The sequence below is a fragment of the Nocardia brasiliensis ATCC 700358 genome (genome assembly GCF_000250675.2).
Classification (GTDB): Bacteria; Actinomycetota; Actinomycetes; order Mycobacteriales; family Mycobacteriaceae; genus Nocardia; species Nocardia brasiliensis_B.
In genome coordinates this window covers 2,760,099-2,870,860 of sequence record NC_018681.1, presented here as the reverse complement: position 1 = coordinate 2,870,860, position 110,762 = coordinate 2,760,099, and the positions used below count along the sequence as shown (strand labels likewise).

Annotated in this window: 117 protein-coding genes, 1 tRNA gene and 2 pseudogenes (1 of these 120 only partly in view); 53 read left to right on the top strand and 67 right to left on the bottom strand. The window is 67.5% G+C overall.

The window, feature by feature from the left end; genetic code table 11:
• Positions 1 to 125 precede the first annotated feature (125 nt).
• The 4 genes from O3I_RS42600 to O3I_RS12935 all read left to right on the top strand — a co-directional run bounded on the left by O3I_RS42600 (position 126) and on the right by O3I_RS12935 (position 3,699).
• On the top strand, positions 126 to 1,055 hold the full coding sequence (locus O3I_RS42600) for an esterase/lipase family protein (RefSeq protein ID WP_014983371.1): 930 nt from the start codon (positions 126 to 128) through the stop codon (positions 1,053 to 1,055).
• 224 nt (positions 1,056 to 1,279) lie between these two features.
• Complete coding sequence (locus O3I_RS12945) at positions 1,280 to 1,969, top strand: hypothetical protein (RefSeq protein ID WP_141692291.1); 690 nt, start codon at positions 1,280 to 1,282, stop codon at positions 1,967 to 1,969.
• 55 nt (positions 1,970 to 2,024) lie between these two features.
• On the top strand, positions 2,025 to 2,927 hold the full coding sequence (locus O3I_RS12940) for an alpha/beta fold hydrolase (RefSeq protein WP_014983369.1): 903 nt from the start codon (positions 2,025 to 2,027) through the stop codon (positions 2,925 to 2,927).
• Positions 2,928 to 2,961: 34 nt separating this feature from the next.
• Positions 2,962 to 3,699, top strand: a complete 738-nt coding sequence (locus O3I_RS12935; RefSeq protein ID WP_014983368.1) for a MerR family transcriptional regulator — start codon at positions 2,962 to 2,964, stop codon at positions 3,697 to 3,699.
• Positions 3,700 to 3,704: 5 nt separating this feature from the next.
• Here O3I_RS12935 and O3I_RS12930 read toward each other — a convergent pair whose 3' ends face one another.
• Positions 3,705 to 4,217 carry a DUF1772 domain-containing protein gene (locus O3I_RS12930; RefSeq protein WP_014983367.1) on the bottom strand — a complete coding sequence of 171 codons (513 nt, stop codon included), beginning with the start codon at positions 4,215 to 4,217 and terminating at the stop codon, positions 3,705 to 3,707.
• Positions 4,214 to 4,606: a hypothetical protein gene (locus tag O3I_RS12925; RefSeq protein ID WP_014983366.1), complete on the bottom strand. Its 393-nt coding sequence runs from the start codon at positions 4,604 to 4,606 to the stop codon at positions 4,214 to 4,216. Before O3I_RS12925 ends, O3I_RS12930 begins: the two co-directional genes overlap by 4 nt.
• A gap of 77 nt (positions 4,607 to 4,683) precedes the next feature.
• Between O3I_RS12925 and O3I_RS12920 the strand changes: the two genes are divergently transcribed.
• From O3I_RS12920 to O3I_RS12910, 3 genes are all read left to right on the top strand, one after another.
• On the top strand, positions 4,684 to 5,259 hold the full coding sequence (locus tag O3I_RS12920) for a TetR/AcrR family transcriptional regulator (protein WP_014983365.1): 576 nt from the start codon (positions 4,684 to 4,686) through the stop codon (positions 5,257 to 5,259).
• Between the two features lie 132 nt (positions 5,260 to 5,391).
• Complete coding sequence (locus O3I_RS12915; RefSeq protein WP_051066588.1) at positions 5,392 to 5,847, top strand: hypothetical protein; 456 nt, start codon at positions 5,392 to 5,394, stop codon at positions 5,845 to 5,847.
• Between the two features lie 178 nt (positions 5,848 to 6,025).
• Positions 6,026 to 6,673 (top strand): maleylpyruvate isomerase N-terminal domain-containing protein, encoded by a 648-nt coding sequence (locus O3I_RS12910; protein ID WP_014983363.1) that lies wholly within the window; start codon positions 6,026 to 6,028, stop codon positions 6,671 to 6,673.
• 11 nt (positions 6,674 to 6,684) lie between these two features.
• On the opposite strand, the gene O3I_RS12905 is transcribed toward O3I_RS12910, so the two are convergent.
• Positions 6,685 to 7,404 (bottom strand): hypothetical protein, encoded by a 720-nt coding sequence (locus O3I_RS12905; RefSeq protein WP_141692290.1) that lies wholly within the window; start codon positions 7,402 to 7,404, stop codon positions 6,685 to 6,687.
• A gap of 326 nt (positions 7,405 to 7,730) precedes the next feature.
• On the opposite strand from O3I_RS12905, the gene O3I_RS12900 reads away from it, so the two are divergent.
• From O3I_RS12900 to O3I_RS12880, 5 genes are all read left to right on the top strand, one after another.
• A complete protein-coding gene (locus O3I_RS12900; protein WP_014983361.1) occupies positions 7,731 to 8,231 on the top strand; it encodes a hypothetical protein in 501 nt (166 codons plus the stop codon).
• Between the two features lie 12 nt (positions 8,232 to 8,243).
• Positions 8,244 to 9,416 carry a DUF6545 domain-containing protein gene (locus O3I_RS12895; RefSeq protein ID WP_014983360.1) on the top strand — a complete coding sequence of 391 codons (1,173 nt, stop codon included), beginning with the start codon at positions 8,244 to 8,246 and terminating at the stop codon, positions 9,414 to 9,416.
• A 194-nt stretch (positions 9,417 to 9,610) separates the two neighbouring features.
• Entirely contained in the window at positions 9,611 to 9,865 is a 255-nt protein-coding gene (locus O3I_RS12890) for a hypothetical protein (RefSeq protein WP_014983359.1), read from the top strand.
• A 174-nt stretch (positions 9,866 to 10,039) separates the two neighbouring features.
• Positions 10,040 to 11,245: an FAD-dependent monooxygenase gene (locus O3I_RS12885; protein ID WP_014983358.1), complete on the top strand. Its 1,206-nt coding sequence runs from the start codon at positions 10,040 to 10,042 to the stop codon at positions 11,243 to 11,245.
• 455 nt (positions 11,246 to 11,700) lie between these two features.
• Positions 11,701 to 12,597 carry a phosphotransferase gene (locus O3I_RS12880; protein ID WP_014983357.1) on the top strand — a complete coding sequence of 299 codons (897 nt, stop codon included), beginning with the start codon at positions 11,701 to 11,703 and terminating at the stop codon, positions 12,595 to 12,597.
• A gap of 150 nt (positions 12,598 to 12,747) precedes the next feature.
• On the opposite strand, the gene O3I_RS42595 is transcribed toward O3I_RS12880, so the two are convergent.
• Positions 12,748 to 13,515 (bottom strand): MerR family transcriptional regulator, encoded by a 768-nt coding sequence (locus tag O3I_RS42595; RefSeq protein ID WP_014983356.1) that lies wholly within the window; start codon positions 13,513 to 13,515, stop codon positions 12,748 to 12,750.
• A 130-nt stretch (positions 13,516 to 13,645) separates the two neighbouring features.
• Entirely contained in the window at positions 13,646 to 15,853 is a 2,208-nt protein-coding gene (locus O3I_RS42590; protein ID WP_081593974.1) for a DUF4328 domain-containing protein, read from the bottom strand.
• Positions 15,854 to 16,064: 211 nt separating this feature from the next.
• Between O3I_RS42590 and aat the strand changes: the two genes are divergently transcribed.
• Both aat and O3I_RS12860 read left to right on the top strand, forming a co-directional pair.
• On the top strand, positions 16,065 to 16,802 hold the full coding sequence (aat, locus tag O3I_RS12865; protein ID WP_041563727.1) for a leucyl/phenylalanyl-tRNA--protein transferase: 738 nt from the start codon (positions 16,065 to 16,067) through the stop codon (positions 16,800 to 16,802).
• Positions 16,803 to 17,034: 232 nt separating this feature from the next.
• Complete coding sequence (locus tag O3I_RS12860; RefSeq protein ID WP_237748291.1) at positions 17,035 to 17,352, top strand: DUF222 domain-containing protein; 318 nt, start codon at positions 17,035 to 17,037, stop codon at positions 17,350 to 17,352.
• 41 nt (positions 17,353 to 17,393) lie between these two features.
• Here the strand turns inward: O3I_RS12860 and O3I_RS12855 are convergent, their stop codons facing one another.
• Both O3I_RS12855 and O3I_RS12850 read right to left on the bottom strand, forming a co-directional pair.
• Complete coding sequence (locus O3I_RS12855) at positions 17,394 to 17,816, bottom strand: hypothetical protein (protein ID WP_014983352.1); 423 nt, start codon at positions 17,814 to 17,816, stop codon at positions 17,394 to 17,396.
• Positions 17,817 to 18,086: 270 nt separating this feature from the next.
• A complete protein-coding gene (locus O3I_RS12850) occupies positions 18,087 to 18,539 on the bottom strand; it encodes a MarR family winged helix-turn-helix transcriptional regulator (protein WP_014983351.1) in 453 nt (150 codons plus the stop codon).
• Between the two features lie 154 nt (positions 18,540 to 18,693).
• Between O3I_RS12850 and O3I_RS12845 the strand changes: the two genes are divergently transcribed.
• From O3I_RS12845 to O3I_RS12835, 3 genes are all read left to right on the top strand, one after another.
• Positions 18,694 to 19,263 carry an NADPH-dependent FMN reductase gene (locus O3I_RS12845; RefSeq protein WP_014983350.1) on the top strand — a complete coding sequence of 190 codons (570 nt, stop codon included), beginning with the start codon at positions 18,694 to 18,696 and terminating at the stop codon, positions 19,261 to 19,263.
• 31 nt (positions 19,264 to 19,294) lie between these two features.
• On the top strand, positions 19,295 to 20,170 hold the full coding sequence (locus O3I_RS12840; RefSeq protein WP_041562587.1) for an NAD(P)-dependent oxidoreductase: 876 nt from the start codon (positions 19,295 to 19,297) through the stop codon (positions 20,168 to 20,170).
• Between the two features lie 112 nt (positions 20,171 to 20,282).
• Positions 20,283 to 20,849, top strand: coding sequence for a hypothetical protein (locus tag O3I_RS12835; RefSeq protein WP_014983348.1), 567 nt, complete (start codon positions 20,283 to 20,285; stop codon positions 20,847 to 20,849).
• Here O3I_RS12835 and O3I_RS12830 read toward each other — a convergent pair.
• The gene (locus tag O3I_RS12830; RefSeq protein WP_014983347.1) at positions 20,839 to 22,140 is read right to left on the bottom strand and encodes an MFS transporter; all 1,302 of its coding nucleotides are present in this window, start codon (positions 22,138 to 22,140) and stop codon (positions 20,839 to 20,841) included. The two genes, O3I_RS12835 and O3I_RS12830, sit on opposite strands and share 11 nt — an antisense overlap.
• Positions 22,141 to 22,326: 186 nt before the next feature.
• On the opposite strand from O3I_RS12830, the gene O3I_RS12825 reads away from it, so the two are divergent.
• The gene (locus tag O3I_RS12825; RefSeq protein ID WP_014983346.1) at positions 22,327 to 22,917 is read left to right on the top strand and encodes a TetR/AcrR family transcriptional regulator; all 591 of its coding nucleotides are present in this window, start codon (positions 22,327 to 22,329) and stop codon (positions 22,915 to 22,917) included.
• An 18-nt stretch (positions 22,918 to 22,935) separates the two neighbouring features.
• Here the strand turns inward: O3I_RS12825 and O3I_RS12820 are convergent, their stop codons facing one another.
• From O3I_RS12820 to O3I_RS12810, 3 genes are all read right to left on the bottom strand, one after another.
• Entirely contained in the window at positions 22,936 to 24,420 is a 1,485-nt protein-coding gene (locus O3I_RS12820) for an MFS transporter (protein WP_014983345.1), read from the bottom strand.
• Positions 24,421 to 24,831: 411 nt separating this feature from the next.
• Positions 24,832 to 25,221 (bottom strand): short-chain dehydrogenase, encoded by a 390-nt coding sequence (locus O3I_RS12815; RefSeq protein ID WP_202804931.1) that lies wholly within the window; start codon positions 25,219 to 25,221, stop codon positions 24,832 to 24,834.
• Between the two features lie 99 nt (positions 25,222 to 25,320).
• Positions 25,321 to 25,914 (bottom strand): nuclear transport factor 2 family protein, encoded by a 594-nt coding sequence (locus tag O3I_RS12810; protein WP_014983343.1) that lies wholly within the window; start codon positions 25,912 to 25,914, stop codon positions 25,321 to 25,323.
• A gap of 154 nt (positions 25,915 to 26,068) precedes the next feature.
• Between O3I_RS12810 and O3I_RS12805 the strand changes: the two genes are divergently transcribed.
• A complete protein-coding gene (locus O3I_RS12805; RefSeq protein ID WP_014983342.1) occupies positions 26,069 to 26,860 on the top strand; it encodes a helix-turn-helix transcriptional regulator in 792 nt (263 codons plus the stop codon).
• Between the two features lie 85 nt (positions 26,861 to 26,945).
• Here O3I_RS12805 and O3I_RS12800 read toward each other — a convergent pair whose 3' ends face one another.
• A complete protein-coding gene (locus O3I_RS12800; RefSeq protein WP_014983341.1) occupies positions 26,946 to 27,353 on the bottom strand; it encodes an SDR family NAD(P)-dependent oxidoreductase in 408 nt (135 codons plus the stop codon).
• Between the two features lie 1,234 nt (positions 27,354 to 28,587).
• Complete coding sequence (locus tag O3I_RS12795) at positions 28,588 to 29,196, bottom strand: TetR/AcrR family transcriptional regulator (protein WP_014983340.1); 609 nt, start codon at positions 29,194 to 29,196, stop codon at positions 28,588 to 28,590.
• Between the two features lie 106 nt (positions 29,197 to 29,302).
• Between O3I_RS12795 and O3I_RS12790 the strand changes: the two genes are divergently transcribed.
• From O3I_RS12790 to O3I_RS42585, 9 genes are all read left to right on the top strand, one after another.
• Positions 29,303 to 30,001 (top strand): nitroreductase, encoded by a 699-nt coding sequence (locus O3I_RS12790; RefSeq protein ID WP_014983339.1) that lies wholly within the window; start codon positions 29,303 to 29,305, stop codon positions 29,999 to 30,001.
• A gap of 302 nt (positions 30,002 to 30,303) precedes the next feature.
• Positions 30,304 to 30,687: a hypothetical protein gene (locus O3I_RS12785; protein WP_141692289.1), complete on the top strand. Its 384-nt coding sequence runs from the start codon at positions 30,304 to 30,306 to the stop codon at positions 30,685 to 30,687.
• A 15-nt stretch (positions 30,688 to 30,702) separates the two neighbouring features.
• Positions 30,703 to 32,472, top strand: a complete 1,770-nt coding sequence (locus tag O3I_RS12780) for a M91 family zinc metallopeptidase (protein WP_014983337.1) — start codon at positions 30,703 to 30,705, stop codon at positions 32,470 to 32,472.
• On the top strand, positions 32,444 to 33,130 hold the full coding sequence (locus O3I_RS12775; RefSeq protein ID WP_141692288.1) for a hypothetical protein: 687 nt from the start codon (positions 32,444 to 32,446) through the stop codon (positions 33,128 to 33,130). The genes O3I_RS12780 and O3I_RS12775 overlap by 29 nt, the downstream gene beginning before the upstream one ends.
• A gap of 608 nt (positions 33,131 to 33,738) precedes the next feature.
• The gene (locus tag O3I_RS12770; RefSeq protein ID WP_237748290.1) at positions 33,739 to 35,784 is read left to right on the top strand and encodes a CocE/NonD family hydrolase; all 2,046 of its coding nucleotides are present in this window, start codon (positions 33,739 to 33,741) and stop codon (positions 35,782 to 35,784) included.
• Positions 35,785 to 35,820: 36 nt separating this feature from the next.
• Positions 35,821 to 36,477 carry a TetR/AcrR family transcriptional regulator gene (locus O3I_RS12765; RefSeq protein WP_065652275.1) on the top strand — a complete coding sequence of 219 codons (657 nt, stop codon included), beginning with the start codon at positions 35,821 to 35,823 and terminating at the stop codon, positions 36,475 to 36,477.
• Between the two features lie 525 nt (positions 36,478 to 37,002).
• Positions 37,003 to 37,359 carry a bleomycin resistance protein gene (locus tag O3I_RS12760; protein WP_014983333.1) on the top strand — a complete coding sequence of 119 codons (357 nt, stop codon included), beginning with the start codon at positions 37,003 to 37,005 and terminating at the stop codon, positions 37,357 to 37,359.
• Positions 37,360 to 37,596: 237 nt separating this feature from the next.
• Positions 37,597 to 37,878: a TetR/AcrR family transcriptional regulator C-terminal ligand-binding domain-containing protein gene (locus O3I_RS12755; RefSeq protein WP_014983332.1), complete on the top strand. Its 282-nt coding sequence runs from the start codon at positions 37,597 to 37,599 to the stop codon at positions 37,876 to 37,878.
• A gap of 639 nt (positions 37,879 to 38,517) precedes the next feature.
• Complete coding sequence (locus O3I_RS42585; protein ID WP_014983331.1) at positions 38,518 to 39,270, top strand: hypothetical protein; 753 nt, start codon at positions 38,518 to 38,520, stop codon at positions 39,268 to 39,270.
• A 47-nt stretch (positions 39,271 to 39,317) separates the two neighbouring features.
• Here O3I_RS42585 and O3I_RS12745 read toward each other — a convergent pair whose 3' ends face one another.
• Both O3I_RS12745 and O3I_RS42580 read right to left on the bottom strand, forming a co-directional pair.
• A complete protein-coding gene (locus O3I_RS12745; RefSeq protein ID WP_014983330.1) occupies positions 39,318 to 39,638 on the bottom strand; it encodes an integrase core domain-containing protein in 321 nt (106 codons plus the stop codon).
• 204 nt (positions 39,639 to 39,842) lie between these two features.
• Entirely contained in the window at positions 39,843 to 40,250 is a 408-nt protein-coding gene (locus O3I_RS42580; protein WP_014983329.1) for a hypothetical protein, read from the bottom strand.
• A 195-nt stretch (positions 40,251 to 40,445) separates the two neighbouring features.
• Between O3I_RS42580 and O3I_RS12735 the strand changes: the two genes are divergently transcribed.
• Entirely contained in the window at positions 40,446 to 40,805 is a 360-nt protein-coding gene (locus O3I_RS12735; protein WP_141692287.1) for a hypothetical protein, read from the top strand.
• A 245-nt stretch (positions 40,806 to 41,050) separates the two neighbouring features.
• Here the strand turns inward: O3I_RS12735 and polA are convergent, their stop codons facing one another.
• Positions 41,051 to 43,795 (bottom strand): DNA polymerase I, encoded by a 2,745-nt coding sequence (gene polA, locus O3I_RS12730; protein WP_237748289.1) that lies wholly within the window; start codon positions 43,793 to 43,795, stop codon positions 41,051 to 41,053.
• A gap of 201 nt (positions 43,796 to 43,996) precedes the next feature.
• Between polA and O3I_RS12725 the strand changes: the two genes are divergently transcribed.
• Positions 43,997 to 44,359, top strand: coding sequence for a hypothetical protein (locus O3I_RS12725; protein ID WP_014983326.1), 363 nt, complete (start codon positions 43,997 to 43,999; stop codon positions 44,357 to 44,359).
• A 72-nt stretch (positions 44,360 to 44,431) separates the two neighbouring features.
• Here O3I_RS12725 and O3I_RS12720 read toward each other — a convergent pair whose 3' ends face one another.
• From O3I_RS12720 to O3I_RS12690, 7 genes are all read right to left on the bottom strand, one after another.
• Positions 44,432 to 46,108 (bottom strand): DUF885 domain-containing protein, encoded by a 1,677-nt coding sequence (locus tag O3I_RS12720; RefSeq protein ID WP_237748288.1) that lies wholly within the window; start codon positions 46,106 to 46,108, stop codon positions 44,432 to 44,434.
• A 55-nt stretch (positions 46,109 to 46,163) separates the two neighbouring features.
• On the bottom strand, positions 46,164 to 46,922 hold the full coding sequence (locus tag O3I_RS12715; RefSeq protein ID WP_041562585.1) for an ABC transporter ATP-binding protein: 759 nt from the start codon (positions 46,920 to 46,922) through the stop codon (positions 46,164 to 46,166).
• A gap of 8 nt (positions 46,923 to 46,930) precedes the next feature.
• Positions 46,931 to 47,926, bottom strand: a complete 996-nt coding sequence (locus tag O3I_RS12710; RefSeq protein ID WP_014983323.1) for an ABC transporter ATP-binding protein — start codon at positions 47,924 to 47,926, stop codon at positions 46,931 to 46,933.
• Positions 47,923 to 49,353 carry a branched-chain amino acid ABC transporter permease gene (locus tag O3I_RS12705; protein WP_014983322.1) on the bottom strand — a complete coding sequence of 477 codons (1,431 nt, stop codon included), beginning with the start codon at positions 49,351 to 49,353 and terminating at the stop codon, positions 47,923 to 47,925. Before O3I_RS12705 ends, O3I_RS12710 begins: the two co-directional genes overlap by 4 nt.
• Entirely contained in the window at positions 49,350 to 50,387 is a 1,038-nt protein-coding gene (locus O3I_RS12700) for a branched-chain amino acid ABC transporter permease (RefSeq protein WP_014983321.1), read from the bottom strand. The genes O3I_RS12705 and O3I_RS12700 overlap by 4 nt, the downstream gene beginning before the upstream one ends.
• A gap of 97 nt (positions 50,388 to 50,484) precedes the next feature.
• A complete protein-coding gene (locus tag O3I_RS12695; RefSeq protein ID WP_014983320.1) occupies positions 50,485 to 51,681 on the bottom strand; it encodes a branched-chain amino acid ABC transporter substrate-binding protein in 1,197 nt (398 codons plus the stop codon).
• A gap of 287 nt (positions 51,682 to 51,968) precedes the next feature.
• Complete coding sequence (locus O3I_RS12690; protein WP_014983319.1) at positions 51,969 to 52,586, bottom strand: ANTAR domain-containing response regulator; 618 nt, start codon at positions 52,584 to 52,586, stop codon at positions 51,969 to 51,971.
• Positions 52,587 to 52,811: 225 nt separating this feature from the next.
• On the opposite strand from O3I_RS12690, the gene O3I_RS12685 reads away from it, so the two are divergent.
• Both O3I_RS12685 and hspQ read left to right on the top strand, forming a co-directional pair.
• Positions 52,812 to 52,895, top strand: a tRNA-Leu gene (locus O3I_RS12685).
• A 485-nt stretch (positions 52,896 to 53,380) separates the two neighbouring features.
• Positions 53,381 to 53,611, top strand: coding sequence for a heat shock protein HspQ (hspQ, locus tag O3I_RS45500; protein ID WP_014983318.1), 231 nt, complete (start codon positions 53,381 to 53,383; stop codon positions 53,609 to 53,611).
• Positions 53,612 to 53,991: 380 nt separating this feature from the next.
• On the opposite strand, the gene O3I_RS12675 is transcribed toward hspQ, so the two are convergent.
• A complete protein-coding gene (locus O3I_RS12675; RefSeq protein WP_014983317.1) occupies positions 53,992 to 54,639 on the bottom strand; it encodes a TetR/AcrR family transcriptional regulator in 648 nt (215 codons plus the stop codon).
• 105 nt (positions 54,640 to 54,744) lie between these two features.
• On the opposite strand from O3I_RS12675, the gene O3I_RS12670 reads away from it, so the two are divergent.
• The 3 genes from O3I_RS12670 (at position 54,745) to O3I_RS12660 (ending at position 55,906) form a co-directional block, all read left to right on the top strand.
• Positions 54,745 to 55,119, top strand: coding sequence for a nitroreductase family deazaflavin-dependent oxidoreductase (locus O3I_RS12670; RefSeq protein ID WP_014983316.1), 375 nt, complete (start codon positions 54,745 to 54,747; stop codon positions 55,117 to 55,119).
• A 100-nt stretch (positions 55,120 to 55,219) separates the two neighbouring features.
• A complete protein-coding gene (locus tag O3I_RS12665; RefSeq protein ID WP_014983315.1) occupies positions 55,220 to 55,507 on the top strand; it encodes an ArsR/SmtB family transcription factor in 288 nt (95 codons plus the stop codon).
• A gap of 3 nt (positions 55,508 to 55,510) precedes the next feature.
• On the top strand, positions 55,511 to 55,906 hold the full coding sequence (locus tag O3I_RS12660) for a VOC family protein (RefSeq protein ID WP_014983314.1): 396 nt from the start codon (positions 55,511 to 55,513) through the stop codon (positions 55,904 to 55,906).
• Positions 55,907 to 55,909: 3 nt separating this feature from the next.
• Here the strand turns inward: O3I_RS12660 and crcB are convergent, their stop codons facing one another.
• The 3 genes from crcB to O3I_RS12645 form a co-directional block, all read right to left on the bottom strand.
• Positions 55,910 to 56,275, bottom strand: a complete 366-nt coding sequence (gene crcB / locus O3I_RS12655) for a fluoride efflux transporter CrcB (RefSeq protein ID WP_014983313.1) — start codon at positions 56,273 to 56,275, stop codon at positions 55,910 to 55,912.
• The gene (locus O3I_RS12650) at positions 56,272 to 56,796 is read right to left on the bottom strand and encodes a fluoride efflux transporter FluC (RefSeq protein WP_014983312.1); all 525 of its coding nucleotides are present in this window, start codon (positions 56,794 to 56,796) and stop codon (positions 56,272 to 56,274) included. Before O3I_RS12650 ends, crcB begins: the two co-directional genes overlap by 4 nt.
• A 340-nt stretch (positions 56,797 to 57,136) precedes the next feature.
• Complete coding sequence (locus O3I_RS12645) at positions 57,137 to 57,784, bottom strand: hypothetical protein (RefSeq protein ID WP_014983311.1); 648 nt, start codon at positions 57,782 to 57,784, stop codon at positions 57,137 to 57,139.
• Between the two features lie 166 nt (positions 57,785 to 57,950).
• Between O3I_RS12645 and O3I_RS12640 the strand changes: the two genes are divergently transcribed.
• From O3I_RS12640 to O3I_RS12630, 3 genes are all read left to right on the top strand, one after another.
• Positions 57,951 to 58,463, top strand: coding sequence for a phenylacetaldoxime dehydratase family protein (locus tag O3I_RS12640; protein WP_014983310.1), 513 nt, complete (start codon positions 57,951 to 57,953; stop codon positions 58,461 to 58,463).
• Between the two features lie 239 nt (positions 58,464 to 58,702).
• Entirely contained in the window at positions 58,703 to 59,320 is a 618-nt protein-coding gene (locus tag O3I_RS12635) for a protein-tyrosine-phosphatase (RefSeq protein WP_014983309.1), read from the top strand.
• 136 nt (positions 59,321 to 59,456) lie between these two features.
• On the top strand, positions 59,457 to 59,876 hold the full coding sequence (locus O3I_RS12630) for a hypothetical protein (protein WP_014983308.1): 420 nt from the start codon (positions 59,457 to 59,459) through the stop codon (positions 59,874 to 59,876).
• A gap of 67 nt (positions 59,877 to 59,943) precedes the next feature.
• Here O3I_RS12630 and O3I_RS12625 read toward each other — a convergent pair whose 3' ends face one another.
• The 11 genes from O3I_RS12625 to O3I_RS12570 all read right to left on the bottom strand — a co-directional run bounded on the left by O3I_RS12625 (position 59,944) and on the right by O3I_RS12570 (position 72,415).
• Positions 59,944 to 60,864: an acyl-CoA thioesterase gene (locus O3I_RS12625; RefSeq protein WP_051066584.1), complete on the bottom strand. Its 921-nt coding sequence runs from the start codon at positions 60,862 to 60,864 to the stop codon at positions 59,944 to 59,946.
• 3 nt (positions 60,865 to 60,867) lie between these two features.
• The gene (gene pyk, locus O3I_RS12620) at positions 60,868 to 62,286 is read right to left on the bottom strand and encodes a pyruvate kinase (protein WP_171904518.1); all 1,419 of its coding nucleotides are present in this window, start codon (positions 62,284 to 62,286) and stop codon (positions 60,868 to 60,870) included.
• Positions 62,287 to 62,638: 352 nt separating this feature from the next.
• A complete protein-coding gene (locus tag O3I_RS12615; protein WP_014983305.1) occupies positions 62,639 to 63,307 on the bottom strand; it encodes an amino acid ABC transporter permease in 669 nt (222 codons plus the stop codon).
• Positions 63,308 to 63,319: 12 nt separating this feature from the next.
• Positions 63,320 to 64,048 (bottom strand): amino acid ABC transporter substrate-binding protein, encoded by a 729-nt coding sequence (locus O3I_RS12610; protein ID WP_041563716.1) that lies wholly within the window; start codon positions 64,046 to 64,048, stop codon positions 63,320 to 63,322.
• Between the two features lie 310 nt (positions 64,049 to 64,358).
• On the bottom strand, positions 64,359 to 64,868 hold the full coding sequence (locus O3I_RS12600) for a TM2 domain-containing protein (RefSeq protein WP_014983302.1): 510 nt from the start codon (positions 64,866 to 64,868) through the stop codon (positions 64,359 to 64,361).
• Positions 64,869 to 65,362: 494 nt separating this feature from the next.
• Positions 65,363 to 66,742: a prolipoprotein diacylglyceryl transferase gene (lgt, locus tag O3I_RS44470; RefSeq protein ID WP_051066582.1), complete on the bottom strand. Its 1,380-nt coding sequence runs from the start codon at positions 66,740 to 66,742 to the stop codon at positions 65,363 to 65,365.
• 130 nt (positions 66,743 to 66,872) lie between these two features.
• Complete coding sequence (gene trpA / locus O3I_RS12590; RefSeq protein WP_014983300.1) at positions 66,873 to 67,673, bottom strand: tryptophan synthase subunit alpha; 801 nt, start codon at positions 67,671 to 67,673, stop codon at positions 66,873 to 66,875.
• Between the two features lie 64 nt (positions 67,674 to 67,737).
• Positions 67,738 to 69,000, bottom strand: coding sequence for a tryptophan synthase subunit beta (gene trpB, locus O3I_RS12585; RefSeq protein ID WP_014983299.1), 1,263 nt, complete (start codon positions 68,998 to 69,000; stop codon positions 67,738 to 67,740).
• The gene (gene trpC / locus O3I_RS12580; RefSeq protein WP_014983298.1) at positions 68,997 to 69,815 is read right to left on the bottom strand and encodes an indole-3-glycerol phosphate synthase TrpC; all 819 of its coding nucleotides are present in this window, start codon (positions 69,813 to 69,815) and stop codon (positions 68,997 to 68,999) included. Before trpC ends, trpB begins: the two co-directional genes overlap by 4 nt.
• 183 nt (positions 69,816 to 69,998) lie before the next feature.
• Positions 69,999 to 70,859 carry a TIGR02234 family membrane protein gene (locus tag O3I_RS12575; protein WP_014983297.1) on the bottom strand — a complete coding sequence of 287 codons (861 nt, stop codon included), beginning with the start codon at positions 70,857 to 70,859 and terminating at the stop codon, positions 69,999 to 70,001.
• Positions 70,856 to 72,415 carry an anthranilate synthase component I gene (locus tag O3I_RS12570; protein ID WP_014983296.1) on the bottom strand — a complete coding sequence of 520 codons (1,560 nt, stop codon included), beginning with the start codon at positions 72,413 to 72,415 and terminating at the stop codon, positions 70,856 to 70,858. Before O3I_RS12570 ends, O3I_RS12575 begins: the two co-directional genes overlap by 4 nt.
• Before the next feature lie 174 nt (positions 72,416 to 72,589).
• Here O3I_RS12570 and O3I_RS12565 point away from each other — a divergent pair, with 174 nt between their 5' ends.
• The 4 genes from O3I_RS12565 to O3I_RS12550 all read left to right on the top strand — a co-directional run bounded on the left by O3I_RS12565 (position 72,590) and on the right by O3I_RS12550 (position 74,839).
• Entirely contained in the window at positions 72,590 to 72,889 is a 300-nt protein-coding gene (locus tag O3I_RS12565) for a hypothetical protein (RefSeq protein WP_014983295.1), read from the top strand.
• 180 nt (positions 72,890 to 73,069) lie between these two features.
• Positions 73,070 to 73,531: a peroxiredoxin gene (locus O3I_RS12560; RefSeq protein ID WP_014983294.1), complete on the top strand. Its 462-nt coding sequence runs from the start codon at positions 73,070 to 73,072 to the stop codon at positions 73,529 to 73,531.
• An 89-nt stretch (positions 73,532 to 73,620) separates the two neighbouring features.
• Positions 73,621 to 74,202 carry a hypothetical protein gene (locus tag O3I_RS12555; RefSeq protein ID WP_014983293.1) on the top strand — a complete coding sequence of 194 codons (582 nt, stop codon included), beginning with the start codon at positions 73,621 to 73,623 and terminating at the stop codon, positions 74,200 to 74,202.
• Between the two features lie 202 nt (positions 74,203 to 74,404).
• Positions 74,405 to 74,839: a MarR family winged helix-turn-helix transcriptional regulator gene (locus O3I_RS12550; protein WP_081593970.1), complete on the top strand. Its 435-nt coding sequence runs from the start codon at positions 74,405 to 74,407 to the stop codon at positions 74,837 to 74,839.
• On the opposite strand, the gene hisI is transcribed toward O3I_RS12550, so the two are convergent.
• Positions 74,836 to 75,183 (bottom strand): phosphoribosyl-AMP cyclohydrolase, encoded by a 348-nt coding sequence (gene hisI, locus O3I_RS12545; RefSeq protein WP_014983291.1) that lies wholly within the window; start codon positions 75,181 to 75,183, stop codon positions 74,836 to 74,838. The two genes, O3I_RS12550 and hisI, sit on opposite strands and share 4 nt — an antisense overlap.
• Positions 75,184 to 75,203: 20 nt before the next feature.
• Positions 75,204 to 75,620, bottom strand: a complete 417-nt coding sequence (locus O3I_RS12540; RefSeq protein ID WP_014983290.1) for a MarR family winged helix-turn-helix transcriptional regulator — start codon at positions 75,618 to 75,620, stop codon at positions 75,204 to 75,206.
• 72 nt (positions 75,621 to 75,692) lie between these two features.
• Between O3I_RS12540 and O3I_RS12535 the strand changes: the two genes are divergently transcribed.
• A complete protein-coding gene (locus tag O3I_RS12535) occupies positions 75,693 to 76,043 on the top strand; it encodes a DMT family transporter (protein ID WP_014983289.1) in 351 nt (116 codons plus the stop codon).
• Between the two features lie 35 nt (positions 76,044 to 76,078).
• Positions 76,079 to 76,399 (top strand): DMT family transporter, encoded by a 321-nt coding sequence (locus tag O3I_RS12530; RefSeq protein WP_014983288.1) that lies wholly within the window; start codon positions 76,079 to 76,081, stop codon positions 76,397 to 76,399.
• A 247-nt stretch (positions 76,400 to 76,646) separates the two neighbouring features.
• Here the strand turns inward: O3I_RS12530 and hisF are convergent, their stop codons facing one another.
• The 4 genes from hisF to O3I_RS12510 form a co-directional block, all read right to left on the bottom strand.
• Positions 76,647 to 77,420 (bottom strand): imidazole glycerol phosphate synthase subunit HisF, encoded by a 774-nt coding sequence (gene hisF / locus O3I_RS12525; protein WP_014983287.1) that lies wholly within the window; start codon positions 77,418 to 77,420, stop codon positions 76,647 to 76,649.
• Positions 77,421 to 77,424: 4 nt separating this feature from the next.
• Positions 77,425 to 78,258 carry an inositol monophosphatase family protein gene (locus tag O3I_RS12520; protein ID WP_014983286.1) on the bottom strand — a complete coding sequence of 278 codons (834 nt, stop codon included), beginning with the start codon at positions 78,256 to 78,258 and terminating at the stop codon, positions 77,425 to 77,427.
• Positions 78,255 to 78,986 (bottom strand): bifunctional 1-(5-phosphoribosyl)-5-((5-phosphoribosylamino)methylideneamino)imidazole-4-carboxamide isomerase/phosphoribosylanthranilate isomerase PriA, encoded by a 732-nt coding sequence (priA, locus tag O3I_RS12515; protein ID WP_014983285.1) that lies wholly within the window; start codon positions 78,984 to 78,986, stop codon positions 78,255 to 78,257. The genes O3I_RS12520 and priA overlap by 4 nt, the downstream gene beginning before the upstream one ends.
• A gap of 141 nt (positions 78,987 to 79,127) precedes the next feature.
• Positions 79,128 to 79,583 carry a MarR family winged helix-turn-helix transcriptional regulator gene (locus O3I_RS12510; protein WP_014983284.1) on the bottom strand — a complete coding sequence of 152 codons (456 nt, stop codon included), beginning with the start codon at positions 79,581 to 79,583 and terminating at the stop codon, positions 79,128 to 79,130.
• 294 nt (positions 79,584 to 79,877) lie between these two features.
• Here O3I_RS12510 and O3I_RS12505 point away from each other — a divergent pair, with 294 nt between their 5' ends.
• Positions 79,878 to 80,285, top strand: a complete 408-nt coding sequence (locus O3I_RS12505; RefSeq protein ID WP_014983283.1) for a hypothetical protein — start codon at positions 79,878 to 79,880, stop codon at positions 80,283 to 80,285.
• 2 nt (positions 80,286 to 80,287) lie between these two features.
• Here O3I_RS12505 and hisH read toward each other — a convergent pair whose 3' ends face one another.
• The 9 genes from hisH to O3I_RS12455 all read right to left on the bottom strand — a co-directional run bounded on the left by hisH (position 80,288) and on the right by O3I_RS12455 (position 90,258).
• Positions 80,288 to 80,923, bottom strand: coding sequence for an imidazole glycerol phosphate synthase subunit HisH (gene hisH, locus O3I_RS12500; protein ID WP_014983282.1), 636 nt, complete (start codon positions 80,921 to 80,923; stop codon positions 80,288 to 80,290).
• Positions 80,920 to 81,537 (bottom strand): imidazoleglycerol-phosphate dehydratase HisB, encoded by a 618-nt coding sequence (gene hisB / locus O3I_RS12495; RefSeq protein WP_014983281.1) that lies wholly within the window; start codon positions 81,535 to 81,537, stop codon positions 80,920 to 80,922. The genes hisH and hisB overlap by 4 nt, the downstream gene beginning before the upstream one ends.
• Positions 81,538 to 81,557: 20 nt before the next feature.
• Positions 81,558 to 82,691 carry a histidinol-phosphate transaminase gene (locus O3I_RS12490; protein ID WP_014983280.1) on the bottom strand — a complete coding sequence of 378 codons (1,134 nt, stop codon included), beginning with the start codon at positions 82,689 to 82,691 and terminating at the stop codon, positions 81,558 to 81,560.
• Complete coding sequence (hisD, locus tag O3I_RS12485; RefSeq protein WP_014983279.1) at positions 82,688 to 84,025, bottom strand: histidinol dehydrogenase; 1,338 nt, start codon at positions 84,023 to 84,025, stop codon at positions 82,688 to 82,690. The genes O3I_RS12490 and hisD overlap by 4 nt, the downstream gene beginning before the upstream one ends.
• Before the next feature lie 491 nt (positions 84,026 to 84,516).
• A complete protein-coding gene (locus O3I_RS12475) occupies positions 84,517 to 86,115 on the bottom strand; it encodes a serine/threonine-protein kinase (RefSeq protein WP_014983277.1) in 1,599 nt (532 codons plus the stop codon).
• Positions 86,116 to 86,271: 156 nt separating this feature from the next.
• Complete coding sequence (locus O3I_RS12470; RefSeq protein WP_014983276.1) at positions 86,272 to 88,023, bottom strand: penicillin-binding transpeptidase domain-containing protein; 1,752 nt, start codon at positions 88,021 to 88,023, stop codon at positions 86,272 to 86,274.
• Positions 88,024 to 88,073: 50 nt separating this feature from the next.
• The gene (locus O3I_RS12465) at positions 88,074 to 88,940 is read right to left on the bottom strand and encodes an arylamine N-acetyltransferase family protein (RefSeq protein WP_014983275.1); all 867 of its coding nucleotides are present in this window, start codon (positions 88,938 to 88,940) and stop codon (positions 88,074 to 88,076) included.
• 32 nt (positions 88,941 to 88,972) lie between these two features.
• A complete protein-coding gene (locus tag O3I_RS46040) occupies positions 88,973 to 89,209 on the bottom strand; it encodes a hypothetical protein (RefSeq protein ID WP_041562582.1) in 237 nt (78 codons plus the stop codon).
• Positions 89,210 to 89,298: 89 nt separating this feature from the next.
• Positions 89,299 to 90,258 carry a PLP-dependent cysteine synthase family protein gene (locus O3I_RS12455; RefSeq protein WP_014983273.1) on the bottom strand — a complete coding sequence of 320 codons (960 nt, stop codon included), beginning with the start codon at positions 90,256 to 90,258 and terminating at the stop codon, positions 89,299 to 89,301.
• 219 nt (positions 90,259 to 90,477) lie between these two features.
• Here O3I_RS12455 and O3I_RS12450 point away from each other — a divergent pair, with 219 nt between their 5' ends.
• Positions 90,478 to 91,032: a hypothetical protein gene (locus O3I_RS12450; protein ID WP_051066580.1), complete on the top strand. Its 555-nt coding sequence runs from the start codon at positions 90,478 to 90,480 to the stop codon at positions 91,030 to 91,032.
• Positions 91,033 to 91,138: 106 nt separating this feature from the next.
• Here the strand turns inward: O3I_RS12450 and O3I_RS12445 are convergent, their stop codons facing one another.
• Positions 91,139 to 91,537, bottom strand: a complete 399-nt coding sequence (locus O3I_RS12445; protein WP_041562581.1) for a DUF4870 domain-containing protein — start codon at positions 91,535 to 91,537, stop codon at positions 91,139 to 91,141.
• 453 nt (positions 91,538 to 91,990) lie between these two features.
• Here O3I_RS12445 and O3I_RS12440 point away from each other — a divergent pair, with 453 nt between their 5' ends.
• On the top strand, positions 91,991 to 92,827 hold the full coding sequence (locus O3I_RS12440; protein ID WP_051066936.1) for a phage repressor protein: 837 nt from the start codon (positions 91,991 to 91,993) through the stop codon (positions 92,825 to 92,827).
• A gap of 118 nt (positions 92,828 to 92,945) precedes the next feature.
• On the opposite strand, the gene O3I_RS12435 is transcribed toward O3I_RS12440, so the two are convergent.
• On the bottom strand, positions 92,946 to 93,947 hold the full coding sequence (locus tag O3I_RS12435) for an alpha/beta hydrolase family protein (protein WP_014983268.1): 1,002 nt from the start codon (positions 93,945 to 93,947) through the stop codon (positions 92,946 to 92,948).
• Positions 93,948 to 94,949: 1,002 nt separating this feature from the next.
• A complete protein-coding gene (locus O3I_RS12425; RefSeq protein WP_063632245.1) occupies positions 94,950 to 95,927 on the bottom strand; it encodes an alpha/beta hydrolase family protein in 978 nt (325 codons plus the stop codon).
• Between the two features lie 878 nt (positions 95,928 to 96,805).
• Between O3I_RS12425 and O3I_RS42575 the strand changes: the two genes are divergently transcribed.
• Positions 96,806 to 97,543, top strand: a complete 738-nt coding sequence (locus tag O3I_RS42575) for a hypothetical protein (protein ID WP_014983265.1) — start codon at positions 96,806 to 96,808, stop codon at positions 97,541 to 97,543.
• Positions 97,544 to 97,648: 105 nt separating this feature from the next.
• On the opposite strand, the gene O3I_RS12415 is transcribed toward O3I_RS42575, so the two are convergent.
• Positions 97,649 to 98,461 (bottom strand): SDR family NAD(P)-dependent oxidoreductase, encoded by an 813-nt coding sequence (locus O3I_RS12415; protein ID WP_014983264.1) that lies wholly within the window; start codon positions 98,459 to 98,461, stop codon positions 97,649 to 97,651.
• A 71-nt stretch (positions 98,462 to 98,532) separates the two neighbouring features.
• Here O3I_RS12415 and O3I_RS12410 point away from each other — a divergent pair, with 71 nt between their 5' ends.
• A complete protein-coding gene (locus O3I_RS12410) occupies positions 98,533 to 99,120 on the top strand; it encodes a TetR/AcrR family transcriptional regulator (RefSeq protein ID WP_014983263.1) in 588 nt (195 codons plus the stop codon).
• A gap of 76 nt (positions 99,121 to 99,196) precedes the next feature.
• Here the strand turns inward: O3I_RS12410 and O3I_RS12405 are convergent, their stop codons facing one another.
• Positions 99,197 to 100,030, bottom strand: a complete 834-nt coding sequence (locus O3I_RS12405; protein WP_193364894.1) for an MFS transporter — start codon at positions 100,028 to 100,030, stop codon at positions 99,197 to 99,199.
• A gap of 49 nt (positions 100,031 to 100,079) precedes the next feature.
• Between O3I_RS12405 and O3I_RS12400 the strand changes: the two are divergent.
• Together O3I_RS12400 and O3I_RS12395 are read left to right on the top strand one after the other, a co-directional pair.
• Positions 100,080 to 100,334, top strand: a pseudogene (locus O3I_RS12400) (tellurite resistance TerB family protein); the annotation flags it as partial.
• Between the two features lie 31 nt (positions 100,335 to 100,365).
• Positions 100,366 to 101,544, top strand: a complete 1,179-nt coding sequence (locus O3I_RS12395; RefSeq protein WP_014983260.1) for a winged helix DNA-binding domain-containing protein — start codon at positions 100,366 to 100,368, stop codon at positions 101,542 to 101,544.
• A 6-nt stretch (positions 101,545 to 101,550) separates the two neighbouring features.
• Here O3I_RS12395 and O3I_RS12390 read toward each other — a convergent pair whose 3' ends face one another.
• The 4 genes from O3I_RS12390 to nadA form a co-directional block, all read right to left on the bottom strand.
• Positions 101,551 to 102,546, bottom strand: a complete 996-nt coding sequence (locus O3I_RS12390; RefSeq protein WP_014983259.1) for an alpha/beta hydrolase family protein — start codon at positions 102,544 to 102,546, stop codon at positions 101,551 to 101,553.
• A 99-nt stretch (positions 102,547 to 102,645) separates the two neighbouring features.
• Positions 102,646 to 103,506, bottom strand: a complete 861-nt coding sequence (nadC, locus tag O3I_RS12385) for a carboxylating nicotinate-nucleotide diphosphorylase (RefSeq protein WP_014983258.1) — start codon at positions 103,504 to 103,506, stop codon at positions 102,646 to 102,648.
• Positions 103,507 to 103,588: 82 nt separating this feature from the next.
• Positions 103,589 to 105,190: an L-aspartate oxidase gene (locus tag O3I_RS12380; RefSeq protein ID WP_014983257.1), complete on the bottom strand. Its 1,602-nt coding sequence runs from the start codon at positions 105,188 to 105,190 to the stop codon at positions 103,589 to 103,591.
• Positions 105,187 to 106,251: a quinolinate synthase NadA gene (gene nadA, locus O3I_RS12375; protein WP_014983256.1), complete on the bottom strand. Its 1,065-nt coding sequence runs from the start codon at positions 106,249 to 106,251 to the stop codon at positions 105,187 to 105,189. Before nadA ends, O3I_RS12380 begins: the two co-directional genes overlap by 4 nt.
• Before the next feature lie 76 nt (positions 106,252 to 106,327).
• On the opposite strand from nadA, the gene O3I_RS12370 reads away from it, so the two are divergent.
• Both O3I_RS12370 and O3I_RS42570 read left to right on the top strand, forming a co-directional pair.
• Positions 106,328 to 107,086 (top strand): NUDIX hydrolase, encoded by a 759-nt coding sequence (locus O3I_RS12370; RefSeq protein WP_014983255.1) that lies wholly within the window; start codon positions 106,328 to 106,330, stop codon positions 107,084 to 107,086.
• 64 nt (positions 107,087 to 107,150) lie between these two features.
• Positions 107,151 to 107,750 (top strand): DUF6506 family protein, encoded by a 600-nt coding sequence (locus tag O3I_RS42570; RefSeq protein ID WP_051066579.1) that lies wholly within the window; start codon positions 107,151 to 107,153, stop codon positions 107,748 to 107,750.
• Between the two features lie 61 nt (positions 107,751 to 107,811).
• Here the strand turns inward: O3I_RS42570 and O3I_RS44800 are convergent, their stop codons facing one another.
• From O3I_RS44800 to O3I_RS12350, 5 genes and pseudogenes are all read right to left on the bottom strand, one after another.
• On the bottom strand, positions 107,812 to 107,991 hold the full coding sequence (locus O3I_RS44800) for a hypothetical protein (RefSeq protein WP_141692285.1): 180 nt from the start codon (positions 107,989 to 107,991) through the stop codon (positions 107,812 to 107,814).
• Between the two features lie 336 nt (positions 107,992 to 108,327).
• Positions 108,328 to 109,707 (bottom strand): DEAD/DEAH box helicase, encoded by a 1,380-nt coding sequence (locus O3I_RS12360; RefSeq protein ID WP_014983253.1) that lies wholly within the window; start codon positions 109,705 to 109,707, stop codon positions 108,328 to 108,330.
• 246 nt (positions 109,708 to 109,953) lie between these two features.
• Positions 109,954 to 110,145: pseudogene (locus O3I_RS43745) on the bottom strand (transposase); the annotation flags it as partial.
• 35 nt (positions 110,146 to 110,180) lie between these two features.
• Positions 110,181 to 110,573 carry a nuclear transport factor 2 family protein gene (locus O3I_RS12355; protein ID WP_014983251.1) on the bottom strand — a complete coding sequence of 131 codons (393 nt, stop codon included), beginning with the start codon at positions 110,571 to 110,573 and terminating at the stop codon, positions 110,181 to 110,183.
• 43 nt (positions 110,574 to 110,616) lie between these two features.
• Positions 110,617 to 110,762 carry the 3' end of a TetR/AcrR family transcriptional regulator gene (locus O3I_RS12350; protein ID WP_272944306.1) on the bottom strand. Its footprint extends 448 nt past the window's final position, so the window shows 146 of its 594 coding nt (coding positions 449-594); its start codon lies beyond the right edge, outside the window — the gene reads right to left on this strand; it ends in the stop codon at positions 110,617 to 110,619.

The following is a 110,762-nucleotide window of genomic DNA, read 5'->3' as shown; positions in this document are numbered from 1 at the left end:
TTGCGCCGAGGCGGTTGACACTGTGACGGTCGCCACCTTAATCTGAGCCCGCTCGCTCCCTGTCTGAGACAGAAGTTCGTCCGTGATCGAGCATTCCGGGATCGGCGAACAGATCGAGGACAACGATGACCCTGGTGCGCAAAGTGGCGACAGCGCTGATGGCCTGTGGGCTGATCGGGTCGGCGGGCGCACCCGCGCACGCCGATCAACTGCCGGTCCCCTACGGCAACGGCGAAATGGTGCGCGTCGCCCTGACCGATTTCAACGGTCCGGTGCCCGGCGCCAACGACTACGGCTGCACGCCCGCGCCCGAACATCCCGACCCGGTCGTCCTCATCACCTCGACGTTCCTCACCGACGCCGTCAACTGGACCGCGCTGGCGCCGTACCTGCACAACCAGGGGTACTGCGTGTTCACGTTCAACTACGGCCGCGATATGTACCGGTTCCCGCCGGGCGTCCCGGGCGTCGATCCCATCGCACTGTCCGCGCCGGCCATCGTGGGCGTGGTGGACCGGGTGCTCGCCGCCACCGGCGCGAAAAAGGTTGATCTGGTGGGACATTCGCAGGGCGGGCTGGTCGGGCGCTACTACATCAACGCGCTGGGCGGCGCGGACAAGGTCGATCAGATGGTGCTGATCTCCTCGCCGTGGCAGATCCTCGGACCGGTCGACATCATGCGACCGCTCACCGAGATCGTGCCCCGGGCACTCTATGACGCCATCGTCCGCAACGGCGTGGTCTGGCCCGGCCTGCTGACCATCGCCGACCCGTGGGTGGTCGAGCAGGCCACGGTGATTCAGCCGCACATCGAATACACCCAGATCACCGATATCGCCGACGAGATGAACCTGAGCACGCTGGGCGGCATGGCGAACCCTGCCGGTGTCCCGAACACCAGGACCGTCTGGATCAACGAGGTCTGCCCCACAGATTTCTCCACCCATTTCGCCCAGCCGTACTCCCCCACCGCGGTAGCCCTGGTCCACAACGCCCTGGACCCCACCCACCCCGTCACCCCACCCTGCACCGTAGTGCCCTTCTACGCCCCCTGAACCTCCCCACCGGCCACCGGCCCCCCGCCCCGCGCCGCGCCACCACAACGGTTCAGCACGGAACGTGCTTGCCACGCCCTGTCGACATAGTTGGAAGAACCTGACCGGCGCAACCCCCGGTGCTCCCGTGCCACTGGAATCGAGGGCACGAGGGGAGGTTTGGGGGCGACGTAGGCTTGGGGGTCTGGAGCGTGTGGGTCCGCTGCGGATGCGGGGAGGTGGCGGTGCAGATCACCGAATTCAGCGTTTTCGGGCTGCGGTCTGCGGTCATCGATCTGCGGGTGCGGGGAAATCCGTTGACCATTCGGCTGTTTCCGATGGTGCATATCGGCCGGCGCGAGTTCTATCAGGCGGTAGCCGAGCAGCTGCGCGCCTGCGATGTGATCGTGTCCGAGGGCGCCGATACACCCAGTTCCACCGGTCGCGCGATCATCCTGGCCATGCGCATGACCTTTCAACGTGCGGCGCGCACGCTGGTGTATCAGGACATCGACCATGCCGCGCTCGGCGTGCCGGTCGTCTGGCCCGAGAGCAAATCCCGTGGCAGACAGCGGATGCCGTTCCTTTCGTTTCTCGACATGCTTCTGCTGACCCCCTACTACGTGGCGGTCATGGCGCTCGGCGGCCGAGGCTGGTTGCTGCGCAACAAGTTCGAGGTCTACGACAACACCGAGGTACGTCTGCGGCTGATGAACAAGACCTTCCTGCACGACCGTGACAAGGCCCTGATCGCCGCGCTGACGAAGCTGCACACCGAGCGGCACGACCGCGCCGAGGTGATCGCCGTCGTGTACGGCGCCGCGCATATGCCCGCCGTGATCGCCGCGCTGAACACCGCTTTCGGCTATCGCGCGGTGGGCGCCGACTGGTTGACGGTGTTCGACGCGGCCATGCCGTACCGCTCGGTCGACTGACGCACCGGCGACCGGCTTGACCCTGACGCAACGTCAGGGTTGCAGGCTGGTGCCCATGACCAACCGCACCTTCCCGACCCGACCCGCTCCGCCGATCGGCGAGTTCCAAGAGATCGATGACCACCGCCTCTTCGTGCACCGCTCGGGCAGCGGCGGACCGGCCGTCGTGTTCCTGCCGGGTGCCAGCGCGGTCGGGTTGGACTATTTCATGGTGCAGCAACAGGTTTCGCGGTTCACCACGTCCGTGCTGTATGACCGCGGCGGCACCGGCTACAGCGACCCGCTGCCGCTGCCGCGCACCGCGGCCGCGGTGGCCACCGAACTGCGGGCACTGCTGCGCGCCCAGAACATCACCGCCCCCTACGTTTTCGCGGCGCATTCGCTCGGCGGCGCCTACGCGTATCGATTCGCGCAGCTGTTCCCGCACGAGGTCGCCGGACTGGTGTGGCTGGACGCCTTTCATCACGACTGGGACGACTTCATGCCGCCTGCAATGAGTCTGGCCGCCACCGAACGAGCCGCACCCGACCCGGCGCACCTCGACCGGTTGCGCCCGGCCGTGCACGAGATGAACGCCGAGCTGTTGGCCGACTACCCGGCCCACCTGCGGGACCCGCTGCTCGAGGCGAAGACGAGCGACGAATGGCTCCGCTTCGGCCTCGCCGAGCGCACCGCGCTGACCGGGCTCGCCACCGAACTGCGGGCCGGACCGCCGCTGCCGGACGTCCCGGTGCTCGCACTGACCGTGCTGGGCACCGATCCCGCCCAGCCGTTGCCGTGGGAGGAGGTGAACGCCGCCAAGACCCGCATGGACGCTGCCCTGGTCCGCTCGGTCTCGCACGGAGAACAGCGCATCCTCACCGACACCTTCCACCACCGGCTGTGCTTCGACCGTCCCGACGCCGTGGTCCGAGCGGTCCGTGACGTGCTCGACCGAGTGGCTCGCCACGCCGCTTAGACTCGGCAACACGTCCCGCGAATCCAGGAGTCAGGTGCTCACGATCGGCCAGCTGGCGGCCACCGCCGGTGTCACCGTGCGCACCGTGCGCCACTACCACCAGATAGGCTTGCTGCCCGAGCCCGAGCGGGACAGCTCCGGCTACCGCCGCTACCGTCCGCAAGCGGCCGTGGATCTGATCCGGATCAGGACCCTCGCCGATGCCGGTGTGCCTTTGGCGCGGATCGACGCGCTGCTGCACGCGCCGCCGGCCGAATTCGCCTCGGCCATCACCGATATCGATCGGGCGTTGCAGAGCAAGATCGATGAGTTGAGCGAATACCGCCGCCGCATCGCCGAATTGGCGGGCGGGGAAAAGCTCGTTCTGCCGCCCGAAGTGGTCGACATCCTGGACCGGATGCGCCGCCTCGGGATCAGTGCTCAGCGGGTCCGGCTCGAACGCGACTCGTGGATTCTGATGCAAGCTCTCGACCCCGGCCTACTACCGCGGCGAGTCCAGGAGAAGAACGCCGGTCTCGACGATCCCGAGACCGTGCGGCTCTACCTCGCCAGTGACCAAGCCGCCGAGTGGGATCCGCGCGATCCCCGCCTCGACCGGCTCATCGATGACCTGGACGCATCGGCGATCGAGCACGAACAGGACACGGGGCAGCCGGGCTACCTGAAGCTGGTGACCGCCCAGATCTCCGAGGCGGCACCGGCCTGGCAGCGCGTGCTCGAGGTCTTGGCGCACCGGGCGGCACTTCGGCGAAAAACCCCGCGCGACAGCTGAATACGCTATTGCGGACGGTCGGCCATGATGCGGGTCGCGGACTCCTCGCGCCGCCGTTCCGGCCGCATGACCAGCACGATGATCACGACGAACGCGGCGAGGGCGGTGCCGGTGCGCAGATAGTGGAAGAAGTCCCAGCGGGTGAGAATCGAAAGGTAATCGGCCGGTGCACCTTCCACCGCCCACCGGTTGATCTGATGGTTGATCGGCACATTCCCCAGCCGAGTGACGAGAAACGATCCCACGACCAGCGCGCCCGCCCCGGCGGCGAGGGCCCGCGCCCGGCCGCGCAGCAGCACAGCCAACCCGAGACAGCTCAATGCCGCGGCGGCCATGGTGATCTGCATGCTGACGCTGTTGTTCTTCATCAGCTCGGTGTGGAATTCCAGCCGCATCTGCAACGGCACCCGATGGAAGGTCGGCGCGAGATTGGCTGCGCCGTAACCGAATGCGCCGGCCAGCAGCCCGGTGGCGAGCAGGGCCAGCGACCGCACGGGACGCACGATGGACTCGCTCATGCGGCCGGCACTGTCCGGGTGCGTTGTTCGGCCCGGCGCAGCCTGCCGTCCGGCGCGAACTCGCCGAACATGAAGACCTCGGTGGTGACGAGATCCGCCTTGCGCATCTGCGCATGAATGGTCAGCCGGGCGGCAAACCGCGCGCCGTCCAGCACCGCCTCGTGGACTTCGAAACGGTAGTGGCGCAGGTTCTTTCGCACCGGACGGAGATGCGCGACCAAGCGGTCGCGGTCGAGCCGGACACCGTCGGCGACCTGTACGACGTCGCGGGTGTGGAAACGATCGATCACCTCGGCGGGATCACTGTCCGGATCCACGGCCGCGGCGGTGTAGGCAGTGAAGAAGTCGGTGAGGAGTTGTTCGGGCTTGCGAGTCGGTGCGGGGTTCATGGCACTCCAGCAGTAGAATTCTTACAACGCTGTAAAGACTAGATCAGTCGGATCAACTTTGACAAGGATGTAAGATTTTGACCGAGGCGGGAGCGAAACGGCGCGCGGACGCCGAACGCAGCAGGGCCGACATCCTGACGGCCGCGACTCGTCTGCTCGCCGAACGGCCGGAGGTCGGTCTGGCGACCATCGCCGCCGCGGCCGGGGTCACCCGCCAGACGGTGTACGCGCACTTCGCCTCGCGGGAAGAACTGCTGCACGCGGTCATCGATCACACGACCACGCGCGCCATCGCCGCCATGGACGCGGCGGACCTCGAAAGTGGTACCGCGACAGCGGCTCTCCTGCGCATGCTGGACGTCGGCTGGCAATTCTTCCGAAAGTCCCCCGGTCCCGAACTCCTCGGCGCGTTCGCACCCCAACGCGACCGCGAGCGCCACGTTCCCGTCGAAGACCGGCTCCTGACACTGATCCGGCGCGGCCACCGCACCGGCGAATTCGACCGCACCGCCACCCCGGAGTGGCTGGTCGCGACCATCATCGCGGTCAGCCACGCGGCGGGCGAACAGGTCCGCAGCGACCGCATGACGCTGGACCGAGCCCAAGAGACGTTGCGCCACACCGTGCTTCGACTCGTGCGCGCGGAGGTTTAGGCCCAGCCGCCACGCCCACCGCGACCGGTCACCGTGACGCGCCGGCCGGTCGCCCCGCGACGGTCAGCATTTCGGAGGCCACTCGATGTGCCCGGTGACCAGCGCCGACCCGCGTGCTGCTACTTTCCGAACATGCAGCAGGGACCTGGGAACGACGATGCCAGGAGCGCCGCCGTCGACGCGCTGGCGACTCTGGCTCGCAGCGTCGACGTCCGCGACCGCGCCGACGCCGGACACGCCCTGGCCGCCTTCGCCGAAATGATCGAAGCACGGGCGGTTTTGGCGATCCTGCTCCTCGACGACGCCAACACCTTCGTCACCCTGACGACGGCCGAGGCCCTCCTACGCCGCAAAGACGCCGCGGGTCTCACCGCGGTGGCCGCCGCCTTCGCCGCAGCCGACAACACGCAATCCGAATGGCTGGGTACTGCCGTCCACGACGTCTACGGCGTGTACGCCGACGACCGCGACGCCGCCGTCGACCTCTGCGCACCCCTCACGAGTCACCCAGATCCGGAAATCCGTTCCGGCGCAACCGAAATGATCGCTATATTGCGCGCGATCACACCGGTCCTGCATCCCGCATAGACAACGCGGGGCGCTGCTGTGCCAGCAACACGGTGCGCGCCGACAGTCGGCGACGGATGCACCGGACTCAGGGAGCCGAGCGGTGTCGACCTCGTTCGCCGATCCGGACGGTGAGTCGATCTTCGTCATCGAGATCTGTGCCGCGCGGTACTTCGGGGGACTTCAGTAAGGTTCGGGCATGCCCACGCCGAACGATCCCCGCTCCCCTGTCACCCCAGACGATCTGGACCTTGTCGTGCGGTTGTCGGTGGCGGTGCTGCGTACGGTGCCGCAGTCCGCCTGGGATGAGCAGGCCGGAACGCTGGAGTGGAGCCGCTGGGAAACCGTCGAACATCTCGGCGACGACTTCTTCGCGTACGCCGTGCAAATGGGGCCCAGCACTCCCCCGTTGACCGGTCATGTGCCTTTCGCCGCCACGTGCCGGCGAGCGGGTGGCCCGGCCAATTCCGTGCACGCAGAACGTGATTCCGGACCCGCGGGCCTGTTGCAGACTTTGGAGGCGAACGGCGCACTGCTGAGCGCCATGGTGCGGATGAAGCCACCGCACACCCGCGCCTTCCACGTCTACGGTGTCTCGGATCCGGAAGGGTTCGCCGCCATGGGCATCGTCGAGGCCCTGGTGCACACCCACGACCTCATCCAGGGACTCGACCTCCCCTGGAACCCGCCCGCCGACCTGTGCGCCCGAGTCCTCGCCCGCCTGTTCCCAGATGCTCCGACCGACACGGAACCGTGGACCACGCTCCTGTGGGCGACCGGCCGGGCCGACCTGCCGGGCCGCCCGGCCCTGACGAAATGGCGCTGGGACGGCACACCCCGCGGCTGACCGCCGGCTCATTACTTCGGCGGATCCCACGGAAGCTGTTGCACACCAGGCAGATACCTGGGCTCCGAACGGTCCCCGAACAAGTAGTCGCGGTAGGCCGTCAGATACGCGGCCAACTCGGCTCGATCGGCGAACGCGACTCCGGTCGGGTCGCACCATTCGTCCGGCGTGGTCCCGCGCTGGATGATGTATTCGAGTGCGTCGCGCACCCGTGTCCCATAGGCGGGACTCACGGTGATGTTGTCGCGCACGCCTGCCGCGAAGCGCCCCATCATGTCGGCGCACGCCGCATAGTGCACATACACGATCGGCCACAACAGCTGGTCGATCTGCGGAATATCGTTCCACCACAGGTTTTTCGTGCGCAAGGTGTCGCTGGCCCGCACCGGTGGAGGCGGTTCGACGGACTGGGTGCCGAGTTCACGTAACCGGTCGAAGTCGGGCGAACGCCAGATGGCCCCGGTCTGGAGATTCTTCGGCGGGAACCAGACGCCGCGCCACACCGGCACACCGAGCGCGTACGGCCGCACCGGGAGCGGCTCGGCCAGGGAGATGTCGGCGATCACGCGACGGACCGGCGGCAGCGGTCTGCCGTCGTACACCAGGTCCGCCGCCATCGCCAAACAGTCCCGCTCGTCGAACCCGGTGACGCCGACGCCGTCGCGCAGTTGCAGGAACACCGAATCAGGTTGTTCGGGCAGCTCGAACTCGATCCAGAACCGCCGCACCATAACCACCAGCCCCTTTCGCAGCCGCCGCCCGATGATTTCAGCCCCACCCGGGCCGCACCACCCGATATTCGCGACCGGACACGCGATCACCAGGTAATGGTGGGGGGAGCCGCTCGGCCGATGCCGCACCATTACCTCGTGATCATTCGACCAACACGTGCTCGCGTCCGCTGGGCCGGTACCGGCGGCACTGCGGGCGATCGGGACGCGCACAAGGGGTTGCCGGGGCCCTGGCCAGCGATCTCGCCGCAATCGCCGACTTCCGGCAGTCGGGCGGCAGCACGCGGCGCTGGACAACCCGAACCATAGGCGGCAAAGATGGCTGCATGTTCCGACGCGCCGGTGTCGACCCCGCGGTCGAACAAGTACGACGGCTGGCGGCTTCGCTGGAGGTGCCGCGGCCGTGGCAGCTGGCGACTTTCGTGGCGCACGTGGCGGAACGGGTGGGCAAGCCGATTCTGATTGTTCCGCAACAGGATCTGACCACGGGCGGGTTTCCGTGCGGACTCGTCGTCGAACGCGCCGACGATATCGTCATCGCCTACGACGCGGCCAGCACCGGCTATCACACCGACCACATCGTGCTGCACGAGATCGCCCACCTGTTGCTCGACCACGCCGGATTCGTCGCGCCGGGCTCGCGGCACCGGACGCTCGCCGCGCTGTTCCCCGATGTGGAACTCGACAGTGTGCTGCGGGTGCTCGCCCGCAGCGACTACGACGATGTCGACGAGAGCCAGGCCGAACTGTTCGCTTCCATGCTGATGTCCGACGTCGATATCGAACGGCCGCGTTCGGTGCTCGGCCGCTTGCTTTTTCAACGCTGAGCACCCTGCGCGATGTTCACCTCGACGCTACCCACCGCGGTAACGCTGCCCACGGTGCTCGCGGCCTGCCTGTTGCTCGCAGGTCGTCTCGTCGGCCTGCTCAGCACCGAACTCGACCGGCACGTCACCATCGCGTTCGGCTGCGTCGTCGCCACGGCGACCACCCGGGAACCTACGGTGTGCCGCCTGCTGAGCGAGCTGTCCGGCGGCCGGCTCGCCGAGGAGTTGATCCTCGAACTCGGGGCCGTCGGTTTCAATGTCGGCTATGCCGCCGGGCTGTTGATCGGGGCGGCGCTGCTGCATCGTTCCCGATCGCCGCTTGTCTGCTATGGGCTCGCCGTCGTATTCAGTGCGGCGGCACTGTGTTTCAGCACCTTCGGCGACGGTTCAGGCACGATCTTCGAGCGCACCGGATGGGCACAGTTCGGCTACTGGCTGTGCACCGCGCCGATCGGCATCGCGATGGCGGTCATCGTCATCCGGGCCGCGGGCGCCGAACTGCGTAATCAGGTCGAGCGTCGGGACGCGGCAATGTATGTGGCGATCCTGCTCGCGGGCGTCGCGGTGCTCGTACGCATCGGTGCGACCATCGCCGCGTCGGCCGTCCGGATCACCGTGCCGCACAACTCCTTCACCGATATCCAGGCCGAAATAGATCGCAACGGAGTGTTTTTCGATCTCGTGCTGTGCATGGGGTTGACGCTGATCGCCATCATCGCCGCGGCCCGCAGCCGGATGGGTGTGGACGATCTGACCCGGCACCGAAAAGCGCTGCGGCCCCTCTGGCGCGAACTGACCACCGCGTGTCCGGAGATCGTGCATCACAGCCCGGTGCCGCACGGCGCCCAGCCCAACCGATACCTGCTGCACCGCACCGTCATCGAGATCCGGGACAGCATGCTGGACCTGGCCCGGTACGCGACACCGCATCCACCCGAGATCGCCGCGGCCATTTCGAGCGCCGCCCCGGCCGGCCCTGCCCACGACGCATTGGATCGTGCCGTTCTGCTCGTGCGCGCCCGCGACGCCAAAACGCAAGGCGCGGCACCGACCGGACCACGCTATTTCACCGTCTCGGCCGCCGACAGCCTCCTCGACGAGGTCACCGAATTGACCGCTCTCGGTCGGCAGTGGAGCACCGCCGAGGCCATCGCCGCCCGGGTGACGCAGCCGAGCACGCGGTAGCGCGGCAGCACCGCGCTACCCGACCTGCGAGTTCAGATCCGCAGTCTGCCAACGTATTCGAGCACCAGACGGGCGGTTACGCCGGGGATGACGCCGCGATTACGCGCGCTTCCTAGTCTCGACGGTGGCCCGGCCAGCCGGTCGCGGCTCGGACATCGACGACGATCTGTCGTCCTTCTCGAACGGGAGTTTCGATGAGCTTGTTCACCGTTCGCCGCGGTTTCGCGGCCGCGGCAATCGCCGGAGCCGCGGCTGTCACGCTGGCCGGTCCCACCGTCGCCAACGGCGAGGCGGCCACCCTTGTCGGGCATCCGGGCATCATGCTGGCGTCCGGCCCCGGCGACCCGGGAATGGGGCAGGGTGGCCCGGGCGACCCGGGTATGGGCGAGGGCGGTGGCCCGGGCAATCCCGGCACCGGTGGTTCCGGCGAACCCGGCATGGGTCGCTAGCGGCACGTTCCCAGCGTCCGCTCGGTCGCTGGGAACGTCCAGCCCCGATGAATTTCGCGACGACCCGCCGTCGATACCTTCGACACACCGACAATGGTGGGGCTGCGCCGGGACCGTCCCAGCGCGGTGGAGAACGATCCGGACTGATCCGGACCGGCGCGAAGGGTCTTCGGCGTGAGTGGAATCAAGGTTTTGGTGGCGGGAGCGAGCATCGCGGGACCCGCGCTGGCGCACTGGCTGCGCAGGCGCGGCGCCGAGGTGACCGTGGTGGAGCGGGCGCCCGAACTGCGTCCCGGCGGGCAGGCGGTGGATGCGCGCGGCGTGACCAGGGAGGTCATCCGGCGGATGGGCCTGGACGCGGCGGTGCGCGCGGCCCGCACCGAGACCGCCGGCGCGCACACCGTCGACGCGGACGGAAACGTGCTGGAGACCTTCCGCGCCGACGACGACGGCGGCGACGGGTACATCGCGGAAATCGAGATCCTGCGTGGCGACCTGTCGCAGGTGCTCTACGACGACACCCGCGACGGTGTCGAATACCTCTTCGGCGACCGGATCGCCGAACTCACCCAGGACGCGGACGGCGTCGACGTGACCTTCGCGGGCGGCGACCGGCGGCGCTTCGACCTCGTGGTCGGGGCCGACGGGCTGCATTCGGCGTTGCGCGCCATGGTCTTCGGGCCGCACGAGCAGTTCATCCGGCACCTCGGACTTGTGCTGGCTTTCTACAGCGTGCCCAACGAATTCGGATTGGACCGCTGGCTGATCGAATATCAGGAACCCGGGCGCTCCGCGATGCTGCGTCCCATCCAGGACGCCACCCGAGCGATGGCCATGTTCTCCTTCGCCGCCGCGGATTTCGACGTCGACTACCGCGACATCGCGGCGCAGAAGCGGCTGCTGCACGAGCAGATGACCGGACTGGGCTGGTCGACCCCGCGCATCCTCGCGCACCTGGACGACACTCCCGACTTCTATCTCGACCAAGTCGCCCAGGTGGTGACGGACCGCTGGTCGAACGGCCGGGTAGTGCTACTCGGCGACGCCGCGTTCAGCTCGTCCCCGATGTCCGGACAGGGCACCGGCCTGGCCCTGATCGGCGCCTACGTGCTGGCCGGCGAACTCGCCGCCGCCGACTGGAACCCCGAGCTCGGCTTCGCCGCCTACGAGCAGCGGATGCGTCCGTTCGTCGAAGCCAACCAGGAGATCGGCCGCCTGCACGCCCAAACCCGCGCCCTCCCCGAACCGGACCCCGAACCAGCCCCCGACTTCACCGGAGAATGGTTCACCGCCCTCATCGACCGCGCCCTCAACCTCGACCTCCCCGATTACGCAGAAGTCCCCGACTCCGCACCCCCGATCCCCTCCGCCGCTCCTTGAGCCACACGATTGCCATGTTCGCGTTGGTTGACAATCGACCGGACGGTCAATAGCAGGTTCTTGTCTGTTCAGCCCAAATCCATTGGAGGACAGTAGAAACAAATATTATCGAACCGAATTGGGGGAAGACGATGAATGCATTTGTCAGGTTGGGGCTGGCTCTCACTGTCGCAGGAGGCGTGCTCGTCGGGTTGGCCGGTCCGGCATCGGCGCACGCGGTTTGTGCCCGGGACTCCCACGCTCACCGGCACGGTGATCATGTCGACCAGTGGAAGTGGGTACTGGACGAACAAGCCAGTGTGACCCACCACTGGTCTATCTATCGGAATTCCCACACCGGCGCCTACGACCGCGTGGCCTGCCGCAACTAGCTCCCGCTTCGATCGCAACCGATACGACGACGAACCGCCGGCGCGGACATCGCCGGAATTCGCGACGCACTACTGTGATTTCGTATGACCGGCAATGAGATCGAGGTTTCGGCTGAGCTGGTGCGTGCGTTGTTGCGGGAGCAGCATCCGGATCTGGCGGGGCTTGCGATTCGGGAAGTGGTAGGGGGTTGGGGGAACCAGATGTGGCGGCTCGGAGACGAGTTGGTGGTGCGGATGCAGCGCATGGACCCCACCCCCGAACTTCAACTGAAGGAACGGCGGTGGCTGCCGGTGCTGGCTCCGCGCCTGCCGCTGCCGGTGCCGCGGCCCGTGCGGTTCGGTGCACCGTCCGAGGTTTTTCCCAAGCATTGGACCGTGATGACGTGGGTGCCCGGCGAGCCACTCGATCACACGTCGATCAGCCAGGGCACCGACGCGGCGGACACCCTGGCGGGCTTCCTGCGGGCACTTCATGTGGCGGCGCCCGCCGCAGCGCCGACCGCGAAGGACCGCGGTGCTCACCCCAGGATTTACACGGACGGCTTCGAGAACCTCCTCCGGGCCGTCGCCCTCGACGGCATCGCTGCCGACGTCCAGGACGTCTGGGCGGACGCGGCTGCGGCCCCGGCGTGGGCGGGCCCACCGGTGTGGGTGCACGGCGACCTGCATCCCGCCAACGTCGTCGTCTCCGACGGAACCATCTCGGGCATAGTCGATTTCGGGGACATGTTCGCCGGCGACCCAGCATGGGACCTCGCCGCCGCCTGGGTCCTGCTCCCCGAAGGCACAGCCACCCGCTTCTTCGACACGTACGCGTACGCGGACGAGTCAGCACTCCGGCGCGCCCGCGGCCTGGCCGCAATGAAGAGCCTCTTCCTGATCCTCATGGGACAGAACGGAGATCGCGGGCTCCCCGGCGGCAAACCACACTGGGGCCCCGCAGGCCGAGCAGCCCTCGAGCGCGTTCTGAAGAGTGCCTGAACAACGAAACTGCGCGCCCGACAACGACCAGTTTCACCACACGGACCAGCCTGAGCACGAAATCGCTTGCCGCACTGGACTTCACCTGGCGCCGAAATCGTGCGCACAACTGCACGGAGGTAGGACCTAGCCGGAGGCCCCTTCCGCGAACTAGATACCTTGGAAGATCTGGCCGGTGATCATCGATGAACCGTTCAGCGTGAACGATGCCTCGAACGGTCGGGCTTCTGAAATCCCGTTCAACAGAAAATTCCCAGTCGCCCGAAGCACCGTCGAGTTATCGGTGCCCGACTGAACATGAATTGCGCCGACGGTGTACGCAGCCTGCGGAAATCGGAGGAGCTGATCGAAGATCTCCGTTGCACCGACAGACAGTATGTCCCCGGCAGCGAGTCGGGCATCCTCGGCATACCACAGCTTCAGTGGGCTTTGCTGGGCCGCGAGCTGGGCGAAGTAGAGGGTGGTGAAAGCCTCGGCATTCTCTCGAGTGAAGTATTTCTCGATCGTTTCTTCGACCACGACAGTCCTCCTGATCAATCCCAGGAAGTGAGTCACGGAAATACCGGGCCGGTTCTCCGCCGTTGCCGCCAGCGTCGTCACCAGGGCATGCAGGTCCTGCATCGCAATCACCTGAGCAGCCAGACGATCACGGTGTCCGGCCAACACCTGCGCCATCGCCACAGTGCCCGCGAGCACATCAGCGATCTGGTCCAACCCCAGACCCAGCCGGCGCAGTGCCAGAACCTGATACAGGCGCTGGACGTCGGATTCGGTGTAGCGACGGTGACCGGCGTCGGTGCGCTCGGCGGGCCGCACCAACCCGATCCGGTCGTAATGATGCAACGTCCGAACCGTCAATCCGGTCTCGGTCGCGAGCTCACCGACCTTCCACACCTGCTCGATTCCTGCCTCGTCCATCCGCTTTCAACTCACTTCCACCGACGCACCTTGCGCTGGTACCACGGACGCTAGGCCCTGACGCCGGGTCAGGAGCAAGCCGAAGCTTCCTGCTGGATTACGTGACGACAGTGGCGGTCCGGCACTGGGACTACAGGGGTGCGGAACGCCACCATTCGACGTGCTCGTTTTCGCGGTCCGGCGGTGCCTCGGAATAGATGTGGCAGGAGTTGCGGGGTGGGTTCTCGAAGGAGACAACGATTTTGGGGTCCTGGAAACCGTACTCCTGGCGTCGGAGGGTGACTGTTCCGGAGGGGCGCTGAAATTGCTCTATCAGAGTGTCGCCGCCGTACTGGCTCATGTCTCGGCCGTGCGGGAAGCAGTAGAGGTCGAAGGTCGGAGCGAAAGTCGAGCTGTTCAGGCATCGGATCGTGGCGTAGTTACGTTTGTCGATCGTGCAGGTGATGCCCCGGTACCCGTCGATCGCGGTCGGCGTTGTCGGGATCAGCTTCGGAAACAAGTCCGCTGCCGGTTGCATCTCGCCCCAAGGGCGGGGCGGGCCGACCGGGGTGAACGTTGTGGGTGTCCGGGTGACGGTGTCCGCGGAACGAACGGTTTCCTCCGGACTGGTGATCGCCACGACTGCGACGACAACGGCGATGACGACCAGGATCACCGCGATGGCGACGATCGCGATCGTGAGGATACGGTCACCGATACCGGGGTCGGCTCGAGTGGTCCAATCAGCCGATGTGGGAAGCGATGTCGTCGTTCCGAGCTGCCCGTGGAGTTGCGCTGCGGTGAGTCGGGCATCGGGTTGCGTGGTGAGGCAGCCGGTGAGGAGGAAGCGCAGCCCGGTTTCGGGTATGCCGGTGAGATCCGGCGGCTGGGTTGTCATGCGGTGCAGGAGTGTCGCGGCGTCCGTGTCGCCGAACGGGGGTCGGCCGGTGAGCGCGTAAACCAGCACACCGCCCAGCGAGAACACGTCGGACGGGGGTACTGCCGGTTCGCCGATGAGCTGTTCCGGTGCGGTGAACGCCGACGACTCGGGGTGTGACGTGGGGAGACCGAAATCGATCAGCCTGGGCCCGGTTTCGGTGATGATCACTGAATTGGGCGTCACCGCACCGTGTATGAGACCGGCACTGTGGATGGCCGAAAGAGCGTGGGCGATACCGACGGCGACGGTGTGGACCTCCGCCGACCGTAACGGCCCGCGCCCGGTCACCAGGTCGTGTAGCGAAGGGCCGGTGAGGTATTCGGTCGCTATCCACGGATTCGGAGCCTCGGCGTCCGCGTCGAGCACCGCCGGGGTGAAGTCGCTGTGCACGGTTCGCGCGGCGGCGAAGACGCGGGCGACCTCGGCGCGGTCGTTGCTACCGACTCCGCGGTCCAGGTGCACGGTCCGGATGAGGACGTTCGTCGAATCTCCTGCACGACCCAGGAAGACGTCACCGCGAGAGTCTGCACCGAGCCGGCCGACAAGCGTGTACGGGCCGAGCGAGGACGGGTCGTTGTCCCGCAGCGGCAGCGTGCGCGGAGCCGACTCGCCGACCGGCACTGCGCCTGAAGCTGATTGGGGTGCCGCACTCGGCGGCGAAGTCCGCGGCTGAACGATCGCCGGAGCCCAACCAGTACCGGGATGAGCAGCTCGGGAAACTTGCTGACGACGTTGAACCTGGATGATCACGGCCCCAAGGCACAGTGCCGACACCGCCAGCACACCCGCGCGGATGAATTCCACTGCGATCAAACCGAACCCGCCGACCGGAGCGGACCCGTATATGACGTAGCCACCGGTCCGTTCCACCCGCGACGACGGAATGCCCAAGACCAGGGCCACGAACCCGAGCACCCAACCGAGCAGCAAGAACAACCACCACGCGGTGACCAGCGCACTGCCGGGACGGCCACGCAGATCCGGTGCTTCCGAGGGCGTCCGCGGGTCACTCGCCCGCCACACATCCGACATGATCGTGTGCGGGAACCACAGATTGACGACAGGGCAGAACCAGCCGCCGATCACCCAGCCGTTGGCGAGCCGATGCCGTGCCGTGCACAGCGTTTCGGCATTGCGACGCGCCCGCCACAACCAGCTGATGACGAGGATTCCCGCGCCGAGTTGTAGAAGTTGCGCGAGGATGCCGGGCCAGGTGTAGGACTCCCACTCCGTGCGTGTGCCACCCCGCTGCCCCCAGCTTTCCTCGAAATCCGCGAGGAGCCTCCAGTCGGCGACGGCGCTGACGAACATCATGACCACAGCCCCGGCGACCAGGCCGATCGCCCAGCCCCCGAGCGCCCCGATCGGACGGACGTTCCTTCCGCCGCGCGCGAGCGCGGCGTCCCACCCCACTGACATCGTCCAAATCCCTTCGGTTCCACCGGCGCAAACGCCGCCCGTGGCAAACGGTCCCGTGACATCATGGCGCACCGGACCACAACGGCAACCCCTCGACCACGTATCAGGTGACGGACCGCTGATCTCTACCAGCTCGTCGATGTCTTGTCGGAGAGTGCTCGCAAACCGCGCGACCCGAACCGACGGAACCCAGGTCGGTAGTCTCGGTCCGATGAGCGACGCCGGTGACCTGATGCGGATGTATCTGGCGGATCCAGATCAGCCTTTCCCGTCTGTGGAACTCGCGGATTCGTCCGGGCTGGTCGCGTTCGGCGGGGATCTGTCGCCGGAGCGGTTGCTGGACGCTTATTCGGCGGGCATCTTTCCCTGGTACAATCCCGGCGAAACGATCCACTGGTACTGCCCGGACCCGCGGAGCATTCTGCTACCGACCGACCTGCGGGTGAGCCGGTCCTATCGCCGATCTGTCGCGAGTGCCGATTACGCGGTGACCATGGATCGAGCCTTCGCCGAGGTGATGTCGCAGTGCGCGGGCCCGCGGGACAAGGAGGCCGGAACCTGGATCGGCTCCGATATGCAGGCTGCCTACCTGCGACTGCACCACCTCGGTCACGCGCACTCGGTCGAGGTGTGGCGCGACGGCGAACTGGTCGGCGGCCTGTACGGGGTCGCCCGCGGACGCTCGTTCGCCGGCGAGTCCATGTTCTCCCGCGCCCGCGACACCTCCAAGGTCGCGCTGTACTGGCTGTGCGCCCAGCTGACGGCCTGGGAATTCGCCCTCATCGACTGCCAGGTCGCCTCCAGTCACCTCACCTCCCTCGGCGCGATCGACCTCCCCCGTGCGGACTACCTGCGCCTGCACGCCCAAGCCGCCGCCCGCCCCGGCCTCGTCGGCCCCTGGCAGTTCGACATCCCAGTCCCCCACTCCCCCAAGCATTTACCGGCGTGAACGAGCACCGGCGAACGGCCCGACTTGTGCGATACCTGCGCACGCATCTCGGTAGTGGCCACAACCTCGAGCGACACGCCCTTGTCGGCCTCGGGGACGGGCACAACTTCTCGCCTACCGATCCCCTCCGACCGCAGGTCAGCAACTATGCACCGCCTGCGACGCCGACTCGGCATGTCCAGCAAGCCCGATTGTCGAACATATGTTCTATCTTTGCGGTAAGCTCACCCGCGTGACCATTCATTCGACCGCGCTGGCGCCGGATGCTCGAACACCAGGATGGCCGGATCTGGCCGACGTCGATCTGCTGCGCACCCTAGTCGAAACCGAACGCCGCCGAAGGCGACTCGATGCCGCCATGCGCGCGGCCGTCGCCGAAGCCGAGCGACGTGGCCTCGCCGCGGACACCGGCTACCGGGACACCGTAGAGCTGCTGACCGATCTGCTGCGCATCACCGCGCACGAAGCGCGCCGACGAATCGAAACCGCGGCCCCGCAGGCCCGCTCGCGTTCCAAGAAGGTGTGGCGGGTGCTCGCGGCCGCAAGCTGAGCCCGCGCCCGGCCATCTGAAAGCGCCGGCCACCGTCGATATCAGCGCCGCGGACATCGAGCTGAACTCACGATGGCGAGCACCATCGTGAGAATCGGAAACACCACCCACACTGTCAGCAGAATCGCTTCCATAGACGTCAATTCGCCCCCACCGAAATAGTGCCGCGGCCGGTTGTGCAATTTGGCGTCCCAGGCGAGCAGAAGAGCGAAATCCACCAGGAACAACAGGCATCCGACAATGATCGCCGCAACCCGAGCAGTAGCCGCACCGATGAACAGCGCCACGGCCGCCACCCCCACGACGACCGATTCGGCGGCCAACCAGCTGCGCAAACCAGCCGGAACATCCCCGTCGGACATCCCGGCAATCAGCATGATCGCCCCGTTCAGCAAAACCACTCCGATCCCGGCGTAGACACCGCCTCCCGCAAGCACCCGCATCCACACCTCCACCGATTTCATGAGGCGAGTACAGCAAGGTGTTGTGGAGATTCGGTGAAGAACTTGTCCAGAGTTGGTACGGGACCGCACGTCGCGAGAACAACTGCGGCACAGGCTGACTCGGCGATCACTCAGCGCATGCCGAGGACCGGACCACCGCGTGACGGCGATAAGCGCGGACAGCGGCCTGCGACGGTCCCGCGGATCGCCAAGCCCTGACGTCCAGACATCGAAAAGTTGGGACCTCGCTCGGCGACACCGCGGCAGCGCTCACGCAGGCCGAGGGGACGCTCACACCGGAATGCCGTGCTGGGTGACGTAGTGCGAGATCAGCGTTTCGATCGAGCGGCGGAAAGACCCCTGCTGCCGCTCGCTCAAAGTGTTTGCCAGATTGCCGATTTCGGCCCGGACCGCGTCGCGCACCAGATGCACGACGGCGCGGCCGTCGGCGGTGACGGTGACATGGACGGCGCGCCGGTTTCCGGGGACGGCGATCCGCCGCACCAGGCCGCGCCGCTCGGCTCGATCGACCAATCCGGTGACGCTGGACTTCTCCAGTTCCAGGATGCCGGCGAGCTGCTGCATGCCGATCTCACGATCGTCGAGTACAGCGAGCATGCGGAGCTGGGTGACCGATAACCCTTGCTGGCCGGCGAGGCGCCCCAGGACGGCTTGCAGGATGAACGACAGCTGGATGAGCCCGTCGACCAGGTCCAGCTCCGGGTCGGGTGCGTCAGTGGTCACAGTAGGCCAGGTTAGCTTGATTCAGTTCGTGATACCAACTATTTTGGTTCGTGACACGAACAGTACTTGTCACGAACAATGGATTGGGTCCGCGGGGTCGGGCCGCACACGGTGGCCAGGGCTCGACACGACTCGACAGGGAAGAAGCAGACCTATGACGGACCAGAAGCGCGTCGCCGTCCTCATCGGCAGCACTCGCCCCACCCGCATCTGCGCCGGGATAGCCGCCTGGGCACGCGACACCCTGCAGGAGGAGAGCGATCTCCACTACGACCTGCTCGATCTCGCCGAGATCGGGCTGCCGTTCCTGGACGAACCCTGCAAGGCCGCGCTACGGCAGTACGAGCATGAACACACCCGGGCCTGGAGTCGGCTCGTGCAGAGCTACCACGGCTTCTTTTTCGTTTTCCCGCAATACAACTGGGGTTACCCGGGTGTGCTGAAGAACGCGCTGGACTACCTCTACTGGGAATGGCGCGACCGGCCCGCGAGCCTGCTGACCTACGGCACCCACGGCGGCCGCAGAGGCGCCGAACAACTCATCGGCGTCCTGCACGGCCTGCACATGCGACTGCTCGACGCCCACGTCGAAGCCGTCATCACCGAGCAGGACGTGGACGAAAACTGGCAGCTGCGCGACCTCGACAGCACGCTCGCCCCGAACCGGGAACTACTGCGCAAGATCGGCGCGGAAATGACCCGCGCCCTCGACAGCAACTCATGACTCAGTCCTTCAGAAGAACGGAGAAACAATCATGACAACTCGCCAGGTGGGCCTCATCGGCCTCGGGAAGATGGGCGCTGCCCTCGCAGGCCGACTGCTCGATGCCGGGTACGGCGTCACCGTGTGGAGCCGGACCGCGGGGAAGGCAGACGACCTGCTGGCGCGCGGTGCGACGCTCGCCGACCGCCCCGAGGACGCGATCGCCACCGGGACGGTCTTCTCGATGCTGAGCAACGAAGAGGCGGTGCGGCAGGTCTTCACGGAAGACCGGATACGTTCCGCGCCAGAAGGTTTCGTGCACATCAACCACGCGACCATCAGTCCGGCCGCGGCTCGCGAGTTCGCCGCGGCCGGTGGCGGTTACCTCAGTGCCCCGGTGATCGGCCGACCCGAGGCGGTGGTGGCCGGGAAGCTCGCCGTGCTGATCTCAGGTGACGCAGACGTCCGCGCCGCGGCCGCACCGATGCTCGCCGTGCTCGGCCGCAAGGTGTGGGACTTCGGTGCCGCCGTGGACGCCGCGCCGACGGCGAAGGTCGCCGTCAACTACTTGATCCTGCACGCGCTACAGGCACTGTCCGAATCCATCACCCTGCTGCAGCACGCCGAGCTGGACGCGGGGCAGTTCGTCGAAATGATCAACGATTCGATCTTCCCGGGCCCGGTGTACGGCGGCTACGGCAACGCCATCACCACCAGCACTTACACCCCGCCCGGGTTCACCACCACGCTGGGCTTGAAAGACCTGAACCTCGCCCTGAGCGTCGCCGACGAACTCGGCGTCGCACTCCCGGTCGGACCGGCCCTGCACGACGTGTTCGCCACCGCGGTCGAGCAGATCGGCGCCGAACTCGACTGGGCGAGCGTCGCCGAAGTCACCCGCCAACGGTCCACCGCCCGCCCCCACTAGCAGCACGCCCAGCTCCAGACATGCTCCCAGGACCGGCCCCGTAGCGTTCACGTTGCGGGGCAACGGTCTACGCGGACTACGACTGTCCCCCGCACCTTCTAGGATGCTCGGCATGTCTGTCTGCACCGCCGACCTCGTCGGTTACACCGAACGCGACCTCGACGCCGACCTGGCGCGCTGGTTCCCCGCCGCGCCACGAGTTCAGGTGCCGGAGGAAACACGTTCGGTGACAGCGTTTCTCGCTCGCCTCGCGCCGTCCGATGCCGCCGCGCTGAGTGCGTTCGACCGTCGGGTCCGCTCCGGCCTGCTGCCGCAGTTCCTGGACATCTTCGACTGGTCCTACGGCTTCGACTTCGCCGGAAACGATTGCGGCATCCTCGATTCGGACTATACGACCGAACTCACCGACGACGACGTCTACTCGATCGGCGCCGACGGCGGCGGCAACCTGTACGTGGTACTCACCAATGGTCAAGTGGCCGTGTGGTTTCACGAGGAGGAGGTGGTCGAGGGCGGCACCCGATTCGACAACCTCGACGTTTTCCTCTGGTCGTTCGTGCGCTACCGGGCGGTCCGGGCCGGACAACTCGCACGCTCGGCGGTCGAGGCGGACTTCCTGGCGCTCGGTCAGGACGGTGCGCTCGAACCCGAACTAGGCTTGCTTCAGCTCATGAAGTAGCGGAAGTTCCGGTGGTCGGGGTCGCTGTCCGGCCCCGCCACACGTAGAGCGCGGTGGCCGCGGTGCCCAGGCACAGGGCGAGGGCGCTGAGCCCGAGCGACCAGTGCACGCCGATGGCCGCCCCGATCAATCCGACGGTGAAGCCGCTGCCCGCGCGCAAGCCGCTGGCGGACACGCCGTAGAGCCCGATCACCCGGCCTCGGTCGGCGGCCGGAGCGAGCAGCTGCACGACGGTCTGCCCGATCGACATCGATGCCAGATTCGCCACCCCGCCGACCACCAGCAGCACGACCGCGAACGGATAGCTGGCGGTGGCGGCGAAACAGAGGCTCGTCAGTCCGTAGACCGCGGTGCTGACGATGGCGGCGGTGACCGTCGGTTTGATCCGTCCGGTGGCTTCGAGCAGGACCCCGCCGATGACTCCGCCGACCCCGTTGGCGAACAGCAGCACACCGTAGGTCAGTCCCGCATCACCCGCACCGAGGTCCTGCGCGAAGATCGGCATGGACGATTGCATCGACGCACCGACGAAGAACGAGCCGAGCCCGGCGAGCACGATCATGCTGACCATCGTGCGGTTCGACCGGACCTCGCGGAACACGCGCATCGAATCGAGTACGCCGACCCGCGGCCGCCGCACGTGGCCGTCACGCGTGTGGCCGGTGAACCTGGTCCGGCACAGGAACAGCGTAAGTGGCAGGTAGAACACGATATTGGCGAAGATGCCCGCGGTCGGGCCCAGCCCGAGCAGCAGCGCCGAGCCGACCACCGGGCCGAACAGGATGCCGAGGCTGCGGAAGGTGGCGTTGAGCCGCACCGCGCTGGGCAGCTCGGCGCGCCCGACGAAATCGTGCAGCATCAACTGCTCCCCCGGACTCCACAGCGCCCCGGCGCACCCGTGCAGGACCAGCAGCACGCACGCCTCCCACACCCGCAATGCGCCGGTGAGAAACAGCACGCCCCAGGCGGCGGAGACGGCCATGAACAGGATCTGCGCCGCTTGGATGAGCCGACGGCAGTCGTAGCGATCGGCGAGCGAGCCGAAGTAGACGGAGAACAGCAGAAACGGCACCCAGTGGCTGATGACCTCGAACCCGGCCAGCGCCGGTGAGTGGAACTTCTGCCACAGCACCCAGTAGGTGATGACGTGCTCGATGTTGTCGGCCATCATCGACAGCGCGGCACCGAACAGGTACGGGCGGCAGTCGCGGTTGCGCAGGGCCGCGAACTTGCGAACCGGGGCGGGCTTCGATTCGAGGACGTGGGCGACGTCCCCGCAGGCGTTGCACATGCGTGCGCTTTCTCTCCAGGGACCGGAATTCACCGGTCGGACAACGGAACCCGTGCGACAGCCGCTTCGAGCCGTACCCACGGGATAGTCGATAGAGGTCGACGCCATCGGCCATCCGCTAGAGTAGACGCAACGTTGCGTGGCGTCTACTCGGGATGCCGCGCTCCCACGCAGAGGAGAACTCGCATGGCAGGCGACGCCGACCGCACCGCCCACCACGGAAACCGATATCAGCGCAGCGAACAAGCCCGCCGTGCGGTGCTGGAGGCGGCCGATGATCTGCTGGTCGAGCGCGGGTTCGCCGGACTCACGATCGAAGGGATCGCCGCCAGGGCCGGCGTCGCCAAGCAGACCATCTACCGCTGGTGGCCGTCCAAGACCGAGATCCTGCTGGACGCGCTCGCCGACGACGCCGCACAGCACCTCACCCCGCCCGACAGCGGCGACCTCCGCGCAGACCTGCGGATCCACCTGCACAACCTCGCCGAATTCCTGACGACGTCGGACGCCGGAGCCGTCTTCCGCGCCCTCACCGGACAGGCGCAACACGATCCGCAGGTCGCGACCAAGCTGCGCACCGACCCGCTCGGCCACCAGCGTGAGCGCGAGCGACTGCCCCTGCAGCGCGCTTCGGACCGCGGTGACTTGCCACCGGAGACCGACATCGACTTCCTGGTCGATCAGTTGGTCGGCCCGATCTACTACCGCGCGTTGGTCACCGGTGCGCCCATCCCGAAGGAGTTCACCGACCGGCTCGTCGCCCAGGTACTGCGTTAGCGCAGTACCTGGGCGAAGTCACCGTCCGGCGGAACCGTTTGCGCGGCGGGGCAGGCAGAACATCAGGGCCCACAGCACCATTACGGCCGCACCGACCCACCACAGCACACCGGTGAACCCGTCGCGGTTGAGCGTGCCCGTGGGTGCGCCGCCGGTAGCGGCGAAGAACACCGGGCCGGCCAGCGCGATACCCAGCGCGTAGCCGAGCTGGAGCGCGGTGTTGAACAGCCCCGCCGCCGAACCGGCACGGTCGTGCGGCACCTTCGCCAGGCTCAGGTCGGCGATCGGTCCGCCGATCAGACCGAAGCCGAACCCGAGCAGCACGACTGGGACCGTCATCGCGAGCAGGGTCACCTCGGCTCGCCCGCTACCGATCTGGATCCCGTAGGCCGCGATCGCGGCGAGGGCGATCAGGGCTCCGGTTTGCGGCAGGCGACGCGCGAAACGTCCAGCGGTCTTCGTCGCGGTCATCGCACCGGCCAGCTCGCCGAGGGCGAGCAACGTGAAGGCCAGGGCTGCCCTCAGCGGGCTCATGCCCAGGCCGTGCTGCAGGTACAGGCTCCAGGTCAGGAAGAACAGCCCGCACAGCAGGGCCATCGTCAGCTGCGCGGACAGACCGCCGGAGAACTGCCTGTCCTTGAACAGCGACAGCGCGACCAGCGGCGAATCGTACCGGCGACGCTGCTGGTGCCGGAGGAAGACGCCGAGCACCAGTCCACCGCCGGCGAGCATGGCGAAACACCACAGCGGCCAGCCGTGGGCGTGCCCCTCGGTGAGCGGGAAGACGATCAGCACCATCGCGATCGCCGACAGCAGCACCCCGGCGAGGTCGAGGCGGTCGGCCTTCGCCGCGGTCGACTCGACGATGAACTTGCGTCCGAGGACGAGCACGGCGAGCCCGACGGGCACGTTGATCAAGAAGATCGGCCGCCAGGACAGTCCGAACAGGTCGGCCTCGGTGAGCACACCGCCCAGCACCGGACCCACGACGCTGCCCATCGAGAGGATGGCCCCGTAGAGACCGAACGCTCGACTGCGGTTCTCGCCGTCGAAGATGACGTGCAGGGTGGCCAGGACCTGCGGGATCATCACGGCCGCGGCCCCGCCCTGGAGCACGCGGGCGGCGATCAGCATGCCGGGCCCGGCCGCGATGCCGCACAGCAGCGAGGCGAGGGTGAACCCGGCGGTGCCGAACAGGAAGACCCTGCGCCGGCCGTAGAGGTCACCGAGCCGGCCGCCGGTGATCAGCCCGAGCGCGAAGGTCAGCGCGTAGCCCGCGGTCAGCCACTGCACCACGGCCGGTCCGGCGCCGAGCGAGCGTTGCAGCGTGGGCATGACCGTCAGGACGACCGAATCGTCCAGAATGCTCATCAGTTCGCCGGTCAGCACGACCGCGAGGGCGATCCTGGCGGCCGTCGTCACCGTCGACGGCGTGCCGGATGCGGCATTGGCCGAGGGCTCAGGGGTGTGTTCGGGCTCGTTGTCGAGCGCGGCGGAATTCATGGCGGGACTCCTGGTTCAGGAATCGGGGAGCTCGCCGTAAACCACGCCAGGACCGGACAACACGAACCCGGGGCAGTCGGCAGAGCTGCACCCGGCAAACAGGGATGGGGTGACACAACTCAGGCCAGCGCGACGTCCGCCCCGCACACGTTCACCAATCAGAACGTGCGGAAACGCAGACGGCTACATGGCCTGGGATATAAGTCACCACCTCGAATCCACTACAGAAGTAACAGGAAGTCCGCGTCTGCCGCCGAAAGAGACTTCGGCGGCAGCACTCCGCCACGATACGGCACCCCCGGCGTTCGCCGCACATCGAATATGCGCGCGTCCTCGACGCACTGGCCGGTGCTGCTCCCCTTGCTCCGCAGCACCGGCTTCGACGCCGGATCCGCGCGGATGCCCGGCAGTTCAGTTCGGCAGCTGGGCTCCTTCGGCGAAGTCCGTGGTGCGTGAGAGGTCGGCCCATTTCTCGATCTCGGCGTCGACGACCGCGCGACCGGCTCGTACCAGTCGCAGGCCATCGGAGCCGAGCAGCAGGTGCGCCGGCGGGTCGGCCGACTCGATCACCGAAAGTATTGCGGCTGCGGCTTTTTCGGGATCGCCCAGCTGATTGCCGTCGGCGGCGCGGCGGTGTGCGCGCACGGGATCCATCAGCGCGTCGTAGTCCGGGATGGAGCGTTCGGTGCGGATCATGGAGCGCCCGGCCCAGTCGGTGCGGAACGAGCCGGGCGCGACGGCAGTGACGTGGATGCCGAACCCGGCGACCTCCTTGCCACTGTGGCTCACCGCCCTGGACATCACACCGGACCCCCAGCCGCGATCGGACTGACGTCCCCGCAAACGCACTGCCTTGCCGCCGGTGACCAGTGCGATCTTTCCCCTCGAGGTTTCCCATGGTCACTCCCCGGCCAGCCAGGCGTGGCCCGATTCGCGGATGGCGCGTTCCCGGTCGCTGAATCGGGTCGGGTACCTGCCGGTCACCGGGACTTCGCTGCGTTCGAGCAGGTAGGCCAGTGCCGCGTATTCGCGGGGGTGGCGACGGCGCAGGTCCTCGGCGTCGATGTGTTCCGCGCCGTCGACACCGAAGGGATAGGTGAATCCGCCCAGGTCGTAGACGGAGTCGCGCTGTGCGATACGCCAGACGCCGTCGTCGCGGCGTACGCGATCGAGGAAGCGGTTGTGGATCGTCGCGCCGAGACCGGAGTCGAGATGGTCGGCCAGCAGGATCACGTTGGTCTCGACGAACGCGCGATCACCCGCGAATTCGATGGCCGGGGAGCCGATGAAGTGCTTGTTGCGCAACGGGCCGCCGCTGAGACGACGGGAGCCGTCGATGAAGTCGCGGGCGCTGCCGGAGAACCACAGGAACGTCAGGGTCGCGTCCTCGTGGAACAGTCCGGCCAGTTCCTCCCATTGCTCCCGGTCGCGATGGATCCAGCCCGACATCAGCTCGCCGATCGCCAGACGGTCCGCGATTCGATCTTCGGTCATGTCCGAAACCTCCTTGTGCACAGGGTGTTCGAGTTCTGACTACGCACTCCGGCGGGTGCCCACTGACCAATGTCATCCCCCGAGGCGCGGCGTGCCACCGTCATCCGGACAGCGGATTCCGGATTCCCGCCAAGATCGGTGGCACCATAGGTTTGTGCCCCGACACCGCCAGATCCCGTGGTTCGGCTACGACGACATCCAGGGACGCTGGGCGCTGGTGCACGGCGAGGGCATCGCACCGCATTCGCATGAGCAGGGTCAGCTGCTGTACGCGGCCAGCGGGGTGCTGGCCACCACCACCGTGGGCGGCACCTGGGTATCGCCCGCGAACCGGATCTCCTGGACCCCACCGCATTTCGAGCACTATCACCGCGCCTACGGCGACACCGAGATCAGCATCCTCGAGGTGCCCGAAGCATTGTGTGCCGCGCTCCCCGCGCATCCGGGCGTGTTCGCGGTGTCCGGGCTGCTGCGCGAGGCGGTGTTGAAACTCACCGGGGGCAGCACGCTGCGGCCGGCGGTCGCGGACCGGCTGCTGCGGGTGATCGTCGACGAGTTGACCGAACGGCCCGAGCAGGCACTGCATCTGCCCGAACCGGTCGACGACCGACTGCGCGCGGTGACCGACCGGCTGCACGCCGATCCGGCGTCCTCGGCCACGCTCGGCGAGCTGGGGCGAGCCGTGGGCGCGAGCGAGCGAACCCTCAGCCGGCTGTTCCGGACCGAACTGGGCATGAGCTTCCACCAGTGGCGCACGCTGCTGCGCGTGCAGCACGCCCTGGTAGATCTCGTGCACGGCCACTCGGTCACCGAGATCGCGGTCCGCTGCGGCTGGTCCAATCCCACCAGCTTCATCGAGGCCTTCACCGCACTCATCGGCCAGACCCCGGGCCGTTATCAGGCCGATCTGCGGCACCCACGGGACATCAGCGGGCACCCGACCTAGTCGCCTACGAGGCGGGACGAGAGCCGTAGCGGCGCAGCAAGATCCGCTACTGCCGAAGGGCGGTCTGCCAGGGAGCGGCGGCGGGTCAGCGCAGAACGACCAGCGACTGGTCGCGTTCGGTGTGCAGCCGCCACAGTTGCTGGGCCACCGCGTCGGGTTCGTGCCGGGCGCCAGGTCCGAGGGGCCCGACGACCGTGACCTGCGCGGCGTGCACGCCCTGGTCGGCGAGCGCGTCGTGCAGCATGCGCACGTAGGCGGACTCGGCCGCGTAGGCGATCGCGGATGCCGCGCGATCGCGGTGGGGTTCGACGGCCGCGCCGCCGGTGGTGAACAGCAGGGAGCCGCGTCGGTGCCGGCGCATCTCGGGCAGGACCGCGCGGACGGCCGCCGCGGCCGCGATCACGTTCAGCGCCAACGCATCCGCGAGGTCCGACGCCTCGGTGTCGAGCACCGGCTTGATCCACGACAGGCTCGGCCGCGGACTGAACAGCACGGCCTGGATCGGACCCGAGGGCCACCAGCTGTACGTGTACTTCCCCCAACGCGGCAGCAAAGACGACCAAGCCCTGCGCGGCCTCGCCTGAACAACAACGGAACCCGGGCACTCCGTCCACGCCTCGCGGCAATCATCACACCCAGCGGGCCACGGCTGTCGATGAAAAGTGTTGTCCGGTCTCGACTCCGAGCCCGGCCTGATCGTCGTGTTCCCGAGCCCGTGCTGAACCGACTTGTGCGCAAAGAGGTTTGGTGACTGGTCGGGCAGATTATCTGCGGGGGTATTTGCCGGTAAATTTCGGTGACGACTGATTGAGCCGGTTCGCGGGACGCCGCAGTGTAGTCGACTATGCGCGAGTCAGCCGCGACTACGCCTGCCATTCTGAACATGGCACTGCCATGGTTGCGAGGGGTGACCGCGCGGAATAGTTGTGCTGCTAGCGTGTAAACCGTTCGGCGACAACAAAGTTTGTGGTCGAGCCAAATCACGAGTGGCGGCGGGGAGTCGCCTTGGGAGGGAAAGAACTGTGTTCAAACGTATTGCCGTCAGCGCCGCGATCGCGGTCTGTGCCGCCGGTCTCGGCCTCGGGATAGGCGAGGCATCGGCAGCCCCGGTGGCTGATGGAGTGCAAAGCGGATCGATGTATTTCGCCGCCTCCTGCGCCGGTCGGGAAATCCCCGGTTACCGGTGCCTGAGCTGCCCCCCGAATGCGGGAGGAGCCTGCACGTACGAGCGGATTCCCCCGACGAAGGGTGGGCCCAAGTCCGGACGCAACGACGGCAGGTAGTCCGGCTCTTGCATGATGCACGGCGGTAGCCACTGCGCGCGCCTACCGCCACCTCTGTGCACAACGCGCGAGCGGGACCGCCAACAGGCGGTCCCGCTCCCGTACCGATCGTCGTCACCATTCGTTGACCTTTCGTGCTCGGGCGTGCACGCGGGTCGTGTGCACCGTGCGTGCGGTCGGGCAGTGGGCCGGTTAAAGGAAGTGCCGAAACTGTTGTACCGCACCAGGTTCGCCTTCCACCCTGGAGCCGACCCCGGCCGCAGTCACGTACGCGATGCCTGCGTCAGATCGGCGCGCAACCGCTCCCCTTCCAGATCTTCCTAGATTGCCGGTCAACCGCTGCGCCAGTGAGCTGCAGCGCCACGTACATCCGGTACTGCCGAATTCGGTGGTGAGTTCGTCCTCCGATCCTCGCGGGCGAACCGGGCGTTGACACAGCGGATTTCAGTGCCGCGGTGACCCGTTCTCGGCCGGAGTAGCCGCGTCGAGCAGTGCTCTCGCTGCCGCGCGCGCATAGTCGTAGCAGCCGGTGTCGTTGAGAACCATCGAGCGGCTCGCGGCGCCGTCGGCCAACAGCGCGAGTTGCTCACCCAGGGTTCGAGGGTCTGTGACGCCCAGTGCGGCCACGAGTTCGGTGAGTCGGGTGGCCATGCGGCGCTTCTGCGTGGCCGCGTATCGGTGGGCCGGACTGTGGGGATCGGGGAATTCCGCTGCGGCGTCGATGAACGGGCAGCCGCGGATCGGGGCGTCGACCGCGTCGGGAAGGGCGAAAAGGGCCAGGAGGCGATCTCGGGGAGGCAGGTCGTCACGATCCAGGACGGCGTCGATCGTGCGGCCGGATTCGACCAGGTGACGCAGATAGCTCAGGGCCAGGTCATCCTTGGTTGGGAAGTGCTGGTACAGAGTGCGTTTGGAGACAGGGGCGGCGGCGGCCACCTGCTCCATACTCGTCGCGTTGAGGCCCTGAGCCTCGAACAGTGCGGTGGCCGCCGCGATGATACGTTCGCGGCCACCTCGGCCCCGGCGGCGCTGGACCGCCTGTCGCTCGCTCATCACCAAAGCATACACAACCGTGTACTTAACGGCTTCACGCGTGCTAACCTCGCCATGTTATGTAAACGATTACGTTTATTTAAGAGTGTCGTCGGGAGAGGAAGTCATGACGAATCAGAGTGCGACCAAGCGAAACGATATGTCCCGCCACGCGGAAGAGCTGATCCGTGGCCGGCGAGCCATCCGGTCCTTCCGCCCCGATCCCGTTGCGGAGGAGACGATGCAGGCCGTGTTCTCCCTGGCCGGCGCGGCTCCGTCGAATTCCAACACCCAGCCGTGGACCGTCGAGGTTGTCAGCGGCCCGGCACGGGATCGGTTGAGCGCGGCGTTGCTGACGGCGCACACGCAGAAGTATCTGTCCGTGGACTTCCCCTACCGGGACGATCTGTACACCGACCTCCATCGCCGGCGGCGCGAAGACTTCGGCGAAACCGTCTACCGGGCACTCGGGATCGCCCGCGACGATCACCCGGCCCGCGAGGCGCACAGCACCGAAAGTCTCCGCTTCTACGGCGCACCACACGTCGCCCTGATCCTCGCCCCGCCCATGGCCGACGAGCGAATGGCCGCCGACATCGGCATGTACGGACAAACCCTGCTACTGGCCATGACCGCCTACGGAATCGCCAGTTGCCCACAGGGTCTGCTCGGCTTCTACGGAGAAACGATTCGCCACCAACTCGGAATCACCGACGGCAAAGTGCTTTTCGGAGTGTCCTTCGGCTACGCGAACACCTCCGCCGCGGTCAACCGGATCAGAGTCGCCCGCGCGAAACTCTGCGAGACCACCAGGTTTCACACCTAGGTCCCACCCGGTGTTCGGGCTTCACATGGACCGCGCTGTCCGAACCTTCGGCTCACGTTCGGCCCGAGCACAACGGCCCCGGCGGCGCAACGAGGCCGATCCACCGCCGGCCGAGTACCGGAGGAGCCGACAGGGCGGGCCGGCCCGCCCGAACCTATTGCGGCACAGGGCAATCAAGCCCGGGCCGAGAGCGCCGCGCAGGCATCGCCGAGACCTATAGGTACGGTTTTCGATAGCCATTTACCGAAGGCGCTGATTTCGGTACCCTCGACGCCAGGGGAGCTCAAACGGGGGGAAATCCGATGGCTCAGGGTTCGACAGTACGGGTCCGTCCGGAGGCCTTGGCGACGCTCGCCGATCGGTGTATTGACCTTGCCATCGGCCTGACGTCGGCGATCAGTGATTCGGCGGGCGGTCTGACCGTCGCGCCGAGAGACGCGGGAGATACCGACGGCGGCTATAAGACCACGGCGCCGCACGGGCCTTGTGTCGAGGCCGCGCACGACGCGATCGAGTCGCTGGCGGCCGTGCTCGAAGCCGATGCCGAGGGCTTGATGCTGTTCGCCTTCGCCATCTCCGACGCGGACGAGACCTCGGCAAAAGCCATGTTGGCCAGTTCCTCGGCGCCGACCGGCCCGCGGCCGCCACCACCGGCACCGCCACCACCGCCGCCCGCGCCTCGCTGACGAGAAGGGATTCGAATGGCAGAGGGTCGTTGGCAGTTATGGCACGATGCCGCATCGCTCGACGATGCGGCACGGGAGTGGACGACGCTCGCCGATCGAGTTCAGGCGACCGCGGATCGGCTGATCGCCGAATCCAAGAGCGTCGTCGCCGAATGGCAAGGTCAGTCCGCCGAGTCGTACCAAGCGCACCGCGGCCGAGTAGTCGCCGAATTCGACGCCGCCTATGACATTGCGGTGAAAGTGTCCGCAGGAGTGCAGTTCATCGCCGCATCCGTGCGCATTGCGCAGGGGCAACTCGACCAGTCCTGGGCCACCGTCTCGCACATTCCGCATTCGGGTAGTCCGTCAGGAGCAGTCCGGTTCGAGCCGCGAGACGACACCGAGGCCGAACTGGTCCGTGCCGCGGGCATCCGCGCCACGGAGATCCGCGCGGGCCTCGACAACAGCCTGGGCGGGGACCGACAGACGCTGATCGACGCCACCGCACAATGGCAAGCGATCAGCGCTGCCTTCGAACCGATCACCCAGAATGGCGCCGACCCGTTCATGCTGCCCGAGGACATCGATACCGTTGGGGTCATCACGGTGGGCAACAAAACCTATATCAACACCGGTGCGGGCAACGACGAAATCACGATCGGCGATGACCCGTTCAGCGACGGAACCCTGGTCACCATCAACGGAAAATCATATGTCGTCCCCAAGGGCCAGGAGATCGTTGTTCGGACCGGGGCGGGTGACGACCACGTCAACGTGCCCGGAGGAACCCAGGTGAACTTCACGGTCTTGGGCGGCAGCGGTGTCGACAGGATCAAGACCGGTGCCGGAGCCGACCGCGTGCTCGGCGGCCGCGACAACGACGAGATCGAAACCGGCGCAGGCCGCGACGCCGTCCTCGCCGGGCTCGGGCGCGATTACGTCGACGGACAGGGCGATGACGACCTGCTCAGCGGCGGCGCGGGCAACGACACCGTGTACGGGCTCGGTGGCAACGATCGGCTCCTGGGCGGGCGTGGCCAGGACTATCTCGAAGGCGGGACCGGCAACGACACCGTCGTCGGGGGCGACGGCAACGACATCATGTCGGGTGGACGCGACAACGATGCCCTGTTCGGCGGAGCCGGAAACGATACGTCCTATGCCGGAGCGGGACGGGACTCTACCTACGGCGGCACCGGCATCGACACGTCGTACCAGGAGTCCGGCGATCGCTCGGACGCAGGCACCGAGAACATCGTGACGGTGCAGCTCTCCAACGAGGCCCGGTTCATTGCGATCGAAGGGTCGCCGGAGTTCGTGACCAGGGCCGAGGCCGATCTGGAGATGCTGCGGTCCTCGCCGGCCGGCCAGCAGATGCTGGCCGAAATGCAACGCGCGCACGACAATTCGGGATTTCTCGGCATCGGCAGGGACAACCTGACGATCACCGAGTATCCGGGCAACGACAACAGCACCGCGCCCATCCCCCATCTCGGCAACAACAAAATCGAATACTCACCACGGATGGACTCCATCAACGACGGCCCGCCCGTAGCGATCCTTTACCACGAGATGGCCCACGTCTACGACTACATGACCGGCAACTTCGATGAGACCCCGTACACCGGAGCAGACTCGCTCGATCACCAGCAAAGGCAAGGAGAACGAGTTGCCGTCGGCCTACCGGTCGATCACGACCACGATCCGAACACCCCGGAAATCATCGACCCCGACCATCGGATCGAGCTGACCGAGAACGGGTTGCGCAGGGAGCTGGGTGCGCCGAACCGTGACCATTACAGATAACAGCCGGGTCGAAAGATTCGGGGCCGGCCTGCGGGCCTGCGCTTCGATCGCTTTCTGCGCAATGCTTCTCATCGCTTGCCGAGCGACGACGAATATCGGCGGAGGAGGCGAACCCGACCATTTGGCCGGTGGCGCCGCGATTCCGGTTGGGGTGACGTTCGACGCCGAGGTGACGGTCACCGGCGCGGACCTCGCGGTTACCTGGCGTGTCGACAATCGAAGCAGCCAGGAGCTGATAGTCCCGACGCTCGTTTCGCACGAAGGCAAGGTGCCGCAGGGGGACGCCTATATTGTCCCCGCCGGCAACACCATCGAAATCGCCCAGCGACTTTTCGATTGGCCCGACGAAGTCCGGGAATTGGCGGTGCCGCCGTCCGTGGGCATACTGCGCGTCGGCCCCGGCAGCACAGAATCGCGAACCATCCGGATCCCCCGCCCGTTGACCACCTACCACCCTTTCGGGGGCGGCTTCGAAGACGGTCCACCCGGACTTCCGTCCACCCCGGCGGGCGTTGTCTTCTGCCTCGGCGTCGTGCCGGAGCCATACCCGCCCGCGCTGGGACTCCGCACGGTGGACGGCGTCGAGATCGCGACCCACGGGCGGATTTCCTACACCCGGCAGCACCGCTTCTGCACAGAGCCGGTGGCTTTCCGATGATCGACCCCGTGCGCGAATCGTGCACGACGCCAACCTGATCGGGCACGATCCAGGTCCGCGGCGTGCGAACCAGCTGAAACGCGCTGCCGTTGTGCGCAATTGGGCAACGCTACCCCACGGGGAGCGACGCGTCTACGCGATGGTATTGACCTGCAACGAAATTCATTCGGTCAGCAACGGCGTCAAAGCTGGGAAACACCGTTTGCCTACAGGGAGCGCACGCGGGTGCGGACATGCCGTATCGGACACGCTCATCTCGCCACGAGCGCCGATAGGACGGTCCGCAGCTTGTCCTCGGCCGGGATCCTCGACTTTCGCCGACCGCGACATTGCGCTCCCCTCCTGGCGTGCGGAGCTGGACCTGAACCCGCGGGTCCTGCCACTCATGATGACGCACAGACACGCGTCTTGCGTCAACCCGGTGGCAGGTGCGACGGCGAGTTCGGTCTCGGTTCGCCTGTCTGTTCTGGCCAGATTCTGACCTGTTCAGCATCGGTGTCCCAGTCAGCGTTGACTTAGATACGGATCGATATCTATTCTCGTGTTGCCGCGGGCTCGGAAGTGATCTGGCGCACTGTCGGCTACCGAGGAGGAACACAATGTCGTGGATGATGCGCTCGGTTGCGGTGGTGGCCGCGGTCGTAGTCGGGGTGGGTGGCGCACTGGTGAGCGGGACCGATGCCGTCGCGGGTCCGGAGTTCACCGGGTTCGACGGGGGCGCGGCTGCCGCGCAGTGGACGGCGACCCAGGATGGGGCGCAACCTTACAGCGCGATCGTGCCGGAGTTGAGCGTCCCGATCACGATGAGCGATGGCACGGTCCTCAAGGGCGATGTGTTCCATCCCGGCCAGGGAAACCAGGCCACCACCGACAAAACGCCGACGATTCTGCTGATGAACGCCTATGACCGCACCGCATTCAATGTCGGTCAGGCGTTGCTGAAGATCCCCGGGATCGAGCAGGTGATCGCCCCGATGATCGCCTCGGTCGACCTCACCGGAACACCGTTGGAAGGGGTCACGGATCTGACCCGGTTGCTCGATACCGGCGCGATCCAGGCCGCTTTGGGGGATTGGAAGCTGGTCCAGGGCGGCTACCGGTTCATCACGGTGGACGCACGAGGCACCGGGAACTCGCACGGTGAATGGGAGATGTGGGGACCACGCGAGCAGCAAGACACCGCCGAGGTGATCAAATGGATCACCGAGCAACCCTGGAGTGATGGCTCGGTGGGCATGACCGGAGCGTCCTACTCGGCGAACAACCAGCTTCAAGCCGCTGCCCTGCGGCCACCGGGACTCGAAGCGATCTTCCCCTACGAAGGCACCTCCGATATCACCACCAGTCTGATGAGCGGCGGCGGGCTCATCCCTCTTGCACCGCCGTGGCAGCTGGCGATCAACGCACTCAAATTCCTGCCCGATGTCGAGTCCCTCATCGCGGGCAAGTTCGACCCCGCCACCGAACTGCAATGGCTGCGTGACCGCCTGGCCAGTCCGTTGAGCCAAATGGATGTGATGGCCGGCGCTTACCTGTCCACCGATGTCTCTCAGCTCAGCGAAAAGACCCGTAGCCTAGTGGATCCCGAGTCGCCGTGGCGGCGCGCACTGGGTTCGGACGCGTCCTCGATCGATGTCCCGACGTTCCTGGTCGGGGGCTGGTTCGATCCGTTCGGCCGTGATGCGACACGAACGTTCGAACGGATCCCGCTGCCGTCGACGCAGAAGAAACTGATCATGGGCGATGGTTATCACGCCGGTTCCGGCATCGGCGGGTTCGGCCACCCCGGCTACCCACCCCGGATCGACGTGCTGCAACGAGCATGGTTCGACAAGTGGCTCAAAGGCATCGACAACGGCATCGACCAATACAGCCCGGTGACGATGAAACAACAAGGCGGAGAATGGACTTCGGCCGATTCGTTCCCCCGCCCAGGAATGGACTACGCCCGTCTCTACCTCGACAACACCCCGACCGGCACCGCCCGCACCGCGATCAACGACGGCGGCCTGTCCGCCCAGCCGGCGGGTGAGAGCACCGACCTATCCGTCTCGCCAGGGGCAGGCACCCTGTGCTCACGCGACATCGCCTGGACCACAGCCGGACTCACCTCGATCATCCCCGGCTGCACGCAGGACTCGCAGATCCGTGAGACCAACGCCTTGAGCTTCACCAGCTCACCGGTCACCGAACCCACCCAGATCTCCGGCCCGATCACCGTGCATCTGAACACGGTCCACGACGCCCAGGACGGGTTCTGGTCGGCGTCGGTCAACGACGTCGCACCCGACGGCCGATCCCGCGAACTCAGCTTCGGGCAACTGGTCTCCTCGCTACGCGCCATCGACGACGCAAAAAGCGCGAAGTCGGCCAACGGCGACTACACCTTCCCCCAGTACTACCTCGACCTGGCCCGACGCGAAAAAACCATCCCAGGACAACCCACCACCCTCGACATCGGCCTGCTCCCCATCGACGCCGTGCTGCAGCCCGGCCACCGGCTACGCGTCGACGTGTTCGCGGGCAACATCCCCGCCACCCTCCCGCCGACTCCGTTCATGATCGACAGCGGCTTCAAACCCCAGCACCTGCGCTTGGACCCCCACGCGCCCAGCTGGATCAACATCCCCACCGACCGCCCGATCGGGCAGTAGCAGGACCCCGCGTAGTGCCCGGCCATACTTGAGACCATGGCGAACCAACGGCCGGGCACCCCACAGCGCACTCAGCAGCAACGCCGCGAAGCCATGATCGCCCGGCTCGTCGACGCCACCATCGACACCATCGTCGCCGAGGGCTACTACCGCACCTCGATCTCCGCGGTCTGCAACCGCGCCGAAGTCACCCCCGGCGCACTGTTCCGGCACTTCGACAACCGGCTCGCTTTGATCGCGCGCACCGCCCACGAGGTCAGCCAACGGCTCCTGGCCGCCTACGCCGCAGCCGCCCAACACGTTCGCGGCCAGCCATCAGCCCTGCGCACCGCACTGGCCCTGCTCGCGAACACCGCACAATCACCCCTGGTCGCGGTCTGGCACGAAATGATGATCGCCGCCCGCACCGACGAACAACTTCGAACATCGATCGGCCCTGCCGTCGAACAGCTCTACGCCGGGATCTACACCCAAGCCAACGACATGGGCCTCCTCGACGCCGTCCCGGACAGCTCCCGCGAGCTCGCGCTGTTCTCCATCGTCAGCATGTTCTCCGGCGCCGCCCTCACAGGCAGCGTCTACCCGCGCCCAGACCTCGACTCCTACCGCATTCCCCTCGCCGAGTACTACGCCACCCACACACCCCAACTACACGAACTCGACCCCGGCACATTCACCCAGCCGATCACCTGACAAGCAGACGCCGGCGCCAAACGACCACCCAGCCCTCTCCAATCCACACCGACCCTGACGCGTCTCGGACAGACTCATCTCGCCCCTGAGCGCCGATAGAACGATCCGCAGCTTGCCCTCGGCCGGGATCCCCGACTTCGCCGACCGCGACATTGCGCTCCCCTCCCGACATGCGGGGCTGAACCTGAACCCGCGGATCCTGCTACTCATGATGACGAAGGAGAGGCGTGTCTTGCGTCAAGCGAGTGGCAGGATGCGGTGCCGAGTTCGGTTGTCGGATCGGGTCCTGACAACGTCCGGTATTGCCGATGAGCGAGCATTCTCGCTGAGGCGCGCATTTGCAATGTGATATTGTGGCGCAACACATCTCACGATCGGTACGGAATTCAGTTCACTGCACGGCCCGCCTCTGCAGGCCCTGCCGTGAACGTGCAGAGCTTCCCCTTACCACCGAGAGGAACCGCTAATAGCCAGCCCCCTGCCCAAGATCGGCGATCTCGAGCCAAAGTCAGGTAAGGTGACGGAATGGTCATGCGGGTGGCGGTTCCAGTGCTGCCGTGCCGAGATGTGCAGGCAGCGCGGTCGTACTTCACGGACGTGCTCGGATTCGACACCATATTCACCTGGGAGACCCCACCTAGCTACGCGGCCGTGATCCGCGACACCGCCGAGTTCCACCTATACGCCGAAAGCAGCGTCGGCCCGGCCAGGGTGGTGATTATCGTCGACGACGTCGATTCCTGCCACGACGAGTTGCGCGCCCGCGGCGCCGACATCGTCGAGCCACTGGCTGACCGGCCCTACGGGATGCGCGACTTCAACGTACGGACACCCGATGGGCACTTTTTGATCTTTAGCCAGCCGCTTACCGAGAACGGGTGACCATCAGCGGACCAGCCGGAAGAATGGCTGGACCTCGTCGACGAACAATGCCCGGCTTGACGCTGAAGCCGTAACCGGGAAGCGATGGGCAGACCCCTGGAACCGGCCGGCTTAGTGCGCAGATTTTCGCCGTTCACACGATGAAACCGCAGCTTAACAGCCAGCACCCTACCCAAGATCAGCGATCTCGAGCCAAGTCAGGTTACCTGCCGTTTTCGTTGCGGCGCGGCCGATTTCGTGCAGGGCGGGTTCATCAGCGAAGCCGAACGCGTGGCCGAACTCCTCGCCCACGTCGTGACCCGCGCCGTCGAACCCCGCGTCACCCAGGTCGAACACGTCCTGCACCAGCTCATCGAGCGCGGCGCGGTCCGCGCCGATATCGACACCCGCACCATCGCCACCATGGTCTTCGGCGCCTTCTTCGGCGCGTTCCTGCGCGGCGACGCCGCCGCCGCGCGCGCCAGCCTGCCCGAACAGCTCACCACCATCCTCTGGTCCGCCCTCACCACCCGCCCCTGACCGCGCCGCAGTGTGCGTCGAGCACCCATCGAGTCCGAGGAGATTCTGTTAGGACCTTGTCCGTCTTGCCCTCCAGGCACGTCGTCGTGCCTGGACTGGACTTCGAGCCCCGCCGACGCAAATAAGCCCGCTGCCTCGGCCCCCGGCTTCAGTGCGAGTGCCTCCCGGTGCTGACAACCGCCATTGACCCCCGACATGCCGCCGGACGGTACGTTTTCTCGATTCCGCATTCACAAGTGGGACCACCGATCTCGCTCGTGTTAGGCCACGATCCAGTTCGGCAGCGCAGGGGAAGGAACGCACGCAAATGCCGCGTGGCGCGCGTTCTGCGCAGCGAGATCGACTGCCGCGCAGAACATCCGATATTGCCGATGCGCGGTTACCCATCGTCTAGATGTTGGAGAACAGCACTATGTGGCCGATGAGTAACGCAGTCATGGAGCTGACGCCGGGTTCGCGGACAATCGCTCCATCCCCGGACTGGGAATAGGAACCGTTCACGCACTTCCTGGTCTCCGCTACCGGGCGTCAGCCTCTCGGTCTCCGTGACGGTGAACATCGTGGCGCTCCACTGTTGTCTGCGCTGAGTGTCAGTGCTGCCGCTTACGCTGGCACTAAAAGTGAGTCAGGAGAGCAACAGTGGGGAACTTGCACGAGCCGGGCCGACCGGAGGATCTGCCGGACGCTGAGCTGCTGTGGAAACGGTGGGCAGGGGTCGCGATCGCCACCTTCGATCAGGGCAAGCAGGACGGGCCGTTCCAGCGTTTTGCGGGGCATTGGATCGATGACAAGGGCGTGCACTGGGACGACAGCGGGTGCACCTGGTGGGTGATGAAGTGGTTCGGTGACGGTCGCGCTCTGCTCGTCGGCGAGGACGAGTCGAGCAAGGTCAAATTTCACGAGACCCCGATCGACGTGCTGGCCGGTGCGCCGGACTGGGTACCGCGGAACTACCTGCTCGATCTGATCGACTCGGCCATGGTCGGCTGCGTCTACTGGTTCGACGAGGGCGCCTGGCATCGCGCGCCGTATCCGAACGATCTGTCCGACGACGGACTCGATTCCGGCATTTCGACGTTGACCACGCGCGCCGACGCGGTCGAGAAGATCACCGACCGGCTGATGTTCAGCGCGGAGGACACGGGCATCGTGGACTTGTGTGACCAGCTGGTCGATGCCGCGGAGCGGGGCGCGGTCACCGAGAACGCGCTGCGAACGTTCGCCACGGAGATGGCGAGATTACAAGAGGAGTACTACCCCGAAGACGACTATGACTCCGACGAGGGTTTTCAACCGAAGACCGACGCCGACATCGCCGCGATGTTTGCGCTGGCACGCCGCGCCGGCCTGGATACCCCGTCATGGACCGGCGCTCTTGGCGTCACCAACTGAATCGCAACTAGTGCCGCCTGTCCGCTCATGCCGCATATCGCGTGTTCTCAGCCGGATTGATCGTGGAGGTAGGCGATCTTGGGTGTCCGGTCTCCGAGTGCTTGATGAGGTCGAAGCGTGTTGTAGATGACGCGGAATCGGTGGACCTCCATGTCCAGCGCATCACCATCGGCGATCACACCGCGATACAAATGCTCGTATTTCAACGTCCCGAAGAACCGCTCGATCACACCGTTGGTCTGCGGGGAACGCACACGGGTGCGGACATGCCGCAGCAGCGGATCGGAGCCGAGGAAGGCCGTCTTGAAGACCTCGCCGCGGAAACACGAGCCGTTATCGGAAACCACCGCGATCCGCGCCGCAGCCACGCCGACCGGCTCACCCTCCGGCCCGAGACCCTCGGCTACTCCCCGGTCGTCGCGTAGGTCATCAAGGGATCCCGGCCAATGGGGCGAACCTCGAAACCGGCAACCGCAGGACCTTTAACCTGGCGAACTGTGACTGACCATCACATCTGTCACCGACTGCCTCGGCCGAGCTGGGCGGAGTCGGGATCCTGATCACGGTATCTGTCACCGTTCTTCCATCGTATGTGTCACCGATGTTGCATCCGTATGTGTCACCGATGTTGCATCCATGAAGCGTGTGATCGCAGAGTCGAGCAGGGCGCCGAATTCCTCCGGATGGGTGATCTGCGGGCATTCCATGGTGACTTCGTCATTGGCCAGCACGTCGAGATCTGCCCACCCGCCACGGAACAGGACGATGCTCACGAAATTCGATCCGTCAGCACTCTGGATCCGCACCCCGACCGAGTCCGGATCTGTGACCAGAACCCGGCCGGTTTCCAGCGGCTGGGGCCAGGGCGCGGTCTCGTCTCGCCAGGTGATCGGAGCGAGGAAGAGCCCGCGCGCGGTCCAGGCGGACAGACGTGAGGTGATCTCGGCAGCGGCCTGGTCGAGGTCGATGATGCGGTCCATGGGCAAAATCTTCGTTGGTCGCCCCGCCGCCGCCAATCCCGGTTAGAGGGACCGCCATCTATAACTGGGGTCACAGTCCGCCACCGGGGCAACAACCAAAGTGGTGACAGAAAAGATGGTCAGGTGACAGATAAGGTGGCCGGCCACACGAACCTGCCAAATATGATGACGCACTAGAGGCGCTACTATTCGAACATGAGTTCGACATCAGAGTCTGGGGTGCCGCGCACGGAGGGTACGGAGCCGGAGCTGATCGAACCGGATGGGGTGGGGCATTATGCGGCCGCGGTTACGGTGCGGCCGCGGCCGGTGTGGGTTCGGTTGGATGCGATCGTGATTCGTGATCCGGGCACGCCCAAGCACACGAACGGTGCCGGAGTGATCATGACCGGGGAGCGAGCAGGGTTGCTCACCCACTGGGTGCCGACGGTCGCCGGGGACTGGATGGGCCGGGTGACATTCAGCGTGCAATACGCCGACGGCCGCCCCGACCTGGTAGTTCAAGGGCAACTGGTCCCCGCCTACGCCCTGCGCCCCCGCACCGACCAGCGCTGAACGCCGAATCCCGCACCCCGACTCCTGGACGCATGATCACGAGGAACTGGTGGCGGGAGCCTCTCGACCGATGCCGCCACCAGTTCCTCGTGATCAACCGACCAACACCCGCACCCGGGCTCGACGCCTCCCGCAGCGCGCCACAACCCCGCGACCCACGCCCGCGGGCGACCTGCGCGGTTGGCGAGGGCCTAGCCCGCGGGCGACGCGAAAGACCCGCAGCCAGGTGGATGCGCGGGCGGGAATCAGTGGGCGGCGGAGTCCCAGCTGCGGCCGGTGCCTACTGAGACGTCCAGGGGGACGGAGAGGTGGATGGCGGCTGACATCTGGGCTTTGGCGAGGGCTTCGAGGGTTTCTTTTTCGCCTTCGGCGACCTCGAAGAGGAGTTCGTCGTGGATCTGGAGCAGCATGCGGGAACGCAGGCCGGCTTCCTGGATCGCCTTGTGCACGTTGATCATCGCCACCTTGATGATGTCGGCGGCGGTGCCTTGGATGGGGGCGTTGAGGGCCATGCGTTCGGCGGCCTCGCGGCGTTGCCGGTTGCTGGAGTCGAGGTCGGGCAGGTAGCGGCGGCGGCCGAAGAGAGTGGAGGTGTAGCCGACCTTGCGGGCCTGCTCGACCACCTCGTACAGGTAGTCGCGGATGCCGCCGAACCGGTCGAAGTACACGTCCATCTGTTCTTTGGCCTCGGTGGTGCTGATCTTCAGCTGGGCGGCGAGGCCGTAGGAGCTGAGACCGTAGGCGAGACCGTACGACATGGCCTTGATGCGGCGGCGCAGTTCGGGCGTCACCTCGGCGAGCGGGATGTCGAACGCCTTGGAGGCGACGAACGTGTGCAGGTCCTCACCCGAGTTGAAGGCTTCGATGAGTCCTTCGTCGCCGGACAGGTGCGCCATGATGCGCATCTCGATCTGGCTGTAGTCGGCGGTCATCAACGACTGGTAGCCGGAGCCGACGACGAACGTGTCGCGGATCTGCCTGCCGGTGTCGGTGCGGATCGGGATGTTCTGCAGGTTCGGCTCGGTGGAGGAGAGCCGGCCGGTGGCGGCGATGGTCTGGTTGAACGTGGTGTGGATGCGGCCGTCGTCGGCGACGCATTTGAGCAGGCCGTCGACGGTCACCTTGAGCCGGGTCGCGTCCCGGTGTTCGAGCAGATGCTGCAGGAACGGATGCTCGGTCTTCTCGAACAGCGATTCCAGCGCGTCGGCGTCGGTGGTGTAGCCGGTCTTGGTGCGCTTGGTCTTCGGCATATCGAGCTCGTCGAACAGCACCACCTGCAGCTGCTTCGGGGAGCCGAGGTTGATCTGTTTGCCGATCACCTCGTAGGCGGCGTTGGCGGCCTCGTTCACCTTGTCGGCGAACTGCCGCTGCAAGGTCTCCAGCTGGTCGGTGTCCACCGCGATGCCCGAATCCTCCAGCGTGGCAAGCACACTCAGCAGCGGCAACTCCATGTCTGCGAGCAGCGGCACCGATTCGATCTGCTGGAGTTCGGTATCGAGCGCGTCGGCGAGGTCGGCGACCGCCCTGGCACGCAGCATCTCGGTTTGCGCGAGTTCGGCGTCGACGGCGTCCTCGTCGTCGAGCAGCGACAGCTGCGGGGTCTCGTCGGTCTCGGCCCGCAGTTCGCGCCGCAGGTAACGCAGGGACAGGTCGTCGAGGTTGAAGCTGCGCTGCCCGGGACGGACCAGGTACGCGGCGAGTGCGGTATCGCTGGTGAGTCCGCCGAGGGTCCAGCCGCGTCCGCGCAGCGCGTGCATCGCCGCCTTGGCCTCGTGCAGTGCCTTCGGCACGGCCGGGTCGGCGAGCCAGGCACCGAGCGCCGCTTCGTCTTCCGGGGTCAGGATCGCGACATCGATGTAGCCACTCTCGCCGTCGCCTGCCGCGATGGCGAGCGCGCGCACGTCACCGCTGCCGGGGGTGCCGCTGCCGACGATCGAGACGCCCTGCCGCACACCGGCCTTCGCGTGCTCGGCGAGCCAGCCTGCCACCGCGCCCACCTCGAGCGCGCCGCCGCTGATCTCGAAGCCCGCCTCGGCCTCGGGTTCCTTCGGAGCCAGCGTCTCGAACAGCCGATCCCGCAGCACGCGGAACTCCAGGTCGTCGAAGAGCTGGTGAATCTTGTTGCGGTCCCACGGCTGCTGCGCCAGCTGGTCGGGGGTGTAGGGCAGCGGCACGTCGCGCACCATCTCGGTGAGCTGACGGTTGAGCACCACGCTGCTCAGGTTTGCCCGCAGCGCGTCACCCACCTTGCCCTTCACCTCGTCCACCTTGTCGACCAAGGTGTTCAGGTCGCCGTATTCGCGAATCCACTTGGCGGCGGTCTTCTCCCCCACACCGGGAATGCCGGGCAGGTTGTCGCTCGGGTCGCCGCGCAGGGCCGCGTAGTCCGGGTACTGGGACGGGGTGAGCTGGTATTTCGCGAACACCTCGTCGGGGGTGAACCGGGTGAGATCGGAGACGCCCTTGCGCGGGTAGAGCACCGTCACGTTGTCGTTGACCAGCTGGATCGCGTCGCGGTCGCCGGAGACGATCAGCACCCGGAAACCCTCCGACACCGCCTGGGTGGTGAGCGTGGCGATGATGTCGTCGGCCTCGAAGCCTTCGATGGCCATGACCGGGATGCCCATCGCGCCGAGCACGTCCTTGGTGAGTTCGACCTGCCCGCGGAACTCGTCCGGTGTCTGCGACCGGTTCGCCTTGTACTCCGGGTACGCCTCGGTGCGGAAGGTCTTGCGCGACACGTCGAACGCCGTCGCGATATGCGTCGGCTTCTCGTCGCGCAGCAGGTTGATCAGCATCGCGGTGAAGCCGTACACCGCGTTGGTGGTCTGGCCCGTCACCGTTTTGAAGTTCTCCGCCGGTAGCGCGAAGAACGCGCGATAGGCGATCGAATGCCCGTCCAGCAACATCAGAGTCGGCCGGTCTCCCGGCGCGGCTTCGCTGGTGGCGGACGCGGTGGCGGGACGCTGAGCAGTCGTGGGTGAACTCACGCCCCCGAGTCTAGGGACCGCCACCGACAAGGTGTTACGCCGACACCCATGCGCATCGCATCGAGTCTCGACACCCCCTCCCCCGTGACGCACACAACATCCGATCCACCGCATGCCGCACCCGAAACCCACGCACCACAGCTCGGAGGCGTGCCCGGAAAATGGGTCGAGCGATGCCGCGCCCGCTGGCACACTCACTCTATGTCGACCAATCGTCGTCGACGCCTCAGCGCCGACCCTCTCGACAACGCGGCTGCGAACTACGAGAGTCCCCGACCCACCAAGCGATTCTGGACGGACCAGAACGGCACGACCTGGCGACGGCGTGGCCGGGACCTGCTCGTTCCGTCGCGGGCGCGTCGATTGCTGCAGAATCCCGACACGGTCGTGTTCCACGATTACATCGGCGCGGCGCACGAGGTGGTCGGACAGGAGCGCGCCGACCTCGTGCACGAGGTCGAGGAATTCTGCGCGGACCGGGCACACGCCAGGGCCCTTTTCCTGCTCACCGAGTTCCGCGACACCGACCATCGCGTGATGGTCATGATCGAAGAGCACTGCTGAACCGAATCAAGTCCCACAACGCCGCTCCATTTCCGTGCCGGGACACACATGCCCGTGCCCCGGCACGCAGCATCACAGTGTGGCGACGATCTCCCGCAGCACCGGCAGGCTCACCGAACCGGAGCCGAGCACCACGTCGTGGAACGCCTTGATATCGAAGGCAGAGCCGAGGCGTTCGGTGGCGGCGAGACGCTGTTTGCGGATTTCCAGCTGGCCGACCTTGTAGCCGACCGCTTGGCCGGGCATGCCGATGTAGCGGTCCACCTCGGCGGTGATCTCGGCGAGCCCGACCGGCACGTTGGCGACCATGAAATCGATGGCCTGTTGCCTACTCCAGCCTTTCGCGTGCAGGCCGGTGTCGACGACCAGGCGGCAGGACCGCCACGAATCGCCCGACAGCATGCCGAGCCGGCCGAGATCGTCCTCGTACAGGCCCATTTCGTCGGCGAGTCGTTCGGTGTAGAGCGCCCAGCCTTCGACGAACGCGGTGTTCGCGTACGACTGGCGCTGGAACCGGGGCAGGTGGTCGAGTTCGTTGGCGATGGTGAGTTGCAGGTGATGGCCGGGGATGGCCTCGTGGAAGGCGACCGACGCGGTCTCGAACCGGCCGCGGCCGGTCGGGTGGTATTGGTTGACGAAGTAGGCGCCGGGCCGCGATCCGTCGGCGGCGGGCGGAAAGTAGTACGCCGCAGGCGCATCCGCGGCGAGGAACTCCGGCATCGGGACGATATCGCACGATTCCTTGGGCAGCCTGCCGAACCAGTTGCCCATCTCGGCGCTCGCCGCGGCGAGGGCGCGTCGCGCGTCGAACATGATCTGTTCGCCGTCGGCGTAGCGCAGTTCCGGGTCCTCGCGCAGCCTGGCGAAGATCTCGCCGAGTTCGGCGGTGCCGAACAGTCGCTCGCCGATGGTCGCGTATTCCTCACGCAGCCCGGCCAATTCGGTCATGCCGAGTTCGTGGATCTCGTCGGCGCCGAGTTCGGGCAGCGTGGTGTGGAAGCGCAGCTGGCGCCGGTAGATGTCCTCGCCGTCGGCGCCGAGCCAGCACAGACCCGGCTTGTCGTCCGGGCGGCTGACCGGCACCAGCTCCTCGAACAGCATGTCCCGGTAGCTCTGGAACGCGGGACGGATGACATCCCTTGCCACGTCGGTCAATTCGGCCCGCCACGCCGCCTCGCCGGCCCAGCCCTCGGGGCCGGGGAAGGTGACGAACAGATCCTCGGACAGGTCTGAGGAAAGGTAGCCGTCGAGCTGATTCAGCGAGCGCTCCAGCGTGATCCGCGGGGGCGTGCGGCCCGCGGCCAGACCGTCCCGGAACCGCACGACCGCCTGTCCGAGCAGATCGCCGAACTGCCGGAACCGCTGCACGAGCGCGAGCGCGTGCTCCGGCTGCGGGGCGTTCATCTGCGGCGCGATGGTGAGCACCCAGGCGTGCACGCCCTCCATCTGATCGGAGGCCAGTTCGGTCGGCCGCCACGCCAAACGGTCTATCGCGCCGGACAATTCGGTGCGCAGCAAGCTGTGGGTGATGCGGTCGGTCGAGTCGAGTCCCGCGGGGTCGAGCGCGTCGACCTGGCCGAGCAGTTCGCGCCAGGTCGACAGCAACCGCTCGTCGGCGGCGGCGGACAGATCCTCGATCTTGTCGTCGAATCGCCGGTCGCCGAGCAACGTCGCGTCGCTCGGCCGGGCCGCCAGGAAGGAGTCCCAGTACCGCTCGGCCAAATCCCTCAGCTGATCGCGCTCAGTCATGAGCATGATCATGCCTCGAGCGCGGCCGCGCGGCACCGGGGTTTACTTCATCGGGCTAGCCGACACCGAGGTAGGCCGATTTCACCGCCGGGTCGGTCAGCAGTTCGCTGCCCGATCCGGTCTTGGTGACCTCGCCGGTCTCCATGATGTAGGCGCGATCGCTGCGCGAGAGCGCCTGCTGCGCGTTCTGCTCGACCAGCAGCACCGTGGTGCCCTGCTTGTTGATCTCGGAGATGATCCGGAAGATCTGCTGAATGATCATGGGCGCCAAGCCCATCGACGGTTCGTCCAGCAGCAGCAGTCGTGGCCGGGCCATCAGCGAACGGCCGATGGCCAGCATCTGCTGCTCGCCGCCGGAGAGCGTGCCGCCGACCTGCTTGCGCCGCTCCAGCATGCGCGGGAACAACTCGAACACCCACTCGAGCGTCTTGTCGTATTCCGCCTTCTGCTTGAACGGCCTTCCGTAGCAACCCATGTCGAGGTTCTCCTGCACCGTCATGCCGGGGAATACGCCCCGGCCCTCTGGTGCCTGGATCAACCCGAGACCCACCCGCTCGTGCGCTTTCATATGGGTGATGTCGCGGCCCTCGAACAGGACCCGCCCCTTGGTCAGGGGCAGCAGTCCGGACAGCGCCCGCATGGTGGTGGTCTTGCCCGCACCGTTCGCGCCGAGCAACGTCACCAGCTCGCCCGGCGCCACCTTCAGCGAAATCCCGTGCAGCGCCTGGATTCTGCCGTAGTTGACGACCATGTCGTCGACCTCGAGCAAGGCGTCGGAGCCGTTGCGCCGCACCGGTTCTGTCTGCGATGTCATCGCTGCTCCTACCCGTTCGTCCCGTGTGCGCTTGCCGTCCCCGCGTCGGTGCCGTCGTCGGGCACCCCGAGGTAGGCGGCGATCACCGCGGGATCCTCCCGGATGGCGGCGGGCAGTCCGTCGGCGATCTTGCGGCCGAACTCCAGCACCACGATCCGGTCGGTCACGCCCATCACCAGGCGCATGTCGTGCTCGATCAGCAACACGGTGAACCCGTCGTCGCGGATCTTGCGGATCAGATCCATCAGCGCCGACTTCTCGCTCGGATTGAACCCGGCGGCGGGCTCGTCCAGGCAGAGCAGTTTCGGCTCGGTGGCCAGCGCCCTGGCGATCTCCAGCCGGCGCTGGTCGCCGTAGGAGAGGTTGCGCGCCTTCTCCACCGCCCGCGGTGCGATGCCGACGAATTCGAGCAGCGCCATGCCCCGCTCGATCGCGTCGTGCTCCTCCCGGCGATGCCGGGCGGTGCGGAAGATGGCGCCGGGCACCGAGGTCTTGTGCCTGGCGTCGGTGCCGACCACCACGTTCTCCAGCGCCGTCATCTCGCCGAAGAGCCGGATGTTCTGAAAGGTGCGCGCGATACCGAGCCGGGTGATGGCGTTGCGCTTGGTCTTGGTCAGCGGCGCGCCGTCGAAGTAGACGGTGCCCGACGCCGGCCGATAGACGCCGGTGATCGCGTTGAAGCAGGTGGTCTTGCCCGCGCCGTTGGGTCCGATGAGCCCGAGGATCTCGCCGCGGCGGATCTCGAAGCTCACCGCGTCCAGCGCGGTCAGGCCGCCGAACTTCACGGTCAGGTCCTCGGTGCGCAACAGCGGCGCACCGACGGCCGTCTCGATCTCGCGATGCGAGGCGACGACCTCCGCGACCGCCTCCGCGTCGGCCAGGTCCGGGTTCACCGCGGTCAGATCGACCACGCCGGCACTGGGTTCGGTCTCGGGCTCGGCCGCGTACCCCGCGGCCATGTCCTCGTTGTCGAACAGTGCGCCGCCTGCGCTCGGCCCGGTCATCGGGTCCCTCCGATCGCATCGTCGCCGGACGGCCTGCGCACCGCCTGATACACCTGCCGCCCGTAGGCGAGCAGCTTCTGCCGGACCGGGAACAGGCCCTGCGGTTTGAAGATCATGACCACCATCAGCGTGATACCGAAGAACAGGTACTTGTAGTCACCGAGCGACTGCGCGCCCGGCTTCTGGAAGACCAGCACGTTGTTGAGCACGACGAGCATCACGATCACCGCGACCGCACCACCCGCCAGATAGCCCAACCGGATCGGGCGCTCCTGATCCCGAGCCCACCTGCGCCACATCACGATCAAACCGACCACCAGCGCGATGGTGAAGATCAGCGCCACCCAGCCCACCGCCGACTGACCGACCGCCTGCACCGAGAGCAGCCGGTTCGGCAGATACACGATGACGAACGCGCCCACGATCACGCCGAGCTTGTTGCCCTGCCCGCCGATGACGACCGCGCACAGGAACAGCACGGAGTTGATGATGTTGAACCCGGTCGGGTTGATGAATTGCACCTGCCCCGCGTACAACGCACCGGACAACCCGCCCACCGCGGCGCCGATCATGAAGGCCCACAACTTGAACTTGAACGTGGGCACGCCCATGATCTCGGCCGCGTCCTCGTCCTCCCGGATCGCGACCCAGGCCCGGCCGACCCGGCTGCGCTCGAGGTTGCCGACGATCAGCAGGATCATGATCACCAGCACCATGCCGACCCAGAACCACCAGACGCCGGCATTGGCCCGATCCAATAGATTCGAGGACTCCGAATCACCGACGTTGCCCGCGGAGAAGTAGCCGTTGGGTTTGTCCTCGGACACCCCGACGGACGGGTAGGCGATACCGGACAGGCCCAGGCTGCCGTTGGTCAGATCGCCGAGATTGTCGGCGAGCAGCCGGACGATCTCACCGAAGCCCAGCGTGACGATCGCGAGATAGTCACCGCGCAACCGCAGCGTCGGCGTACCCAGAATCAACCCGGACACCGCGGTGACGGCGACGGCCAGCGGTACACAGGCCAGCCAGGCCCACTTGCTGCCGAGCCAGCCGCCGTCGGTCTGATTCCACGGACTGTTCGGACTCGTGAGCAGACCGACGGTGTACGCACCGACGGCATAGAAGCCGACATACCCCAGGTCGAGCAAACCGGCTTGGCCGACAACGACATTCAGCCCGATCGCGATCAGCGCGTACATCGCGAACTGCGCCATCACGCCGCCGAAACTGGTGCCCGGCGTATCGATGAACGGCGGCGGGAACAGCGGAAGCAGCGCCAGCGCGATGATCGCGGGCACCCCGACCGCCCACTGGACAGGCCGGGACAGCCCGCTCCACCAGCCGCGCAGGGCGTCACCGACACCGTGCCGCGGCTGTTCCGGCTTGGCCGGAGGGACAACAGGTTTCGTGGTTACCTCACTCATGCGCGTGCCTTCCCGAGGCTCTCACCGAGAATGCCGGTCGGTCGAATCATCAGCACCGCGATCAGCACCACGAACGCGACCACGTCACGCCATTCCGTGCCGAACAGGATCTGGCCGTAGTTCTCGGCCAGACCGAGCAGCAACCCGCCGAGCAACGCGCCCCGCAGATTGCCGATGCCGCCGAGCACCGCGGCGCTGAACGCCTTGATGCCCAGGATGAAACCGCCCGAATAGATGATGCCGTTCGGAATCTTGAGTGCGTACAACAGCGCCGCCGCACCGGCGAGCACACCGCCGATGAGGAAGGTGAGCATGATGATCCGTTCCCGCGAAACACCCATCAGCGTCGCGGTATCCGGATCCTGCGCCACGGCCCGGATGCCGCGGCCGAACTTGGTCTGATTGATCAGCAGTTCGGTGGCGATCGCCAGGATCACCGCGGCGACGATGATCACGATCGTCACGTTGGTGATGTCCGCGCCGCCGAAACTGAACTGCTTCGTCGGCTCCACCAGCATGATCGGCTTCTGCGCGTTGGAACCGCCCAGGCTCGGCCAGATCTTCGGCAGCACGAAGTGCACGATCTCCTGGAGCACGAAGGACGCGCCGATAGCGGTGATGAGGAAGATCAGGGGTTTGGCGCCGCGCCGGCGCAACGGCCGATAGGCGATGCGCTCGAGCCCGACCGCGGCCGCACCGGACACCGCCATGCCGAAGATCATCGCGAGCGCCAGATAGGTGATGGTGAGGATGATGCCCTGTGAATAGACATCACCACTCGGCGAGAAGCCCAGCAACATCAGCCCGATGTACTGGCCGAACAAGCCGAGCATGAATATTTCCGAATGGGCAAAATTGATCAGCCGCAGTACGCCGTAGACCAGGGTGTAGCCCACAGCAACCAGTGCATAGATAGCACCGTAGGACAATCCGTCGACGGTCAGTCGCCAGAAATCGTCGATCACTCCCTCATAGTTGAAGTCGATCGAGCCGCCGACGAGTTGTACTGCGTCGGCTAATGCAGTGGAAGTCATTCGTAATTCGCCCTCATTCATTCGCCCTTCACGAAACAGCAGCACGTAACGGGATTCGCGCGAACCCCGTTACGTGCTGCGCGACTCGTGGGTCGGGTTACTTGACCGTGTAGATCCAGATGAGCGCGTTGCTCAGCTCGCCGTTGGCGCTCCACTTGTACTGACGGGCCAGGCCGGCGCCGTCATAGGAACGCACGTACTCCAAGATGTCGGGGCGGGTCACCTTGCCCGCGCCGATCGCCTTGGTCAGGATCGTGGCCAGGTCATAGGCCTCGACGGAGTAGACACCCGAGGGCTGCTTGTTGAAAGCCTGGTAGTCCTTCTCGAACTTCTCCGGAGCCGGACCACACGGGCAGGTCAGCGTCGCGCCCTTGGCCGCGCTGCCCGCCTGGGACAGGAACTGCGGATCGTTGGTGCCGTCCGGCGCCACGAAGACACCCTTGAAGCCACCCGACTTCAGCTGCTGAGCCAGCGGCGCACCCTCGGCGTAGTAGCCGGCGTAGAAGACCGCGTCCGCGTTCGCGCCCGCGATCTTGGTGACCGTCGCGGAGAAGTCCTTGTCACCGGTCTTGATGCTGGACGCGCAGCTCGCGTCGGCGGCGGCACCCAGACCCTCGGTGATGCTCTTGGCCAGACCGGTGCCGTAGTCGCTGTTGTCCTGGACCACGCAGATCTTCTTGTAGCCCGCGGTGCCGGTCAGGTACTTCGCCACCGACGGACCCTGCACATCGTCATTGGCCAGGCCGCGGAAGAAGCTGGTCCAGCCGTTGGCCGTGAGCGTCGCGTTGGTCGCCGACGAGGTCAGCGACGCCAAGCCGGCATCGCTGAGGATCTTGCCAGTCGCCTTCGTCTCACCGGAGAACGTCGGGCCCAGCAGCGCCACGATCGACTTGTCGTTGACGATCTGCGGGATCACCTGCGTGGCCTTCTGCGGGTCACCCTCGGTGTCGAAGGACTTCAACGTGATCTGGCAGCCCGGGTTGGCCTTGTTGTGCTGATCGAGCGCCAGCTTCGCACCCATATCGATGTTGATCCCGAGAGCAGCGTTCGGACCCGTCAACGCGCCGGCAAAGGCGATGTTGGTCGGCGCGCACGTCGCCTTGCCGTCGCCGGCCGGATCGGCGGCCTTCGCCGGATCGACCTTCGCGACCTCTTTGCCGTTGGTGTCCACCTGAACGACCGGCGTGATCTTCAGGCCGGACGCCCCACTGGTACCGGACGCATCCGTACCGGTGCTGGTCGATTTGTCACTACAACCGGTCAGCACCAGCGCGGCAGCTGCACCGATTGCCAAAACACCTCGCGTCGTACGACTGTGCCATGTCGAACTAAGCACGTTTCACCTCTAAGTCCTGTGCTCCCCCGGGATCACCGAGGGGGCCGACCACGTCAGCCCGGTCAGAACATAGCGTTGGTGCGTTAGTTCTGCATCACATTCGGATCATGAATCCGACATCGTGTCGAATTCTTGTTCACGATCCTGTTTCACGTGAGTAAAATTTCCTTCTAATCAGCGCAGGCGGGCACAGTCCGTCAGCACGGCGTGCATACGTCAGCGGTCCGCTCACCGGACCGCCCCTGTCACTTCGGAGCCAAGTTCTCCAGCACGACCTCCGCGACGGCCTTCATCGTCGTCCGGCGATCCATCGCGGTCCGCTGAATCCACTTGAACGCCTGCGGCTCGGACAAACCCTGCGTCTGCATCAGCACGCCCTTCGCCCGCTCCACCAGCTTGCGCGTCTCCAACCGGTCCGACAGATTCGCCACCTCGCCCTCCAGCGCGGTGATCTCATGGAACCGGCTCGCCGCCAACTCGATCGCAGGCACCAGATCCGACTTCGTGAACGGCTTCACCAGATACGCCATCGCCCCCGCGTCGCGTGCCCGCTCGACCAGATCCCGCTGACTGAACGCCGTCAAAATCACCACCGGCGCAACACGTTTCGACGCGATCTCGGCCGCCGCATCGATACCGTCCCGGCGCGGCATCTTCACATCCATGATCACCAGATCCGGCCGGTGCTCCACCGCCAGATCCACCGCCTGCTGCCCGTCACCCGCCTCACCGACCACCAGATAGCCCTCTTCGGTCAGCATCTCGACCAGGTCCATGCGGATGAGCGCCTCATCCTCCGCCACGACGACCCGCTTCGCCCCCGCGTCGCGCTTAGTGCCTGCGCCCCCTGCTGCTGTGCTCATAGGTAAGACCCCTCGTGGTTTCGATGCCTGTCCCCGACACGCCGCAGAGTGGACGCTGGTCCAACTTGCCGACCATCGACCTCACCACCGGTCTCGAGTGATGTAAAGAGTACCTTTCACTTCGGCATAGAACGCATATACCCAGGGCAAACCGCCCGACCGCGGGCCCGCCACCAACCAGTTAGGTACCAGCCCCCTCCACCCGCTATCATTTCGTCCCGGTGCGCCGGGTTGGCGGAACTGGCAGACGCGACGGTCTCAAAAACCGTTGTCCGAAAGGACGTGTGGGTTCGAGTCCCACACTCGGCACTCGATCACAGGTGACCCCTGTCCGCGGAATGCGCGGACGGGGTTCTCTCGTCATTACACCGGGGGTGCAACCCCCGGACCCCGCTCGGCGGGGCTTCGCCCCCGAACCCCCCTTGCCGTGGGCGCGTGAGGTGGGAAGGTGCGGATCTGGTCTCACGCTATTTCGTCCCGGTGTAACCCCGGCCCGCTCGGCAGGGTTTCGCCCCCGACCCCTTGCCGTGGGCGCGAGGGTGGGAAGGTGCGGCGAGTCCTCTATATACGGGTGGTGCCTAGGGGGTCGGCGGGTGTCAACTTTGATCTTGGTGGGGTGGGGGCGTGTAGGGGGCTCGGTTACCGGGTGGGGGCGGGGTGGGCGGTTAGGCTGCAGGCCTGCGGTGGGGGTTGGCCCGGCTTCCACGTGGACGCGTCGAGTGGGGTGGATTGGGCAATCTCGTTGGGGGCACACCGGATACAGTGGCGATTGCGGGAACGAAGGAGCGTGCAGCATGTCGGAAGCCAAGTTCGGTGTCGGGGATCGGGTTCGGCACGTCTCCCTGGGCAGGCACGGCATCGTCGTCGAGGTCGACCTCGAATACACGCCCGCGCACGACGACAACGGGCTCACCCTCAACCCGGACGTGCGCTCCAGCCCCTGGTACCTGGTGACGATCGACGACGAACAAGGCGCACCGGTCGACACGTATCTCGCCGAAGGCCAGCTCACCTCCGACAGCTGAGCTCGCCTGGCGGCATCGGGGGCGGTCGACGGCGAACAAGGTGCACCGGTGGGCACCTGCCTCGCCGAACGCCAGCCCACCTCCCGACAGCTGAGCTCCCCTGCCGACATCGGGTGACGATCAACGAGGGATAAGGCACACCGGTGGGCACCTACCTCCGACGGCTGGGCTCGCATGCGGCATCGGGTGGCGGTTGGCCTCGAAGTGCGACGCAACCGAGTGGCGGGGTCTGGGGTGCCTCGCTTCGAGCTGGTCACGTGATCACCAGGTGATGGTTGCGGCATCGGCCGAGAGGCTCCCACCACCATTACCGGTGATCACTCGTCCAGTCGCAGGTCGCCCGCGTGGGGCGCGACTCGAGGTTGCGCGGGGCGAAAAACCTACGCGCGCTTGGCTTCCAGGGCGTCGAGGATGAGGTCGAGGCCGTAGGTGAATTCGGCGGTGTGGTCGTAGCCGGGGCGCAGGGCGTGGTCGACGATCATCTCGCGCAGGTGCGGCAGGTCGTCGGGGAGGTGGTCGAGGATGCCGCCTGCCACGGTTTCGACATCGCCGGGGGTCGTCGCGGGGAGGTTCGCTTCCTGGAGGACGTAGCCGCCGATGTAGCTGTCGATCAGGGAGACCGCGTGCGCGGCCGTCGGGAGGGTGAATCCGGCGTTGCGGAGCACGCCGAGGACGGCATCGTGGTGGCGCAGGGTGGCCGGGCCGGGGTTGCGCCGGGAGTCCAGGAGGCCGAGGGCCCAGCGATGTTGCGACAGGATCCGGCGGGCGGAGTATGCGCGAGCGCGGAGGGCGTCGCGCCAGTCCGGCTGCGCGGTGTCCGGCAGGTCGATCGCGGCGAAGACGGTATCGACCACGCCGTCGAGGATGGCGTCCTTGTTGGGCACGTGATGGTAGAGCGACATCGCCTCGACGCCCAGTTCTTGCGCCACTCGGCGCATGGTGATCGCTTCCACCCCACCGCGATCGGCCACCTGGACCGCGGCCTCGAGGACGCGGTCTCTGCTGAGCGGTAGCGGCGGTCGGGACATGGCGGCTCCTCGAAAACGGATGGTTGACAGCCTTACGTACGTAAGCCTACCTTACAGATGTAAGCCAGTCTTACGGGTGTAAGGCAGCAAGTGAAGGAGACTCCGATGCCGATGCCGAAATGGTGGGGACACGTGAACAAGCGGGTGTTCAATCCGCGCGCTGTCGCGGGCGGGAAGTGGCCGGTGCTGACCCATGTCGGACGCACCTCGGGCACGACCTACCGCACACCGCTGGACGCCCATCCGGTCGAGGGCGGTTATTTGTTCATCCTGGTCTACGGATCAGGCGCGGACTGGGTGCAGAACATCCTGAAAGCCGGTCGCGCCGGGCTGCGCATCGACGGCCGGGACCTGCAACTCGGAACTCCCCGCTTGATCGGGGCAGCCGAAGCGTTCCAAGCACTGCCGAAGGAGGTGAGCCGCCCGCCGAAACTGCTCCGCATCACCGAATTCCTCCGCATGGACCTGGTGCCGAGCTGAGCGGCGGCAACACGCCGTCCAGGTCGGCACATCCGCCGGTCGTCGGCACAATTCGCCGGTGAGCGTGACATGCAAGTGATTACTTGCCTATAGTGAGGGCGTGAGCGAAGGTACCGACTCCGCCGAGGTGTTCAAGGCGCTGGCCGATCCCACGCGCCGAGTGATCCTCGACGAGCTCGCCGAGCGCGACGGCCAGACGTTGTTCGAGCTCTGCGGGCGGCTGACGATGCGACACGGGATGTCGTCGAGCAGGCAGGCCATTTCCCAGCATCTGGAGGTGCTCGCGGTCGCCGGGCTGGTGACCGCGAGCCGGGAGGGCCGGTACAAGTTCCACTATCTGAACCGAGAACCGCTGCGAAATCTCACCGATCGCTGGACGAAGGAGTAGGACATGCGCATCAACGTCACCAGTGTGTGGGTCGACGATCAGGCCAAAGCACTGCGTTTCTATACCGAGAAACTCGGCTTCGTGAAGAAGCAGGACGTGCCGGTCGGCGAGTACAGCTGGTTGACCGTCGTCTCCCCGCAGGCCCCCGACGGCGTCGAACTACTGCTGGAACCCGACGCCCACCCAGCCGCGCGCCCGTTCAAGAACGCGCTGGTCGAGGACGGCATCCCGTTCACCTCCTTCGCCGTCGACGACATCCACGCCGAATACGAGCGGCTGCTCGGGCTCGGCGTGCGGTTCACTCAAGCGCCGCTGGACCACGGCACCGTCACCACCGCTGTCCTCGACGACACCTGCGGCAACCTCATCCAGATCGCCGAGCACAAGCCCGGCGCCTGAGCCTCAGCCCCAAATAGCTTGCGCCAGTGCGGATCCGAGGAAGATCGCGCCCAAGCCGGTGATGATGCTGCCGACGATGTTGGCGACGGCGTAGAAGCGGGCGTGATTGCGGGCCAGCTGGACCGACTCGAACGAGAAGGTCGAGTAGGTGGTCAGCGCGCCGCAGAAGCCGGTGCCGACCAGCAGTTGCAGGTGCGAGTCGGTGCTCACCGTCGCCGTGAGGAAGCCGAGGATCAGGCAGCCGAGGGTATTGACCGCGAGCGTGCCCCACGGGAAGAGGCTGTCGTGCCGGCGCTGCACGAACCGGTCGGTGAGATAGCGCACCGGCGCCCCGACCATCGCGGCGCCGACGACGAGGGCCCAGTTCATTGCGCGTCCTCCGGCGCGGTGACCTGGACATCGAGCGGGACACGCCGTGCACCGAGGGCGATGAACCGTCTAGTGAGCCCGGCGGCGATCCAAATCGCGACGAGGGCCGCCACCGGCGTGGCCACCAATACCGCCACACCCACTGCCGGACTACCGGTTTGGATGAGGTGGTCACTGTCGGCGGCGTAGGTGGAGAACGTGGTGTAGCCGCCGAGGATGCCGGTCCCGACGAAGGGGCGCAGCAGCGGGGGCGCGGTCCATGCCTCGGTGATCAGCACCATGAAGACCCCCATGGCCGCACACCCGGTGATGTTGACGACCATCGTGGTGACCGGGAACGCACCCGGGGCGGTCGGCCAGATCAGGGCCGCGCCGTAGCGTAGGGCGGCGCCGAGCGCACCGCCGAGCGCGATGACCGCCAAGATCGGCGCCTGCGCGCTCATCCTGGCGCGCAGCGGCGCGGGATCGAACAGATCGGGATCGATATCGGTCTGCGTGCAGCCGGTACCCGTTGTCGTCATGCCGAGGCTCCCACTCGTGTAGCGCCCGCAGCGGGCGCATGCCATCACAAGCAGGGACCGTTGTCGGCAACATCGCCGCGGTTCGGGTACGGCGGGCCCCACCGCCGCGCGACACCCCTCGACGAGCGATGCCGCAGCTCTACCATGATAGTTCTCGCCTGCACCCCACCCGGAAGCCGGGGCAGCAATCTCGTGGCCAACCGCGAAAACAGCCGCGGCAGCGCAGACGCCGCACGATGGCGCGCGAACAGTCGAGCCGACAACTGCCCGAACACCGAATCACAGACCAAGCGCCCCAACGCCGTGCTGCCCGAGGCGTTGTTCAGGCAGCACGAACAGTTCAGGCGACCGCCGCCCGGGCTCGCGCGTAGGCGAGGACTTCGTCGGCGTGGTTCGCGGGGGCGAGGGCGCGCAACTGGGCGAGGGCGTCGTCGAATTCCGGGGTGGGTCCGCGCTCGGCGAGCAGGACGGTGATCGCCTCCCAGGTCGCGACCTGCCGGTCGGGCTGGGCAAGCAGTTCGTCCAGGTAGCGGTCGGGCTCCAGGAGTTGGCGGGCGCGGCGGGCGTAGGCGTGCACGCGACGGGGTAGTTCGGCGCGGATGACCTCGACATCGCCGCTCTGCACCTGGCCCGGTTGGTCGGGTTCCGTGCGCAGCGACCACAGCTCCGTCATGGCTTCGGGCAGGCCGTCGGCGATCAGGTCCGGACCGGTGGCCGCGGCGAGCGGACTGGGCGCGCGGCCCAGTTGCGCGGCGCGCCAATTGCCGAACTCCCACCATGCCGTCGGCGTGACCCGCAGGCTCAACCCGAAGCGCAGCACCTGCTGCCCGTCGGTCCAGGAGCGCAACGCCCTGGTGCGGCCGACCACCGCCACACCGCCCTCCTCGACCCGCACCCAGCTGGGCTCGGAGCCCTCGAACCCGTACGGCTGCAAGAGCTTTCCGATATCGCGCAGCAGGCGGCGCAGTGCCGCATCCGGTGTGGCCATCCCCGCAGATTAGCGGTGCGCACCGACAGGACCGCGCATCCGCCGACGCGCCACGCCGGGCCGCCAGGGCTTTCCGCGGGCACCGCGGCCCGATCTGAACTGATCGCTCCTGCGTCTCGTATTCAACGCATAGGGTGATAGGAGGCCCGAGTCAGCGGAGGTTGCGATGCGGGTGCACAGGACGACGGTCGATCTGCGGGACTATCCGGATCTGGTGGTCATCTACCTGGGGATGCGGGTGCACAAGCCACGCGGCCTGCTGCGGCTGCTCGGGCTCGGCCCGAAACTGTATCGCTCGCACCAGGATCGGCCGGACGGGCTGCTGCTGCATGAAGACGTGATCTGGTCGCTGTTCCCGCCGCACTGGGGTGCCCGCCAGTACTGGCGCGATCTGGACAGCCTGGAGCGCTGGACCCGGTCCGACCCGCACCGCGAGTGGTGGCACCGCTTCCTGCGCGACTCCGGCGGCGCGGGGTTCTGGCACGAGGCCTACTTCATGCGCGGCGGCATCGACGCGATGTACGACGATATGGCGCGGCCGACGGGGATGGCGCGGTTCGCGCCGGTGGTCGACTCGCGCGGCCGGATGTTCAGCACCCGCGGCCGGGTGTACGACAAGCCCGCCAAGGTCGCGCCCGTGGTGGACGAGAAGACGCTCTACGGCAACGAATTCGACTAACCGCCGTGCCGATCACGAGGCAATCACAACGGTGTGTTTCGATACACCACGGGTGGGGTAAGTGCAGGGGAACACAGTTGAACATGATCATCCTATGAATGCGACGCACATCTCGAACCGAGACTTTGTGCGGCACAGTTCGTGTACGGCGCTCGACCTGCAGATGAACACTCGTCCAGGTAGCCGAATTCGGAGGTTTTCGGACATCCACGGTGTATTCGAACGTTTACCGTATCCCTATGCACGTCCTGTTCGTCTGCAACGGCAATGTTTGCCGTTCGGTGATTGCCGAGCGCGTCACCCGCGCTCTCGCCGTCGAACACGCACTGCCGAATTTGACCGCCGAGAGCGCGGGAACCCGTGCGCTGGTGGGCTTTCCGGTCGAACCGCTGGCCGCGCAAGCGATCGAGGGACTGGGCGCGGACGCGAGCGATTTCAAGGCGCGCCGGCTGAAGCCGGAACTGGTGGACAACGCCGATCTGGTCCTCACGATGACCCAGCAGATCCGAGACCAGGTGAGCGAGATGGGCTTCGGGGTGGCCGCCCGCACCTTCACGCTACTGGAGGCGCACCGCATCGCGCACGTGACCGGCGCGCGCTCGATCGCCGAACTGCACCGTGCGCGCAACGATCTCGCCCTGGTCGGCCGGGAGAACATCGCCGACCCGGTCGGCCTGTCCGAGCAGGCCTACTGCGAGGTGGGCGACCGGATCGCCGAAGCACTGGTACCGCTGATCCTCGCTTTGGCTCCGCACGAGCAGCCGCGCCCGGCCGACGCCGAGCTGTCCGGCCTGATCATCGAGCCGCGCCTGGAATCCGCGCCGCTGGCTTCTTTCCTCGCCGCACACCGCCGATAAGCGCGCATACCGCGGCAATTGCGCAGTTCGACACAGCAATGCAGGGCTGCTATGTCCATTTCCGGGCGCGAGGGATTACACTCCCGCGGACAACAACTTCCGCCGTTGCTGGTTCGACACACGACAGGAATCAGACATGCCGAAACGCATTTCGGATGTTTCGCTCCATGTGTATGTGACATCGGAAACCCTCGAACGCGTCGTCCAGACCGTCCGCGAGGTGGTCGACGAGCATCTCCAGGATCGGGAGGTGTTCGCGTGGCGCTTCACCCTGCCGGTGGATACCGACGACCCGGCCCACGACGCCCTCGAAACCCAGTGGCGTGCGGCGCATCCCGAGCAGGACCCGGGCGACCGGGGCACCTACGAGATCGCACTCAGCCTGGTCGGCGCCCGCGCCGAACTCACCGACGCCGCGATGGCGCGCTTGGAACAGCAACTGCGGCAAGGGATCTCCGGCGTCGCGCGCACCGAGCCCGACCGCGGGATTCCGTTCACGATCCGCGCCATGGAACGCGCCGACGTCGATCTCGACACCGAGCGCGAACGAATCTGACTGTTACCCGGCAGTTCTCACCGTCCGCCGTGCCCGGCGACGCGGGTCGCCGGGGACAGCGGTTGGTTCAGCCCGCGGTGGTGGTCGAGCGCGCCGGGAAGTGCCGGATCAGGCCCTCTTGCACGGTGGTGGCGAGCAACTCGCCGCTGCGGGAGAAGAATCGGCCGGTGGCCAGCCCGCGCGAACCCGAGGCCACCGGGGATTCGGTGGCGTAGAGCGCCCACTCGTCGAACCGGAACGGCCGGTGGAACCAGATCGAATGATTCACCGTCGCGGCGACGATCCGGTCCAGGCCCCAGGACAGGCCGTGCGTGGTGATGATCGAATCCAGCACGGTGGTGTCCGAGGAATAGCCCAGCGCCGCCACGTGCAGCAGCGGATCGTCGGGCAGTTGCCCGTCGGTGCGCATCCACACCCGGTTGTGGTTGAGCCGCTCCCCCGTGCCCTTCAGGATCCAGGCCGGGTCGTTGGTGTAGCGCATATCGATCGGATGCGGCGCCTTGATGAACATCTCCAGCTTGTCTTCCAAGCCTTGGAAGCTCTCCTCCACCCGGGGCAGCGTCTCCGGGTCGGGCACCTCCGGCAGCGGGTGCCCGTGCTCGAGCCCCTTGTTCCAGTCCTGGAACGCCGCCAGCATCACGAAGAGCTCTTGGTCGTCCTGGTAGGCGGTGACGGTGCGGTTGGCGAACGCGCGACCGTCCCGGTGCCGGTCCACCCGGTACTCGATCGGCTTCTTCGTGTCGCCACCGCGCACGAAATGCGCGTTGATCGCGTGCACGGGCCGGTCGCCGACCGTGCGGCCGGCCGCGATGATCGCCTGCGCGACCAGCTGACCGCCGAACGTGCGGCTCCACACCTTCTCCGGGTGCTGACCGACGAACACGTCCTCGTCCATCTGCTCCAGATCGAGCAGACCGAGCAAAACGTCGAGATCAGACCGTCCGGCGGTCGACGCGTCGACCACCGTTCCACCGAGAGACCTGCTCATAGACTAGTGATCCTCCTCGCCGATGCGATGTACGTGGATCAGGTTAGTGGAACCGACAGTACCGGGCGGGGAGCCCGCGACGATTACCACCAGATCACCTTTTTGGTATCGCTCCATTGAGAGAAGTGCTACATCGACCTGGTGGATCATAGCGTCGGTGCTGTCCACCGTCGGCACGATGAACGTTTCCGTGCCCCAGGTCAGCGCGAGCTGACTGCGGACCTCCGGCAGCGGCGTGAACGCCAGCAGCGGCAGCGGGGTGTGCAGCCGGGCCAGGCGGCGCACGGTGTCACCGGACTGGGTGAACGCCACCAGCGCCTTGGCATTGAGCCGTTCGCCGATGTCGCGGGCGGCGTAGGAGATGACACCGCGCTTGGTGCGCGGCACGTGCGTCAACGGGGGGACCCGGGTCGACTCGGTCTCCACCGCGTGCACGATGCGCGCCATGGTGCGCACCGTCTCGATCGGGTAGGCGCCGACCGAGGTCTCGCCGGAGAGCATCACCGCGTCGGCGCCGTCGAGCACCGCGTTGGCCACGTCGGAGGCCTCGGCGCGGGTGGGGCGCGAGTTCTCGATCATCGACTCCAGCATCTGGGTGGCCACGATGACCGGCTTCGCGTTCTCGCGCGCCATCTGGATGGCCCGCTTCTGCACGATCGGCACCTGCTCCAGCGGGAGCTCCACGCCGAGGTCACCGCGGGCGACCATGACCGCGTCGAACGCGAGCACGATCGCTTCCAGGTTGTCGATGGCTTCGGGCTTCTCCAGTTTGCCGATCACCGGCACCCGGCGGCCGACCCGGTCCATGATGTCGTGCACCAGCTCGACGTCGGACGGGGACCGCACGAACGACAGCGCGATGAAGTCGACCCCGAGCTTCAGCGCGAATTCCAGGTCCTCGATGTCCTTTTCGGACAGCGCGGGCACCGAGACGTCCATACCGGGCAGCGAGACGCCCTTGTTGTTCGAGACCGGGCCGCCCTCGGTCACCCGGCAGACCACGTCGTTGCCCACGACCTCGATCACGGTGAGACCGACCTTGCCGTCGTCGACGAGCAGGCGGTCACCGGCCTTCGCGTCCTTGGCGAGTTCCTTGTAGGTGGTGGAGACCCTGTCGTGCGTGCCGTCGATGTCGTCGACGGTGATCCTGACCTCTTCGCCCGTCGCCCAGACGGTCTTGCCCTCGATGAAGCGGCCCAGCCTGATCTTCGGCCCCTGCAGGTCGGCCAGAATGCCGACCGCTCTGCCGAGGTGATCGGAAGCCTGCCGCACCTTCTTGTAGTTTTCGGCGTGATCCGCGTGTTCGCCGTGACTGAAATTCAGCCGAGCCACGTCCATGCCGCTCTCGACGAGTTCGCGGATACGGTCCTCGGTGGCAGTAGCCGGGCCGAGCGTGCACACAATCTTCGTCCGTCGCATCACGGGTAGAGCCTAGTCCCGCCGGGTAGCCATAGCCTGCTGTGCCCCAGGTGAAAGCTGGGTGAAAAAAACGATCGCGACTTGGTGAAACCTACAACTGTTACGAATAGCGCAACACCGCAGGCCAGCGGTACGTATTTGGAACGACGCCGGAAAATGTTACTCGCTGGTAGAAATTCGCGAGGCGGAACCGGGTGAAATCGAAGCGTCCGCGAACGCCGTTCGAGGGTGCTTTCGTGGGTAGCTGAAGCCCGTTCCCGGCACCTCCCGTCCGGAGCGTGGTGCGCCGGCCGTTCACCACCGCCCCTTCCGATCCCGGCCGTGCACGCGAACCGCCGAGCCGGGAAAAGAAGGGTCAGGTGGCGACGTGCCGGGCCAGGCGGGTCTCCAGGCGGGTCTGGCCGAAACCGAGGATCAGGCAGATCACCCAGTAGTAGACCGCGGCCACGCCGTACAACGCGAAGAAGTCGAAGGTCGGGGCCGCGGCCAGCTGCGCGACCCGCAACAGCTCGGTGACCAGGATCGTCGAGGCCAGCGAGGTGTCCTTGACCAACGAGATCAAGGTGTTCGACAGCGGCGGCACCGCGATCCGCGACGCCTGCGGCAGGATGACCAGCCGCATCATCTGCGGATAGCGCAGGCCGAGCGCCTGCGAGGCCTCCCACTGCCCCTTCGCCACGCTGAGGATCGCCGCGCGGACGATCTCGGCCGCGTACCCACCGACGTTGAGGCTGAACGCGATCACCGCCGCGGGGAACGGATCGATCACGATGTTGAACTGCGGCAGGGCGTAGAACACGATGAACAGCTGCACGAGCAGCGGCGTGCCCCGGATGATCGAGATGTAGAACCGGGCGGCCGCAGCGAGCGGCCACACCGGTGACATCCGGGCCAGCGCCACGAACAACGCGATCACCAAACCGATGACGAAGCTGATCGCGGTGAGTGGAATCGTCTTGTTGACCGTGGCCTGCAGCATCGGCCACAGGTTGTGCCAGATCAGTTCCCGAGTGGCGGCATCCATGAACGGCGTCGGCTACTTGCTGACGTCGGTGCCGAAGTACTTGTCCGAGATCTTGGCCAGCGTGCCGTCGGCGCGCAGCTCGGTGAGCGCCTTGTCGACATCGGTGATCACCCCGTCACCCTTACGGGCGGCGAACGCCTGCTGGCTGGTCTCGCCTGTCTTGCCCGCGATCTTCACGCCGTTGTCACCGGTCTTCTTGGTGTACTCGGCGACGGCGAGGGAGTCGTTGACAGTGGCGTCGACCCGGCCGTTCTTCAGCAGCTGGATGGCCTGCACGAAACCCTCCACCGCTTCGACCTTCGCGCCCGCGCCGGCCGCGACCTTGCCCCAGTTACTGGTCGCCGACTGGGCGCAGGTCTTGTCCTTCAGGTCGGCCAGCGTGGTTATGCCGTTGTTGTCCGACCGGGTGACGATCACGCCGTCGGAGGTGGTGTACGGGCTCGACAGCGCGTACTTGTTCTTGCGCTCGTCGTTGATCGTCACCTGATTGGCCACGAGGTCGAACCGCTTGGACTCGAGGCCCGCGAAGATGGCGTCCCACGGCGTCTGCACGAATTCGACCTTCTTGCCGAGCTTCTCACCGATCGCCTGGATCACCTCGACGTCGTAGCCGGTGATCTTGCCGTCCGCGCCCTGGAAGCTGAACGGCGAGTACGTGCCCTCGGTGCCGACCTTCAACACGTTCGGATCGCTGCTGCTACCGCAGGCGGTGAGCCCGGTGGCGGCGACGATGGCGAGCATGGCGGCGGCGAACAGCTTGCGACGCACGGGTTCCCTCTCTTCGGTGTATGGAGCTCCACACACAACACGCAAATCCGGCCAAGGTTACGCCGGTATTTCTGCGAAGAACCCTATATCGATCATGGTGCGCGAAACGGTTGTACGGTCCAACCGGATCTGCGCGTCGATCAGCCGGGCTGGATCGGAGCCTATTGCTTCCGTCGCGCCGGGTCCTTCGTCTTCGGCACGAGCCCTCCCGGGCAGGGTCGACCTGACCTGATGCAACAAAAAGGCGGGCACCCGGAAGTGCCCGCCTTCTCGATCGGATGGCTCAGTCGCGCAAGGGGCGACCGTCGCTGTCGGGCACCTTGCCGACCAGCATCAGGATGCCGTCGACCAGCGGCCAGATGCCGCCGACACCACAGGTCAGCCAGGTGACCGCGATCTGGGCGATGGCGATGCCGGTGTAGCCGGTGTAGAAACGGCCGACGCCGAACGCGCCGAGGAAGATCTGCAACAGGCCGGCGATCAGCTTCTGCTTCTCGGAGAACGGCACACCGAACTGGTCGCGACCGAACGGGGCTTCCGGATCGTTCGGGTTGTAGCCCTGCGGCTGGCCGTAGGCGGCGGGCGGGTAGCCGCCCGGCTGCTGGCCGTACGGGTTGGGCTGACCGTACTGCGGCTGCGCGTACGGATCAGCGGGCTGCGCGTAAGCATCGGCGGGCTGGCCGTACTGCGGCTGGCCTGCGGTGTCCTGCGGCTTGTTCAGGTCCGGACCCGTACCGGGCGGGCCGTACTGCGGGCCGCCGGCACCGGGGTTCTGCTGGTAGGGGTCGGTCACTGACAAGTCCTCCTGAGTCGTCCGGGGCGCTCCCTCATCGGCCCCCGGCATGGATCCATCCGCCGAGCGGGAAGCTGCTCGCGACGATCACGAGACATTCTGGCCGGGCCGACGTATTTTGTCGCCCCCTTACCGTTCGGGGCATTCTCCCGAATTATCGCCGGTGCCACAGTTCCGTTATCCGCTACGGAAAATTCGGGGCAAACGGGCGGGCGGTGCCGCCGCAGGCACAGCGGCACCGCGCCGCACGGGTCTTGCCGGGATCGGTCGAGAATTTCGGGGGCACCCCGACAGACGGTGCCCCCACCCACAGCGGCACCGCGCCGCACCGGCTTGCCGAGATCCGTCGAGGACGTCGGCTGCACGCCGACAGAGACGGTGCCGCCCCACCCACAGCGGGACCGCGCCGCGCCAGACTTGCCGAGATCGGCCGGTGACGTCGGGTGCGCGCCGACGTGAGCGGTGCCGCCGTACTCACAGCGGCACCGCGGTGGTCAGGACTTGCCGGTATCCGTGGCGTCCTTCGAGGTGCCCTTCGACAAAGAGTTGTCGGCGGGCGCGGTTTCGGCGGAGTCGTCCGATTTGCCCGCGGCGGTGGTCTTGCCGACCTTGCCACTGGACTTCGAGGCGACGTCGGTGGCGGTCGCCCCACTCGTCTCAGCCGCGGTATCCGCGGCGGTTGTTTCCTCGGCGGCCTTGCCGGTGGACGTCGAAGCAGCGTCGGTGGCGGTCGACTCGCTCGTCTCAGCCGTGGCGTCCGTAGTAGTCGCCCCGTCTGCCTTGCCGGTGGACGTCGAAGCAGCTTCGGTCGCACCCGGCTCGGCCTCGGCGGCGTCCCCTGCCGCATCGCTGATCTCCGGCTCGTCACCCGTAGCAGCTTCGTCCGCGGACTCGGTGGACGCCTCCGCCGCCTCGTCGGCCGAATCCTTGCTCAGCGCAACGGCACCCGCGCCCGCGCCGGACGCCGCCGCCGCGCGCAACGCACCGATCTGCCACGGCCACGGGCGCTGCCCGGTCGCGGGCTGCAATTGTTCGGCCGTCTCCCTGCCCTTGGTCGCGAACACGAAATAGGCGATGGCGGCGAGGAATACGAGCGCGGAGGTGAACGAGTTGATGCGGATGCCCGCGATCTTGGTGGCCTCGTCGTCGCGCATCAGCTCGACGAAGAAGCGGCCGAAGCTGTAACCCGCGACGTAGAGCGCGAAGAGCCGGCCGTGCCCGATCCGGTAGCGCTTGTCCAGCTGCACGAGCAGCACGACGATCAGCACGTTCCAGAGCAGTTCGTACAGGAAGGTCGGATGCACGACCTTGTCGACGACGCCGTTGGAGACGCCGTTCATCGCGTCCGGCTTCAGGTTGTCGTCGTAGCGGAAGTAGATCTCCAGGCCCCACGGCAATTCGGTGGTGCGGCCGTACAACTCCTGGTTGAAGTAGTTGCCGAGCCGGCCGACCGCCTGGGCCAGCAGGATCGGCGGCGCGATCGCGTCGCCCAAGGCGGGCAACGGGATTCGATACACCCGGCAGCCGATCCAGGCGCCGACGCCGCCGAGCAGCACCGCGCCCCAGATGCCGAGGCCGCCGTTCCAGATCTCCAGTGCGGCTTTGGGGTCGCCGTCGGCGCCGAAGTACTTCTGCCAGTCGGTGGCGACGTGATACAGCCGGCCGCCGACCAGACCGAACGGCACCGCGAACATCGCGACGTCCAGGATGGTGCCGGGCTGCCCGCCGCGAGCGCGCCACCGCCGCTCGCCCCACCAGATGGCGACGATGATGCCGAGGATGATGCACAGCGCGTAGGCCCGCAGCGGGAAGGGACCGATGTGCCACACGCCCTGCGGGGGGCTGGGAATGTACGCCAGGACTCGTAAGGTCACGGGGCCACCGTAGCGGAGATCGCGCAGCGCGCTGGAACCACCGCACCGTGGCGGCCTACTGGGGAGCCGTCACGTCCGCGGCGACGAGCGCCGAGGAGCCCGCAGAACTCTGCCGCGGAACTCCTCGGGACTACGACGCGACGGTCGCCGAGCGCACGCCCTCGGCCAGCTCGGCGGTCAGCGCGCGCACCGCGTCCAGGCTCTCGCCCGCGGCACTCACCAAGGCCGAGCCGACGATGACTCCGTCTGCGTAGGAGGCGATTTCGGCCGCCTGCGCACCCGAGCGCACGCCGAGACCGACGCCGATCGGGATATCGGAGTGTGCCCGGATCCGCGCGCACAGCGCGGGCGCCGCCGAGGAGACCACGTCGCGCGCACCGGTGACACCCATGGTCGACGCCGCGTAGACGAACCCGCGCGACGCCTCCAAAGTCTTCACCAGACGCTCCTCGGTGGAGGACGGCGCGACCAGGAAGATGCGGTCCAGGTTGTGCGTGGACGAGGCGACGAACCAGTCGTCGGCCTCGTCGGGAATCAGGTTGGGCGTGATGATTCCGGCCCCGCCCGCCGCGGCGAGATCGCGCGCGAAACGGTCGACGCCGTACTTCAGCACCGGATTCCAGTAGCTCATGACGACCGCCTGACCGCCGGCCCCGGTGATCGCCTCCACGACGGAGAACACGTCGCGCACCCGCACCCCGCCGCGCAGCGCCTGATCGGCCGCGGCCTGGATGGTCGGGCCGTCCATCACCGGGTCGGAGTAGGCGACGCCGACTTCGACGATGTCGCAACCGGATTCGACCATGGTGCGGCAGACCTCGATGGAACCGGCCAGATCGGGGTAACCCGCCGGCAGGTAGCCGATGAGCGCGGCCCGCCCTTCACCGCGCGCGGCGGCAAAGGTGTTCGCAAGGCGAGACTGCTGACTCACGACTGCGCCTCGCTGACGCTCGGCTCCGTCGACATCATGGACGCTGTGCCTATGATTCGCTCGCTCATGACTGCTCTGCCCCTTCATCCAACAGCCCGAACCAGCGCGCCGCGGTGTCCATGTCCTTGTCACCGCGCCCGGAGAGGTTGACCAGGATGACCGAGCCGGGCCCGAGTTCCTTGCCCAGTTGCAGGGCGCCCGCGACCGCGTGCGCGGACTCGATCGCCGGGATGATGCCCTCGGTGCGGCTGAGCAGCAGCAGCGCGTCCATCGCCTCGGTGTCGGTGACCGGGCGGTACTCGGCGCGGCCGATGTCCTTGAGGTAGGCGTGCTCGGGCCCGACGCCCGGGTAGTCCAGACCGGCCGAGATGGAGTGCGACTCGATGGTCTGGCCGTCCTCGTCCTGCAGCAGGTACGAGTACGCGCCCTGGAACGCGCCCGGCGTGCCGCCGGTGAACGTGGCTGCGTGCCTTCCGGTTTCGACGCCGTCACCGGCCGCCTCGTAACCGACCAACCGGACCTCGGCGTCGTCGATGAAGGCGTGGAAGATGCCGATGGCGTTGGAGCCGCCGCCGACGCAGGCGACGACCGCGTCCGGCAACTGCCCGGTCGACTCCTGCACCTGCACCCGGGCCTCCAGCCCGATGACGCGTTGGAAGTCGCGCACCAGCATCGGGAACGGGTGCGGGCCCGCTGCCGTGCCGAAGCAGTAGTAGGTGTCGTCGGCGTTGCTGACCCAGTCGCGCAGCGCCTCGTTGATCGCGTCCTTGAGCGTCTGCGAACCGGTGGTCACCGAGATCACCTCGGCGCCGAGCAGGCGCATGCGCGCCACGTTCAGCGCCTGCCGCGCGGTGTCGACGGCGCCCATGTAGATCACGCAGTCGAGGCCGAGCAGCGCGCACGCGGTGGCGGTGGCGACACCGTGCTGGCCGGCGCCGGTCTCCGCGATCACGCGGGTCTTGCCCATCCGCTTGGCGAGCAGCGCCTGACCGAGCACGTTGTTGATCTTGTGCGAACCGGTGTGGTTCAGGTCTTCGCGCTTGAGCAGGATGCGGGCGCCGCCCGCGTGCTCGGCGAGCCGGGTGCACTCGAACACCGGCGACGGCCGCCCGGTGTAGTCCCGCTGCAACCGATCGAGTTCGTTCAGGAAGTCCGGGTCCAGCCGGGACTTCTCGTAGGTCGCGGTGACCTCTTCGATGACCGCCATCAGCGCCTCGGGCACATGCCTGCCGCCGTAGACGCCGAAGTGGCCGCCGGTGTCGGGCTCGTGCGCACTGCGGTGCGCGACGCCTTCACTGGCCGCGGGTAGACCGCTCACCGTCGTCACCGGCCCCGCCGCGCGGGCTTCGGGCAGGACGGGTGGGTACCGGCGGTCACCAGCTCGGACACCGCGGCCCGCGGATCACCGCTGGTCACCAGACCCTCGCCGACGAGCACCGCGTCGGCGCCCGCACCGGCGTAGGCCAGCAGATCGGCGGTACCGCGGATGCCGGACTCCGCGATCCGGATGACCTCGGTGGGCAGGCCGGGCGCGATCCGCGCGAACACGTCACGGTCGACCTCGAGCGTCTTCAGGTTGCGCGCGTTCACTCCGATCACCGACGCGCCCGCCTCCAGCGCGCGGTCGGCCTCCTCCTCGGTGTGCACCTCGACGAGCGCGGTCATGCCGAGCGATTCGGTGCGGTCGATCAGCGAGGACAGCACGTCCTGCTCCAGCGCCGCGACGATCAGCAGGATCACGTCGGCGCCGTGCGCCCTGGCCTCGTGGATCTGGTACGGGCCGACGACGAAGTCCTTGCGCAGGATCGGGATGTTCACCGTGGCGCGGACCGCGTCGAGGTCGTCGAGCGACCCGTGGAAGCGGCGACCCTCGGTGAGCACGCTGATGATCCGCGCGCCGCCGTCCTCGTACGCCTTGGCCAGGCTGGCCGGGTCCGGGATGTCGGCCAGTTCGCCCTTGGAGGGGCTGGCCCGCTTCACCTCGGCGATGACGCCGATACCGTCTTCGAGGAGTGACGCGCGCGCGTCGAGCGGGCTCGCCGCCGCCGCTGCGGCCGCCTTGATCGCCTGAAAATCGAGGAGGGCTTCCCGAGCGGCCACATCCGCGCGGACCCCGTCGAGAATCGAGTCGAGTACCGTCATCTGGCTCGAATCCTTTCTGGGGAGACGGACTTGCTACCTGAGAATCCCCCCAGGCGCTGTCTCACCGATGCTGACCAAGAATAAATGGACGTACCGGCCGCGTTTTCGGCGGGTCTTGTTGTGGACCAGGCAACCAATCCGCGCGCAAGGTGGGGCCCACCACAGTCGCCGCGCGCGGATATCTCAGCGGGCACGACCGCCCGCCTCGCCCTTGTCCGCCGCTTCTGGTCGCCGGTCCGAGGTCACGGCGTCTTCGGTCGGGTCGGTGCCCGCGTCCAGCGCGTCCCACAGCACCCGCTCGGACAGCCGGCCGGACTCAGGTTCCGCGCCCGCCTGCGCGTCGCGGCGCTGGGTGACCTGTTCGGTGGCCGCCGCGCGCCGGAACACCGGGTTGTCGTACTTGCCGGACAGGCGCGCGGTGTCCTGCGGCATCCGGGTGAGCAGCGCGCCCGCCACGAACGCCGCCACCGCGCCGAGCAGGGCGAGCACCGCGGGCAGCGGTGCGGTCGTGGCCTGGTCTACCTGCGCCCTGGCCGGCAGTTCGGCCAGCGTCGCGGCCCGTTCGGCGATCTTCCCGGAGCTGGTGAGCAGCGCGAAGGCGGGCACCGCGGCGGCCGCGGCGACCAGCGCGATGAGCACCCCGAGTACCCGGCGCAACCAGCCGCGGGTGGCCAGCACCGCCGCGACGGACGCGAGCAGCACCAGCGCCAGCGGCGTCAGCGCGCCGAACCAGACACCGCCGTTGAGGCGATCGGTGCGCGGCTCGGTGAGGCCGTCCGCGGAGGTGACCGTCACCCAGGTCAGCCGCGAGGCGCCCCACAGCGCCGCGGCGGCGAAAGCCAGCAGGACCAGCGGACCGATCGGATACTTGCGTCGCGCGGCGGGTGCGCCGGAAGCGGCCCGGACATCGGCGGCGGGGTTCGAATCCCCTGCGGCCTGGCTCGAATCCGCGGCGGCTCGGCTCGGACCGCCGGCGGCTCGGCTCGAATCGGCCGCGGCCTCGTTCGAATCCGTGGCGGCTCGGCTCGGATCGGCTTCGCTCATGCGGTGTCGCCGTTCGTCGGCTCGGGCTCCGCGCCGAACGCGCGGACCGTCTTCGCCGAGGCGATCGCGCGCAGCACCGCCATGGCCTTGTTGCGGGCCTCGACGTCCTCGTACTCGGGATCGGAGTCGGCGACCACCCCCGCGCCCGCTTGCACGTACGCGGTTCCGTCCTTCAGCAGCGCGGTGCGAATGGCGATCGCGGTGTCCGCGTCGCCGGCGAAGTCGAGGTAGCCGACGACGCCGCCGTAGACGCCGCGCCGGGTGGGCTCGAGTTCCTCGATGAGCTCCATCGCGCGCACCTTCGGCGCGCCGGACAGCGTGCCCGCGGGGAAGCAGGCGCGCACCGCGTCGAGCGCGTTCTTGCCGGCCGCGAGCCGGCCCGACACCGTCGAAACCAGGTGCATCACATGGCTGTAGCGCTCGATGTGCCGGTACTCGGTGACGCGCACGGTGCCCGGCTGGCAGACCCGACCGAGGTCGTTGCGGCCGAGGTCGACGAGCATCAGGTGCTCGGCGTTCTCCTTCTCGTCGGCGAGCAGGCCCTTCTCCAGCAGGATGTCGTCTTCTTCGGTGGCGCCGCGCCAGCGGGTGCCCGCGATCGGATGGGTCGTCGCCACGCCATCCTTCACGGTCACCAGCGATTCGGGGCTGGAGCCGACGATGGAGAACGCGGTGCCGCCGTCGCCGTCCGGGATGTGCAGCAGGTACATGTACGGGCTCGGGTTCGAGGCGCGCAGCATGCGATACAGGTCCAGCGGGGCCCCGTCGTAGTCCATCTCGAAGCGCTGCGAGAGCACCACCTGGAACGCCTCGCCCGCCTCGATCTCCTTGACCAGGCGACGCACACCGGCACCGAATTCGTCGGTGGTGCGTTTGCGCCGGTATTCCGGGTCGGGCTGATCGAACACCGAGACCGTGGAGGGCGCGGGGGCCGCGAGGGCCTCGGTCATCCGGTCCAGGCGGGCCAGCGCCTCGTCGTAGGCCTCGTCGACCCGTTCGGCGGTGCCGTTCCAGTTGACCGCGTTGGTGATCAGGGTGATCGCGCCCTCGTGGTGGTCGAACGCGGCCAGGTCGGTGGCCAGCAGCAGCACCATCTCGGGCAGTTGCAGATCGTCGAGGGCCAGGTTGGGCAGGCGTTCGATGCGCCGGACCGCGTCGTAGCCGAGGTAGCCGACCATGCCGCTGGTCAGCGGCGGCAGGCCGGGCAGCCGCTCGGTGCGCAGCAGTTGCAGCGTCTCGCGCAGCGCCACCAGCGGATCGCCGCCCGCGGGGGCGTCGACCGGGATGTTGCCGAGCCATGCCGCCTCGCCGTCCACCACGGTCAACGCCGAGGGACTGCCCGCGCCGATGAACGACCAGCGCGACCACGATCGCCCGTTCTCGGCCGACTCGAACAGGAAGGTCCCCGCCCGGTCGCCGGCCAGCTTGCGGTACGCGGAGAGCGGAGTTTCGGAGTCCGCCAACACCTTTCGGGTCACCGGTACCACTCGATGGGCCGCGGCCAGCTGATGGAACTGTTCGCGGGTCGTGGTGGTGGGAGTCGACGCGCCGTGCATAGGGTCATCATCCCAGGTACCCCCAGCGCTTTTTCGCGCGCACCCTGACTCTGTTCACTTCCCTCACAAAAGCAACCGCCCGGTTCCGATGCCACGCGCGGCGCTGTGATCGACATCTCTACACTCGCTCCGTTCCATCTCGCACGCGGTATCCATATCGAGAGGAGTCAACTGATGTACCCCTCGCAACCGGAGGGCAGGCACGCCGCCCCGGGCGGTGCGCCCAACCAGCCCCCACGGATGGTCGGACTGCAGTCGAACAAGGCCGCGCAGGCGGCGGGTGCGCAGAGCGCGCTAGCCACCTTCGTCACCTACGCGAAGGCGCTCGAATCACTGGACCGGAACCACTTTCCGGACGAGTACGCCATGCACGCCGACCGGCTCAAGGAACTCAAGCCGTTCCTGCGTGCCCACGGCATCCTCGACGTCATGCAGGTCAAGAACCCGGAAGTAGCGGCTCTCATCGGAGTGTGATTCCGGTCGGACCGCAGCACGGACGCGCGAGTCCGGCGAGCGCCGTTCGCGGCCCGTCTCGCGTCCCAGCTGTCGAAGCGCACGCGCCGCAGGCGCAAGGCTCGACAGCTGCGACGCGAGACACAGCGGGCCGCGAACACCGCCCCGCCCGGGTGGCACAGGCGCAGTACTGTCTCTTTCATGCAGACAGGACAGCTCGCTCCCCAGTTCGAGCTCCCCGATCAGTCCGGCACGCTCCGTTCGCTCGACGCCTTGCTCGCGAACGGTCCGCTGGTGCTCTTCTTCTATCCCGCCGCCAACACGCCGGTCTGCACGGCGGAGGCCTGCCACTTCCGTGATGTGGCCGCCGATTTCGCCGCACTCGGCGCGTCCTGCGCGGGTATCAGCGCGGACGCGGTGGCAACCCAGGCCGGTTTCGCCGACAAGCAGCGCCTCGGCTATCCCCTGCTCTCCGATCCGGACGGCGTGGTCGCCGCGCAGTTCGGCGTGAAGCGCGGACTGCTCGGCAAACTGGCCCCGGTCAAGCGCCAAACCTTCGTGATCGACCAGGACCGCACCGTCAGCAAGATCATCACCGGCGAATTGCGGGCCAACGTGCACGCCGACGAAGCGCTGAAGTTCCTGCGCGAGCGCGCGAAGTAGGCAAGCCCGCGGCAAATCCCGGCACGGACGTACCGAAACGCCGGGAAGATCAGCCCGTTTCCGCCGTGCACCCGGCTTACCCTGGGGTCATGACTGCGACCGACGGACAGCTGGAGCAGAAATCGAGCGGGCCCGCGTGGCGGACCTGGATCGCCGGCGGGCTGGCTTTGCTCGTCCTCTTGTTCGTCGCCTACTTCATCCTCTCGGCGTTCATTCCGCGCTGGTGGGCGCAGCGGATCGCGGAGATGGTCAACGGCAGCTTCGCCAAGGGCATCGGCTGGGGGCTGGTCTACGGCGCCGTGTGCACTCTTGTCCCGCTGCTTCTGCTGCTGTTCGCGGGGCGGGTGTGGCGCCGCCGGGCCGGCCGGTTCCTGGCGGGCGCGGCCGTGGTGATCGCCGCGCTGGTCGCGATTCCCAATCTGATGACGCTGACCATCGTGCTCGGCGGCAGCAACGCGGCCCATGCCGGACAACGGATTCTGGACGTCGACGCGCCCGCCTTCCGGGGCGCGACGCTGGTCGGCGCGATCGTCGCGGCCGTGATCTGGCTTGCCGTGCTGGCGCTCACCGTCTCGCGATGGTGGCGCAGGCGGCACCCGAAGCGTGCACATGCACAAGCGACCCCGCCCGCCGATGCGGCAAAACCCATGACCGGGCCCGGCGGTCTGTGAGTGAACTCACCTCACCTGTCAACTCCATGACGGTCGAGCGAAGTCGTGGCAAACTCAGAGTCACGGGTGACTGTGAACACGCTTTTCAATAATCGCTAGGCTTACTAACAAAACCACGTCACTTGGCTTGAAAGAAGGCACACCAGTGACGAAGTGGTTAGACCCCGTAGAACAACGAGCTTGGCGCGCGGTTGTTGCGCTGATGACACGTCTACCAGGCGCTTTGGACACGCAGCTGCAACGAGAATCCGGGGTTACCCATTTCGAGTACTGGGTTTTGACCCTGCTGTCCGAGGAACCCGGGCATCGGCTGCAGATGAGTGACCTCGCACACAAGGCAAATGCATCGCTATCACGGCTTTCGCATGTGGTGTCGAAGCTGGAGCGGATGGGCTGGGCGCAACGCTCGGCTACCGCCGGGCGCCGTGGCGTGCAGGCCGTACTCACAGACGACGGCTACCACAAGGTGGTCGAGGCGGCCCCCGGTTACCTGGATGCCGTGCGCCACATGGTTTTCGACGGATTGGCGCCGGAGCAGACGGCTCAGCTCGCCGAACTCAGCGAGCTGCTCGCGGACCATCTGACCGATTCGCTCAGCCGCCCCGACACCGGCGGCGCCGCGGAACGCGGCACCTAGGCCGGATCGGCGAGCAGCACGTCCGCATCGAAACAGGTGTGCGTCCCGGTGTGACACGCCGCGCCTTCTTGATCGACGACCAGCAGCACGGTGTCCCCGTCGCAGTCGAGCCGGACCTCGTGCACGTACTGGGTGTGGCCGGAGGTCTCCCCCTTGACCCAGTACTGCTGCCGCGATCGCGAAAAGTAGGTCGCCTTCCGGGTTTCCAGCGTGCGGGCCAGCGCCTCGTCGTCCATCCACGCGACCATCAACACGTCGCCGGTGCCGCGCTCCTGCGCGACGGCGGACACCAGGCCCGCGTCGTTGCGCTTGAGCCGGGCGGCGATGGCGGGATCGAGACTCATGTGACCGTTTATAACAAAGCTCAGACCCGGGCCCGGCGCAGGGCGGCCACGGTGTCGTCGTCGGATTCGTCCAGGGCCGCGGCGAGCGTGTCGCGGTAGGTGCCGCGGGCCGCGTCGTATCGGGCCCGCCCCTCGTCGGTGATCACCGTGTAGACCCCGCGCCGATCGTCCGGACAGAGGTCGCGATAGGCCAGGCCCGCGGCGTCGAGCCGCCCGACGAGCCTGGTCACCGAGCTCTGATTCAGTCCGAGCCGGTTCGACAGGTCCTGCATGCGCAGTTCGCCGTCCTCGGCCTCGCGCAGGAACCCGAGGGCACGGAACTCCGACAACCCGAGCCCGTGCCCCCGCTGCACCGCCGTCGCCAATCGGCCTTCCACCTGGACGTACAAGGCGGACAGCCGACTCCACATCTCCTCGTCCCGCACCGTGTTTGACACAAATTATTTGTACATGCATACTTCTCCTCACGCAACTTAGTTGCATATACATACAAATAAGGAGCTGTTCCGATGGCCTGGATCTACCTGCTGATCGCCGCCGTGTTCGAAGTGGTCTTCGCGCTGGCGACCAACGCCACGCACGGATTCACCGTGCTCGGCCCGTCCCTGCTCACCGCGGCCGCCGCGGCGGGCGGCATCTTCTTCCTCAGCCTCGCGCTGCGCACCCTCGACGTAGGGGTGGGCTACACCGTGTGGACCGGCATCGGCTCGGTCGGCACCGTCACCCTCGGCACGGTGATCTTCCACGAGACGCTGAACGTCTGGAAGGTGCTCGCCTTCGTTCTGATCATCGGCGGCGTCCTCGGCTTGAAGCTCGCCGACACCTTCGCTGCTCGCGCTGCCCGGCCCGTAGCCGCCTGATCCCCCACTTCATCACCAGCACAGGAGTTTTCGTCATGGCTTGGTTCTTTCTCGGCATCGCCATCGTTTTCGAGATCGCGTTCGCGCTCGGCACCAACGCGACCAACGGCTTCACCAAACTGTGGCCCTCGGTCTTCACCCTGGTCGCCGCGGCAGGCGGCATCTTCACCCTGAGCCTGGCGCTGCGCACCCTGGATGTCGGTGTGGGATACACCATCTGGACCGGCGTCGGCGCGCTCGGCACGGTCATCCTCGGCGCGCTCGTCTACCACGAGAAGATCACCCTGCCCAAGGTCGTGTCCTTCGCCGCGATCATCGCGGGCGCGGTCCTGCTCAAAGTGGCCGCAGGCGCCTGAACGCACCCGACGACCCGCTCGGCCCCAGGGCTGAGCGGGTCGTGCTCGTTCGGCGAGACCCGCTGTGCCCCTTCAGCTCCGCCGCGATCCACCGGCAACAGTCAGCGGAACCACAGCGAGTAACGACCGCGACCATAGCGACCGACCAGCCGATTCTTCAGCGAAAGTCACTGGCAGGTAAAAGATTCGGTGAGTCCGGCACATCAACGGGTGACCCGCGAAATCCCGGCAGCACCCGGTTCCGCGACTAGCGGACGACGATGTCCTCGGCGCGCATGGAGTCCTTCACCTGGCCGATGGTGAGTTCGCCGAAGTGGAAGACGCTGGCGGCCAGGACCGCATCGGCGCCGGCCTGGACCGCGGGGGCGAAATGCTCGACGGCGCCCGCGCCGCCGGACGCGATCACCGGCACGGTGACGGCGGCGCGCACGGCGCGGATCATCGCGAGATCGAAACCGGCCTTGGTGCCGTCGGCGTCCATCGAGTTCAGCAGGATCTCGCCGACACCCAATTCGGCGCCGCGGGTGGCCCATTCGACCGCGTCGATGCCGGTGCCGCGTTTACCGCCGTGGGTGGTGACCTCCCAGCCGGACGCCGTCGCGGGCTGCCCCGCGGGCACCGTGCGCGCGTCGACGGACAGCACGATGCATTGCGAGCCGAACCGCTCCGACATTTCGCGCAGCACCTCGGGGCGCGCGATGGCGGCCGTGTTCACCGACACCTTGTCCGCGCCCGCGCGCAGCAGCCGGTCCACATCGTCGACGGTGCGCACGCCGCCGCCGACGGTGAGCGGGATGAAGATCTGTTCGGCGGTGCGGGTCACCACATCGATCATGGTGCCGCGGTCGCCGGTCGACGCGGTGACGTCGAGGAAGGTGAGTTCGTCGGCGCCCTGCGCGTCATAGGTCGCGGCCAGCTCGACGGGATCGCCCGCGTCGCGCAGGTTTTCGAAGTTCACGCCCTTGACCACCCGGCCCGCGTCGACATCCAGACACGGAATCACGCGTACCGCCAACGTCATTGCCTCACCCTTCCTCCGCGGTCGCCGGATCGGCGACCGTGCAGATCATCTCGAGCAGTTCCTCGTGCACGCCGGGCGCCGCGGCGAGCACCGAACCCGAGGTGATGGTCCACGGCTCCCCCGCCAGGTCGGTGACGACACCGCCCGCCGCCCGGATCAGCGCCACACCCGCGGCGTTGTCCCAGGGGTGATGCCCGAACACGATCGCGCCGCCGAGCACCCCGGAGGCGGTGAACGCCAGGTCGATTCCGGTCGAGCCGTGCATCCGTACCCGCGAGGAGAGCCTGCTCAGCGGGCCGAGCAGATCGAACCGGAATTGGCCCGGAATCCGGCCGCGCGCATCGACATTGAACGCGCCGAAGCCGATCATCGCCTCGGCGAGCTTGCCGTGCGGCAACGGCGGCAGCGGCTGACCGTTCAGCAGCACCGGCCCGCCGGCCTGGGCGGCGTAGCGCTGCCCGAGCAGCGGCAGCCAGGTGAGACCGAGTACCGGCTCGCCCTCGTGCACCAGGGCGAGCAGCATGCCCGAAAGCGGGTGCCCGGACGAGTAATTGAAGGTGCCGTCGATCGGGTCGAGCACCCACGAGGTGCCCGACACCAGGTCCGGTCCGCCGAATTCCTCACCGTGCACGCCGATCCCGGTGCGCTGCTCCAGCTGCGCCGAGATGGTGCGCTCCAGCTCCAGGTCGAGTTCGGTGGCGAAGTCGTTGCGGCCCTTGGTCACCGCGCTCGGCGCGCCGACGCCCTCGACGAACCGCGAGGTGACCGAGTCCAGGATTTCGCGCGCGATACCGAGCAGCGCCGAGAGGTCGGGCAGCGCCGGGGAACCCTGGCTCATCTCACCGCGGCCAGCGCCTCGGGCAGGGTGAACCGGCCCGCGTAGAGCGCCTTGCCGACGATCGACCCCTCGACGCCGTCCGGTACCAGTTCGGCGATCGCGATCAGATCATCGATGGTGGACACGCCGCCGGAGGCGATGACCGGCGCGTCGGTCGCGGCGCACACCTCACGCAGCAGATCCAGGTTCGGGCCGGTGAGGGTGCCGTCCTTGGTGACGTCGGTGACCACGTAGCGGGTGCAGCCGTCCCGTTCCAGGCGCTCGAGCACCTCCCACAGATCGCCGCCGTCGCTGACCCAGCCGCGGCCGCGCAGCCGGTGTTCGCCGTCGATGATCCGCACGTCCAGACCCACCGCGATCCGCTCACCGTGCTGGGCGAGGGCCTTGGCGCACCAGATCGGGTCCTCCAGCGCGGCGGTGCCGAGGTTCACCCGGTGGCAGCCGGTGGCCAGCGCCGCGGCCAGGGAATCGTCGTCGCGGATACCGCCGGACAGCTCCACCTTCACGTCGAGTTCACCGACCACCTCGGCGAGCAGTTCCCGGTTCGAGCCGCGCCCGAAGGCGGCGTCCAGGTCGACCAGATGGACCCACTCCGCGCCCGCCTCCTGCCATGCCAGCGCCGCCTCGCGAGGCGAGCCGTAGCTGGTTTCGCTACCGGCCTCCCCCTGCACGAGGCGCACGGCCTCGCCATTGGCGACATCGACGGCGGGCAGCAGCACAAGACTCACGACTGCGCCTCGCCGGCACTCGGCTTCGTCGCCGCCTCGGACGCTGCGTTGATGGTTCGTTCGCTCCGCTCACTCACTTTTGCCAGCCTAGTCGTTCAGTCTCCGCGCCCCGCCTCCGGCCTGCGGGAATGGGCGCACCCGTCACCGCGGCGGGTGGTGGCGATCGAGGATGTGCGTGAGCAGCCGGACGAGTTCGGCGCGTTCGGCGGGCGCGAGCCCGGTGAGCAATTCCTCCTGCGCCCCGGCGAGTCGCCGGTCCAGTTCGGCGAGATGCGCCGCGCCCGTCTCGGTCAGCGTGACGATCTTGCGGCGGCGATCGCCGGGGTCGGGCCCGCGTTCCACGAAGCCGCGGGCCGCCAGTTCGTTGACCGCGGTGACGATATCGCTGCGATCGATCCGGGTGCGCTTGCCGATCTCGGCCTGCCCGGCCGCGCCCGTTTCACCCAGCACCGCGAGCAGCGCGTAGTGATGCCGCCGCGAACCGGTGCTGTCCAGCGCACGTTCGGCCGCCCGATTGGCGAGTAGCGCGACCTGGTCCACCAGTCGCGTCGGCATAGCACCGAGCCTGTCCGGCGCCCCGTCGCGCGCGATCGCCATGACGGCCAATCTAGCCCGTGCCCGGAACGCCCACCACATGATCGACGGAGCCGGCCGAGACAGTTGCCCGGATCCGCGCGCGAATCCGCTGTGGTCCCCGATATTCGGCGCAGGGCGCTCAGGGTCTACCCCGAGACCGCGATCGCGGGCAACGGGCACCGGACCGGCCCGCGGGCCGGTAGTGTCTCGCCTCGGCGCTCACTCCGATCGCCTATTCCCTACTCTCCCTGGGGTTCCCGTATGTCACGTTCGACTCTTGCTGCCCTGTCCGCCCTTTCGGCAGCCTGCTGCCTCGTGGGTATCGCCACCGCGCCGACCGCCGCGGCCGCACCACCCGAGGAAGCCCGGCTGGCCGGGTGCGAATTCGGCCGGGTCGCGGGCACCTACGACTACGCGAACTTCGGCGAGCACGCCGGAAGAATGCTCGACGTCACCACCGGCGGGTTCCGCGACGAATTCGAGCGGGCGAAGCCGACGATCCTGGACGCGCTCGCCGCCAATCACACCAAGGCGGAGGTCAATTCGGTGGACTGCCGCGTCGTGTCCGGCGACGCGAACCAGGCCGACGTCACGCTCACCGTGGTGCAGACCACGACCGGCGACGCCACCGAGGGCATGCCCAAGACCAACAAGATGTCGCTGCTGGTCACCGTCGTGAACGTGGACGGCCGGTGGCTGGTCAACCGGGCCGAGACCAATTGACCCTAGAGCGACTGCACCCAGTTGCGCAGCAGCTGGGCGCCGGCGTCGCCGGACTTCTCCGGGTGGAACTGAGTCGCCGAGAGCGCCCCGTTCTCCACCGCGGCGAGGAACGGCACGCCGTGCTCGGCCCAGGTGAGCTTGGGCGCGGCGAAATGCTGACCGGGCGGCAGCTCCCAGGTCTGCGCGGCATAGGAGTGCACGAAGTAGAAGCGGGTCTGCGCGTCCATGCCCGCGAACAGCATGCTGTCGGCCGGCGCGGCGACGGTGTTCCAGCCCATGTGCGGCAGCACCGGGGCGGCCAACCGTTCCACCGTGCCCGGCCATTCCGCGCACCCCTCGGTCTGCACGCCGAACTCGACCCCGCGCTCGAACAGGATCTGCATGCCGACACAGATGCCGAGCACCGGCCTGCCGCCCGCGAGGCGCTGACCGATCATCCGCTCCCCGCGCACCGCACGCAGTCCGGCCATACAGGCGGCGTACGCGCCGACGCCGGGGACCACGAGACCGTCTGCGGCCAAAGCGATTTCAGGGTCCGCGGTCACTTCCACCTTGGCCCCGGCGCGCGCCAGCGCCCGCTCGGCCGAGTGCAGGTTGCCGGAGCCGTAGTCCAGCAGCGCAACAGATTTCAGGCTCACAGCGTCCCCTTGGTGGACGGCACGCCCTGTACCCGCGGGTCGAGTTCGACCGCGGCGCGCAAAGCCCGTGCCACCGCCTTGAATTCGGCCTCGGTGACATGGTGCTGGTCGCGGCCGTAGAGCACGCGAACGTGCAGCGCGATCCGCGCGTTCAACGCGATCGACTCGAAGACGTGCCGGTTCAGCACCGTCGAATACGGCGCGCCGGGGCCGGCGCCCGGGATGACCGCGTGCAGCAGGTGTTCCGGCTCGCCGGTGTGCACACAGTACGGCCGCCCGGACACGTCCACCGCGGCGTGCGCCAAGGTCTCGTCCATCGGGATGTAGGCGTCACCGAAGCGGCGGATACCGGCCTTGTCGCCCAACGCCTTTCCCAGCGCCTGACCGAACACGATCGCGGTGTCCTCGACCGTGTGGTGCGCCTCGATCTCGATATCGCCCTCGGCCCGCACGGTCAGGTCGAAGCTGGCGTGCGCGCCGAGCGCGGTCAGCATGTGGTCGTAGAACGGGACGCCGGTGGCGATCTCGGTCTTGCCGGTGCCGTCGAGGTCCAGCTCCACCACGATGCTGGATTCCTTGGTGATGCGCTCCACCCGCGCGGTTCGGTTCGTCATTGCTTCCTCCACAGGCGGATTCATCGGGGCGTCAGATCGGTGTCGACCAGGATGCGGCTGACCTTCAGGAATTCGTCGTTCTCCGCGGCCAGGCCGATCGTGGTGCGCAGGTAGCCGGGAATGCCGACATCGCGGATCAGCACGCCGTGGTCCAGGTAGCGCTGCCAGGTGCGCGGCGCGTCGCTGAACCGGCCGAACAGCAGGAAGTTCGCGTCGCTGGGCACCACGTCGAAACCCAGGTCGCGCAGCGCCGCGGCCACCCGGTCTCGCTGTGCGGCGAGTTCGGCTACGCTGCCGAGCGTTTCGTCCGCGTGCCGCAGTGCGGCGCGGGCGGCGACCTGGGTGACCACCGACAGGTGGTAGGGCAGCCGGACCAGCAGCATCGCGTCGATCACCGCGGGCGCGGCGATCAGGTAGCCGAGGCGGCCGCCGGCGAAGGCGAACGCCTTGCTCATCGTGCGGGTCACCACCAGCTTGGCCGGGAACCGGTCGATCAAGGTGAGCGCGCTCGGCTGCGCGGAGAACTCGCCGTAGGCCTCGTCCACCACCACGATGCCCGGCGCGGCCTCGATGATCCGTGCCAGCTCGGCCACCGGAATGCTGTGTCCGGTCGGATTGTTCGGGCTGGTCACGAACACCACGTCCGGCGAACGCTCGGCGATGGCGGCCACCGCGTAGTCGACGTCGAGGGAGAAGTCCGCGCTGCGTTTGGCTTCGACCCATTCGGTGTCGATGCCCTCGGAGATGATCGGGTGCATCGAATAGGAGGGCACGAAACCCAGTGCGCTGCGGCCCGGCCCGCCGAACGCCTGCAACAGCTGCTGCAGGATCTCGTTGGAACCGTTGGCGGCCCAGACGTTGTCGCCGGTCACCGCGACACCCGTTTGCCGGGTGAGGTATTCGGCGAGCCCGGCACGCAGCGCGACCGCGTCCCGGTCTGGGTAGCGGTGCAGGTCTTCGGCCGCGATCCGGATGGACTCGGCGACGTCGTCGATCAGGGCCCGGCTGGGTGGGTGCGGGTTCTCGTTGGTGTTCAACTGCACCGGCACCGTCAATTGCGGTGCGCCGTAGGGCTTCTTGCCGCGCAGGTTCTCCCGCAGCGGCAGATCGCCGAGGCCGATCCCCGACCCCGGCACGGTCGCGGGACGGCTCATGACAGCGCCTCGAAACGCGCCTGCACGGCCTGGCCGTGCGCGGGCAGATCCTCGGCATTCGCCAGCGCCACCACGTGTCCGGCGACATCCTTCAGCGCCGCCTCGGTGTACTCCACCACGTGGATACCGCGCAGGAACGTCTGCACACTCAAACCCGAAGAGTGCCTTGCGCATCCGGCAGTCGGCAGCACGTGGTTGGACCCGGCGCAGTAGTCGCCGAGGCTCACCGGAGCGTACGCGCCGACGAAAACCGCACCGGCACTGCGCACCCGGCCCGCCACCGCGGCGGCGTCGGCGGTCTGGATCTCCAGGTGTTCGGCCGCGTAGGCGTTGACCACCCGCAGGCCCTGCTCGATATCGTCGACCAGCACCGTGCCGGATTGCTTGCCGCGCAACGCCTCGGTGACCCGGTGCGCGTGCTTCACCACGCTCAGCTGCCGGGTCAGCGCGGCATCGACCGCGTCGGCCAGCGCCGCACTGTCGGTGACGAGCACGCTGGCGGCGAGCACGTCGTGCTCGGCCTGGCTGATCAGGTCGGCGGCCACGTGGCCGGGATCGGCGGTGGCGTCGGCCAGGATCGCGATCTCGGTCGGGCCCGCTTCCGCGTCGATGCCGACCAGGCCGCGGCACAGCCGCTTCGCCGCGGTCACGTAGATGTTGCCCGGACCGGTGATCAGGTCGACCGGTTCCAGCTGCGCGCCGTCGGTGTCGACGCCGCCGTAGGACAGCAACGCCACGCCCTGCGCGCCGCCGACCGCCCACACCTCGTCGACGCCGAGCAACTGCGCGGCGGCCAGGATGGTGGGGTGCGGCAGGCCGCCGAACTGCGCCTGCGGCGGCGAGGCGACCACCAGCGAACCGACGCCCGCGGTCTGCGCGGGCACCACGTTCATCACCACGCTCGACGGGTACACCGCGTTACCGCCGGGCACATACAGCCCGACCCGCTCGACCGGCACCCAGCGCTCGGTCACGGTGCCGCCGGGCACCACCTCGGTGGTCTTGTCGGTGCGGCGCTGATCGGCGTGCACCTTCCTGGCCCGGGCGATGGACTCCTCCAGCGCGGCGCGCACTGCGGGATCGAGGCCGGCCAGCGCCTTTTCCAGCTCGGCCGCGGGCACCCGCACCGTGGCCGGGATCACACCGTCGAACTTCTCGCTGTACTCCTGCGCCGCCGAAACGCCATGGTCCCGGATCGCTTCCACCACCGGCCGCACCTGATGCAGCACCGAGTCCACGTCGACTCCCCCGCGCGGCAGCGCGGCGCGCAGCTCGGCAACGGAGGGAGTGCGACCGCGCAAATCGACGCGGGCGAGCTCGATGCGGGTTGTCATGTGGTGTCGATCCTTGTCCTCAGCTGATCCGCAACAGGAAAGTTGCAGCTACCAGCCTAGTGGGCCGACGCCACCGGTTATCCGCCCGGTCCACTCGGCTGTCACCCCCGCACCTCCCCGCACGCTGATCGGCGTCGCCGCCCTCGACATCCCCGAACACTTCGTCGAGGTGGAGGCCGTCGCGGTCCTCGCATGATTCCGAGCTGGTCATTTGATCACCAGGTAATCCTCGCGGTGGGCTCTCGGCCGATGCCGCCACCATTACCTGGTGATCAGCTGACCAGAAGTTTCCGAGAGCCGTGAGTCCGGGTCGGTACCCTCGCTGCACGTCGCCGCCGCCGTTCGTGCCACGCTGATCCGCGTCGAGGATCCGGGCCACGGACGGCCTCGTGACCTTCGCCCTCTCCGGACGACGAGATGCACCACACTTCGCGACCGATCGAGGGCGAGCGGCCGACATAGCCCGCCACCTGTCGAAACCGTCCCGCGACTCAGCGCGTGTCGGTGTCGATCAACGCGGATCCGTTGCCGGAGTTGATCATCCGCAGCGTCACCGACTTGTTCTGACCGCCATAGGTCACACTCGCCACGTTCACCGCCACCGAACCGTCGCCACTTCCGCTGCCGCCGTCGGCGGTGTCGACGGTGTTGAAGCCGGTGAGCCGGTTCTTCGTCCAGTAGCTTTCGAAGGCCTGCTGGCTGCCGTAGACCTGCTGGGCCGCGGGGGTCAACCGTTTCCACGCCGCCGGGAGGTCCAGATCGGACAGGTTGGTGTAGAAGTCGACGACCTGGTCGATCGCCGCCCGCTGGTCGACCTTGCCCACGCTCTTGGTCTTCCCCACCGCGGCAGCGGCCGGGGTCGAACTGGTGCCACCGCTCGACACGCTCGTGCTCGGCGGATTCGCCTGCACCACCGGCTGATTCGTGTCCTCGCGAGACATCGCGGCGATGCTCACCGCCACGGCGGCGATGATCCCGCCGATCAGCGCGCCGACCAGGACGGCCTTGCGCTTGCTGCCGGACTTGCGCGGCGCCGGGCGCGGCTGGGTCGCGGTGCGCGGGTGCGCGGCGGTGTTGTGCTGCGGCGGGCGCGGCGCGGGCCGCTGCCTGGCCTGACGATCCGGCGCGTGCTGCCGGTCGGGCGGGAGTTGCCGCTCGGCCGGATGGTGCGTCGCGCCCGACACCGCCGACGGACGCAGCGCCCGCGTCGCCGATTCCGGCGCGCCGTTGCGGCGGCGCACGAAAGCCTCACTGGCGGGCACGAATCCGGCGGCGACCGGCGCCGGACCGGAGTCGGCGAAGGCGGCGAGGTGATCGAGCGCCGCGCGCATGGTCGGCCGGTCCTGCGGGTCCGGGCTGAGCAGGTCGAGCAGGAAATCCGTGGCCGGGCCCGCGTTGCGCGGTTCGCTGACCTGACCGTTGGCGGCGGCGTACAGCACCGCGAGCGGGTTGGCGTTCGCGCCGTACGGCGGCTCACCCTCCAACGCGTGGAAAAGCGTTGCGCCCAAAGCGAACACGTCCGAGGCGGGCGTCGGGTCGGCGCCGCGCGCCATTTCGGGCGCGAGATAGGCGGCGGTACCGCAGATCAAGCCGGTCTCGGTGAGCGTGACATCGCCCGCCGCGCGGGAGATGCCGAAGTCGGTGATCTTCACGGTGCCGTGATCGTCGAGCAAGATGTTGCCCGGCTTGACGTCCCGGTGCACGATGCCGGCCTGGTGCGCGGCGATCAGCGCCGAGGCGACCTGTTCACCGATGCGGGCGACATGGGTCAGCGGCAGCGGCCCCTGGGTGGAGAGCACCGCGGCCAGGCTGTTGGATTTCAGGTACTCCATCACCAGGCACGGGTCGCCCTGATGCTCGGTGATGTCGAACACGACGATCGCGTTGGGATGCTGGAAGCGGGCCGCGTTGCGGGCTTCCCGGATCGCACGCTGCCGGACCACGTCACGCTCGGCCTCGGGCAGGCTCGGCTTGATGTGGATCTGCTTGACGGCCACCGAGCGTTGCAGGCGCTCGTCGATGGCACGCCAAACCACGCCTGTGCCGCCGCTACCAATCCGCTCGACCAGGCGGTAATGCTCCGCGATCAACTGACCGGTATCGATGGCGCCTACTCCGAACCTTCTCGAAATCGTGACATCCCGCTTATTGCTTACTGACGCGGTCCGGGGACGAGTGTAGCGGGCCGTGGAACTTCCGCGCTCCTCAGCATGGGCGAATTCTGCGCCCACATCACGGTGCGGGGTCTAGCGCACCGCGCGCAGCATCCGCCCCGCGGCGTCGACGGCAGGACCAGAACTGTTGGCATCATTGATGAACACGGCAAATGCCAGGTCGTCGGCGATCCCGACGAACCAGCCGTGCGCGTGCTTGTCGTCGATGAACTCCGCGGTGCCGGTCTTGCCGAGCAACCCGGGAATATCGCGTAACTGCGTGGCGGTGCCCGCGGTCACGGTCTCCCGCATCATCGTCTTCACCTGCTCGACGACCGTGGCGGGCAACGGCGCGGGCGTCTTGTCCGCGGTGCCGGGTTTGCCCTTGACGATCGCCGGCGCGGGCGCCGAGCCGTGCGCGATCGACGCGGCGACCAGCGCCATGCCGAACGGCGTTGCGGTGACTTGTCCTTGGCCGATGGCGGATTCGACGCGCAGGGTCGGGGTGCCGGCCGGCGGGACTTTGCCGGTGACGGTGGTCAAACCCGGTGTGACGTAGTCGATGCCGAGCCCGAGCTGCGCGGCGGCGGCGGTCAGCGCGTCGGCGGGTAGCTTCGCCGCGAGCGCGCCCATGGTGGTGTTGCAGGACCGCGCGAACGCGGTGTGCAGCGGCACCGAGCCGAGATCGAAGTTGTTGTCGTTGGGGATGCGGCGGCCCTCGATGGTCGCGACACCCGGGCAGGGCAGCACCGTGTCCGGGGTCACCGTGCCGGCCTCGAGCGCGGCGGAGACGGTCACCGTCTTGAACGTCGAACCCGGCGGGTACAGGCCGGTGAGGGCGATCGGGCCCTGCGCGTCGGCGGCGTCGTTCTGCGCGACCGCGACGACGTTGCCGGTGGAGGGCTGCAGGGCGACGATCGCGGCAGGTTGGGTGATCGGTGCCAGCGCCGCCTCCGCCGCGTGCTGCAGGTCGATGTTCAGGGTGGTCGCGATGTCGGTGGTCGGCTTCGCGTCCTGGCCGCCGACCCGTTGCGTGCCCTGCGCGGTCTGCGCGCGCACCGCCCAGCCCGCGTTCTCGTCGGCGGTCTGCTGCCAGAGTTCGGTGAGACCGGACAGCACCGGCGAGGACAGGGCCTTGTCCGTGGTGAGCAGCCGGGTCTGCGGGGCGAGCGTGACGCCGGGCAGCGCGGCCAGCTGCGCCTGGATCGGCGCGATATCCGCGTCGCGCAAACTGATCGCGGTGATCGGCTTGCCCTGCGCCGCAGCGAGTTCCGACTGCAACGAGGCGGCGGTGATACCCGGCGAGATCGGGCCCAGCAGTCCCGCCAGCGCACCGGTGTCGGCGCCGGGGCTCACCGTGACCAGCGTGACCACCTGCTGAGTCATCAAATCCCCACCGCTGGCATCGAGCACTCGGGCGGGCTGTGGGTAGACCGGGCTGTAGGTCAGCGGTCCTGCCGCGAGACCGGGCGCGACCGTATCCGGGTTCCACGCGATCTTCCAGCCGTCGCCGCGGTCGTTCGCGGCACCGGTCGTGGTGTAGGTCCACTCGGACTTGCCGTCCTTGCCGAGCTTCCAGGTGGCGGCCAGGGTGAAGGTGTTCTTGTCGATCGCACGGACATCGAACTTCACCTCCTTGCCCAAGCCGTCGTAGAGCTTGCCCAGGGTGTCGGTGGCCTTCGCCGGATCGTCGGTGAGGTTCGCCGCCGCGGCGACATCGTCGCGGGTCAGCGCGTCGGCGAACTGGCCGGCGACCGTGTCGGGCTGGTCCGGTCCGGACGAGCAGGCGGCGAGCACGAGCGCGGGTGCGGCGAACAGGACGAGGCACTTCCGGTGGGTACGCACCCCGCCGACTGTAACGGCAGGTAGTTCCGGATGGCAGCTGCGACGCCCCGTCACCGCCGCTGCCAGTCCCCCTCTACCAGCTTCGCGGCATCGGCCTCGGTGAGGTCGATGTCGAACAGTTCGGACAGGACCTTCGGCACCTCGGACACCTCGATCTCCCGGGTGTCGCTGCTGCCGTCCGGGCGCGTGGTGACCACGGTGGTGCCGTCGATCATGTGGTCGGCGTCGGGCAGGAAGCGGTGTGCGTACGGCCGCGTGGTGAACGGCGAACGGGGCGAGGTGGAGACGAAGTGGTTGCCGACCGCGAAATCGATCCGGTACTGCGGTGTGGTCGCGAACGTGTAGCGATCGATCCAGCCGTCCTTGCCGAACTGGTGCAGCACCCAACGGTCACTGTCCAGTTCGCCGAGCGTGTGTTCCAGCCGGAACCGCCATGCGCCGGCACTGAATTCGCCGGTCTCCGTGGATAATTCGTAGGGCTCCAGCGGGCCGGAGCCGAAACCGACGTCGACCAGCCAGACCCGGTCGTCGTCCGCGGTCGTCACGCGCAGCAGCGCGTGCGTGGCCGGACGCAGTCCCTGATCGGCGCCCATCGTCACCCGGCCGTTGAAGGCGATGATGTCGTACCCGAGACGTTCCAGCACCGCCGCGAACAACGTGACGTGCTCATAGCAGTAACCACCGCGACGTTGCCGGATCAGCTTCTCCTGCAAGGACTCCAGATCGAGCAGCACCGGCCTGCCCAGAATGATCTCCAGGTTCTCGAACGGAATCGTGGTGGTGTGCAACCGCACCAGCTCCCGCAACGTCCGCAACGTCGGTGCGCGCTCCCCGTCGAAGCCGATCCGGGCCAGATACCCGTCGAGATCCAGCTCGGCGTTGTTCCAGCGGTAGGCCGGGTCGGTCGGCTTCGTCATCGCACCCTCACTTCGTCGTCGGCGTAATCACGTCAACCCTGGGTGGCCATGATCATGTTCCCACCCCCCGGTGCCCGCCCCTGTGGGATCCGCCATGATGAGGGGCGGAATATCCGGTCCGCACCGCAGTGGACGGGACCGGACATCTCCCGCCGCACGGTTTCGGCGACGCGGGACAGCGCAGTGCCGAGGTGGCGGCGTTGTGCGGTCGTCAGCGGATCGAAGACGATCCGGCGCACGATCCACTCGCGGGCCTCGAAGCGGTCCATCAGTTTCGACAGTCGCGCCAGCACGCACACCCCGCTGATCGCGAGCCTGCCCGGTGGCGAGGTCCCGGTCCGGCACGCGCGGCCTTCAGCTACTTTGCCCGGAACACGTTCGTGCTGAGATATTTCAGGCCGGAGTCCACCAGAATGGTGACGACGGTGGCCTCGGGACCGAGGCGTTGCCCGAGCGCGATCGACGCGAGAACATTTGCGCCGGAGGAGGTTCCGGTGAACAACCCTTCCTCCCGGGCAAGTCGTCGTGCCATGGCTTCGGCATCGGCGGTGGGTACGGGGATGATCTCGTCGGGAAGCTCGGGGTCCCACATCGGGGGCCGGTAGCCGATCCCGATGCCTTCGATGAGGTGAGCACCGGGACGGCCACCGGACAGCACGGCGGATTCGCCCGGTTCGACCGCGGCCACCCGCAGCCGCGGATTACGCTGCCGCAGTGGTGCGCTCGCCCCGCGCAGTGATGCCGCGGTCCCGACTGCTTGCACGAAACCGTCGACGCGTCCATCGGTTTGCGCCCAGACCTCTTCGCCCAGTGCGTGATAGCCGGTGATGCTGTCGGTGTTGGTGAGCTGGTCGGTCCAGTAGGTGTCGGGTTGCCGGCCGAATTCCGCTGCGGTGTCGATCATGTCGCGGATCAACTGCTCGGTGATCTTCCCGTTCGCACTCGGAACCAGGGTCAGTTCGGCACCCAGCGCGGCCATCTGAACCAACTTCTCCGCGCTGAACACCTCCGAGGTGACGATGCGCAGGCGATATCCCCGCGCCGCGCAAACCAGCGCCAGCGCAGCACCAGTACTGCCGCCGGTGTATTCGACAACGGTGCCACCGGGCCGCAAGCGGCCGTCGGCTTCGGCGGCGCTCACCATGGCTTGCGCCATCCGGTCCTTCATACTGCCGGTCGGATTGTTGCCCTCGACCTTGACCAGAATGGTCGCGCAACCGGCGGGCACCACCCTGCGCAGTCGTACCAGTGGGGTGTGCCCGATCGCGGCCAGCACGCTGCTACCGATTTCCATGATGTGCTCGTCCTTCCGACGCATCCGTCGACCTCGTCTTCCTCGACACTGCCGATCATCGAGGCGCCGCCCCGGGGCCGGAAGTTCAGTTCTTGAACTACGCTGCGGGCACGCAAGTACCTACGCTTGGCGTCGTGGCTGGTTACGGACAATTCTGTGCGGTGGCGCGGGCGCTGGACGTGCTCGGTGAGCGGTGGACGCTGCTGATCGTCCGGGAACTGCTGCTCGGCGCATCGAGCTTCGGTGACCTGTGCCGGGGACTGCCACGAATCCCCCCGGGCGACTCTGTCTGCGCGCCTGCGGACGCTGCGAACCGCCGGCATCGTCGACGGCTATCGCCTCACCGACGCGGGTGCCGCACTCGCCCCCGTGGTCCGGGAACTGGCCCGGTGGACCGTCACCACCGACAGCGCCGCCCTGGGCGACGACGACCTCGACACCGTCGCCCTCACCTGGGACATGCGCCGCCGCGTCGACATCACCGCACTGCCCGAGCACCGGGTCGTGATGGCCATCGAATTCACCGACCGGCCGATCGCCGACCGCAGATTCTGGTTGCACCTGTCCCGCACCAGTGTGGATCTGTGCCGCGACGACACCGGTGCGCCCGTCGACATCTGGCTCACCGCACCGACCCGGGCGGCCACCGAATGGTGGCTCGGAAACCTGTCCTGGCCGCAATTGCTGCAACAACCCGGTGTCCAGGTACACGGCGACCACGAACTTCAACGCCGCGTACCGCGCTGGTTCACCCGCTACCTGTTCACACCGGACGCTCTAGCCCAGACCACAACCTGACCCTTGTGCTCACTGCCACGCGGACGCCAACGGCCCGAGATGGTCTCGGGCCGTGGGTCTTCGGGATGCCGCCGTGCTGCGGCATCGGTCGGGCGTGGATCTCCAGCTAGTTGATCGAGTTGGCCAGGCGATCGGCGTACGGGGCGGTGAACCGTCCGACGAACGGCAGCTCCGCCCGGACACCGCCGGTGCCGTTCGCCTTGACCATGGCCATGATCCAGACGACGAACGAGAAGACCGCGACCACGAGTCCGACGAGGCTGAAGAGGATGCCCAGGGCCGCCAGGAACGAGCCGACGATACTCAGCCCGATATTGACCACCGAGACCGCCCCGAAGAAGACAATCGATTGCGCGGCATGGAATTTCACGTCCGGATCATTCTTTCCCACGAAGAGGAAGATGATCCCGGTGACCCAGCCCAGCGCGTAAGACAGGATCGCGCTGGTCTTCTTGTCCAACCCGGTGGACTGCGGTCGATTAGCGGGAGATTGAGAAGATGTCATGGGCCGAGTACATGCCGAGCCCGCCACCTACCGATCCCAACTTTCCACTGTTTCGAGCTGGTCATCAACGTCGGCGGCAACATGGACGCGGCGCGTTCCGCACTAGTCACCTGCGCTTCCGGCCGGACGGGGCTACTCACCGCGGGCGATCGGCGCATACCGATGCACGGGCCGATACTGCGCTCCGACGGTCCATACCTCGAATTGTCGGTGCTGCCGGTAGGTGTCGGGCACGGCGTCGCACTGGACGGTTCGATCCCCGGAGTCGCGCTCACCGCGGCGGAGCTTGGGCCGAACCCAGCGGGGACCGACGCTGGCCGCTGGATAGAACGTATAGTGATCGATCGGAACACGACCGAACGTACGAAATGCGATAGCTGAAGCTGGCGGCCGAGGTAGAGCGAGGTGAGCGTGAGCGACAAGCAGTTACCCGACACCGAGATCTCGACCCGGATGCTGGTGGAGAGCCTGGTCCGCGAGGACGCGACCATCGACGCCGGCGAGCTCTACGATGTCGCCAACGCGCTGGAAATGAGCGATCAACAGGTCCGGCTCTGCATCAAACGACTCGTCGCCGAGGGCAGGTTCGTCCAGGAAGGTCGCGGCCGCAAAGCCGTTTTGCGCGCAACCGATCTGACCCGCGACAGCCTCGAGCCCGACCTCGATTTCGTGCGCTACATGTATGCCCAGGATCGTGGCGAGGCGTCTTGGGACGGCCGCTGGCATCTCGTCGCGTTCGGTGTGCCCGAATCAGCGCGGCACGCACGAGATTCCATGCGCGACACCATCGTCCGACTCGGTGGCGCACCGATTCAGGGTGGCCTGTACGTCTCGGCGAACCCCTGGGAGGACCGAATCCGTTCCGCGGCCGCACAGCTGGGCGTCCTCGACCAGATCACCACGTTCACCAGTAGCGATCTGACGCTCGGTCGTCATGTCTCCCCGCGCGACATCGCCGAGCAGCTGTGGCCGCTCGACCGCGTCGCCGCCGGCCACCGGCGGCTACTCGACGCCGCGGAACACTGCCTGGGCGAACTGCGAACCTCCTCCCGCATTCGGCATCTGACGATCGCAGTCGCCCTGGCCGCGGAATTCACCCACGCGACGGAGCCGGATCCCCTGCTACCACCACAACTACTCCCCCAGCCGTGGATCGGCGCCGCCGCGCGTGCGGCGGTAGCCGCGTGCTGGGCGGAGCTTCGCAAATCCGATCCCGCGCAACCAGTTCGACTGTTCCGCTGGTACACGAATGTCACCAGCGGAGCCGCCGACCTTTCGCACCCGTCGTAGTCGAATTTCCGCGTCGGGACGCAAGGCACGCGCACCGATCAACTCGATCGAGCAAGAACCGATCGAACAGGCGCGGAATGGCTGGTCCACGGCGGACCGGTCACTCGACGGAGCGCACTCAGCGGACCGTCTGCCGTTCCGCGTACTCGCGCAATGAATCCAGGTAGCCGGGTGCGTAGAGCGAACGCGGCGCGAACAGCGCCACCACGGTCGCACGCCAGTCCTGGTCGTTGTCGAAGCGGGATTCGACGATGCTGTGTGAAGCGTTCGGATAGCGCTGCACCGTGAGCTGTTGTGGCGGAAGGATTTCGCGGTAGACACGTTCGGTCTCGTCGACGTCGACATTGAGATCGTCCGCACCCAGTATCAGCAGCACGGGGACCTCGACCTCCGGCAGGACGGCGGTCACATCGGCCCGATAGTTCCGCAGCACGAAGTTCCAGCGATCCTCGGACATCGGCTCCGAATCAGCCTGGGCCGCAATATATTCCTGATAGGTGGCGTTCTCGCGGAGCAACCGCAATCCGACATTGCGACGATCGAGAGCGGCATCGATCTCGGCCCGGGAAGCGCCCCGATACCGTAACTCGGCGACCAGGTTGTACTCGCCCTGCCGCAACCAATTCACGGCTGCGCCAACGAGGATCACGAACTGAAGTTCGGAATCCCGCGCCGCCACCTCTGGTACGACCCACCCACCCTGACTGATCCCCCACATGCCGATCCGGCGCGGATCGATATCGCCACGCTGTCGCGCCCACGCGATCGCCGCTTCGGCCTCGACCGCACGGTCGTGCATGCTCTGGTCGAGCCAATTCCCCTGCGCCCCAGCGATGCCCGGTTTGTCCCAGGACAGCGACGCGTATCCGGCCTTGGCGAACGACTCCCAGATCGGTTCGTAGAACGAGTCACGGTCGGCATCGGCGGGCCCGTCCCCGTGCACGAACACGACAAGGCCGAAAGGTCCCTGCCCGTGCCCGGGCATCGCCAACGTCGCCTGCAAGGGCTGCGTCGACCCCGGAATCGTCAATTCCTCCTGCCGAATGTCGAAGTCGTTCGCATAGATCACCCACGCCCCCGCGCCCACCACCAGCGCCACCACGCAGCCGGCCGCGATCAATGTGCGACGCAACCACCGCCGGGCACGGCTCTCCGCAGCCGACGACGTGCCATACGGTCTGTCCACATAACTAACGTAGCAGATACGATCGTTATCAAATCAATAGTTAGGATACTTCGCACCCGCCTCAGGAACCGATCAGCTCGCAACCTCCGGCGTTGACAGCTACACGGGCGAGCCGACGTTCGACCACAACCCCCGGCAATCACACATGGCGCTCAGCGCGCGGTGCTCGGCGCTAGACGCGCGGTGCTCGGGCTCAGCGCGCGGTGCTCGGGCTCAGCGCGCGGTGCTCGGCGCTCGGCGCTCGGCGCTAGGCGCGTGTGCGGCGTACTGGTGTCCGGGAAGAGGTGGCGTCAGTGCCGCGCGGTAGGCGGCACGCGGTGCTCGGTGCACGGCCCGCGGTGCACGGTGCACGGCACGTGGCGCGCGGTCTGGTGTGGCTGCGGCCCGCTCCGCGCGAGTCCGGCACCCGCGCGCACGCGGCATCGAGTCGCGCCCGGGCCTCGGGGCGGCCGCGGAGACGGACGCGCCTATTGCACAGGTCCGCGCACCATGCGCCGACCTGTCGGTCGAAGAATGTCGAAATCCGGTGCCGTGCCGGGCGATCGGGCGGCCGCTACCGGCGCACGGCCCGCGGCACGGTGCACGGTGCACGGTGCACGGTGCACGGTGCACGGTGCGCGGTGCGCGGTGCGCGGTGCGCGGTGCGCGGTGCGCGGTGCGCGGTGCGCGGTGCGCGGTGCACGGCACCGTGCGGCATGCGGTGCGCGGCCCACGGTGCTCGGTGCGGCACGCAGTGCTTGGCACGCGGTGCACGGCACTCGACGCACTTGGCACATGCACCCGGACCCGGACCCGGACCCGGACCCGGACCCGGCACCATGCACGTTCAATATCTGACGGAGCGATATTCGCGGCACTTGGTGCTCAGATCGGGAACCCGCGACTCCAATCGAGATCCACTGGCGCGGCGGGCTCCGCTTCAGGCCGGCACTGAAATCATGTGGCGCACTTGGCATTCGGGGGTGCGGCGGGGGCGGTGACCAGGTTGTGGGCGACGTCGATGAGGTAGTCGCGGTCGGGGCCGTCGGACGGTTCGGTGCCGAGGAGGAGACGTTCCACTACGCAGCCGCCCTCGAAGAAGGCGGGACCGACGCTGTGATCGCCGGGGACCACGGTGCCGTTCAGGTCGCGGCCGGTGACGACGGTGTACATCGAGACGGGTTTGCCGGCGGCGAGCAGTCCGGCGCGCATCTCCAGGGAGGTCGGGTAGGGCACCACATCGTCGCCGGTGCCGTGGATCAGGAAGGTGCGGCGCACGTCCAGCCGACCGGCCAGCAGCGCGGGAGAACGCTCGATGTAGGCCTGCGGGCAGACGAACGGCGTGCAACCGCCCGCGTCGCGTTCGATCTGTCCGGGCAGCGCGGGGTCGACCTGGCCCGCGGCCAGCCACATCGTGAAATCGTCTGCGGGACCGTAATTGTCGACCCAGTAGTCGAACAGCCCGCGCGGACCGTGCATCGCCGCGAGGCCGCTCATGATGCCACCCTGGCTCCAGCCCCACAGCACGGTGCGCTCGATGCTCGGATGCTCGCCGCGATACCACTGCGTCGCCGCCACGATATCGCGCTGTCCCGCCCACAGATTCCACTCGCCGGTCCGCCACACGCTGTCCGCCGACCGCAGATCCATCGACAGCACCGGCGTCCCGGTACGCCGCGAGATCGACATCAGATACCCGGCGTAGTCAGCCGACGATCCGGCGTGACCATGCACCGCGACAACAAGTTTCGTCGGCGCCGCACACCCCGACGGCTCGTACACCCGCCCCGTCGCCTCCTCCCCATCCACGGTCAACGTCACCGCCCGCACCCCCACCTGCGCCACACACTCCGGCTCCGCCACCCCCACCGGCGCACCCACCACCAACGCACCCCACAGCACACCCACCGCCACCAGTACTTTCCCGCGCCACATCCTCGAATGATGGCACGGCGCCCTCCCGCCGACACGTGACACTGCCCCGCAACACGCCCAACCGCATAACTCCGCCACCCACCGACACAACGGCCTGACTCACCCCGCTGCCCACCCACAACACGCCCGCCCGCCGCCACAACGCATTGGGATTCGCACCAGTTCTCGGGACTTGCACCGGTTTTTGGCGGCCAGAAGGGGTGTAAATCCCGAGAAGTGGTGCGGCTGTGGGGTTTCCGCGTGTCGACACGCACCAAGCTGTCGCTTGGTACACGCCGACCTCGGGTTTTCGGCGTGATCCTCTCGGCGCGCCGGTGCGGCCGGGCACTCCACAGAGCTTCCATACGGCTCACAGCAGCTATAACCCTTGTGAACCGTATCGAAACTCTGTGAACCCCCACCTATCTGCCGCGTGGTACAGACCACCCTCCCCGCCCTCTTCCCCCAAGCCGCTCGAGACGCGACCACAGCGAGATGACCACGCCGGGACATGACACCGCGCACCTGACGCGCGCCTACAGCCGGGTACAGCACACGACGCGCTCAGCACTATCCATGTAACTCCCGCGGCAGGTCCACAAGACTGGGCAAGTCAACCTTCGGAAGCCAGCCAACAAGCCCAAACGCAAGAAACACCAACAAAACTCAGCCCGCGCCACCTGCCTCTCGCCTAACCCGCACCCGCCGCCCTGTCGTCCACCTCCTGCACGGCTTCCAGCGCGAGGCAAGCCGCTGGCGAAGCACACCGATGACAACGGCGCGCCGCTGAACTGAAAGAGCCGCAGCATCCGACCCGGACTGGCCGAGACCCCACGGTCCGTGCACCGGTCTCGAGTAGCGAAGTATCGGGGTGCGGCCGGACTACTAGGGTCGAGACGATGGGCAACCGTTTCCGCGCGGCTGCGTCGGGCCTCGACGTCTACATGAGCAACGGCGCCACTGATGTGTTCTGCGATGTGATCGCCTTGGCTGGTTCGTCGGTGGCGCGCACGGTATGGCAGCAGCATTTGGTGCTGCACTTCTGCGACTTGGCGCGCCACACCCGCGGTTTCGCAGGATTCGACCTGGCCGAGCTGCCGTGGACGCAGGATCACCAGGCGGAGCGAGATTTCTTCATCGTCCTGCTCGACCGCGCGAACCGCCGGACCGGTTGGGAGAAACTGCACTACACCCCGTCGGTCGATAACAGCCTCGGTGCGTTCATGCGGATGCTCACCACGTTTCACGCCGGCCCGACGATCGACTCCGGTTTCGGTGACTGGACTCTCGCACCGAAGCCGTATCTGCTCGATATGTGTATCCGGCACAAGACCTTTCAGGGCGAGTTCGGATGCCGCTTGTGCGAGATCGCGATACAGCCCGCCGATGCGCCCCTCGTCTGGGAGTTGACCAGTACCTACACCACGGACGGAACGATCAACGGCGAGACCGTCAATCGCGAGATATGGCAGATCCCCGACGAATTGGTCTCCCGTGTGCTCGCCGTCGTGGGTGGTCCGGAATCGCGTGCGGTGGGCGTACGGATCAAACCACCTCACCTCGAGTCGGTGTCCGCGATCATCGGCGAACGACTCGATCCCTACGCCCGCCATTGGCTGAGTAAAGCCGTGGCATGAACGGGGTACGAGGACCGAAGACCAACGGGCCGAGTCGATCTGAGGATCTCGGCGCACGCTCGGTGCGATCTGCACCATGTTCGGCGAGCCAAGACGACCAGCGCACTATGACGCCGCGACCACGGCCCCGGAAGACCGCGCCGAGATCATCCCGCTGAGCAGGACGGCACGTCGGCGGGTGAGGAAACGGGGCAGATTCAGCACGAGCGCGTTCAGGCGGCCCGACGGCACGCTCGGTCGCCGGCCGCGGTCGAGGGCGCGCATCGCCGTCGCGACCACCTGCTCGGGTGTCTGGTAGGCGCCCCGATGCTCCCCGCTGCGCAGGTCATCGAAGAATTCGGTGCGAGTGAGGCCCGGGGCGAGTGACAGCACCCGCAGGCCGGTGCCGCGCGACTCGTACCACAGCGCCTCGGTGAAGCTGAGGACGAAGGCTTTGCAGGCGGCGTAGACCGCCATCGCGGGCATCGGCGTGTAGGCCGTCATGCTCGCGACGTTCACGAGAACACCCCGGCCGGAGGCGCGGAGCGGTTCGATGAACGCGCGGGTGAGGTCGACGAGGTTGGCGACGTCGACGTTGATTTCGTCCGTGAGGCGGTCTGGGTCCTCTTCGTGGAAGACGCCGTCGGTGCCGAAACCGGCGCTGTTCACCAAGCCGTCGACGGCGATGTTCCGCCGGGCCAGGTCGGCGGCCAGCCGCCGGCCCGCGCCCGGCTCGCTCAGGTCGAGGGCGACCGCAGTGGCGCGCACGCCGTGCTGCGTCCGCAGTTCTGCGGCGAGTACCTCCAGGCGGTCCTGCCGCCGCGCGACGAGGACGACGTCGGAGCCGCGGCGGGCGAGTTCGCGGGCGAAAGCAGCACCGATGCCGGAACTGGCGCCGGTGACGATCGTGGTCTGGCCGGAAAAGCTGATCGAGGTCATAGCTGCACCATATGCATGATTTGCACTCAGTGCAAACTATTACACTTTGTGAAGATAAGTAGACTGAGTGCATGGTCGACTCCCCTACGCTCCGCGAACGCGCCCGCCGCGCGGCTCGCGCGGAAATCACCGCCACCGCAGTACGGCTCTTCGCGGAGAACGGCTTCGAGGCGACGACGATCGACCAGATCACCACCGCGGTCGGCATCTCCCGCCGTTCCTTCTTCCACTACTTCGGCAGCAAGGAGGACGTCGTCCTGGGCGACACCGACGCGCTGGGAGAGTCGGTGCGAGCGGCGCTGGCAGCCCGCCCGGGCGACGAGTCGGCCTGGACCGCCATCCGAAAAGCCTTCCTGGTGCTCCAGCAGTCGGAGGGCACCCAGGAGGAGCAGCTCACCCTCGCCCGCATCCACCATGAGGCGCCCTCCTTGCGCGCCCGGCACCTGGAGAAGCAGCTGCGCTGGCAGGAACTGCTCGCCCCCGAGGTGCAGCGCCGCCTCGGCCTGCCCGCCTCTCCGGTACCCGACCCCCGGGCACTCGCGTTCGTCGCCGCCGCGCTGGCCTGCCTCGATGCCGCCGTCGACGCGTGGTATCGCTCCGGCGGGGCCGACGACCCCGAACGCCTCTTCGAGGATGCGGTCGCCATCATCCGCCGCTAGATCCGCCAGCTCGCAACAACATTCGCACTTTGCGGAGACGGACACCGGCTGCGCCCGGCGAAGCTCGGAATGCCCCTCACACCGTCGCAACCTCCCCCGCTCGTAGCGCGACGAACACTCCGCCCGTGATCGCCGCGGCGCTCACGACGATGCCGAAGACAGTTGTTCCGGCGGTCAAGCCAACTGCGTCACTGAGGTATCCGGTGGCGAGAGGGAGAACGGCCGCCGGGAGATAGCCGCCGACGTTCTGGGCGGCGTTCGCTTCGGCGAGACGACCCGCGGGGACGCAGGCGCTGATTGCGGTAAGGCCGCCGAATTGTCCGAGCCCCTGGCCGCATCCAGCCAGCACCGCCGCTGCGGCGAACAACGGCAGCGACGACAGCACTACCGCGAGGACCAGACACAGCATGCTCGCGGTGGTGGCCAGTGCGCCGCCGAGCAGCATCGTGCGTACCCGCAATCGCCGGGCGGCAAGCTGAATACCGGTGGCGCCCAAGAACATCGCGAAGGCCAGGCCGCCCGCGACCACTCCGTTCGCCGCACCGAGCAGGTCGGCGAGCAGGGACGGACCCAGCGACAGCACGAACGAGGTCGCGGTGATGCCGGGCGCGAACACGGCGATGCCGAGCAGCACCGCGATCCGGCCGTCCCGCGGCACGGCTGGAATCCGGATCCACGGCCCGCGCGCACCCGATCCCGGCGCCGCTGCCAGCCGCACGACCACCACGAAAGCCGAAGCCAGCAGCGCGATCTCGACCACGAACACCGTCACCGTCGGACCGGGCACGGCCTCCGCGAGCACCCCGGCGAGCAACGGCCCCGATCCGGCCCCGAGCACCATCGCCGTCGAAGCGGCCAGTGCCGCAAGTCGTTTCCCGGCAGGCCCGGCCACATCGGTGACCGCGGCCATGCCCGCCGACACGGTCGCGCCGACCGCCACACCGGTCAGCAAGCGGGCGAACTTCCCCATCGACGACCTGCGCGCCCGGTTCGAGGACAACTGCAACCGCCTGACCAGCGATCCCGCGTTCGGTCGCGCGTACGTGCTGCAGCAGATCGGCAAGGCGACGGGTAAGCCGACCGAGGCGAGCGCGGTGATCCAGATCGGCATCATGGTCGGCAATGCCGACGGCAGCTTCGATCAGGCCGAGATCGCCGCCGTCCGCGACGCCTGCCAGGCATTGCAGTTGAACCCGCAGGACTTCGGACTCTGATCGGTCACCGGCAAACGCTAGGCTTTCGCCTATGCGTTCGATTGATGTGGCCGAGCGACGCGCTCGGCTGGCGGTACGGCACCGGCTCGCGACGGCGAACCGGTCCGATCAGGTCACCGAGATAGCTCGCTCACTGGTTGCCTTGCACGCGACCGACCCGGCGACGGTGTATCTGTCCGTCGGGGCGCGCAGCAACACGCTCACCCCCGCACACGTCGAACAGGCGCTCTACGACGACCGGACGCTGCTGCGCATGCTGGCGATGCGCCGCACCATGTTCGTCGTCCCGGTCGAGTTGCTACCGGTGTTGCAGTCCTCGTGCGCGGATGCGCTGGCGCACAAGCAGCGTCGCACCTACGGCAAGTATCTCGAGGTCGCCGGGGTCGTCGACGGCGCCGTGCCGCCGTGGCTCGCCGAGGTCGAAGCCGAAACGCACGCGGCCCTGCTGGCCCGCGGCGCGGCCACCGGCGCACAGCTCAGCAAGGACGTGCCCCGGCTGCGCACCCAGGTGAACACCGCACCGGAGAAGGCTTATTCGAAGCCGACCAACATCACCACCTGGGTGCTGGTGACCCTCGGCTGCGAGGGCCGTATCGTCCGCGGCCGCCCGAACGGCGGCTGGACCAGCAGTCAGTACACCTGGTCGCCGATCGAATCCTGGCTTCCCGAAGGCATTGCGGCCCTCTCGGCCGAGCAGGCGCGCACCGAATTGCTCCGGCAGTGGTTGCGGGCGTTCGGTCCCGCGCCGCTCACCGATCTCAAGTGGTGGACCGGCTGGGGCGTCGGCGAAGTCCGCAAGGCGCTCACCGCTCTCGATACCGTCGAGGTCGAACTCGACGGCGGCACCGGCCTGTTGCTCGCTGACGATGTGGAACCTGTTGCGGCACCGGCACCTTGGGCCGCGCTGCTGCCCGCGCTCGATCCGACGCCGATGGGCTGGCAGTCCAGGCAGTGGTACCTGGGTCCGCACGCGCCGGCGCTGTTCGACCGCAACGGCAATGTCGGCCCGACGATCTGGTGGGGCGGCCGCATCGTCGGCGGGTGGGCCCAGCGCAAGGACGGCGAAATCGCCTGGCGGCTACTGGAAGACGTCGGTGCGGAAGCCGAGGCCATGATCGAGGCCGAGGCCGAGCGCACCGGCGCGTGGTTCGGCGAGGTCCGCGCCATCCCCCGCTTCCGGACCCCGCTGGAGCGGGAACTGACCGCCTGACGCGACTCAGCCCGCGCAGGTCGCACCGGGCGGTGCCGGCGGCGCGGTGTCGACGCCCGCGAGCACGTCGGTGGTGTATTCGAGCGCGGTCCGGTCCATCGGCTCCCGATCGGTGAGGATCCGCTCGACCACGCACGCCCCTTGGAACCAGACCGGTCCTATCCAGTGGGTTCCAGGCAGGACGGCCCCGTCGGGACCGCGGCCGGTGATGATCGTGTACATCGAATAGGGTCGGTCCGCCGCCGCGAGTCCCGCCTTCAGGTCGAGCGAATGCTGGTACGGGACAATCGGATCGGCGGTGCCGTGCACCAGGAAGCTACGTCGCGCGTGCAGTTGCGCGGCGAGCGCCGCGGTGGAACGGTCCCGGTACGCCTGTGGACACTCCGTGGGTGAACAGTCCCCCGCGTCCCGTTCGATCTGGGTCAGCTGCGGTAGTCCGAGGCTGTTGCCCAGGTTCCAGTAGTCGACGGCGTTCGACGGCCCCGCGGTGTTCACCCAATAGTCGAACAACCCGGCGGGCCCGTGTGCCAGCGCCAGCCCGCTGGTCATGCCGCCCTGGCTCCAACCCCACAGCACGGTTCTGCCGACGGACGGATGCTCGTCCTTGTACCACTGGGCGGCGGCGACCACATCGTGCCAGCCCGCCCACGGGTTCCACTCCCCTGTTTTCCACCGACTGTTTCCGCCGCGCTGATCGAGCGTGAGCAGTGTCGCGCCGCTGCGCTGCGCGAGCGCCGACATCACGTCGGGATAGTCGGCCGACTTCTCGTTGAAGCCGTGTACCGCCACGATCAACTGACGCGCGGGCAGGTCACCGGGACTACAGGCATAGGGCTCGTAGGCCCAGCCGCTCGCCTGCTCGCCGTCGACCGCGATCGTGATCGGTTGTCGCGCAACGTTGTCCGGGGCGCAGTCCGGTGCCGCGGCCGCGGCCGGAACGCCGAACCACAGCGCGGCCAGCGCGGCGACGACCGCGACCAGCAGCGCCGTCGTCGGCTTCATACTCGCAGGGTGACACAGCGGTGAACGAGCGCGCGGTGAAACAAGGTACCGATCGGGTCGAGACAACACGTCCTTAGATCGGCGAACGAGATCGTTCCGCTACATATCGAGCCCGAGGTCGAGCACCCGGACCGAATGCGTGAGCGCGCCGACGGCCAGGTAGTCGACGCCGGTCCGGGCATAGTCCGCGGCCACCTCGAGGGTGAGCCCGCCGGAGGACTCCAGCTTCGTGCCCGGCGCGGTGGCGTTGCGGCGCTGCACGGCGGCCTGGGTCTGCCAGAGCGGGAAGTTGTCGAGCAGCACGAGTTCCACGTTCTCGGCGAGCACCGCGTCCAGCTGTTCGAGACTGTCGACCTCGACCTCGCAGGCGATATCGGGGGCGAGGGCGCGCACGGCGCGCAGGGCTTCCACCACCGAGCCCGCGGCGACGACGTGGTTGTCCTTGATGAGCGCGGCGTCACCGAGTCCCATCCGGTGGTTCACCCCGCCGCCGACGCGGACCGCGTACTTCTGGAGTGCGCGCAGGCCGGGCAAGGTCTTGCGGCTGTCGCGGATCTTGCAGTCGGTGCCCGCGACGGCGTCGGCCCAGGCGGCGGTCGCGGTCGCGATGCCGGAGAGGTGGCAGACCAGGTTGAGCATGGTTCGCTCGGCGGTGAGCAGCCCGCGGGTCGGCGCGACGACGGTGAGTACGGATTGTCCTGGCGTCACCCGGGTGCCGTCGGCGACGCGGCCGGTGATCTCGTAGCTGCCCGCGCCGAGCACCTCGTCGAGCACCAGCAGCCCGACGTCGAGTCCGGCGACCGTGCCGGGTTGGCGCGGCACCACCGACGCTTTCACCACCGCGTCGGCCGGAACCGTTGCGGCGGTGGTGATATCGGGTCCGTAGCGCAGGTCCTCGTCGAGCGCGGTCCGGATGAGGGCGAGCACCTCATCGCGGTCCAACGCGGTATCCAGAGCCATCGTCGCACTCCTCTGATTGTCTTGTGTTGCGCCGCATGGCACACCACGGCCGACGTGCCGGGTGTGCCGCACGACGTTCGGGTCAGGCGGGTGGGCCCAGTTGCGGCCGGCCCGTGGGGTCCAGCCGGACCGAGAAGCTCAGGCGCAGCCGATCGTCGGGGTGCGGATGATCGGATCGCGTGTGACAGCCCCGGCTTTCGGTGCGGGTCGCGGCGGTGAGCAGCAGCGTGCGCGCCGCCAGGGTCAGCGCCGCGTCCTCGAGACCGGCGACCCGTTCGTCGAACGTGCCGTCGGCGCTGAGCGTGCGGCGCTGAGTCACAGCGTCTTCCATCCGTTTGATCGCCTCGTCCAGCCCGGCCCGGTCGCGGACCACCGAGGCGTGCTCGGTCATCAGCTGCTGGAGCACCCGGCGATCGGCCGTTTCGGCGTGCCGGGCCGGGATCTCGGCCACGGTGGCGGGTACGCCGCGGCGTTCGGCGGCGGCCACACCGACGCGCTCGCCGACCACGAGACCTTCCAGCAAGCTGTTGGAGGCCAAGCGATTCGCGCCGTGCAGTCCGGTGCGCGCGACCTCTCCCGCGGCGTAGAGGCCGGGTACCGCGGTGCGTCCGTGCGGGTCGGTGACCACGCCGCCGCACTGGTAATGCGCGGCCGGAGCGACCGGGATCAGGTCGCTCGCGGGATCGAGACCCGCGGCGTGGCAGGAGGCGGTGATCGTCGGGAACCGTTGCGCGAAGCCGTCGATGGCGCGGGCGTCGAGGTAGACGTGATCGGTGCCCAGCGCGCGCATCCGGGCCGCGATCGCGCGCGAGACCACATCACGCGGTGCCAGGTCGCCGCGCGGATGCAGTCCGGCGGTCACCGAATCACCCATGGAATCCACCAGAATCCCGCCCTCGCCGCGCACCGCCTCGCTGATCAGCGGGCGGCGGCCGAGCCCGCCCGGGGTGTAGAGCACGGTCGGATGGAACTGCACGAACTCGAGGTCGGCGACCGCCGCCCCGGCCCACAGCGCCAGCGCGACGCCGTCGGCGGTCGCGCCCGGCGGGTTGGTGCTCAGCGCGTAGAGCTGGCCGAGTCCACCGGTGGCGAGCAGCACCGCGGGGGTGTGCACGACACCGAAACCCTTGTCCGACACCACGACAACGCCCTGCACGCCGTTCGGTCCGGTGACGATGTCACCGGCCGCCGCGCCGAACAGCACCGGCAGTCCGGCCGCGTTGAGCGCCCGCTGCACCTCCGCCCCTGTCGCATCCCCGCCGGCATGAATGATGCGCCGCGTGCTGTGCCCACCCTCCCGGGTGCGCGAGATCTGCCCGTCCCGGCCGAGGTCGAACACCGCGCCGAGGTCGGTCAGCGCCGCGACCGCGTCCTGACCGCCCTCGACGATCGAGCGCACCGCGTCGACCCGGCACAGTCCGGCACCGGCCTCCACCGTGTCCTGCACGTGGGATTCGACCGAATCGCCTTCCGGCGCAACGACAGCGATGCCGCCCTGGGCGTATTGCGTGGACGTGTCCGTCGCTCCGCCTTTGCTGAGGGTGAGCACCCGGAGCCCGCGCAGCGAGGCGGTCCGCGCCGCCGTCAGTCCGGCGACGCCGCCGCCGATCACCACGAGGTCGGCCTCGGCCTCCCACTCGAACGACTGCCCGACCACTGCCGCGCGGGCAGGGGTCGGCGTCATTCACCACCGCCCGGATTGCCGATCTCGATCATCCGCTGCACCGAACTACGGCCGCGGGCCGCGGTTTCCAGGTCGACGTGCACCTCGTCGCGGTTCTCCACCAGGCAGCGCAGCAGCGCGGCGGGGGTGATCATCTTCATGTACTTGCACGAGGCCCGGTCGTTCACGGCCTGGAAGTCGATGCCGGGAGCGGCCTTTCGCAGCTGATGCAGCATGCCGACCTCGGTGGCGACCAGCACCTGCGTCGACTGACCGGAGCCGCGCCGCTCGCGCACCTCGCGGGCGGCATCGATCATGCCGCCGGTGGACAGGATGTGCACCCGCTCGGACGGGAACGCCCCCTCGCCCGCCAGGTACAACGCCGAAGTGGCGCAACCACATTCGGGATGCACGAACAGCTCCGCGTCCGGGTGCGTGCGCGCCTGCTCGGTCAGCTCGTCGCCGTTGATGCCCGCGTGCACGTGGCATTCACCCGCCCAGATGTGCATATTCGCCCGGCCGGTGACCCGCTTGACGTGCGCACCGAGGAACTGGTCGGGCAGGAACAGCACCTCCCGGTCCGGGTCGATCGAGGCGACCACGTCCACCGCATTCGATGAGGTGCAGCAGATATCGGTGAGCGCCTTCACCTCGGCGGTGGTGTTCACATACGACACCACCAGCGCGTCCGGGAATTCGGCCTTCCAGGCCCGCAACTCGTCCGCGGTGATGGAATCGGCCAGCGAACAACCCGCCCGCTGATCCGGGATCAGGACGGTTTTCTCCGGAGACAGGATCTTCGCGGTCTCCGCCATGAAGTGCACCCCGCAGAACACGATCGTGTCCTCGGGCGCCTCCGCGGCGATCCGCGACAGGGCCAGCGAATCACCGACGTGATCGGCCACGTCCTGGATCTCCGGCAGCTGATAGTTGTGCGCGAGAATCGTCGCGTTTCGCTCGCGGGCCAGCCGCTTCACGTCCTGGGCCCACTGCGGCGTCGCCTCGACACCGGTGAAACCCGACGGCCCGTCGAACACCTGCTCCATCAGCGGAGGCGCCAGTTTCGCACCCATCGTCGCCATGATGGCTCCCTTCGTCGTGCGACCAGTTACACCACCGATTCGCACCTAACCAGGTTTTCGACTTATAATCGAAAACGTGGCCCATAGTAGCACCATCCACGAAACGCTCACCGCGGTGTTCCAGGTTCGCCGCTTCCCCGCCAACATCGCCGCAGGTCCCGGCCCTGCGAAAGCCGGAAAGGAGATCATCGGGCGCTGCCCACCCGGACAGCGGACCGAATTGGCCGTGTTGCTCTGGGAGCGCGCGCTAGACCCCCAAAAGGGCACCTGGTCGCTGCCCGGCGGGCGTCTGCGCGACGACGAGGACCTCGACACCTCGGCGGGCCGCCAGCTCGCGGAGAAGGTCGATGTGCGCGAACTGGCCCACCTCGAACAGCTGTCGGTGTTCAGCGCGCCCGACCGGGTGCCCGCGCCGCGCCGGATCGCGTCGGCCTACCTGGGACTGGTCCCGCTCACCGCCGACCCCCAGCTGCCTTCGGACACGGCCTGGCATCCCGTCTCGGCGCTGCCGCCGATGTCCTTCGATCACGGCACGGTCGTCGATCACGCGCGGACCCGGCTGGCCGCCAAACTCTCCTACACCAATATCGCGTTCGCCCTCGCCCCCGCCGATTTCACCATGTCCACCCTCCGCGAAATATATTGCGCCGCACTAGGTTACGACGTCGATACGACGAACCTGCAACGAGTCCTCGCCCGCCGCAAGGTGATCACCCCCACCGGGCAGACCAGAGCCCCCGGCCGGACCGGCGGCCGCCCCGCCGCCGTCTACCGCTACACCGACTCCGGTATCCGCGTCACCGACGAGTTCGCAGCCCTGCGCCCCCGCGCCTGACGATCGCATTGGGGGCTTGAGGTGGTCGGGCGACGGTGATTCAGTGGGGACGTAGCCGGACGGAATGATCTCGGGGGCAACGTTGAGCGGTACGACGACGGCGGTCATCTACGAGGCCGCGGAGGCCACGGACCGGGTGGTGACCCAGTGGGCGGGCGGGGAGATCATGTTCCTCGCGGTGCCCGGACCCGAGGTCGGGATCGAGTTGGCGGTGTCGCTGGCTAAGGACGGGGTCGGGCTGATCGAGCTGTGCGGCGGGTTCGGGCTGCCGGGGCATGCCGCGGCGCTGGCCGCCGTCGGTGGTGACACACCGGTGTCCGCCGTGCTGTACGGGATCGAATCACTCACTGCCGCCGACGAGTTCAAGCAACGCTATGAGCGGGGCGCGACACTGCGCGGCGCTTTCATCTACCTGTCCCCCGAGGCCGATCCGGAGACCGATCGCGTCACGCGCCGCGACGGGATGCTGACCACCGTGTTCGCGGCCGCCCGCTCCGCTGCGCAAGCGGCCGATATCGCCGCGACACTGGCAGCGGAACCGGAGGGCTTGCACCTGATCGAACTGTATGGCGGCATCGGGCCGGACTGGGCAGCGGCCGTACTCGATCGGGTCGGCGGACGGGTTCCGGTGGGTCTGCCCTGCTACCCGCCGACGCGGCGTTGACCGACGAGACATGATGGCGCGCTTACCCGATCAGCGCGACCTCGTCTCCCGTCGAGCGGGCCTAGTCGGCTACTGCCTTGCGATGCTTGGCGACCCGCCGGTACCGCCGCTTGTTCGGCAGTGGCTGGGCGGCATTGCTGCGCCGCAACGCATCTCGACGCCGCCAGGCCACCAGATCTGCCCGCTCACGGCTCGGCGCGGAGGCCGGTTCCGCCGCCGCCCCGCCCTTTCCATTCATCACCGGACCTCCTTTCCGCTCCGCGACCCTACGCGCGCCCACGATCCCCCTCCACCCATTTTCCGCGCGCGACGCGTCGAGCGTCCCCCTTTTCCTCGCGACAGGCTGCACTGCACCAAGGCATGGCGGCACGCCGCTCAAGCCTGAAAGTCACCTCGCTCATGGGTGACTGCTCGCCTGGCAAACGCACGATAACGCCGAGAAGCGCGCACCCGAGGCGGGTACGCGCTTCTGCCGGCAAACCTCCACATGATTCGCTACCAGCTCATACCGCTGTCGCTCTTCTCATCCGGGGATGGGGATCGAACGCTGCATTGCGGTCTTGTCGCCGGATCGGCCCTACGCGGCCGCTCGGCGCGCGGAGTGAGCGCGCGGCTTGGCGCGCGACTGCCCTTGCGCCACACCGCCGTTGCGACGGCCGCCGCCTTGGCGCGGTCCGCCACTGCTCCGGCGCGGTCCGCCACTGTTTTGGCGCGGTCCGCCGCTGCTGCGACGGTCGCCTTCACGTGCTGCCCGCTCGCTGTATGAGGGGGCGACGAATGGGGCAATCGTGCCGACGAGCTCGGCTACCACGGGCGAATCGGCGGTGACTCGTTGCGGGGTGACAGTGATCTTGGCCTTGCGCATGAGGTCGGCCAGGTCGCGTCGTTCGCCGGGTAGCACCAGGGTGATCACTGCACCGGAGTTGCCGGCCCGTGCGGTCCGGCCCGAACGGTGCAGGTACGCCTTGTGTTCGGCGGGCGGATCCACGTGTACGACCAGCTCGACATCGTCGACGTGCACGCCGCGTGCGGCCACATCGGTCGCCACCAGCACCCGGGCGTCACCGGCGGCGAAGACCGCGAGGTTGCGGTCGCGGGCGCCCTGCGAGAGATTGCCGTGCAGGTCGACAGCCGGAATTCCAGCGAGGGTCAGCTGCTTGGCCAGTTTGCGAGCCTGATGTTTGGTGCGCATGAACAGGATTCGCCGGCCCGAGCCCGAAGCAAGCCGGTGTACGATCTCGCGCTTGGCTTCGACGCTCGCGGTTTCGAAAACGTGATGGGTCATAGCGGCGACCGGGGAGTTCGCCTCGTCGACGGAATGCAGCTCGGCATCCGGCAGGAAGCGGCTGACCAGCTTGTTGACGCCATTGTCCAGGGTGGCCGAGAACAGCAGGCGCTGACCATCATTCGGGGTGGCCGCGAGAATTCGGGTCACGCCAGGCAGGAAGCCGAGGTCGGCCATGTGGTCGGCCTCGTCGATAACGGTGACCTCGACGGCATCCAGCGAGATCAGGCGCTGGTTCATCAGATCCTCGAGCCGGCCGGGGCAGGCGACGACAATGTCGACGCCGGCGCGCAGCGCCCGGACCTGCCGGTTCTGCGGGACGCCACCGAAAATCGTGGTGACGGTCATCCGATAGGCCGCGGCGAGCGGTTCCAGCGCCGCCGCGATCTGGGTAGCCAGTTCCCGAGTCGGCGCCAGCACGAGGCCGGTGGGGCGGCTGGGTGCGCGTCTACCGGCGAGGCCGCCGCCGAGACGGTTGACCATCGGAATGGCGAACGCGAGCGTCTTGCCGCTGCCGGTTCGGCCGCGGCCCAGCACGTCGCGTCCGGACAGCGAATCGGGCAGGGTATCGGTCTGGATCGGAAAAGGGTCTGTGATTCCGGCGCGAGTCAGCGCCTTCACCAGGGGTGCGCTCACGCCGAGCGCGGCAAAAGAGATGTCAGCAGAAGTCATAGGTGTTGCGGTGCCTTTCGGGCATCAGGTGGTGCCCGAGCCGTCTGCGGACCTGCGGGTCCGCACCGGGGGCACGAATGGCGAGATTGCCGATGGGCAAAATCGATCGCCGTAAGAAGAGCGGATGCGGCAAGCGCTGGTTGCGAAGCGAATGCGATCTACGACGCTTGGCGTGACATGTCACGCACATGATCAACAATACCCTGTGGTGAGCGGTTCATACTCACCGGGTGAGGTTTCTCGCCTCTCGCCAGGCCTGGCGGCGCGACAAGGCTGCCGATCGGCGGTCCACGATTCGGGAAGATAGAGCTCCCGGTCGATCAACGCACGTCCATGCTTGGACATACGCCAAATCACCCCGATCTGGCAGTTCACGGTACGCCCGGCCGTGCCCGAGTATTGCCGTTGCACCCCAGCCGATTTCACGCCCTTCTTCAGGAGTGTCGGGTACTGCGGAATTCTCGTCGACGATTTCACTCCGACGTCGAGGGTGCTTCGACGTCGTCGATGGACCAGTACGCCTGTAGTCCGGTGATGAGGCCGTTGTCGTTCACGGTGATGATGTCGATGGCGCGGGCCCGGGTGCGGGTGCCGTCGAGATCGAATTCGAAAGTGAACGCCATGGCCGCTCGGTTGGCGTGCGAGCCCCGGATCGGGGTGTCGAGCTGCGCGCTGAAATTGCCGACGACGGGGGCGTAGATCTTCCGCAGCGCCGCGCGCCCTCGGACGGGATCCGAACCGACCGGGTCCTCCCACGTGACATCATCGGCGAACAACGCGATGAGCGAGTCGAGGTCATCGCCGCAGAGAGCATCGAGATAGTTTTGAGCCGCCCGCACGGCAGCCGCCGAGGTGTTGGTTGTCATGCCTGCCATGCTCGGCCGATCAAATTGGACCAGCAAGTACGGTCTACGGTCGGGCGGCCGCGGATCGCAGATAACCCAGCGCCATATCCATCGCGGCCTCCAGCGGTACACGGGTTCGGCCCAGCATCATCATCACCACGCCGCCATGCACGGCCGACAGGATCGCCGACGCCATCCGGTCCGCATCGA

Excerpts from the sequence above, each read along its gene's own strand:
- O3I_RS12390 (WP_014983259.1), bottom strand. The coding sequence starts at position 102,546 with ATGAAGCCGACGACGGCGCTGCTGGTCGCGGTCGTCGCCGCGCTGGCC.
- O3I_RS12780 (WP_014983337.1), top strand. The coding sequence starts at position 30,703 with ATGGCAGAGGGTCGTTGGCAGTTATGGCACGATGCCGCATCGCTCGAC.
- O3I_RS12720 (WP_237748288.1), bottom strand. The coding sequence starts at position 46,108 with ATGACTGAGCGCGATCAGCTGAGGGATTTGGCCGAGCGGTACTGGGAC.
- O3I_RS12705 (WP_014983322.1), bottom strand. The coding sequence starts at position 49,353 with ATGAGTGAGGTAACCACGAAACCTGTTGTCCCTCCGGCCAAGCCGGAA.
- O3I_RS12855 (WP_014983352.1), bottom strand. The coding sequence starts at position 17,816 with ATGAAATCGGTGGAGGTGTGGATGCGGGTGCTTGCGGGAGGCGGTGTC.
- O3I_RS12555 (WP_014983293.1), top strand. The coding sequence starts at position 73,621 with ATGACTGCGACCGACGGACAGCTGGAGCAGAAATCGAGCGGGCCCGCG.
- O3I_RS12810 (WP_014983343.1), bottom strand. The coding sequence starts at position 25,914 with ATGACCGAAGATCGAATCGCGGACCGTCTGGCGATCGGCGAGCTGATG.
- O3I_RS12910 (WP_014983363.1), top strand. The coding sequence starts at position 6,026 with ATGCCCACGCCGAACGATCCCCGCTCCCCTGTCACCCCAGACGATCTG.
- O3I_RS12890 (WP_014983359.1), top strand. The coding sequence starts at position 9,611 with ATGAGCTTGTTCACCGTTCGCCGCGGTTTCGCGGCCGCGGCAATCGCC.
- O3I_RS12410 (WP_014983263.1), top strand. The coding sequence starts at position 98,533 with ATGGTCGACTCCCCTACGCTCCGCGAACGCGCCCGCCGCGCGGCTCGC.
- O3I_RS12900 (WP_014983361.1), top strand. The coding sequence starts at position 7,731 with ATGTTCCGACGCGCCGGTGTCGACCCCGCGGTCGAACAAGTACGACGG.
- hspQ (WP_014983318.1), top strand. The coding sequence starts at position 53,381 with ATGTCGGAAGCCAAGTTCGGTGTCGGGGATCGGGTTCGGCACGTCTCC.
- O3I_RS12790 (WP_014983339.1), top strand. The coding sequence starts at position 29,303 with ATGACGAATCAGAGTGCGACCAAGCGAAACGATATGTCCCGCCACGCG.
- O3I_RS12630 (WP_014983308.1), top strand. The coding sequence starts at position 59,457 with ATGCCGAAACGCATTTCGGATGTTTCGCTCCATGTGTATGTGACATCG.
- trpC (WP_014983298.1), bottom strand. The coding sequence starts at position 69,815 with ATGACGGTACTCGACTCGATTCTCGACGGGGTCCGCGCGGATGTGGCC.
- O3I_RS12840 (WP_041562587.1), top strand. The coding sequence starts at position 19,295 with ATGACAACTCGCCAGGTGGGCCTCATCGGCCTCGGGAAGATGGGCGCT.
- O3I_RS12830 (WP_014983347.1), bottom strand. The coding sequence starts at position 22,140 with ATGTGCAACGCCTGCGGGGACGTCGCCCACGTCCTCGAATCGAAGCCC.
- O3I_RS12895 (WP_014983360.1), top strand. The coding sequence starts at position 8,244 with ATGTTCACCTCGACGCTACCCACCGCGGTAACGCTGCCCACGGTGCTC.
- O3I_RS12610 (WP_041563716.1), bottom strand. The coding sequence starts at position 64,048 with ATGCTCGCCATCGTCGCCGCCACCGGGCTCACCGCCTGCGGTAGCAGC.
- O3I_RS12560 (WP_014983294.1), top strand. The coding sequence starts at position 73,070 with ATGCAGACAGGACAGCTCGCTCCCCAGTTCGAGCTCCCCGATCAGTCC.
- O3I_RS12615 (WP_014983305.1), bottom strand. The coding sequence starts at position 63,307 with ATGGATGCCGCCACTCGGGAACTGATCTGGCACAACCTGTGGCCGATG.
- O3I_RS12645 (WP_014983311.1), bottom strand. The coding sequence starts at position 57,784 with ATGGCCACACCGGATGCGGCACTGCGCCGCCTGCTGCGCGATATCGGA.
- O3I_RS12735 (WP_141692287.1), top strand. The coding sequence starts at position 40,446 with ATGAGTTCGACATCAGAGTCTGGGGTGCCGCGCACGGAGGGTACGGAG.
- O3I_RS12405 (WP_193364894.1), bottom strand. The coding sequence starts at position 100,030 with ATGGCCGCGGTCACCGATGTGGCCGGGCCTGCCGGGAAACGACTTGCG.
- hisB (WP_014983281.1), bottom strand. The coding sequence starts at position 81,537 with ATGACGAACCGAACCGCGCGGGTGGAGCGCATCACCAAGGAATCCAGC.
- hisD (WP_014983279.1), bottom strand. The coding sequence starts at position 84,025 with ATGACAACCCGCATCGAGCTCGCCCGCGTCGATTTGCGCGGTCGCACT.
- O3I_RS12930 (WP_014983367.1), bottom strand. The coding sequence starts at position 4,217 with ATGAGCGAGTCCATCGTGCGTCCCGTGCGGTCGCTGGCCCTGCTCGCC.
- O3I_RS12765 (WP_065652275.1), top strand. The coding sequence starts at position 35,821 with ATGGCGAACCAACGGCCGGGCACCCCACAGCGCACTCAGCAGCAACGC.
- hisI (WP_014983291.1), bottom strand. The coding sequence starts at position 75,183 with ATGAGTCTCGATCCCGCCATCGCCGCCCGGCTCAAGCGCAACGACGCG.
- O3I_RS12360 (WP_014983253.1), bottom strand. The coding sequence starts at position 109,707 with ATGACTTCTGCTGACATCTCTTTTGCCGCGCTCGGCGTGAGCGCACCC.
- O3I_RS12440 (WP_051066936.1), top strand. The coding sequence starts at position 91,991 with ATGCTGGTGGAGAGCCTGGTCCGCGAGGACGCGACCATCGACGCCGGC.
- O3I_RS12880 (WP_014983357.1), top strand. The coding sequence starts at position 11,701 with ATGACCGGCAATGAGATCGAGGTTTCGGCTGAGCTGGTGCGTGCGTTG.
- O3I_RS42570 (WP_051066579.1), top strand. The coding sequence starts at position 107,151 with ATGATCTCGGGGGCAACGTTGAGCGGTACGACGACGGCGGTCATCTAC.
- O3I_RS12925 (WP_014983366.1), bottom strand. The coding sequence starts at position 4,606 with ATGAACCCCGCACCGACTCGCAAGCCCGAACAACTCCTCACCGACTTC.
- O3I_RS12520 (WP_014983286.1), bottom strand. The coding sequence starts at position 78,258 with ATGAGCCAGGGTTCCCCGGCGCTGCCCGACCTCTCGGCGCTGCTCGGT.
- O3I_RS12530 (WP_014983288.1), top strand. The coding sequence starts at position 76,079 with ATGGCTTGGTTCTTTCTCGGCATCGCCATCGTTTTCGAGATCGCGTTC.
- O3I_RS12490 (WP_014983280.1), bottom strand. The coding sequence starts at position 82,691 with ATGAGCCGTCCCGCGACCGTGCCGGGGTCGGGGATCGGCCTCGGCGAT.
- O3I_RS12785 (WP_141692289.1), top strand. The coding sequence starts at position 30,304 with ATGGCTCAGGGTTCGACAGTACGGGTCCGTCCGGAGGCCTTGGCGACG.
- O3I_RS12725 (WP_014983326.1), top strand. The coding sequence starts at position 43,997 with ATGTCGACCAATCGTCGTCGACGCCTCAGCGCCGACCCTCTCGACAAC.
- O3I_RS46040 (WP_041562582.1), bottom strand. The coding sequence starts at position 89,209 with ATGGACCGCTTCGAGGCCCGCGAGTGGATCGTGCGCCGGATCGTCTTC.
- O3I_RS12570 (WP_014983296.1), bottom strand. The coding sequence starts at position 72,415 with ATGCACGGCGCGTCGACTCCCACCACCACGACCCGCGAACAGTTCCAT.
- hisF (WP_014983287.1), bottom strand. The coding sequence starts at position 77,420 with ATGACGTTGGCGGTACGCGTGATTCCGTGTCTGGATGTCGACGCGGGC.
- O3I_RS12395 (WP_014983260.1), top strand. The coding sequence starts at position 100,366 with ATGCGTTCGATTGATGTGGCCGAGCGACGCGCTCGGCTGGCGGTACGG.
- O3I_RS12905 (WP_141692290.1), bottom strand. The coding sequence starts at position 7,404 with ATGGTGCGGCGGTTCTGGATCGAGTTCGAGCTGCCCGAACAACCTGAT.
- O3I_RS12635 (WP_014983309.1), top strand. The coding sequence starts at position 58,703 with ATGCACGTCCTGTTCGTCTGCAACGGCAATGTTTGCCGTTCGGTGATT.
- O3I_RS12820 (WP_014983345.1), bottom strand. The coding sequence starts at position 24,420 with ATGAATTCCGCCGCGCTCGACAACGAGCCCGAACACACCCCTGAGCCC.
- O3I_RS12640 (WP_014983310.1), top strand. The coding sequence starts at position 57,951 with ATGCGGGTGCACAGGACGACGGTCGATCTGCGGGACTATCCGGATCTG.
- O3I_RS12915 (WP_051066588.1), top strand. The coding sequence starts at position 5,392 with ATGCAGCAGGGACCTGGGAACGACGATGCCAGGAGCGCCGCCGTCGAC.
- O3I_RS12535 (WP_014983289.1), top strand. The coding sequence starts at position 75,693 with ATGGCCTGGATCTACCTGCTGATCGCCGCCGTGTTCGAAGTGGTCTTC.
- crcB (WP_014983313.1), bottom strand. The coding sequence starts at position 56,275 with ATGAACTGGGCCCTCGTCGTCGGCGCCGCGATGGTCGGGGCGCCGGTG.
- O3I_RS12465 (WP_014983275.1), bottom strand. The coding sequence starts at position 88,940 with ATGACGAAGCCGACCGACCCGGCCTACCGCTGGAACAACGCCGAGCTG.
- O3I_RS12690 (WP_014983319.1), bottom strand. The coding sequence starts at position 52,586 with ATGAGCACAGCAGCAGGGGGCGCAGGCACTAAGCGCGACGCGGGGGCG.
- O3I_RS12700 (WP_014983321.1), bottom strand. The coding sequence starts at position 50,387 with ATGACTTCCACTGCATTAGCCGACGCAGTACAACTCGTCGGCGGCTCG.
- O3I_RS12825 (WP_014983346.1), top strand. The coding sequence starts at position 22,327 with ATGGCAGGCGACGCCGACCGCACCGCCCACCACGGAAACCGATATCAG.
- O3I_RS12380 (WP_014983257.1), bottom strand. The coding sequence starts at position 105,190 with ATGACGCCGACCCCTGCCCGCGCGGCAGTGGTCGGGCAGTCGTTCGAG.
- O3I_RS12550 (WP_081593970.1), top strand. The coding sequence starts at position 74,405 with ATGACACGTCTACCAGGCGCTTTGGACACGCAGCTGCAACGAGAATCC.
- O3I_RS12845 (WP_014983350.1), top strand. The coding sequence starts at position 18,694 with ATGACGGACCAGAAGCGCGTCGCCGTCCTCATCGGCAGCACTCGCCCC.
- aat (WP_041563727.1), top strand. The coding sequence starts at position 16,065 with ATGAGCGACGCCGGTGACCTGATGCGGATGTATCTGGCGGATCCAGAT.
- O3I_RS12760 (WP_014983333.1), top strand. The coding sequence starts at position 37,003 with ATGGTCATGCGGGTGGCGGTTCCAGTGCTGCCGTGCCGAGATGTGCAG.
- O3I_RS12575 (WP_014983297.1), bottom strand. The coding sequence starts at position 70,859 with ATGAGCGAAGCCGATCCGAGCCGAGCCGCCACGGATTCGAACGAGGCC.
- O3I_RS12565 (WP_014983295.1), top strand. The coding sequence starts at position 72,590 with ATGTACCCCTCGCAACCGGAGGGCAGGCACGCCGCCCCGGGCGGTGCG.
- O3I_RS12940 (WP_014983369.1), top strand. The coding sequence starts at position 2,025 with ATGACCAACCGCACCTTCCCGACCCGACCCGCTCCGCCGATCGGCGAG.
- O3I_RS12675 (WP_014983317.1), bottom strand. The coding sequence starts at position 54,639 with ATGTCCCGACCGCCGCTACCGCTCAGCAGAGACCGCGTCCTCGAGGCC.
- O3I_RS12670 (WP_014983316.1), top strand. The coding sequence starts at position 54,745 with ATGCCGATGCCGAAATGGTGGGGACACGTGAACAAGCGGGTGTTCAAT.
- O3I_RS12455 (WP_014983273.1), bottom strand. The coding sequence starts at position 90,258 with ATGCGTCGGAAGGACGAGCACATCATGGAAATCGGTAGCAGCGTGCTG.
- O3I_RS42575 (WP_014983265.1), top strand. The coding sequence starts at position 96,806 with ATGGGCAACCGTTTCCGCGCGGCTGCGTCGGGCCTCGACGTCTACATG.
- O3I_RS12445 (WP_041562581.1), bottom strand. The coding sequence starts at position 91,537 with ATGACATCTTCTCAATCTCCCGCTAATCGACCGCAGTCCACCGGGTTG.
- nadA (WP_014983256.1), bottom strand. The coding sequence starts at position 106,251 with ATGGCGACGATGGGTGCGAAACTGGCGCCTCCGCTGATGGAGCAGGTG.
- O3I_RS12795 (WP_014983340.1), bottom strand. The coding sequence starts at position 29,196 with ATGAGCGAGCGACAGGCGGTCCAGCGCCGCCGGGGCCGAGGTGGCCGC.
- O3I_RS12815 (WP_202804931.1), bottom strand. The coding sequence starts at position 25,221 with ATGTCCAGGGCGGTGAGCCACAGTGGCAAGGAGGTCGCCGGGTTCGGC.
- O3I_RS12660 (WP_014983314.1), top strand. The coding sequence starts at position 55,511 with ATGCGCATCAACGTCACCAGTGTGTGGGTCGACGATCAGGCCAAAGCA.
- O3I_RS42580 (WP_014983329.1), bottom strand. The coding sequence starts at position 40,250 with ATGGACCGCATCATCGACCTCGACCAGGCCGCTGCCGAGATCACCTCA.
- O3I_RS12625 (WP_051066584.1), bottom strand. The coding sequence starts at position 60,864 with ATGAGCAGGTCTCTCGGTGGAACGGTGGTCGACGCGTCGACCGCCGGA.
- O3I_RS42590 (WP_081593974.1), bottom strand. The coding sequence starts at position 15,853 with ATGTCAGTGGGGTGGGACGCCGCGCTCGCGCGCGGCGGAAGGAACGTC.
- O3I_RS12835 (WP_014983348.1), top strand. The coding sequence starts at position 20,283 with ATGTCTGTCTGCACCGCCGACCTCGTCGGTTACACCGAACGCGACCTC.
- nadC (WP_014983258.1), bottom strand. The coding sequence starts at position 103,506 with ATGGCTCTGGATACCGCGTTGGACCGCGATGAGGTGCTCGCCCTCATC.
- O3I_RS12510 (WP_014983284.1), bottom strand. The coding sequence starts at position 79,583 with ATGGCGATCGCGCGCGACGGGGCGCCGGACAGGCTCGGTGCTATGCCG.
- O3I_RS12710 (WP_014983323.1), bottom strand. The coding sequence starts at position 47,926 with ATGACCGGGCCGAGCGCAGGCGGCGCACTGTTCGACAACGAGGACATG.
- O3I_RS42600 (WP_014983371.1), top strand. The coding sequence starts at position 126 with ATGACCCTGGTGCGCAAAGTGGCGACAGCGCTGATGGCCTGTGGGCTG.
- O3I_RS12355 (WP_014983251.1), bottom strand. The coding sequence starts at position 110,573 with ATGACAACCAACACCTCGGCGGCTGCCGTGCGGGCGGCTCAAAACTAT.
- O3I_RS12425 (WP_063632245.1), bottom strand. The coding sequence starts at position 95,927 with ATGTGGCGCGGGAAAGTACTGGTGGCGGTGGGTGTGCTGTGGGGTGCG.
- O3I_RS42595 (WP_014983356.1), bottom strand. The coding sequence starts at position 13,515 with ATGGACGAGGCAGGAATCGAGCAGGTGTGGAAGGTCGGTGAGCTCGCG.
- O3I_RS12415 (WP_014983264.1), bottom strand. The coding sequence starts at position 98,461 with ATGACCTCGATCAGCTTTTCCGGCCAGACCACGATCGTCACCGGCGCC.
- O3I_RS12715 (WP_041562585.1), bottom strand. The coding sequence starts at position 46,922 with ATGACATCGCAGACAGAACCGGTGCGGCGCAACGGCTCCGACGCCTTG.
- O3I_RS12770 (WP_237748290.1), top strand. The coding sequence starts at position 33,739 with ATGATGCGCTCGGTTGCGGTGGTGGCCGCGGTCGTAGTCGGGGTGGGT.
- O3I_RS12650 (WP_014983312.1), bottom strand. The coding sequence starts at position 56,796 with ATGACGACAACGGGTACCGGCTGCACGCAGACCGATATCGATCCCGAT.